The organism is Acinetobacter sp. ANC 5414 (assembly GCF_013004295.1).
Lineage (GTDB): Bacteria > Pseudomonadota > Gammaproteobacteria > Pseudomonadales > Moraxellaceae > Acinetobacter.
Window position 1 is genome coordinate 115,343 of sequence record NZ_JABERM010000001.1, and the last position, 115,343, is coordinate 230,685.

Here is a 115,343-nt window from a genome sequence, read left to right on the forward strand (position 1 = left end):
AGACTGTACTAAAGATGAATTCTTTAATACGAAGCGTGGCGAACGCGCTCAGCAGTTCCTGGATAAAATTTTGCATTAAAGCTGAAAGTATTTAAAAAGCAGATCATAAGATCTGCTTTTTTATAGGGAAAAAATTATTCAAGCACCAAGCGTGCATTGGTCGGCTGTACAGGACGATTATTCGGATGTTCCAGCAAACTTGAAAATGCCTTGATTTGTTGTTTCGAAGCTTGCTGGATATCTTTAAGCACAACCCAGCGTACGCCCTCAGAACACGGTGGTGTGGTTAGCGAACCATTAAAACGATAATAATCTAATTTTTCAGGTAGGAAGGCAGCGGCTAAATCTTGATGTTTCAACTGTACCGCATTGCCTGCTTTTTTCGGCAATTCTTTCCAGAGTTGTTTTAGTTTTTTATTTTCCTGACCTTCGTCAAACATCACAGCAATAACGGCTAACTCGCCTTGTTCAGTGGCATGCACCAAATGCATTTCCATGGCAAAGCTTTTGCCCTTAATGGTATTTTCGCTTGGACTATGTAAATGAAATTGTTTTAGATGAAAGAGTTTATGATCTAATTCCAGGGTGTTGCCCTCGGCAAAATTAATTTGCACGGTCCGATGATTATTGATAATCGTATCCGCTTTTGAACTGTAATTTAATTTTAAAGCCGGTAGTTTTGCCGATATGGTTTGATCAATATTAATCGGTGCTTGATTGACTCCTTCGCAGGCTTGATATTCAGGCTTAATCTTGCCCCATTGTGCGGGTGCAGTCTCTTTTGCATACCCCCAGTCAAACTGTGTGCCTTCTGCTGCAAATGAATAATTAAAACCAACCAATGCCATTACCGCAAGCATACTCCGCTTCATCATTAAATCCTAAAATGTAATATAAAATGAAGACTTATCTTCTAGAGTTAACATGTTGAACGCAAAACCAAAACTACCATTTCGTTATAGGTTTTGTATCCCATATTGATTAATTATTCATCTTGTTTGCTTTAAAGAAATTCAGTTATCCCTACTTTATTTTTATCGCGCTCATCTTTCCTTTAGATTTCGCAGATTTCAAATAAGAGCGATTTTTTCCAAACGCACCATAATTGATGATAAAAGCAGCTAAAACTGCTTCATCAAAATGCATTGCTTATTTTATCTTTAAATTATTTTTAATATTTTAGATCAATAACATTGCCACTATTCAGTGCTAGAGAAAAAAGCCGAAAAAACAGACAAAATTATAAATTCTAAATTTAATTTACTAATCATATATTTATATATACTTTAATTTAAATCTCTTGCCTTAAATTGGTGCATGAAATGCATCTAAAAATCATGCTTTGCTTTATATCGAGTCTTGAGCATTTTTTTGCATGAATTATCACTATTTCCCTTTTTCAAAGCTCTTCCTCAAATCCTAGGCCTCGATATACTGATCTTCTTTTTGTGAAAAACAGCACTAAAATGGGGCTAAAATATGCAAAATATAGATTTACTCTTTCTCCTTCTTGGTGCAGTTTTAGTTTTAGCCATGCATGCAGGTTTTGCATTTTTGGAGCTGGGCACAGTACGACATAAAAACCAGGTCAATGCACTGAGTAAAATTCTGACTGATTTTTCCATTTCAGCCATTGCCTACTTTTTTGTTGGCTATTACATTGCTTATGGACAACATTTTTTCCATATTGGCGCAACCTTAGCTGCGGATCATGGCTATAACCTGATGCGCTGTTTCTTCCTGCTGACTTTTGCTGCGGCCATTCCTGCCATTATTTCTGGCGGTATTGCCGAACGTGCCAAAATGCGTTCACAAGCCATTGCCACCTTGTTATTGGTCGCCTTGATCTATCCTTTCTTTGAAGGCATTGCCTGGAATGGCAATTTGGGATTGCAAAAATGGTTAGCAAGCACATTTGGTGCAAGTTTCCATGACTTTGCCGGTTCTGTGGTGGTGCATGCGATGGGCGGATGGATGGCTTTAGTGGCGGTGCTTTTACTTGGTGCGCGTTATGGCCGTTATAAAAAAGATGGTCGAGTGAGCGCACATCCACCTTCTTCCATTCCGTTTCTGGCTTTGGGTTCATGGATCTTAATCGTGGGCTGGTTTGGTTTTAACGTGATGAGCGCGCAGCGTTTAGATGCTATTTCAGGTCTGGTTGCGATTAACTCACTCATGGCGATGGTCGGTGGAACCATTGCTGCCAACTTCATGGGCAAAAATGACCCCGGCTTTTTACACAATGGTCCTTTGGCGGGTTTAGTCGCGATTTGTGCAGGTTCTGATGTGGTGCATCCAGTGGGAGCGCTTATAATTGGAGCAGTTGCAGGCGTGATCTTCGTTAAACTCTTTACCTATACGCAAAATAAACTTAAAGTCGATGACGTCTTGGGCGTTTGGCCCTTGCACGGCGTATGCGGTACATTTGGTGGCTTGGCCGTGGGGGTTTTCGGACAACAATGGTTAGGCGGTCTGGGCAATGTTTCCATGATTTCGCAAATGATTGGTACACTCCTTGCAATCTCGATTGCACTTACTGGCGGCTTTCTGGTTTACGGTGCACTCAAAATCACCATGGGCATCCGTTTATCCCAAGAAGATGAATTTCGTGGTGCGGATTTGTCGATTCATAAAATCTCAGCCAATTCAGAAGACACCATGTTTTAATGGCTTAAATTTTAAACCTGATTCTTAAACCTGATCTTAAACTTAATACGATTTTCAGCGCGACTCGAAAGAGTCGCTTTTTTTATCTATATAAATGTCAGTTCTATTTCTAATAATAGATAAGTAACAATGAACCTTATAAATATTGTTTAATTTCAGCTAAATTTTGAATAGTATTCATCGACTGAGGATCTTCAACATCATGAAAACCTTGCAGCCACAAAGCCTTCATACCCGCTTGGGTTGCGCCTTGTATATCATTGACTGGATGATCACCAATAAAAAGACAATGTTGCGGATCCACATCCAATTGACGGCTGGTATGCAGAAAAATTTCAGGATTCGGTTTACTCATCCCGACCAATTCAGAACTGATAATTTCGTCAAAATAATGGCTAAAACCCAAGCCTTGCAAAATGGTTAAACGGGTGGCATGTCCACCATTGGAAATGACTGCCAGTTTATAACCCTGCTGTTTTAAATCTTCTAACAGGTGATTCGCACCTGGCATGGCAACAGCAGACAATCCAAATTGCTGAAACCAGAATTGTGATAACTCTTCCAAGTCCGGCAGACTTTTCCACGTCAGTTCTTGCTGTAAAGCATAAGCCACGGAAGCCGCAATACTCGGATGGGTTAACAGCTCTTTTTTAGGGTAGCCACCATTATCAATACGGCAAATAATCGACTGAATCTGGCTGATCTCATCTTGCGGTAATTGATGCTGATATGTACGAGCCAGATGTTGGCTATATGCCAAAATACTTTGATCACGATGGGTTAAGGTATTATCCAGATCAAATAAAACAGCACGAATCGTCATATTAATACCTCACAGATCTTGTGGGCTAATGTAGCATTGAAGACCTGAATGATTATGCTGTTTCCTGAATATGCTTATCAGGATTGGGCACAAAGTTATTCAGCATCCTCACCAGATTTTCTAAGGGTTTAGCCCCCTATTCAGCCATCGCTTAAGTCTAAATTAAGTTTTTGTTGCTGTAATGGCACAAATAAAATCAATCGATCTTTTTTATGCACGACAAGCAACGCTTCCTCCTCTACCAAGGCTGCTTCTTGGTCATCAGTTTTTGCATGCTTTGGATCTTCTTTCCTATCGGTGGATCACTGGATCTAGCTCTTATTCATCCGTGGGTGAGTGAATCGGGGAAATTTTTATTGCGTGATAACTGGTATCTAGCCGAACTGAATCACCGTTATGTCAAAGATCTGATCATTTTGGTCTATGTCAGTTTTTTTATTATCTGGTTGGCTTCGTTCAAAGTTGAAAAATTAAAACCGCTACGCTGGACCTATGGCTATTTCTTTTGCATGGTCATTCTATCAACCTCGATCATTGGATTGTTAAAATCTCAATCCGCCCACGCTTGCCCCTGGAATATCACGATTCCCACCTCTCAGGGTTTCTTTTGGGATTTTTCCGCCAGCAAAGGACATTGTTTCCCGGGTGGTCATGCCTCAACCGGCTTTGCACTCATGGCAGGCTATGCTGTCTTTCGCCAATCTAATAGAAAGCGCGCCTACTTTTTTCTGGTCTCGGGCTGTATTTTAGGGTTTGCCATGGGTTGGGCACAGATGATGCGTGGAGCGCATTTTCTAAGTCATAACCTGTGGACGGCATGGATTATCTGGCTGGTCAATGTGGTCTTTTATTTATTTAACTACAAGCGTTTTACAATTACTCCATCTTCTCCGGAATGATGGATTTTTAAATCTGCTTGACCAGTGGCAATTGGACATTCACCTGTAAACCTCCCAGACTTTCACTCCTTGAAAAAGAGATGCTGCCACCCAATCGTTCCGTGGCTTTATCGACAATAGAAAGTCCCAAACCGCTACCCATTTCTAAATGATGGTGAATACGATAAAAGCGCTTAAGAATCTGCTTATGCAACTCGGGGGCAATCCCCGGCCCGCTATCTTCAACTTGAACCATGGCAAAACCGTTTTGTTCAAATACAGAAACATTAATCACGCCCTGATTCGGTGTGTATTTAATTGCGTTATCAATCAGATTAAAAATAATGGAATGAACGGCTGATTCTTGGCTATGTAAGACAACATCTTCTTGTCGCTCCATGCCCAAATCAATTTCTTTTTGCATGGCTAAATGAATCAACTGTTCAACGCAATTAACTGCCACCTGATTGAGTAAAAATTGCTGTTTGGTTTCCACATTCAAAATTGAAGCATCTTGTTTAGCCAGATTGAGTAACTGGCTGACCAGATGTTGAATCCGGATTAATCCCTTACTCAAATTCTGTAAATTGTGATCTTCTGGAAATTGTTTTAACAGAATTTGCATTTGTAAATTTAATGCAGTGATGGGCGTGCGTAATTCATGTGCGGCATCGGCAATAAATTGTCGCTGTTCCTGTTGCGAATGTAAAATACGCTCAAACAAATGATTCATTTCAGTAATGGTTGGAACAATTTCCACAGGATAATCAATGAGTTGTATTGCGCTTAATTCGTCTGAATCTCGTTGTGCCAATTCAGCTTTAAAATCATCGAGTGGCTGTAAACTTCGGCTAATAATCCAGCTTAAACCCCAAATCACAAAAGGCATAAACAGCAGGTAAGGAATAAACATACTTGCGGCAAGCTCTAATGCCAAACGCTGCCGTGTCGATTGCTGCTGGCTGACCTGAACCTGATAATGCTCTAAAGGTAAAACATAAGTATGCCAAATGTCTTGTGCCGTCTTATGGGTGTAAAATCCTGCTTTATGAACAGGATGGATCAACAAATCTAAATCATGCGTTTTATGATCTTGATTGGTATAAGCCCAGACATCAACAAATAAATCTTCTTCATGATAATGCTTGGATGGATCAAACTGGCTTTCAACCGGTTCAGGATCATGCGCAGCGATGCGTTCTGCCAAATTTTGCATCTGCGCATCTAAAACTTCATTAATTTCTTCCAGTGCAATCCGATAAGTAGAAAAAATCAGCAAGCATCCCAAGGCAATACTAAAAACAGAAATATAAATGATCAGGCGTTTTTTTAATGAATACTGTGATTGCACCAGTTGCTGACCTTATAGTTGTCCGAGTCGATAGCCTAACCCGCGAATGGTGCGAATAAAATCTTTACCCAGTTTGGCACGTAAATGATGGACATAGACTTCAATGGTATTACTGCTCACTTCGCTATCCAGATCATACAATTTATCTTCTAAATTGGCTTTAGAAAAAATCTTGTTCGGATGACTGACTAAAGGAATCAAAATTGCCCATTCACGATTGGAAATGTCGATATATTGTCCCTTAAACTTGGCAATATGCTGCTCCACATCCAGAACCAAATCACCATAACGAAGGATTTGTGGGCTGTCTTGAAGTGCGGATTCTGCACCACTACGGCGTAACAAAGCATGAATGCGCGCCACCAATTCATCAAACTCATAGGGCTTAATCAAATAGTCATCGGCCCCATTGTTCAAGCCTTCGACACGGTTTTGTAATTGATCGCGTGCAGAAATAATCAGAACAGGTAAATTTGACCATTGCTGACGAATTTGTTTCAACACCTGCATACCATCCATCATCGGTAAACCAAGGTCGAGCAAGACAATATCAAATTTTTCTTGGGTCAGTTTTTTTAAACCATCAATCCCATTGTTAACCCACTCCACATCAAATTGCTGATATTTCAACAAAGTCATGCTGGATTCAGCAATCATAAAATCATCTTCAATCATTAATATTTTAGTCATGCTTTAAACTCACGCTTTCTTTTTTGATTCACACTGCTGCAACATATTATTTTGTTCATCAATGACTTGGGTTTTAACATCTAGTAAACTTAGCAGACTTGGGAACAAGTTATCCTGGCTTAATTCTTTGCTTTTTTGCTTGGTTAAGCAAGTAATTTGTGCAGAATTGTGTTGAGCCCATTCCGGTGAAAACCACATCAACATTGGAATATGGGTTTGTTGGCTTGGCGCGATTGCATACGGTGAACCATGTAAATATAAACCATGTTCCCCTGTCGATTCACCATGATCGGATAAATACCAAAATCCAGTTTGATAGCTGGTATTGCCTTTTAATACCTGAATCAGCGAGCTTAGAACATGGTCGGTATACACAATCGAATTATCATAACTATTCAATAATTCTGTGCTGCTACAGCCTTGAATCGCATTGCTATCACAACTGGGTTTAAACGGTTGGAATGCAGTAGTTGCACGCTGGTAATAAGCTGGTCCATGACTGCCCATTTGATGGAGCACAATTAAACGCGGGGTTTTGTCAGTTTCAGGAATAGCCGCAAGATAGGTTTTTAAACTATCTACCAAAATTTCATCGTAACAATCACCATCTTTCGCACACCATTTATCTTTTAACTGTTGTGGAATTTGATATTGCTCCACCCGGTTACAGGTGCCTTTACAGCCAGAATTATTGTCAATCCAGGTCACTTTATAGCCTGCTCGCTGTGCAATATCGAGCATTCCTTCACGGTGACTGGCAAGCTGTTCATCATAATCTGAACGTGGCATACCAGAGAACATGCAAGGTACCGAAACCGCTGTTGCCGTACCACATGAACTCACCTGATTAAAATTAATAATATCCAGTTTAGAGAGTTCAGGGTTGGTATTTTTGGCATAGCCATTTAAAGAAAAACTTTCTGCACGTGCTGTTTCACCCACCACCAAGACCATCAATTTTGGTTTATTTTGCTTAGCCGCGGGCTGAAGCAAATGCGCATCTTCACCATAAGTGACTAAAGGCAAATTCTGCACAGGTTTTGATTTATGATAATAAGAGAGTGTCGATGCGATGGTATTTTGTGGAGAAATCATGCCTTTTAAATAGCGATGTTCACGAAAAATCGCGGCATAGTCCACATAAAAGAGAAATAACAATCCACCCACCAATAACAATGAAATGCTGCTATTAATGAATTTTTTAGTGACTTTCGGTAAGAAAAATTCAGGCTTGATACGAACCAAAGCAACCAAAATGAGCGGGAAGATCACAAAGACCAATGTCCATAAAATATAGCGTAAAGACAATAAGCCCCTGACTTCACGCGCATCAGTTTGCATCATATTCTGAACTTGTTCAGGCGAAATCACCACACCCAGACTATTCACAAAATATGCAGTAAAACCGCCAATGAAAATTAATACATAGGCAAAGATTTTTGCATTCCATTTCCATTGGATCAGTTGAAAAATGAAGTTATAAGCTGCAACAATCACCAATACAGTCGCGATTAAAAACAAGTAGGCTTTAGGACCTTGATACGGAGTCAAGCTTTGTATTTTTTGAAAAAAAGCAAAGTTCAAAACCACACCCAACCAAATCGCCAGCAATAAATTAAACTGGCTTAATGAAATCGGCTTTATCTTATTGCGTATTAGACTGATTATATTTGACATGATTGCTGACTAAGATTTTTACTGATATCTTAATCTAAAATACAAAACTTAAAACTCACTTAATAAAAGAAAATAATAAAAAAGGCGATGTCGCCATCGCCTTTTAATTAACTAAAAGTAACCGTTGATTAGAACTTATATTCCAAACCTGTACCTACAACGGGTTGTTTGGTTTCATTAGAACCTTGTTCAAGGGTCAAATAACCTGCATAACCATAAGCTTTCACTTGTTTGTTAAATGCATAATCTGCACCAACAAAAATTTGCTTCGCTTCTAAATCTGCTGTTGCATTTTTAAAACTGGTTGTATTTTGGCTATATTGTGCTTTTACAGTCCAGGCTTTCGCAGTAGGAAGATTATATTCAGCACCTAACAACCAGCCTTGAGCATCATCAATATTGGCAGCAGCAGGCTCATTACCGGTCACTTGTTCTACTTCAGATGTTTGATACAAAGCTTTAAGCGCTAAACCACCATCTAAATTCACACGACCAATCGCACGAATGGTATTTGCAGCGGCAAGTAAACTACCACCTGCAACTTCTGGTGCAGTAGTATTAACAAAGCCGCGACCTAAGAAGTTGCTTGGGATCGCTTTGTCATAAGCAATACCTGCTACAACCACTGGGCTGTCATAAACAACAGATGCAGACCATGCATCACCTAAGCCACGACCTGCAGTCTTAGATGAGCCATTGCCTTTCGCAATACCTGAATCTTCACCAGAAGCCAATAAAGCGTTCACTTTAATTGTACCTGTAGACAAGGCAATTGCTGGAGATTCATAAATCACTGCATTAGAAATACGATTTTCACCGGTCATAATGCCAGTAACATCGGCTTTATTGGCTACGTAGTTGTTAAAGGTATCAACTGAGCTTGAAAGTTGTTTCAAGGGAGTGTCATGTGCACCCACTTTTAAAGTACCGAGCTGAGCATCTTTTAAACCCACAAAACGGTTACGTACACCTAAGTCGGTAGAGTCGCCATCTGCGCTAATGCTCCATTCAATCGCATACACGGCGCTTAAGCGATCAGTCAGCTTCTCATCACCTTTTAAACCAACGAATGAGCTGTTTGAACTTACTTCAACGACATCTTTATCAGAAAAACCTGATCTATTGTCTTCAGGTAAATAATCGATAGAAGCATCGATTTCCCCATAGAAGGTTGGCGCGGCAAAAGTAGAGCCTGCAAGTAGAGTTAAAGTAATTGCTGCTGCAATTTTGGTTTTCATTTTTAAATACCCCTAAGCTATTTTGTAACAGATGTTACTGTTTAGAAATATTTTAAAAAATGATTTAGATTTTATTTAGTTATCTTTTTTATTCCTTAGATTTTAAATAGATATTTAATTGAATTAAAAAGCTTTTATTGCATTATTACAGGCTGGCTTTCCATTTAAGAACAGGCAATAAACAAATCACTGCAACCAAAGTGATGAAGGCTAAATAATCTGCATAACCCAAAAGATCTCCCAATATTCCACTTAGGCTATATAGCCCGCCACTCACCGTCGCCATCAGCGCTACCTGAAAAGTAAAATCTGTCCCTGCCAGATGTTTGCGACTGTATTGCATTACCAATGTCAGCATCACCACCAATAACATGGCTGAAATCATGTCTTCAGCGGCATTAATCAAATAAATAACCCACGGCATGACTAGCTGTTGTGCCTCATATTGAAAAGCCAGCCATGCGTATGCAGCTAAGCTAAAAATTTTCAATACAGAAAAAATCAATAGCGCATTGGCACGAGAAATATACTTCAGACTTAGTCCAGCAAGTCCTGCTCCGATTAAAGCCGCTAATGCCCCAAGCATGGTTACATAGATGCCAATTTGGGAAAATGTCAGTCCCATATCCACCATTAACGGTTTCAGTAAAGGACCTGCTAAACCATCAGCAATTTTAAAAGTGATCAGCACACCTAACCATAAAGCCAAACTACGGCTTTGATAAAAATAAGCCAGATAACTTTTTACTTTGCTCCAGCTAAATACTTCTTTCTCAGTCGCTTGCTGAATATGCTGGAATCGCGCAGGTTCTTTAAAAAACAGAATTGGTAATGTATTTAGAAGAACCAGCCCTGCCAAAACTAAAAAAGTGATTTGCCAATCCAGCCAGTCCAGTGCCCATAAAATCGCGCCACCACCGACAATAAAACCCAGCCGTGAACCAATCACCTGAAAAGTATTGCCCCAATGCTGCTGTTCATTTTTAAGAATATTGACGGCTAAGCCATCGGTGGCAATATCTTGGGTAGCACCAACTAAATTCATGCTCAGTAAAGCCACAAAAAAAGCCAGTAAATATTCGGGCTGATTTAAAGCCTGGATCGGTAGGAATGATAAACCAATGAGTACCACCACACTCAATAACTGAGTCGGAACAATCCAGCTCCGGTAATGTCCAAATGCTGAACAGCCAAAACGATCCACCCACGGCGCCCAAAAAATCTTAATCGACCATGGCAACATCAATAATCCAAAGCCGCCAATCTGTGCCAGTGACACCCCTTGGGCACGTAAAATCACAGGTAAGGCATGGGTCATAAAACCAACAGGTAAACCTTGCGCCCAATATAAAGAGAACAACAAGATATAAATGTTACGTGTACTCGGCATAGTGTGCCCTTATGATCAAAACCGGATTGATTATTTTTATCAAGCAAGCTGAATTGGAGTTTACATTTTGCCAATGAATCTTATTTAACAAAAGCTTAACATTATTAAAATGCAATAAACTTTTGTCAGGGAGGCCGATAAAATCATGTCAGCACATTTCCCAACATTGCCCGATCAAGTGCCTTCTCGCGGTAGCAGCTTGAGCCGAACTATTTTCAAAAAATTATTTCTTGCCCAAGGCTGGAGTTTTGAAGGTGAATTTCCCAACCTGCCTAAAGCGGTGGCGATTATTTCCCCCCATACATCCAATATAGATGCTTGGCATGGTTTTACCGCCCTGCTTGGACTGGGCATTAAAATTACCATTTTTGGCAAACATACGTTATTTAAAACCCCGCTGAAACCCTTACTGGAATGGATTGGCGTGATTCCGGTCAATCGCAGTATTCAACAAGGTACCACTCAGCAAATTATCAACTTCATTGATACTCAAGAGCAGATCTGGGTCGGCATGGCACCTGAAGGAACGCGCAAACAGGCAGAGTCGTTTAGAAGCGGTTTTTACCGTATTGCCGTGGGTGCCAAGCTCCCGATCGTGATGTTTTCTTTTGATTACGACCATAAAACCCTTTATTGCCTAGGCGTATTTCAACCGACAGGGAATTATGAACAAGATTTGGAACAGATATTGAACCAGTACGTAGGAAAATTTTCTCCGAAAAATCCACAGTGGTTGGCCAAACCATTACAAAATCGTATAAAAAACAGCTAGCCAAATTAAGCATTATCTGCTGTCATGTGTGCACTTTTGTCTATTTGGTATCCAATTTCAAATATGAAATTTGTGCAATACTCTTTCATTGGTCTGCTTGCATTTAGTCTGGTTGGCTGTGATAAAGCCACTAAAACCTCCCCACAAACAACAACCATAAAAGCACGTGAACCAGTAGTTGCCATTGCTCTAGGGGGTGGCGGAGCCAAAGGATTTGCCCATATTGGAGTGCTGAAAGTTTTAGAATCACATGGCATCAAACCGAAAATTGTCACCGGCACCAGTGCCGGGAGCTTTGTTGGCAGTATTTATGCTAGTGGCAAAACCCCTTACCAACTTCAGCAAATTGCCCTGACGTTAAAAGAATCTGACATTCGTGATTTAACCTTAAACAGTCAAGGCATTGTGCAAGGTCAAAAATTGCAGAACTATGTCAACAAGCACATTGCCAACAAACCGATTGAACAATTTCCGATTCGTTTCGCTGCTGTTGCAACGCGCCTCGACACCGGTCGTAAAGCTGAATTTATTAAAGGTAATGCAGGTCAGGCGGTTCGTGCCTCATGCAGCATTCCGAATGTCTTTGTGCCTGCAACGATTGGTGGAAAACAATATGTCGATGGTGGTTTAGTCAGTCCGATTCCAGTAAAAACAGCCAAGGATATGGGCGCAGATATTGTAATTGCAGTGGATATTTCTGCACGCCCAGTCGGCGGCAAACCCCTGAATATGTGGGGCTTGCTGGATCAGACCATTAATATTATGGGACAGCAAAGTATTAATGAAGAACTCAGTCAAGCGACTGTAGTAATTCAACCTAAAGTGGGACATTTAGGCACGCTGGATTTAAAAGCCAGTAATCAGTCGATTCTGGAAGGTGAAAAAGCCACCCAACTGAAAATCATTGTGATTGACAAAGCCATTACCGATTTTAAAAAATCCCCAGCCGCGTTCAAAGCTGCACCAAAAGCCAAAATTTAAAAAAGATGCTTTTTTAATATTCAAAGACTTACTCATCTGCTAAATTGATATAGACACTTGGTTATCTATATCAATTTTAACAATATACGAGTAGATGTATGGAATTTGCTTTCGAACCTTGGCATTGGTTTGTATTGGGTATTTTGCTCATTCTTTCTGAATTGGTAATCCCCGCTTTTGCTGCACTATGGTTTGGTCTCGCAGCCATCATGGTGGGGGTTTTACTGTGGCTGTTCCCGATGATGGGCTTCACCACTCAAATCGTCACCTGGATTATTTTATCCATACTGTGCACATTACTTTGGTTTAAATTTATTAAACCGCTTTCAATCGATAAAACCAAAGCCGGTTTATCTCGTGAGGCGACTATTGGTCAGGTCGGTATGGTCATTCAAACCCATCTACAACATGACCTGATTACAGTCCGTTTCCCCATGCCGGTTTTGGGCTCTGATGAATGGAACTGCCGTACCTTAGCACCAGTTCAGGTGGGCGATCGGGTTCGCGTGGTCGATATTCTCGGCAACGATCTCGTGGTCAAGCCACACCATTCACATCATGAAAATATATAAAGCGAGGAAATAACATGTCTGGTGGATCTATTATTGTTTTAGCCTTCCTGGTTTTTGCAGGTGTTACCATTTTTAAAGGGGTGCGCATTGTTCCCCAAGGGTATAAATGGATTGTACAACGTTTGGGTAAATACCATACCACGCTAACACCGGGTCTGAATTTTGTGATTCCTTATGTTGATGAAGTTGCTTATAAAGTCACCACCAAAGACATCGTGATGGATATTCCTTCTCAGGAAGTGATTACCCGTGATAATGCGGTTTTACTGATGAATGCCATGGCGTATGTCAATATCACCACCCCGGAAAAAGCGGTGTATGGTATTGAAAACTATACTTGGGCAATTCAAAACCTGGTTCAGACTTCACTACGTTCAATCGTGGGTGAAATGGATCTGGATGATGCCTTGTCTTCACGTGATCACATTAAGGCCAAACTGAAAGCGGCTATTTCTGATGATATTTCTGATTGGGGTATTACGCTAAAGACTGTTGAAATTCAGGATATTCAACCTTCAGCCACCATGCAATCGGCAATGGAAGCACAAGCAGCGGCGGAACGTCAGCGCCGTGCAACCGTAACCAAGGCCGATGGTGAAAAACAGGCGGCTATTTTAGAAGCAGATGGTCGTTTAGAAGCTTCACGTCGTGATGCTGAAGCACAAGTGGTCTTGGCTGAATCATCACAACGTGCCATTGAAATGATTACTTCTGCAGTCGGTGACAAAGAAATTCCTGTCGCTTACTTGCTCGGTGAACAGTATGTTAAAGCCATGCAAGACATGGCGAAATCTAATAATGCCAAAACTGTCGTGTTGCCTGCAGATATCATGAACACCATTCGTGGCGTGATGGGTCGTAATCCATAAACGACCACATTTTTTCTATAAAATAGACAGCATTCGCTGTCTATTTTTATTTCGGTTACGAAAAACTCTGCAATCATTGTGAAATTATGATTAAATTTCGCGTTATTTTTTGAAATTATTTGTGCTTCTTTTTATAAGCCTTTGTTTCGATCTACTGTCCACCTTGTAAATGGATACCGTATGAGCTCCCTGAATCCGACCTTAATTACCTTTCTTTTTTATATTGTCGCCATGATTGTGATTGGCCTCATGGCTTATCGCGCGACAGCCAACTTCTCTGATTATATTTTGGGAGGTCGTCGTTTAGGTAGTTTCGTAACGGCGCTCTCTGCCGGTGCTTCAGATATGAGTGGCTGGTTGCTGATGGGACTGCCTGGTGCAATTTATCTTTCAGGTTTGTCTGAAATGTGGATTGCGATTGGCCTAATTATTGGCGCATGGTTGAACTGGCGACTGGTTGCCGGACGTCTTCGTGTTCACACCGAAGTTCAGCATAATGCCCTGACCTTGCCAGACTATTTCTCCAACCGTTTTAACGATCAAAAGAAAATTCTGCGCATTGCTTCTGCTTTCATCATTTTGATTTTCTTTGCAATTTACTGTGCTTCAGGCATGGTGGCTGGCGCACGTCTGTTTGAAAGCATGTTTGACATGTCCTATAGCACGGCGCTTTGGGTCAGTGCGATTGCCACCATCAGTTATGTGTTTATTGGTGGCTTCTTGGCAGTCAGCTGGACTGATACCATTCAAGCCGGCCTGATGATTTTTGCCTTGTTGCTGACTCCTGTGGTTGCCGTATTAAGCTTTGCCGATATGAATCAAGTGACTTTGGCACTTGAAGCTGCTCGCCCACAAGCTACCGATGTCATAGGTAATTTAAGCTTTGTCGCGATTATTTCATTATTGGCCTGGGGCTTGGGCTATTTTGGTCAGCCACATATTCTTGTGCGTTTTATGGCTGCCGATTCAGTCACCTCCATTCCCAATGCACGTCGTATTGGCATGACCTGGATGATTCTTTGCTTAGGCGGTGCAGTGGCTGCCGGTTTCTTTGGTATTGCCTACTTCCAGCAACACCCAGAACTTGCCGGTGCAGTGAACGCCAATCCAGAAACCGTGTTTATGGAACTGACCAAAATTCTGTTTAATCCATGGATTGCAGGTATTGTCTTGGCTGCCATTTTAGCTGCGGTAATGAGTACCTTAAGCTGCCAGTTACTGGTGTGCTCAAGTACCTTAACCGAAGACTTTTACAAATCATTCTTACGCAAAAATGCAACGCAAACAGAACTGGTCTGGATTGGTCGCTTAATGGTTCTACTGATTGCCCTGCTTGCAATCTGGATGGCTGGAAATCCTGAATCTAAAGTTTTAGGCTTAGTGGCTTACGCTTGGGCGGGCTTTGGTGCGGCTTTTGGTCCACTGATTATTCTGTCATTGTTCTGGCGTCGTATGACTTTAAATGGTGCACTTGCCGGAATGTTGATTGGTGCGGTTGTGGTGATTTTATGGAAAAACATGTTCAGTGCCACTGGGCTTTATGAAATTATTCCAGGCTTTATTTGCTCACTGATTGCCATTGTCGTGGTCAGCTTAATGGGTAAAGCACCAACGGAAGAAATTACGACACGTTTCGATGAAGGTGATCGTTTATATCAAGACTCTAAATAATCTTTAGCGCATAAAAAAGAGGACATCATGTCCTCTTTTTTAAATTCATTTTTTTATAGATTCGATTGTATTTAGCTTTTACGCGACAATAAAAATTGTGAAATCTGATTGAGTTCAGCTGCATGCTCACCAAACATTGCCAAAGCGCTAAACGCCTGATCGTGCAATTCCTTGGCATAAGTTTGGGCTTTTTGCAGACCCATCAATGCCGGATAAGTCGATTTATCCACTTGCTGATCTTTACCGGCAGTTTTTCCTAATACTTCGGTATCGGAAATAATATCCAGAATGTCATCTTGGACTTGGAATGCCAGTCCAATCGCTTGTGCATATTCACGTAATTTAGGAATGGCAGGATCAGTACCCTCAAATACACATACTGCAGCCATCATCACCGCAGCAGAAATTAACGCACCAGTTTTATTACGGTGAATATTTTCCAAAGCTTCCTGATCAACATGCTTGCCTTCAGCCTGTAAATCCAGTACCTGACCACAGACCATTTTTGAACTGGCTGTCGCCAAAATCTGCATCTGTTTTAAAACAATCGATGGATCAACAGCAGGTCCTTGATCAAACAGGCGACTGCCCAATATTTCAAAGGCCATCGACTGCAAAATATCACCGGCAAGTAATGCTGTATCTTCACCAAAAGCCACATGACAGGTCGGCTGACCGCGACGCAACAAATCATTATCCATACACGGCAAATCATCGTGTGCCAGCGAATAGCAATGGATCATTTCAATGGCCACTGCCGCACGGCGTACTGCAGCAAAATTTGCATTTGGCTTTATCGCCGCCGTTGCATAACAAAGCGCTGGTCGAACCCGTTTACCACCGAGCATCACTGCATGATGCACAGCACCTTTCAGCGGTTCTGGAATGGAAAATGCGTCTAATGCCGTCAATAAATCTTGTTGAATACGTTGCTGTGCTTGGGTTAATACATTTGCATGTACGTCAGTTAAAGATGACACATTCGCCTCGAATATTTTGCTTTGGTTCGTCGATTTAACCATCAGAAATCAATGATTGATCTAATATACAATGCTCTTGTCATCATCGACAGAGAACTTGCGACTCATGATACTGCTTTCTCGCAAGATTCTCTATCTGGTTTGTTATTTCAAGCTATCTTCAGGAATTCGAACCCAACCTTCCATTAGAACTCGGGCACTACGGCTCATCACCGCTTTTTTCACCTGCCATTGTCCATTTTCTTGCACCGCTTGCGCACCGACACGTAAAGTCCCTGAAGGATGACCAAAACGTACTGCTTCACGTGCTCCCCCACCCGCAGCCAAATTCACCAATGTTCCCGGAATTGCAGCAGCTGTACCAATCGCCACTGCAGCTGTTCCCATCATGGCATGATGCAGTTTGCCCATCGACAAGGCACGTACCAGTAAATCGACATCCGTGGTTTGAATATCTTTACCACTTGAAGATGTATAGGCTTTCGGTTTAGACACAAAGGCAATTTTAGGCGTGTGTTGACGTTTTTCAGCTTCGGAAATGTCTTGGATTAAGCCCATCTGTTTTGCACCATAGGCACGAATGGTTTCAAAACGTGCCAGTGCTTGCGCATCGCCATTAATGGCTTCTTGCAATTCAGTCCCTGTATAGCCAATCTCTTCAGCATTTAAAAAGATGGTCGGAATACCGGCATTAATGAATGTCGCTTGGAAAGTGCCGATATTCGGAACGTCCAAAGTATCGACTACATTTCCGGTCGGGAACATGGCACCACCATCTTCGCCATCATCGGCCGGGTCTAAAAATTCAATCTGAACTTCGGCCGCAGGAAAAGTCACGCCATCGAGTTCAAAATCACCGGTTTCCTGCACTTGTCCATTGGTCATCGGTACATGGGCAATAATGGTTTTTTGAATATTCACTTGCCAGATGCGTACCGTACAGATGCCATTTTCAGGAATTCGCTCTGCACTAACCAAGCCATTGGAAATCGCAAATGAACCGACTGCTGCGGTCAAGTTACCGCAGTTGCCACTCCAGTCGACAAAAGGCTGATCGATCGCGACCTGTCCAAATAAATAATCTACATCATGATCAGGCTGTGCACTTTTGGTTAAGATCACGGTTTTACTGGTACTTGAACTTGCTCCACCCATGCCATCAATTTGCTTACCATATGGATCTGGACTGCCAATCACACGTAATAACAATTGATCACGCACTTTTCCAGCCTGTTGTGCTGCTTCCGGTAAGTCATCCAATTTAAAGAAAACACCTTTACTGGTACCGCCACGCATATAGGTTGCTGGAATTTTGATTTGTGGAGCAAAACTCATTTTATTGATCCTTGATATTTATCATTGTTTTAAACAACATACGGGAAATGTTGATCACTTTTATCATAATGCTTTTTTCAGCAAAAACACTCACTACAGGACTTAAGTATAAAAAACGAACCCTAAACTTTTTCTTATAATTTACATCATTTTATTTTATGTAATTAAAAATAAAATTAATTCATTGATTCAAAATCGAAATATACAAAATATTTTTTTGTGATTATTTTTTAACAAGCTCCCTCCTAGCCCCGTACTAGGCTTATACAAATCAATCCATTACAATCACAATCTTATCCATTGTCGGGCTGAGTACTTTGAACAACGAGTCTTCTAAACTTCAGCGTGGCTTAAAGAACCGTCATATCCAACTCATCGCCATGGGCGGAGCAATTGGTACAGGCTTATTCTTAGGTTCCGCACAGGTGATTCAATCTGCAGGTCCTTCCATCATTTTGGGTTATGCCATTGGTGGTTTGATTGCATTTTTAATCATGCGTCAACTGGGTGAAATGATTGTACATGAGCCTGTAGCAGGATCATTCAGCCATTTTGCCTTTAAATATTGGGGGAAATTTCCCGGCTTTTTAGCAGGTTGGAATTACTGGATTTTATATATTTTGGTGGCCATGACAGAGCTTACTGCTGTCGCTAAATATATTAATTACTGGTGGCCTTTTATTCCTGCCTGGGCATCGGTACTGTTCTTTTTCATTGTGATTACTTTAGTCAATCTCGGCAATGTGAAATTTTATGGTGAATCAGAATTCTGGCTTTCCATCATCAAGGTCACTGCGATTGTATCCATGATCGTGTTCGGTTTGTATTTATTACTCACCGCAGATGCTGGCTCAACCTCTTCATTTAGCAATCTTTGGACTCATGGTGGATTCTTCCCGAATGGATTTGAAGGCTTATTCTATATGCTCGCCTTCCTCATGTTCGCCTTCGGGGGAATTGAGCTGATTGGTATGGCTGCAGCAGAAGCTAAAGATCCTGAAAAAACCATCCCTAAAGCCATTAACCAGGTGGTTTTCCGTATTTTGCTGTTCTATATCGGTTCACTGACGATTCTCTTATCATTGGTGCCATGGAATCAGCTTGATTTAGGTGGTCTGGATAAAAGTCCATTTGTGATGATTTTCAGTCAACTCGGGATCGGCTGGGCAGCGCATTTACTGAATTTCATTATTTTAACCGCTGCACTGTCTGTTTATAACAGCGGTATGTATGCCAATAGCCGTATGCTTTTCGGTTTGGCACAGCAAGGAAACGCACCAAAAGTATTCCAACGTGTGAATAAACAAGGTGTTCCTATTCCTGCTGTTTTATTTTCAGCACTGTTAATTTTTGGTTGCGTACTTTTAAACTACTTTGTTCCAGAAGATGCCTTAAGCCATTTGATGTATGTCGTGGTGGGTGCATTGGTTTTAAACTGGGCGATGATTAGTTTGACTCACTTGAAATTTAAACAAGCGGTTAAACAAGCTTCCATTCAAACCAAATTCCCTGCACTTTGGGCTCCAATCAGTAATTATCTCGTTCTTATTTTCATTGCGACCGTCCTTTATATTATGTGGACGCAAGGTTTTAAAGAATCTGTACTGATGATTCCGATCTGGATTGTGATTATGTTTGGTCTATTTAAAGTACTCAAGATGAATAAATCTTAAGCAAAAACCTTAAAGATATGTCTTTTAAAAAGTTATTGTTTCGACAATAACTTTTTTTTTATCAGTATTTGCGCTAAATTAGCTGCGCATTGTGCCCTTAGCTTAACTGGATAGAGCAGTTGCCTCCTAAGTGACCGACGCGGGTTCGACTCCCGCAGGGCGCACAATTTTTTAGCAAAATACAAAATTTTCATATACAAAATCTCTGAAACCCAAATTGCCACATGAAATAAATATTTTAATCACTTCAGTTTCAATGACATTTTTTATTCACCACTTAAACTTCACTAATCCCATAAATAAGACCATAATTTTTTTTAAGAATTAAGAAAAATATAGTCTAAAAAATAGCTCATAGTATCCAGACTTCAATATATTGAGTTCTTTAAGCTACGCCGCAGAATTCCTAGAACAAAATAGTGTGATCTAGATAACAAATTATTATTACACTTTTTTATGATAACTGATTACTTTTTAATCAAATAAAAATCTAAAATAAATTTCAATTAATCATTTTTTGTTTTTATTTTTCAACATATTACATATTAACCACCGTTTAATTTTAGATTAAAAGCTCTAATAAAGTGCATTTTTACACTTATTTGTTTTTCTAGAGCATTTACTCTTTTTTTTATTGTGTTATTTTTGTCACATGGAGTAACAAATGATATTCGGTAAAAACCGAAGTTACCAAAAAATGAATACTGAGCATAAATAACATAAAGCCGCAGTAAAAAATTTGTACCTCAAGGAAAGACAGACAATGAAATTAAAAACACTTAGTACAGCGATTCTTCTTGCAACAGTGCCAATGACAGGGGCTTTTGCAGCTGCTTTGGACCGTTCAGGCCAATCTATTGCCGCTTTCTTACAACCTGGTAACTATTTTGAAGCAGGCATTTCTGTATTGGATCCAGATGTATCAGGTCGAGATGCAGCTGGCAATTCAACAGGTGATATGGCGGGAGATTATTATTTTCCAAGTGCTGCTCTTAAATTTCAAGTAACAGATAATTTTTCATTTGGCTTAATTTACGATCAACCTTTTGGTGCTGACGCGGAATATAATCCAGGGAGTATTTTTTCAGTAAACCCAAATGAAGTTGTGGCAACTATTCCTAATCCTGCTGCGCCGGGTGGTATTGTTCCAGTTACAGCAGAAATGGCAGGTGTAGCCAATCAAGTTACAAGTGTTGAAGTTGAAACTCAAAATTTAACTTTCTTATTTGGCTTCCAGCCAACTGAAAATTGGAATATTTATGCTGGCCCAGTTTACCAAACTGCAAAAGGTAATGTTTCTTTAAGAGGTGCTGGATATGGCGGTGCTGCAGCATTTGGCTCATATGATGCCAATATGAAAGAGGATTCTGCATTAGGTTGGATTGCTGGTTTAGCTTACCAAATTCCTGAAATTGCATTAAAAGCATCTTTAACTTATCGTTCAGAAATTGAACACAAGTTACAAGCAACAGAAACTGCTGGCTTTGGAAGTGTAGATCTGTCTCTTAACCCATTATTCAATGCTAGTAAAACTGATGTCACCACCCCACAATCTGTCAATCTTGATTTTCAAACAGGTGTGATGGCTGACACTGTAGCTTTTGCAAATGTACGCTGGGTAAACTGGCAAGACTTCTCAATCCGTCCAAACTATTTTGGTCAAGCAGCACAAGCCGTTGTTGGTGAAGCTATTAATTTAGTTGATTACTCGGATGATCAATGGTCTGCAACTGCTGGCGTAGGTCGTAAATTTAACGAAAAATGGGCTGGTAATGTATCAGTAGGTTGGGATTCGGGTGCAGGTAACCCAGTTACAACTCTAGGACCTACAGAAGGTTATTGGAATGTAGGCTTAGGTTTACAATTTAGCCCAGCTACAAATTACTTTATTGCAGGTGGTGTAAAATACTTCATGCTTGGTGATGCAACTGCCAAAACAGCACTTAATGATAATGTTGGTAAATTTGAAGATAACCATGCGATTGCATACGGCCTAAAAATGGGCTACCGCTTCTAAAATTATTTGATAAATTAATAAAAGACCATTGTACGCAATGGTCTTTTTACATTACACCACTTGTATTTTTAAATGACACAATCTGGATGTTTTAAATTTGATCAAAAAGAATTACTTATATTGCCCTATTTTTTTAAGCTTATTACTCTAATTTTTTACTTATAAATCATTAATATACAAAAGTATTGTTAGTGCTTTTACTCTATTCAAGTTCATTTTTTGAATTAGTCAGTTCATTTTGCACTCAGTCCTCAGCGTTTACTCTTTTTTTATTTATGTTACTTTCCCGTAACTTTTAAAAAGATGAAGCGACTCAGGGAAAAGAATCTATGAAGCTTACAGCAATTCATTCAGCTATTTTACTCAGTTTAATTCCAGCTACAACAACTTTTGCTGGTGGTTTAGACCGTTCTGGACAATCAATTTCAGCTTTTTTACAACCTGGCAACTATGCTGAAGCAGGTATCTCAGTTTTAGATCCAACTGTTAAAGGTTCTTCTACTGTACAAGGTTTAGAAGGTGAAAAAATCAGTGACATGGCTGAAGATTATTATTTCCCTTCCGCAGCTATCAAAGTACAGGCAACTGATAAAATTTCACTTGGCTTGATTTACGATCAACCTTATGGTGCTGACTCTCAATATGCTTCAACTGCAGGTTCGTTTGGAGATGGAATTGAAGGTACTTCTGTTGAAGTAAAAACCAACAACCTAACCGCTTTAATCGGTTATCAACCTACTGAAAACTGGAATTTCTATGCCGGTCCGGTTTGGCAAACTGTTGAGGCTGAAATTAAATTACGCGGTGCAGCATATGCAAAACCTCCTGCAGGAACTTTAAGTGGCTATAATATTAACGTAGAGCAAGAAGAAGCTTACGGTTGGTTAGCTGGGTTTGCTTACCAGATTCCTGAAATTGCTTTAAAAGCTGCTGTTACATATCGTTCTGAGATTAAACATAATGCTAAATCTAAAGAAACATATAATTTAATTCTGGGTTTTGCTTATATTGATGAACTAGAAGCTATTACTCCACAATCAGTAAATTTAGATTTACAATCAGGTATTGCTCAAAATACTTTGGCCTTTGCAAATCTTCGTTGGGTACATTGGGATCAATTTGCAGTAACACCTTCATTCCTAGCTCAAACTACTGCTGCATTGGGAGCAAAACAAAATCTGATTGATTATTCAGATGACCAATACTCAATTACCACTGGCCTTTCACACAAATTCAACAGTAAATGGGCAGGTACTGCAGCGATTGGTTGGGATTCTGGTGCAGGCAACCCTGTAACAACACTTGGTCCAACAGAAGGTTACTGGAGTGTTGGCCTAGGTGGCCAATATAGCCCTGCTGAAAACTATTTTATTCAAGCTGGGATTAAATACTTCTGGTTAGGCGATGCACAAGCTCAAACTGGTGGATCTGTAAAAGCTGATTTTGAAGACAATCATGCAATTGGTTATGGTATGAAAATTGGTTACCGTTTCTAATAGCAATAAAAATGAGCATGACATAAAAAAGGGCGCTAATAGCGCCCTTTTTTTTATTCCACAAAATTAAAAATATTATGCGGGAATATTACGCACTGAAGCATTACGAATGGCTTCTTTTAAAGCTTCATAACCATGAATTGATGGAAATTGCGGGAATTCAGCAATCACATTTTCAGGCGCATCAAACAAGAAACCGTGGTCAGCTTCACCCAGCATCGTAGTATCATTATACGAGTCACCCGCTGCAATTACACGGAAGTTCAAACCATGCAGTGCTTTCACCGCCTGACGTTTTTGATCCGGCTGGCGAAGTTTATAGGCAGAGATCATGCCCGCTTCATCCGTTTCCAACTTGTGACAGAAAATAGTCGGCCAATCCAGTTGCTTCATTAAGGGATGAGCAAATTCATAGAAAGTATCTGAAAGAATAATGAGCTGGAAATGAGTACTTACCCATTTCACAAATTCTTTTGCACCCGGGAAAGGTCCCATATCTGCAATCACTTCCTGAATATCATTTAAGCCTAAACCGTGCTCTTTTAAAATATTCAGACGTTGCGTCATCAACACATCGTAGTCTGGAATATCACGTGTAGTTGCTTCCAATGCTTTAATTCCAGTTTTCTTGGCAAAGTTAATCCAGATTTCTGGAACTAATACCCCTTCAAGATCAAGACATACGATTTCCATGGGTTCTCCCAATGTCAGTGAAAAAAATTTGCGCTATCATAGCTTAAAAATTGATATTTCATGTGCTGTTTTTTAAATCTATTTAATTCATAAGTATTTATTTTTTAGTGCTAAGCAGGCTATTTCAATTCTATTAAAATCATTGTGAATTAAATTAATATAGGTTTTTAAGTGTCCAAGCCTATACGCCAGGAACTATCATGACTACGATCCCCACCATTGACCTTGTCGATGCACTCGCATCTGAATATGCCGCTAAATCTCCCAGCGAGATTCTGGAACTTGCTTTAAGTCAAGAAGGTGAAATTGCAATTTCATTTTCAGGTGCTGAAGATGTGGTTTTGATTGATATGGCCTCTCACCTCGGTAAACCATTTCGTGTCTTTAGTTTAGATACCGGTCGTTTACATGCAGAAACCTATCAATTTATCGACCAAGTTCGTAAACATTACAGTATTGATATCGAAATTTGCTTCCCTGAAACAGAAACGATGCAAAAACTGGTCACTGAAAAAGGTTTCTTCAGCTTCTATCAAGATGGACATAAGGAATGTTGCGGCATTCGCAAAGTTCAACCCTTACGTAAAAAACTTGCCACATTAGATGGCTGGATTACCGGTCAGCGCAAAGATCAAAGTCCAGGTACCCGCAATGAAATTCCTGTGGTTGAGGCCGATGCTGGTTTTTCTGGTCCTGGTAAACAGTTAATTAAATATAATCCGCTAGCCAACTGGTCAAGTGCGGACGTATGGAATTATATCCGCATGATGGAAATTCCTTACAATCCGTTGCACGAACGTGGTTTTATTTCTATTGGTTGTGAACCGTGTACTCGCCCCGTCCTTCCGAACCAACATGAACGTGAAGGTCGTTGGTGGTGGGAAGAGGCCACCCATAAAGAATGTGGATTACATGCTGGAAACTTAAAAAAATAATTTTTCAAAAAAAGTCACTGTTTTTCAGTGGCTTTTTATTCACTTTTCCTTACACAGAAATCGGTTCTTTTCTTTTAAAAAAAGATATACTGAAAAAACGGTTTTTATAATTCTAACAAGCCTGTTCAAATAAATAAGAACAGCCAATGAAATTGCAGTGAGGCATTCCACGCTATGCGTCCATTACACCCGATTGATTTTATTTTTCTGTCGCTAGAGAAACGTCAGCAACCGATGCATGTCGGTGGACTCTTTTTATTTCAAATTCCTGACAATGCACCTGAAACATTTATTCAAGATCTCGTTGCTGATATTCGTAAATCCAAGTGTCTTCCTGTTGCACCTTTTAATAATAAACTGAATGGCCTATTTTGGGATGAAGACCAGGAATTTGACTTAGACCATCATTTCCGTCACATCGCGCTTCCTCACCCAGGTCGAATCCGTGAATTACTGACTTATATTTCGCAAGAACATAGCGCTCTGCTTGATCGTGCCAAACCACTTTGGACTTGTAATATTATTGAAGGCATTGAAGGCAACCGCTTTGCCATGTACTTTAAAATTCACCATGCAATGGTGGATGGTATTGCAGGTATGCGTTTAGTTGAAAAATCACTGTCGCGTGATCCTCATGCCAAAAGTATTGTGCCGCTGTGGTGTGTTGAAGGGCCTCGCGCTAAACGCCTTAAAGAACCGCAAAAGAATAGCCGTATAAAAAAAATTATGGGTGCTTTAAAAGAGCAAATTGAAGCAACTCCCAAAGTCATGTATGAATTGTCTCAAACCATTTGCAAAGATATGGGACGTAATCCTGACTATGTTTCAAGTTTCCAGGCACCGAGTAGTATTTTAAATCAACGTGTGAGTTCTTCACGTCGCTTTGCAGCACAATCTTTTGAACTTGGTCGATTAAGCAAAATCGCGAAAGCACTCGGTGTGACCATTAATGATGTGGTATTGGCGATCTGTTCCGGCGCACTGCGTGAATATTTACTCAGTCACAATGCGTTGCCGAAAAAACCCCTGATTGCGATGGTTCCGGCTTCAATTCGTGATGATAATTCTGAAGTTTCAAATCGTATTACCATGATTTTGGCCAATCTCGGCACCAATAAAGAAACACCATTAGAACGCCTGCAAATTATTCGGCGTAGTGTGTTAAATGCTAAACAGCGTTTCAAGCGCATGAATTCAAATCAAATTTTAAACTATAGTGCATTGGTTTACGGTGCAGCAGGTTTAAATATTTTGTCAGGCATTATGCCAAAACGCCAAGCATTCAATATCGTGATTTCGAATGTACCCGGACCGCGTGAACCATTATATTGGAATGGTGCCAAATTAGATGCACTCTACCCAGCTTCGATTGTTCTAGATGGACAAGCACTGAATATTACAATGACCAGTTATTTGGATAAATTGGAAGTGGGCTTAACGGGCTGTCGAAATGCATTACCTAAAATGCAAAACCTGCTGACTCACCTGGAAGATGAAATTCAGCGATTTGAAGAGATCGTGGGTCACGAAACCCCAAAGTTAAAGGCGGTGAGTTAACCGCACAAGCAATAAAGAATAAACATGAATAAATTAAGGGGCTTTTGATGAGCCCCTTAATTTTTAATACTACGACATTGATTTAATAATTGATGGCAAACCGAATGAATCATGGCAGCAGTAATCTGAATTTCTTTGCCTTGTTCATCAACGATATAACCATTCTGTGTTGGTTTATTATCTAACGTATTCAAACTTTTTTTAATAACTACTTGACTCATACTCATGTCATACCTCTTTTTGCTAAGCCAAAAAGGGAGATTTTGGCTTTGGCTACTGTGTACGAGTAGTATTAAAAATTACACTGAGAAAGTAAAATTTCAGATGTAACAAGTATTTAACGATATTCTGTTACAATTTCAACTCAGAATGATATCGTATTGCTCTTGCGTATATAGATTTTCCACCTGAAACTTGATCATACGCCCTATAAAGTGCTCTAAATCGGCCACTGCCGGTGCTTCGGCTGTTAACAATCGGTCAATCACCAAAGGGTGCGCAACAACGGTAAATTCACTTTTTGATTCAAAAGCGCGTGCATATCTCAAAATTTCTCTAAAAATTTCGTAACACACCGTCTCTGCAGTTTTCACATAGCCACGTCCCTGGCAGGTTGAACATGATTCACATAACAAGTGTTCTAAAGATTCACGGGTACGCTTACGGGTCATTTCGACCAAGCCAAGCTCGGATACTTGCGTGATTTTGGTTTTGGCATGATCACGTTCCAGCATGCGCTCAAACTGGCTCATTACTTCTTCACGATGCTGCGCCTCCTGCATATCAATGAAGTCGATAATGATAATGCCACCCAAATTACGCAAACGCAGCTGACGTGCAATCACTTGCGTCGCTTCCATATTGGTTTTGAACACCGTGTCTTCCAGTGTCCGACCACCAACATATGAACCGGTATTGACATCAATCGTGGTCATCGCTTCAGTCTGGTCCAGCATCAAATATCCGCCAGACTTGAGGGCTACACGCGTTTGTAGCGCTTTTTGAATATCTTCTTCTACATTGTACAGGTCGAAAATAGGACGTTCACCTGGGTAGTGCACCAGTCTCGTTTGCATACTGGGTACAAATTCTTCGACAAATTCTTGCAACTTGGCATGAATTTCACGCGAATCCACTGAAATTTTGGCCGTATCTTCATTGGCTAAATCACGAATCACCCGTTGCGGAAGCGGAAGCTCTTCAAAAATCAGTGAAGGTACAGCGATGCTGGTTTGCTTGCGCTGAATAAACTCCCAAAGCTTGGCCAAATACGCCATATCCTGGGCAATTTCTGATTCTGGAATACCTTCAGCAGCGGTGCGTACAATGACACTGCCCGGTAGCTTATGTTGAGCCTGAATGCCTTCAATCATCGAACGTAAGCGATCACGTTCCTGTTCAGACTCGATACGCTGTGAAACGCCAATATGATGACCATAAGGCATCAAAACCAGATAACGCGAAGGAATAGAAAGGTCGGTACTTAAACGCGCCCCTTTGGTGCCGAGCATGTCTTTCATCACTTGAACAGTGAGGATCTGACCCGGTTGGAGCAATTCAAAAACATTGGGGGTCGGTTGATTACGCGGCCAAACCATATCGTTAATATGCAAAAATGCGGTACGAGATAAACCAATATCTACAAACGCGGCTTGCATACCCGGCAAAACGCGAACAACTTTGCCTTTGTATATATTTCCAACCAAACCACGTTTAACCGTGCGCTCTACAAATAGTTCATTGACCGTACCATTTTGGATTAAGGCCACCCGACATTCCATAGGTGTGACGTTAATCAACAACTCGTCAGACATAATAAGACTCAAAACATTATAAAAATTCTTTTTTCAGCCGTTAATTTAGTGCCTTAACCGACTGTAATAACTGTACTGTCTCATATAGAGGTAAGCCCACAACATTACTATAACTTCCTTCTATGCGAGGAATATAACGTGCTGCAATCCCCTGAATGGCATAAGCTCCCGCCTTACCTACAGGTTCGCCTGTCGCCCAATAACTTTCCATATCATCGAGACTTAATTGTTGAAACTCAACCTGCGTTCGTACCACTATACTTGATTTTTCTGTGGTTGTACGTACGCAAACACCTGAAAATACATCATGTTTACGACCTGAAATGCGTTGCCACATTTCAAAAGCATGTTGTTTAGATTCAGGTTTACCTAAAATTTGATTATCGACGCCTAAACTGGTGTCAGCTGCAATAACAATGGCATCGGGAAATTGATCCAAGACCACTTGAGCTTTGCTGCATGCGAGACGTTCCACATAGGCTGCAACGCCCTCGCCTGCTAAAGCTGACTCATCAATCTCTGGACTAAAAATTTCAAATTCTAGTCCGAGTTGCTGAAGTAGCTCTCGACGGCGCGGAGAACTCGAAGCGAGAATTAAATGCGCCATTTTCTTAAGAGAAAATAAATAACAGGGAAAACTAAAATGCTGCTCAATAAGGGCTGCCAGTGTCTTGCAATCGAAAATTGCAAACCGCCCATAATTTGAGCCACCCAGGTCATAAACAAATGCGCCAACACGGCCAAGAAACTAATGACCCAGAGATTAGCAAAGGTCAAAATGCGTCGTTCCCGGGTTAAAAATCTGGCGATAAAAGTGATCATCACAAATGTTAAAGCATTCATCCCCAAGGGTGCGTCAACCAGAAGATCGGTAAAAATACCGGTCGCAAAGGCAAACCAGATCCCGCACCATGTCGGCTGGCACATGATCCAAAACAGCATGACCAGCAACATGAATAATGGACGTGCACCTGAAATAGCATAGGACAATGGATAAACAATCAGTACTGAACAGATAATGACTGAAACAATAATGGCAATAAGAGGATCACGTTTATTTTCAGAACGTAGCTTAGCGATCGACATTCGGTTGCTCCATCGCTAAAGAATCCGAAAACAGCACCACCACATGATGTCCCCCTGCCAGTTGAGCGGCTGGAATAACTTCAATTTTGGCAAATTCACCCGAATTATGTCGATTCACTTTAGACACTGTTCCCACTAAGTAACCCGCAGGGAAATGTGCGCCCAAACCTGAGCTATACACTTTCTCACCGACTTTGATGTTGGCACTGGTTGGAACATATTCCATTTTCAAATGACCTAAATCACCTGTACCGGTGACAATGGCACGCATTCCGGTATGTTCTAAACGTACAGATAGAGAATGCTCTTTATCGGACAACAACATGATCCGGCTACTATGCGGATAGACATCGATAATTTGCCCCATAATGCCTTTGTCATCCAAAACCGTTTGACCGACTTTGAGCTGGCTGCTTGCACCACGGTTAATCACAATAATATGTCTGAGTGGATCTGCATCTGTACCAATTACCTCTGCAATTTCCATACGTCCATCAATAATCAGCGGCGTATCGAGTAAGCCTCTTAGACGGGTATTTTCAGCAGAAAGCTCAGATAATTTTTGCAGACGAACTTGTGCCTGTAAAAGCTCGGCTTGCATCGCGGTATTTTCACGACGTAACTGGGCTTCAGACTTGGTTTGTTGATTTAGCCATTCTCGCGATAACACTGGATAACTTGCTAAAGCATAAATCGGATTATATGCCGCATACAAGACATCACGTGCGGGCTGAATCACATGTGGCATGCGCCAGTTAAAAAACAGCACAACCCAGCATGTGATAACCGCAATGATAAATGAGCGAAAAGATGGCGGTTGTCTAGAAAACAGATTTGTTTGCACCCGCCTGGTCCTTAACTTAGCCTACAAATAGCATGTCATGATTTGGGTTATCAAAGAATTCTAAGACTTTACCGCCACCACGCGTCACGCAAGTTAAAGGATCTTCTGCGACAACCACAGGCAAGCCTGTTTCTTGTGCAAGCAGTTTATCGAGGTTACGTAATAATGCGCCGCCACCTGTCAATACAATACCGCGCTCTGCAATGTCTGATGACAATTCAGGCGGGGTTTGTTCAAGTGCAGATTTCACCGCAGACACAATATTTTGTAATGGGTCAGAAATGGCTTGCATGATTTCATCAGAAGTCACGGTAATTGCACGAGGCACACCTTCTGCCAGGTTACGACCACGAACTTCGATTTCGAGTGGTTTAGCGCCTTCATCCGGCAATGCCATACCCACTTCTTTTTTAATCACTTCAGCAGTGGTTTCACCAATCACGCAACCATGTGCTTTACGTACGTAGTTAATGATCTGTTCATCAAATACATCACCACCAATACGTAGCGAGTCTGCATAGACACAGCCTTGTAATGAAATAATGGCAATTTCAGTGGTACCACCACCAACATCAACCACCATTGAACCACATGCTTGTTCAACCGGCATACCCGCACCAATTGCAGCAGCCATTGGCTCTTCAATTAAGCGAACATCACGTGCACCGGCATTAAACACCGCTTCACGGATGGCACGGCGCTCAACCAGTGTCGATTTGCACGGCACACAAACCACAACACGCGGTGCAGGTGGAAATAGACGTCTTTCATGCACTTTACCAATAAACTGGTTCAGCATGGTTTCAGTCACTTCAAAATCGGCAATCACACCATCTTTCATGGGACGGATTGCGGTAATATTCGCAGGAGTACGACCCAGCATTTGCTTTGCATCAAGACCTACCGCGGCAACGATTTTTTGTGAACCACTATGACGAATTGCCACAACTGTCGGTTCATTTAATATAATGCCTCGTCCTGGTGCATAAATAAGTGTATTTGCTGTACCTAAATCAATGGCTAGATCGGGCGAAAACAAGCCAATTAGTCTTTTTAGAATCACGGAGACGTTCTCGATTAAACTTTATGTGGACGCAAGGTGGCAACTTTAACTAAATGTGATGATTTGAACAAGTCAATCGCTTATTATAACGCACGATATTTTGAATTTTTTTAATACTGATCAGGTGATGTTATGTCTACAACGGATGCACAGCATTCTGCAGATTTAAATGCACAAACAGTTTCAGCAATCGCCAATCTTGCACGATTGTCGCTAGATGATACGCAATCTGCTGAATATGCTCAAAGTCTAAATAAAATTTTAGGCATGATGGAAACCTTAAAAGGCATTGACACTGAAGGTGTCGAGCCGCTTAAAAGCCCATTTGACCATCCGCAACCCTTACGTGAAGACGTGGTTTCTGAACAAAATCATCGTGAAGAATATCAAGCTGTTGCACCTGCAACTCAAGATGGCTTGTACCTTGTTCCACGCGTGATTGAATAATTTCCAATCAGTCAAACCATTTTTGTTAAATTAAACGTAAAGAATTATTTCTCATGACAGATTTACATCGCTTATCGATTCGTGAACTTTCTGAGGGTTTAGCTGGCTCTAAATTCTCGTCTCGTGAACTCACCGAACATTATTTAAAACGCATTGAAAAAATCGATGCCCAAGTACAAAGTTATGTCACAGTTACGCCTGAACAAGCCTTAGCTCAAGCAGATGCTGCGGATGCCCTGCGCAAATCCGGAATGGCCAATGTACTCACTGGTGTTCCCGTTGCCCACAAAGATATTTTCTGTACCCAAGGCATTAAAACCACTGCCGGTTCTAAAATGCTGGACAACTTTATCTCTCCTTACGACGCAACCGTTGTAGCGAAAGGTAAAGTTGCAGGTTTGGTGACTTTAGGTAAGGTGAACATGGACGAATTCGCCATGGGTTCGACCTCTGAGTCGTCTTACTTTGGCGCAACCAAAAACCCGTGGGCACTGGATCATGTTCCGGGTGGTTCTTCAGGTGGTTCTGCGGCAGCTGTAGCAGCTGACCTTGCACCATTTGCAACTGGTACTGACACAGGTGGTTCAATTCGCCAACCTGCATCTTTCTGTGGTCTTACAGGCTTAAAACCGACTTATGGTCGTGTGTCTCGTTTCGGAATGATCGCCTATGCATCCTCTTTAGACCAAGGCGGCCCGATGGCGCGTTCGGCTGAAGACTGTGCCTACCTCATGAACGTGATGGCTGGCCACGATGCCAAAGATTCAACCTCGATGGATCAAGACGTTGATGATTACGTTGCGAACTTGAACGGCACTTCGGTGAAAGGGTTACGCATTGGTATTCCAAAACAGTACTTCAATGTTGCCGGCTTAGATGCGGACGTTAAAGCACGTGTTGAAGAATCATTGAAAAAACTGGAAGAAATGGGCGCGACTCTGGTTGAGATTGATCTCAACATGACTGACGCTTATGTTCCGACATATTACCTGATTGCGCCTGCTGAGGCATCATCTAACTTACAGCGTTTTGATGGGGTGCGTTATGGCTACCGCTGTGAAAATCCTGTTGATTTAACAGATTTGTACAAGCGTTCACGTTCAGAAGGTTTTGGTCCGGAAGTGCAACGTCGTATCCTGATTGGGACTTATGCACTTTCTGCCGGTTATTATGATGCTTACTATGTGAAAGCACAAAAAGTACGTCGTTTAATCCAGCAAGATTTCTTGAAAGCATTTGAATCTGTAGACGTAATTGCTGCTCCTTCTGCACCAACCACAGCTTACAAAATTGGTGCGAACCTCACACCAGTTGAAATGTACCTCGGTGACATCTACACCATCGCGGTAAACCTTGCAGGTCTTCCTGCGATTAACGCGCCTGTTGGTTTTGACAAAGACAATTTACCTGTTGGCTTACAGTTGATTGGTAATTACTGGTCAGAATCTCAATTGTTGTCTGTGGTGCATCAATACCAACAAGCAACGGATTGGCATACCAAACGCGCTGCAATTGCTGAGGAGAACGCATAATGTCTAAGAACGCTGCTAAACCAAAATCTAACCTGATTGATGGTTGGGAAGTTGTTATTGGTATCGAAATTCACACTCAGCTTGCAACCAATTCTAAAATCTTCTCAGGCTCTTCGACTGTATTTGGTAACGATCCGAACACGCAGGCGAGCCTTGTAGACCTTGCAATGCCGGGTGTATTGCCGGTACTGAACAAAGCAGTGGTTGATCTTGCGATTCGCTTTGGTTTAGGTATCGATGCGTATATTGACAAAGCATCTGTATTTGCACGTAAAAACTATTTCTATCCGGATTCTCCAAAAGGCTATCAAATTAGCCAGATGGACAACCCGATCGTGGGCTTGGGGCATATCGACATTCAACTTGAAGATGGCACGGTTAAACGCATTGGCGTGACCCGTGCGCACCTTGAGGAAGATGCAGGTAAATCGATTCATGACCAGTTCGAAGGTATGTCAGGTATCGACTTAAACCGTGCCGGTACACCGTTACTTGAAATCGTATCTGAACCGGATATGCGATCGGTTGAAGAAGCGGTTGCCTACATCAAAGCGATTCACACGCTTGTGCGCTGGTTGGGTATTTCTGACGGTAACATGGCGGAAGGTTCGTTCCGTTGTGACTGTAACGTTTCTTTACGTCGTCCGGGTCAGCCATTTGGTACACGTTGTGAATTGAAAAACTTGAACTCATTCCGTTTCATTGAACAAGCGATCAATGTTGAAATTGAACGTCAAATGGAAATTCTGGAATGGGACGGCACCATTGATCAGGAAACACGTTTATTCGACCCTGTGAAGATGGAAACGCGTTCAATGCGTTCGAAAGAAGAAGCGAACGATTACCGCTACTTCCCTGACCCAGACTTGTTGCCTGTGGTGATTGCAGATGAGCAAATCGAAGCGATTAAAGCAACCATGCCTGAGCTTCCTGCGGCACGTCGTGAGCGCTTTGTAGCTGACTTTGGTGTGACTGAGTATGATGCACACGTTCTTACCCTGACACGTGAAATGTCAGAGTTTTACGAAGAAGTGGTTAAAGCTGCTGGTGGCGCTGCGCAAGGTAAAGTATCTGCAAACTGGGTGATGGGCGAATTCTCGGGTGCTTTAAACAAAGCAGGCTTAGATTTGGCGGACTCTCCTGTATCGGCTGAAAAACTTGGCGGTATGATCGCACGTATTGTGGACAACACCATTAACGGTAAGATCGCGAAGCAAGTATTCGGCTTTATGTGGGACGAAGGCAAATCTGCGGACGAGATTATTGCGGAAAAAGGCTTGAAACAGGAAACTGATACAGGCGCGATTGAAGCGATTATTAAGGAAGTGTTTGCTGCTAACGAGAAAATGGTTGAAGAGTATAAATCTGGTAAAGAGAAAGCTTTCAACGGTCTTGTTGGTCAAGTGATGAAAGCTGCAAAAGGGAAAGCGAACCCTGCGCAAGTGAATGAGTTGATGAAGAAATTGATTGGTTGATCTGATCTTTCTTTAAAAGAAAACCCGCTTTAGAGCGGGTTTTCTTTTAAAAAATTAGTATAAGGAGTAAAGTCAAAATTCGGATCTAAACTGGTTATCGCTGTTTTAACAGACTGATGTTCGGACTTATTATTCCAACGATCACAACACTGAGAATTATTATTTGCATCATCTATTAGAGTTATTAATTGAACCAAAGTAAATTTATTTAAATATGGTGTAATTAATTTCGCAAACATCCTATCAGCTTCAGCATATGAACTTGACTGACAATATCCATATACACAAAGATCATAAAACTCTTTTATACAACTATTTTCAATAGATTCTTTTCAAGAATTTCTAAATTAGTTATAATAAAATTCCTTGTATCAGTTGTTCGCAAATAATTAATATAATCAATTATTCGTTGATGTTTTATAATTTGATATTTTTTTTCAGAATTTTGATCATCAATAATTGCATAAATAGTCTGAACACATTCCTCTTCAAAAAAATTAACTATAAATCTATTTTTTATAAGAAAATCAAGTAATGCTTCTTTCAAATCATCTTCCAGCTTTAGATCTGAAATAAATTTTTTTTCATTTTGCAAAAATTCTAAAAATAACACCCTTCTATTTTTTAGAATAACTTCCAATATATCAAGATTGATTGACCTATTAGCCTTAATATCCAAATCGTTAGCCTTGAAAATGAATTTCCACAAAGTCTTTATTAACTTAATAACAAGGACATTTGGCATTTTATTTAGGAATTTATGAATAAAATAGCGTTCACGATCTTCAAAAGTTACTAATGTATTTTTTACAGTATTCAAATCTGAAAAAACAACATCAAGAATTTTTGATGAAAACAAAGCCTCTTTAGTCAAAACACTTTCTAATGCATTTCTAATAAGGCTATAAACTGTTTCTTTTGTAGGTGAATGTAACAAATCTGTTGAAGTAATTACTGGATGTGCTGAAACATGCCTCATATTTTGTAAATATTCTAAATTAGAAACCTCAAAGGTTTCTAAAAAATTTATCTCTTTGTGAAACTTTTTAACAGTCTCAAGTTCCCATTTTGAGGAAGTAGAATCTTTACTCTGCTCAAACCTAATATAGTCTAATATTTGTAATGCTTTAGGGTCATTATAAACACTATCTAACTCCTTCAATTTATGAACAAGATCTGTCACAACAACAGACCATAGCATAACTGTAGCGGAACGATAATTACCCATTGCATATGAAGAATATACTTCCTTGAACAATTCTTTTGTATATGGATTTTTAATATTTTCAATTGATTCATCTATAGAAAAATAAGTCATTACCATCCCTCTCAAATTTTGAGGTAATCTATCATAAACAATGATTTATTAAACAACATGACCATCAAAAAAGTATCTTCTATCGCCAAACTCGAAGACTTAGGACGAATTCAATTATCAAAGTCCTTCTTTATGCGTGATTTCCTGTATAGCGAAATCGCAAACTGGTACGGCGTACCCAACTTCCCCGAACATCCTGACATTGCCATTCGTTCTGCGTATCGATCTCCAAGCGTGAACCAACTTGGCAACGAAAAAGGACATAACTGCGCAAGCAATGAGAAAAACTTTGCCAGCCACATTTGGGACTACCCTGATGAAAAAGGCTACGGTGCAACGACGTGTATTGTCATTCCCTCTTTTTTTAGAGCTATATAAAAAAGACCAAAGCAACTGGCAACAATTGGCGTATTAGATTCATAACAATTTGAACTATAGCCACATGACATTTTTCCCAAAACTGTGTGCTTTTAATATTGGTTGGCATGAACAACCTTCGCGGGAAATTTATAGTTATATACAACCGAAAGGCTATTTGCTGCGAGGTGAAGCGGTGAATGAGGAATATGAGAAGTTTTATCCTGATCTTATTTAATTTCCCCCTCACCCCAGCCCTCTCCCTAAGGGAGAGGGAGCTTCTATTTCTAACTCAGATAGTATTTGATCCACAATGAAAATACCCTCTCCTTTTAGGAGAGGGTTAGGGAGAGGATTCTTATGAAATTGGTAAGTAGTTTTTCTAAATTTTGATTCAAAAAAGAGAGAATTTACTTCCTAATTGCCCCCAACTTATTCCACACATCAGGCGTTAAAAACGTCATCACCATCTTATTCAGGTCGACATAACGCAATACACCTTTCAACTGCTGATTCACCTCAGGATTTTTCACAATGGCTTCACCCGTAGTACGACCTAATTCCTGAAAACTGTCGCCTACAGCTTGCAAGCCTTCGGCCTGAATCACGGCTTTGGTTTGTGCAGAACACTGCTCCACCAAGATGCGCTGTAAAACGTTCGCTAGGCTTTTATCCAGTTGCTCTTTCTGAACATCGGTTACTTGACTAAAACTTTTTAAATCCGGATGGGTTGATAAAGCTACAAAGGTCCATTGCAGTACAGTTTTCTTATCTGTCTCAGTTGTCGATTTCACCAGACAATTACTTAGCTGCTCGACCGTTGGCCCTGCTGTCGCCAATTGTGCGGAACCCAACAATGCAACCGCCATCAAAGCTGAAAAGCCTATACGTGAAATGCTGTGACGAGCGGTAGTTAAAACATTGCGAGACATAAGGCGAACTCCAGTGAAAAATCATTCTCTTTGTATCATAACGCTGAGGTTTTTACCTGTTATGACTCTGTAAACCGAACTCACTGAACATTGAATTAAACACTAAAAAATAATGTTTTCCATTCAAGTAAAATATCGAATGCAACAAAATGAAATTCATCTGGGCTTTGGTTTAGAGATCAGCCTCTATCCAATCATTGGAATTATCCAGCTGACCGGACGAGTCTTTTAAAATTCAAAATTAATGCCGTCAAATTACTTGATCTGCCTCAACATATTCTTCGCACCAGCATGATTATAATTATTGGCCAAATTCTGCAAAATTTTGACAGCCTGCGCTTTGGAATTAGAAAAACGACTGCTATAACTTAGCACACTGGTTAAACAGCGCGCGACCACCATTCCGGATTCAGTATAAACCTTGGTTCCTTCCGTTCCCTGTAACTTGCCGTAGTTATAAGCACGTTGTGCATTATTACAGGCAGCAACCTGATTTTTACCACTATTCAAATCACGGCGTGCGGCAACATAATATTTAAGCTGTTGCTGCTGTGGTGTTTCGACAACCTGTGCAGGCCGTTTGACTGTCAATTCTGGCGTAGGCTTGGTTTCTTTTTTAGTTTCAACCTCTTTTTTAAGCTCGACTTCTTTTGGAGTCACAGCTTTACTCGCTGTATTTTTAGCAGTTTGATTATTTACAGTGGTTTTTTTTGCGGCAGAATTATTTGAAGAATTGGCACTGGAATAAAATTTTTGAGCGTCCCAAGCCGTCATGATTTTAGTTTGAAGTGCAACCATACGGGCGTTACTACCATCATCCAATTTGCGTTCAGCAACAGGTTCAATCGATACAATCCAGCTCTTCCCATCACTTTGCACACACTTATATGCACCTATGCCTTGCTTGACACTGCTATAGGTAGAGAGCAGTTTTTTATCCCATTGATTCTTGACCAAACTCATTGAACTTTTATGTAATAGGGAAAACTTGCCACCCTTGGCAGAACAATAACTATTTAAATATTTTCTTGGATATAAAGATTGTACTTCTTTATTGCTTTGCTTTGCTCCCCAAGAATAGACATATTCTTTAGCCCGACCATTTACAGCATTAATATTTTTCTGAACAATAAGTTCCTGAGGTGAGGCAAAATTTTTAACTGAATCCGAGTTAAAACTGTCAATACTGGTACAGCCATGTAAAGAGATGCCCACCCCACCAATCAAGATTATTGTTCTGAAATTCACGTATCAATTCTCAATTATGCTGTATGAGATGAAAGTATATGAAAATACAAAAAATAACAAACCCAGAACTTTGATTTAATTATTGATTTTACTGAATTGTTTTTTGAATTTCTGATTCAAAACTGACTAAAAACTGCCAATTTTCAAATGTTTTATGCTGAAAATTTGAACTACATAACAATTAAATCGCACTTTTAAAAATTTATCCCTACAGCCATTCCACCATTTCAATTACGAACTGACCCAATTTTATCTTTTTTATCAAGATGATTTTTTATTTTCTTGAATATATATCTGACTGATCGCTTTTCAATAATCGCCTCATAAACAACAGATGCTCAACCGAGATCATTCATCCTTCCTATTTACCCTAGGAATCACTTCACCACAGCTTCAATCAGATACAGATCCCAAATTCCACCCGGGAAACCTTTGCACATGCCTGTCCAGCGATCCAGTGTTTTCACAAAAGTTTGACCGTTCCAGATCCATTGGCTCATTGCCCAGCAATCTCCAAGACCACGACCCTTTTGCGCACTGCTGATTTCACCTGTTGCAAATTCTGAAGCAAATTCGGTCACAAAGGTCGCCTTGCCTTTTAAAGATTCATCCAGCACCCAGGCACCATAGCCTTCATTATAGGCACCACGCCAACATAGCGTTGTTGCCAGAACTTTATGATTGGTGAGTTTATAGAGTTCTATGGCTTGGGGTTCTGCAACCGTTTCTTCATTGATACCTTCACAGAATATATGAGCATCTTGAAGCTCGGGTTGGGCAGCCATAAGAAGCTTATGTACGGTTTGATACTGTTCCGTATTTGGCTGTAGGGTCAAATAAGATTTTGCCGCTGTGTTCACCTTTTTGACCACCAGTTTTGGCTGTGCAGCTAGAACTTTTGATTCATTTGCCGATCCTTTTTTAACCAATGCTCCGACTGTGCCGGTACGCTTCTGGAAATCATCCATTTTCAATAAAGTCGCAGTCATGCCCGCATCTGAAACCTGCCAGGTGTAATGGTTATTTTTAAAGATGATTTTTAGGTTTTTCTGGGCGTACTGTAATAATCCATTGATTTGCTGGGCATTCAGGGTTCCAATTAAAGCTTGAGTGGAAGGATTTAGATGGACCACCCCAAAATTTTTGCCATTCAGGTAAAGTCGAATATTGTTCAGTTTTTTACTGTCTAAGGTTTGATCATCGCTGGATAAGGCAAATTTTCCTTGAACTGCCTGCTTTGCCCCGGCCTGACGCGTCAGCAATATCGAAGCCGGCATCGCTTGAGCACTGTCTGGTTGATAACCTGCCGCACGGCATGTTCCGGTATTGCTACAATGCACTTCCCAATCCAGATAAGCAAAAGACCGGCCTTGAATATCTTGGGCCACAGTGAATGGACTCAGCGCGGTTAAACAAATGAGAGACATCAAACTGTAGAAAACTTTCATCTTTTTTATCCCAACCTTTTTTATCAATATACATCCTAATCACGATTTTCAGTGTTGCTGAATCATTTCAAAATGCTGTTATTTATCCCTTTCAAGTGCAGGTATGACTATTAAGTCTATTTAGAATATTAAAGCCACATAAAAAACCCGCATGATGCGGGTTTTAATTTCAGCCAATATTACTTGTGCAAAGTCGACTCAAATGCTTTTAAACGCTTATAGATTGAAAGCAATTCAATAATCGTTGGCCAAGATTCAATTAAATACTGAAACGACTCACGTACCTTACCGAACACATTGGCAATCTGCATCATTAAACCCAGCGTAATCGCTCCTGCAGCAATACTCGGGAACAGCACAAATAAACCGTATAGATTGTCTAATTGCATATACCAGATACGCACCAGATTAAAATAGGCATAGTGAAAATATAAACGGAAATAGTTAAAACGGACTTTGCTAAATAACTCTTTTAAGGTCAGTGGATCGGCACGGTCAGCATAGTCTTCACCATAGACCAGTTCCTTACGGTATGCAGCTTCAACCCTCTGGTTGTTAAATTCCAAACCGGGTAATTTATAACCCACAACCATCAACACCACTGTACCCAAAACCGCCCAGCTAATGGCTGCCCAAACCAGTGCATACGGAATTTCACCAATCACAGGCAATTGTTTCACATGCGATGACAATTGTAATAACACCGGTAAAAATGCCATTAAAGTCATCAAGGCTTGAATGAAACTCACCCCCAAACTTTCAGTGGTTTTGGCAAAACGCATGGTATCTTCCTGAATACGCTGCGAAGCCCCTTCAATATAACGTAACTGTTCCCAATGTGCGGTGTAATAGTCATTCATGGCCGTACGCCAGCGGAAGATATAATGACTGACAAAGAACAGGTTAAATACCGCAATCGTGACATAAACCATCGCGACGTACAGGAAGGTCATGGTTTCACTGTAAAGTAAATTGACATCTCCCCCGCCACTGCCGAGCATTTTCTGGATCAAGTCGTAAAATGGGCTATACCACGCATTCACCACGACGTTGACTTGCACTGAAAACCAGATATTAAACAGAATAAAGGCAGACCCCCAGACTGACCAACCTTGCCAGGGATTACTGGATTTAAATTTCCAGAACAGGGCAAAAATAACCGTTGAGACCAGAAACCACAGATAAAACCATAAAAATGAAGGGGTCCAAAAACGACTTACGCCAATAGGCAGTTCAGCCTCATGATAGCCTTGTGCAAAGCCTAAAAATGTTCCCCAACTATTTCCACCTGAATACCACAAAGCAACATTGATTAAAAACCAAAGCACCAACGACAAAAAGAACCACTTCGGGTTCGGAAAAAAAGATTTAAACATTGCGTATGGATATTCCTTTATTTTTTAATTTACAACCTAAGCCATCCACTCAAACTAAACCGACTTTTAGCCCCCATGGATAGATCCGCCATTATTCTAGTATTTTCATCTTTGTAGCAACTTCTTCACTGTTTGTGAAATGTTTTTTCGCGTGAATCCGATTGAACAACCCAATCTTTCAATAAACAATGTGTACTTTTAAACTAACCCATCGATGATATTTCCATCATTTCAACTCATCAGGTAATCCACCCTAAAAATAATAGGATTTAAAAGTAGAATTTTCTCTTAAGATATAAGCAGGAGATTCTGCATGAAAACATCTAAATTTACTGACAGCCAAATCATGTCCATCTTGAAGCAGGCTGAATCTGGTACACCTGTTGCCGCCCTTTGCCGTGAACACGGCATGAGTAATGCGACCTTTTATAAATGGCGTGCCAAATATGGTGGTATGGATACATCATTGATGGCACGGCTGAAAGAGCTGGAAGCAGAAAATACCAGACTTAAAAAGATGTATGCAGAAGAACGATTAAAGGCAGAAATCATTCAGGAAGCGATGGCAAAAAAGTGGTGAAGCCATCTTGCCGACGTAAGATGGCACAACAGGCAGTTGCCCATCATGCCATTAGCATTCGTCTAGCTTGCCGTGCATTTAGTATCAGTGAAACCTGCTACCGTTATCAGGCTCAACTCAGTGATGACAATGCTCTCATTGCAGAACAGTTGATTGAACTCACTGAAGAAAATACAGATTGGGGCTTTGGTCTGTGTTTCTCTTATCTACGTCATGTTGAAAATTATGCTTGGAATCACAAGCGTGTTTACCGCATTTACTGTGAACTAGCGCTAAACCTGCGTATTAAGCCAAGAAGAAGACTGAAACGGCATGCACCAGAACCTCTGAAAGAACCGATCCGGGAAAATCAGGTCTGGTCACTGGATTTTATGCATGATCAGCTGATCGATGGTCGAAAGTTCCGATTATTAAATGTGATTGATGATTACCGTCGAGAAGGTTTAGCGATTGAAGCAGGATTCTCATTACCTACAATCCGAGTTATTCGAACCCTCAATCAGTTACTAGAATATCGAGAAAAACCGTTAGTGATCCGATGTGACAATGGACCTGAATTTATCAGTCATGAATTTGTACGCTGGGCAACTGAACACAGTATACGTATTGAATATATTCAACCAGGTAAGCCACAGCAGAATGCATATATTGAACGTTATAATAGAACCGTACGTTATAGCTGGCTGAGCAAACATTTATTTGATACTTTGGATGAAGTACAAGATTATGCAACAAGTTGGCTGTGGCATTACAATCATGAAAGACCACATCAGGCTAACAAAGGAAAGCCACCTTTAATGGCTGCTTAACCTCTACTTTTAACTTCGGTTATTTATGGGAGGATTACCATCATAGACCAAAGCTCAAAGAAGATAAGCTTTATTTTCTCAGGGTGAAGGGCTTACAGATCTTGATTTAAACAATGTGTTCTTATCTACTTTTGAGACACCAAAGCAGCATTGCAAACTTAAGCCATGAACCCGATGACAGCCTAGGCTAGTATTCGTAAATTAAAACAATATTAAAAAATCATCCAATGACTTAATGAGTTTTCCTTTCTTTGACAGGTGGGTAAATTGTAAAAACTGGCAAAATCAAATTATAAAATTCAACAAATCCACAATTTCCTATTTAATGTGCATATCACATAAACATTCCATCTGATTTTTTTTGATTTAACTCTCAATACTGATAAAATTGGTTAAGCATCTAGCAAATCATGTTATTATTTATCAAGTTATGGAAAACGCTCGGGAAAGCAAAATGGACAATTTAGTCATAGAGTTATTAAAACCAGTCATTCTACAAAAAGAAAATTGCAATCCTTTAGTGTTTGAACAAGGGACAATTTTAAAAGTCGTGATGCAGACCCCTACCGGTCTACTTGTATCTGACGATTCAAACTTTAATTTCACCGTTTCTTTGAATGATAAAAATGACGTATGGCGTGAACTATAAGATTCACCCCGTCCTTTCCAGGTATAAACGGCTGTACTGTATAATCTAAATTTGAGTGCAATCCCGCAATCTCACTCTTAAGATCATATAATTTTCAACTTATTACAATGAATTAAATATGTTCAGGTGTTGTTTTTTCAACAGCACCAGATCGTTCGCTCTGCTGAGTAAGTTCTTTTATTTTTAAGTTTCTATCCGCTGACGCTTCAAAACTACCAAGCTGACTGAGTTCTATATTTTATTTATTCGAATGGGAAAATTGAATTTATTCTCTCCGTTATATTTAGCCACTCTTTTAATAAATAAAAATGTTCATGCCGACTCAATCATTAGAGCCTAGTTAATTCATTATTAACTTAATATATAGAATATTTTCTATATCATCTTCAGTTATTTATACTTAAAAGATACGTAAGTAACGGTAATCAAGCCAAATGTTCTTTAACCCAATAAGCTCTAATTGCAAGCTTCAACTCACGAATTGCTCGCCCCCTAAATCGACTTAAAATCTCAGGTTAATCTTTCATTCAATATGTACTGTTGTTTTAATTTCCGATCTACAGATAAATCGAGTGATTAACATTACTTTAGGAAAGCTTTGCATTCAGAAAAATACACCACCCTTTGTTTGGATGATGTATTTGGTGGGTCATTTCAGAGCTTTACTTCAGTGAATTTCAAATCAGCAGCATTCAATTGAATGATCTTTATTTTATTATTTTCTAAGTGTGCTCATAAAACTCACAACTGAAAACTGCCAGATAAACAAGATAAAACTGCGTTCTTTGCTGAAATGACTGACATCCGTACCATGCAAAATATTATGGCGTGTCATGGTCACAGTTGAGCTACTATCCATTTTATAGGCTGCCAATTCTGCAAAATAAACATTCATTTCACAGGCAATTTTAGCTTTATGCCACAAGCTCTTTATTTCATGACCTTTTAACCCCGGAACAATTTTGTAGACATCGACAAATTTGGTCTGGTTCTGTTTTAAGAAACCACGTTCAATCAGGACATCGGTCAATAGACCTTCCAATTGAGCATACAAAAGCGGGATACAACCTGCAAAACACTGCATCTGATACAGTTTAAACGCTTCTTGAATCACCAGACGGCGCTGTGTTTTATTTTCGGCATCAATTTCCAAAGCATCAAAGGCTTCAAGCAGTTCGGCTTGGAAATAATCGGTATTGATCACATCTAAAAGATCGAAGCTTGCTACATCCTGTTCATGTTGATTGATCAAGCTCCAGATATGAATCAGGTTTAATGCATCATTGGCAAATTTGGCATCGACCGGTTGATCCAGATAATCGGCAAGTACATCAAAATAAGCTTCAACTTGGGCATGTTGACGTAATGCCTGCATTAAATGCGTATGTTCACCCGCAGACATTTCCTGAAGATATTGCTCGGCGTTTTGCAAAATGCCTTTCCCGAGTTTGTTCTGAGCATTCTGATTTTGTGGAATTCGGGTCACTTCTCGTTCGAAATCATCTAAATCAAAATCATCATCAATCATGGACTTGCTACTCATTCACATCTGTATAACTTTGTATTATCGCTGTTCTTGAGGAGCGAATATATAAAAATCTACTTTTGCAAAGAATTCAGCTAATCCCTTGTGCATCTGGCATGCAACTAAGGTAAAATCGATCACCTTGCATAAAATACGAATGAGAGAGTTATATCCGTGCGTAATATCCTAGTCACTAACGCCCTTCCATACGCCAATGGTCCAATCCATATGGGTCACTTACTCGGTTATATCCAAGCAGATATTTGGGTTCGTGCCATGCGTGCAATGGGTCATGACGTGACTTATGTCTGTGCGGATGATGCTCACGGTACAGCAATCATGCTGCGTGCTGAAGCAAACGGTATTTCGCCTGAAGCGCAAATTGCCAATGTGCAAAAAGAACATATGCGTGATTTTGATGGTTTCGGTGTTCACTTTGACCATTATGATTCGACCAATAGCGAAGAAAATAAAAATCGTTCATCTGAGATTTATATTAAAAACCGTGAAGCTGGCAACATCGCAGTTCGTCCTGTAAAACAGTTATTCGACCCTGAAAAAGGCATGTTCTTGTCAGATCGTTTCATTAAAGGTACCTGCCCGAAATGTAAAGCAGAAGATCAATACGGCGACTCATGTGAAGTTTGTGGTGCAACCTATAATGCAACAGAATTATTGAATCCAAAATCGACTTTAAGTGGTGCTGCTCCTGTTGAAAAATCATCAGATCATTACTTCTTTAAACTTCCGAATTTTGGTGAATACCTGCAAAAATGGACGCGTGATGAAGGTCGCTTGCCCGTTTCTATCGCAAATAAATTGGATGAATGGTTTGAAGCCGGTTTAAACGATTGGGATATCTCTCGTGACGCACCGTATTTCGGTTTTGAAATTCCAGATGCACCAAACAAATACTTCTATGTTTGGGTAGATGCGCCAATTGGTTACATGTCAAGTTTTGAGAACTACATTAAAACCAAACGTCCTGAACTCAGCTTTGATGATTACTGGAAAAAAGATTCTAAAAATGAGGTCTATCACTTCATTGGTAAAGACATCGTGTACTTCCACGCGCTGTTCTGGCCGGCAATGCTTGAAGGCGCAAACTACCGTACGCCATCAGGTTTATTCGTCAATGGTTTCTTGACTGTAAATGGTCAAAAAATGTCTAAATCTCGTGGTACGTTCATTAAAGCTGAAACGTATTTAGAGCATTTGAACCCTGAATACCTACGCTACTACTTCGCGTCTAAACTTTCTGACAAAGTTGAAGATTCTGACTTAAACCTTGACGATTTCGTTCAGAAAGTAAACTCTGACTTAGTCGGTAAAGTGGTGAACATTGCCAGCCGCTGTGCAAAATTCATCAATACCAAGTTTGACAACAAATTATCTGCAACATGTGCAGAGCCTGAACTGTTACAAAGCTTTATTGATGCAGGCGATTCAATCGCGGCAGCTTATGAAGCACGTGAATTCTCAACAGCCATCCGTGAAATCATGGCGCTGGCTGACAAAGCCAACCAGTATATTGATGAGAAAAAGCCTTGGGCACTCGCGAAAATTGAAGGCGAAGATCAACAGGTTCACGACGTATGTTCTGTGGGTATTAACTTGTTCCGTCAATTGGCCGTTTACTTGGCTCCTGTATTGCCTACGCTTGCAGAGCAAGTTCAAGCCTTCTTACAGTTAGACAGCTTCAACTTTGAATCTCGTAAGCAAGTATTAGTCGGTCATGAAATTGCGTTGTTCCAACCGTTAATGCAACGTGTGGATCCAAAAGCTGTAGCTGCTATGGTCGATGCTTCTAAAGATTCTTTAGCTGCCCCTGCTGAAGCACCAAAAGCTGAAAAGAAAAAAGAGAAGAAGGCTGAAAAGAAACCTGAAGCTAAAGTTGGCGAAGCTGAAATCATTAATATTGATGATTTTATGAAAGTTGACTTGCGTGTAGCAGAGGTTCTTGAAGCTACGACGGTTGAAGGTTCTGATAAGCTTCTTCAACTGACTTTGAATGTTGGCGAAGCTGAGCCACGTAACGTATTTAGCGGTATTCGTGAGTTCTACCAACCAGAAGACCTGAAAGGCAAATTGGTGGTGATGGTTGCAAACCTTGCACCGCGTAAGATGCGTTTTGGTATTTCAAACGGTATGGTGTTAGCTGCGGGTAATGGCGATGGCGTTTGGGTGATTTCACCTGAAAGCGGTGCTAAACCGGGTGATAAAGTGTCTTAATTTTTAGACACTTATAAAAAGCCCTGCTATATTCTAGTGGGGCTTTTTATACAAAATATTTAAATGAAACTTGAATTAAAAAAAATTAATGACGCTATAAATTCTATCTCTAATTCAATAAATCATGATAAATGGCACGAAGCATTATTCAATGCTGAAATAATTTTAAGTGAATTGGAGAAACATGAAAAAAGCGATATTGTTTTAAAAATTTACTTTAATCTAGCAAGTCAATTTATCGATGCAGGAACGTATTTAAAAAATACAGATGCTATCTCAAAAGGAATTCAAATTTTTGAAAGCAACTCTAACCACTATGAAGAAAATTTTAATATCAATTATTTTTATAATTTAGCTAATGGAAAATTAGCTCTTGCAAATAATTGTGGTTATTCTGAAGAAAGAGTAAATTTTAAAAATATAGAAATATTTAATGAAGTAAAAAACCTATATTGGAAAGCATATAAAATAATTAAAAAATAAGATGACTACGATCTTTACGAACAAAATTTGATTAATCTAGCTAATACTCTAAAACAGCAATTTCGATTTTCTGAAGCGTTACAACTTTATAATTTAGTCATAAAGCAAAATACAATTTATCCTCAGGCATGGCTCAATAGGAGTTCTTGTTTAGAACAATTTGATGAACTATTAGATCATAGAACACAAAAAATGATTATTGAAATTATCAAAGGCTATGATACTGCTTGTAAATCAAACTTAGTACCAAATGATTGGAAACCTTTCTATCTACATAAAAGCACATCTCTAAGTAACCAACTAGAATCTAAAGATTTAGTACCAGATAAAATAGAAACTGACAAAGAATATTCTTCAATGAGCCATTTTAGAAAATGGTGTATAGAGAAAAATTTAACACTTAATATTCATGGAATGTATTGTTCATGCATAGCCAATGAACGAGATAATTTAACACTGTTAGAAGGAGTGGTTTCTTCAAAAAATATTCTTCAGTATGAACAATATCTAAACCGTATTAAAGCTGAGTTCTCATTGGTTCGTGTTCTCTACTATGAATCTAAATTTACTGACAGCTCTAAATGTGATTTTGAAAGTTGTTATTCAGAACTAAATGATCAAGAGATTATTAATATACGATCTGAAAAATTAAGGACTTGTTTTAGACTATGCTTTTCAATATTAGATAAACTGGCAATATTTCTATGCCATTATTTTTCACTTTCAATTGATAAAAATACAGCTTTTAATAACTTTTGGTACAAAAACAAGGCTATTCTAGAAAGTAAAATTAACTTCGGGTTAATTGCTATTAATAGCCTTATATATGACTTAAATGAAAAAGATGGACAATTTGGATTTTATAAAGTCTGGCGAAACTCGCTAGAACATCATATTTTATTCTTAGTCCCTGATTCATTTGATCTCTCTAATGACTCAACTCACACTTATGTAAAAATAAGTGAATTTGAAAATAGCCTTCAAAATTTACTTCAATTTACACGATCTGCTATCTTTTCAACTGTATTCGCAATCGTTGAAGATCTTAGACAAAAACCTCCTCATGATTTTGAAAATACAATGGAAATTACGATTCATAAGAAAGATTTTAATGAAACTTACTAAGTAGTTAAAACAGTGTTTAATCACATGACCTGCAACATGGATGTCGCCCGTTCGTTAGGGGCACACGGATGTGCCCTCTAACGAACAAAGGATTTTTGTTACTTTTGATCCTTCAAAAGTAAGGAAAAAATCGAACCTAAAAATTTAAAATCTATACTTATCTATGCTAAAAATATTCATCACTTTCACTTTAATAAGAACCCCATGAAAAACCTAAAACCCCTCCTAATCGCACTCACACTTGGTACAGCAACCCTTACCACCCAAGCTGCTGAACCAAGCACCATCCAAGCCCCGAAACAAGTCTCAGGCTACTACCACCATCAAATCGGTAATACCCAAATCACCGCCCTACTCGATGGAACAAACTACCTAAGCCCTGCCATGTTTAAAGGCTTAAGCGACACAGAAAAAACTGAAATTCTCAAGAAATACTATGCCGACCAAGCCAAAGGCATCCAAACCTCAGTCAATGCCTTCTTGATCAAGACAGGCAATCAACTGTTGATGGTGGATAGCGGTGCAGCCAGCTGCTTTGGTGCACATTTAGGTTCGATCTATAACAACCTCAAAGCATCAGGTTATAAGCCTGAACAAGTGAATGAGATCTTTCTCACTCATTTACACCCTGACCATGTCTGTGGCATTTCAAATAATGGTGCAGCAAACTATCCAAATGCCACATTGCATATTGCCAAAACCGAATATGACTACTGGCTCAATCCAAATACCGTGAAGAAACTGCCAAAAGACAAGCAAGCAGGTTTCTTGGGTACGGTTGAAAAAATTAAAGCGGCTTTAGCTCCGTATGAGAAAGCCCAAAAAGTGAAGGTATTCTCTGACAAATCCTTGGCTTTTGGCGGTATCGAATTTAAACCATCGTTTGGTCATACCCCGGGACATTACAGCTTTAAACTCAAAGCCGATGGTCAGGAAGCGGTATTTATTGGCGACATCGTGCATTCCCATACCCTTCAGTTTGACCGTCCTGAAACCGCCATTGAATTTGATGTTGATCCCAAAGCAGCGGTACAGACACGTCTGAAACACTTTGCCGAATATGCCAAAGAGGGTCAGCTGATTGCAGCACCGCACTTACCTTTCCCGGGTCTTGGACATATTTATTCTAAAGACGGTAAGAGTTATCAATGGATTCCGGTATATTTTAAAGATTGATAAAAGATGAATAAAAATAATCCCCTCGCTTGAGGGGATTATTGATTTTATCTGCGTTTCAATTGTTCGCTGAACTTAAAATTGAATTTGCTATTTCATCAGCAACAAACCGCTTACGTCCGGTCTGTTTGGCTTTAAACAGGTTTTTATCGACCAGATTCAAAAAGTGTATTTTGTCATCTTTTTCTGTCGGGCAAATACATTTTACCCCCAGACTTAAGCTGACATTTTCAGAAATGGGAGATGCCCGATGCGGAAGATTCGCCTGATCCATCATGCGGAGTATATTGTCTGCAATTTGAATCGCTCCTTCTAAATGCGTTTCTGGCAATACGATCGCAAATTCTTCTCCGCCATAACGTGCCACCAGATCACGTGGACGTACACAGCAACTTTCCAGCATCTGTGCAATCTGCTTAATACAGGCATCGCCAATAATGTGCCCATTAAAGTCATTGTATTGCTTGAAAAAGTCGATATCGATCAAAATCACCGATATTGGCTTTTGCTCACGTATTGCGTTGTACCATTCGCGCGAATAAAAATCATCAAATAGACGGCGGTTGGCAATTTCGGTTAAACCATCCTTATAGGAAAATTCTTCCAGCTTGCGGTGTAAGGCTGTTAATTCTTCTTCCTTTTTCTTACGATCAGAAATATCAAACATAAAGCCGACTAAACTTTCAACTTCACCATTTTCCTTGCGTACCACATGAACCACATCTCGAATCCAGCAATAACCACCTGTTGCTTTTAAAGCACGATAATCCGCCTCATGATCTATGCCTGCAATGGATTGCGACACACAATAATTCAATACATGATCACGATCATCCCGATGCATGCGGTCTGCCCAGTCCTGCACCGACTTCCAGGAATCCTGTTTCCAGCCCAGTAACTTTTCAATTTGCGGACCAATATAACTAAACTGCTTTGTTGCCCAGTCAATGCTCCATGGAATGGCTAAGGTCGACTCTAATAATGTTTTATAAAACATGTCATTCGGCAGATTATGATCAAACGGATTATCTGGCATAGTGGTGCTCTAATCTGGATACAAAAGAAATTCGATGACCTATAAACCGGTGCCCTGAATGAATTTCTATTTGCTTTTTTTATGATTTACCTACTTCAAGTAGGTCCCCAAAACATAAATTGCTGTTCGCAACTGAACATTTTTACATTTAAAAATGATTATTTATTCTACAATTTCTCTCAAAGAAGAAACACACCTTTCTAGATATTTGATTTATTTTCGAAGTAGTTCGTATGTTCTGCAATTGGAACAATGCCCCTCTATTTTTCTAAAATTTTCAAAACAACACTCAGGATCACATGATGAATTACATTGTCTACTTTGAAATCCAGTCTTCAAACCCACCCAGAGATATTGACTTTTACCAGACTGTTTTTGGCTGGAAATTTAGCAAAGTTGAAGGTCTTCCTATTGAATATTACCAGATCGAAACTGAAAACATGTCGGGTGGCTTACTGAAACGTCCTGCAGCTGTACCACCAACACATTGTGGCACCAATGCTTTTACCTGTTCTGTACTGGTTGAAAATTTCGATGAAGCTTCCAGGAAGATTCTTGAGGCCGGTGGTCAAATTGCCATGCCTAAATTTGCCATTCCAGGACGTTGCTGGCAGGGATATTTTCTCGACCTAGATCAAAATACCTTCGGTCTGGTTGAAGCAGATGAAAAAGCGCAATAAAAAAAAGAGATAAATTCTAATGAATTAACACGACTTAAGTGGTCGCACCCGCGATGTATTGCATAATAAGTGGCTGCATTTATGGTAATTTATAGCCTCATCATGCATTGTGATTTGGGGCGTTACATGACTGTTCATTTTTTTCATACATCAGATTGGCACTTGGGACAATTCTTTTATAACCATTCACGCCAGTATGAACATGAACAGTTTTTAAGTTGGCTACTTCAACAAATACAACAGAAACAGCCACATGCGCTACTGATTGCCGGTGATATTTTTGATGTTATCAATCCTGCATCAGCTGCGCAAAAACAGCTGTATCAATTTTTAGCCGATGCCCATGCTCTTGCCCCGCATATGCAAACGCTGATGATTGCCGGTAATCATGATTCGGGTTATCGGATTGAACAGGTCGAACCCTTGCTGGAAAAATACAATGCCAGAACGGTGGGAGTGGTTCGCTGGAATGATGACAAGACTTTAGATCTCGATCGCTTACTGCAACCCATTTATGATCGAGATAAAAAGATTGTCGCCTGGTGTTTAAGTCTGCCTTTTTTACGTGCGGCTGAAATTACCGGTTTTAATGAACACACCACCAATAGCCAAAATGCGATTGCCTATTTACATCAACAACTGATTAGCGAAGCCAAGAAACGTAAGACCGATGATCAGGCGCTGATTTTAATGTCACATGCGCATATGCAAGGCGGTGAAACTTCCGACTCGGAACGCCCGATTATTATTGGCAATGAAGAAGCCCTCTCTACTGCATTATTTGATGATGTGATTGATTACGTGGCACTTGGGCATTTGCATAAACCACAAAAAGTTCAGCATCCGCATATTCGTTATAGCGGCTCACCGATTCCTTTATCTTTCAGTGAAATTAACTACAAGCACCAAGTGGTTGAAGTCAAAATTGAACCATCGAAAGCTGATGAAACTGCTTTTCAATTTGAAGCCCTGCCCATCCCTCGCAGTATTCAGTTACATCGAATTCGAGGAGAATTGCAGGAAGTGTTTGCTCAACTTAAAGCCCTCGCCAGTGGTGAAATTGCCAATATTGATCAACGTGAATATATCGATATTGAATATCATACCGACACACCGCCCCTGCCCAATTTAAGACAACAATTTGAAGATGCCTTGCCTAAAGACCGCTATCGTCTGGTTAAAATTTCACGCCAATATAAAAACAATCAAGTGCAAAACTCGTCTGCAAAAATTCAGCTTGAACCGCCAACGCCAGAAAAATTGTTTGAACAAATTTGGCAGAATAAAGGTTATGCGCAGGATGATGCGGTGTTAAAAGATTTTCAGACTCTGGTTCAAGAAGCCCATCGTTCACTTGAAGATAGAAACACGATTTAAGGATTTGCCATGAAAATTTTATCTATTCGTATAAAAAATCTGGCATCTCTTGCTGGCGAACATTTTATTGATTTTGAAAGTGAACCTTTGGCCAATGCCGGTTTAATTGCCATTATTGGTAAAACGGGTGCAGGTAAATCCACGATTTTAGATGCAATGTGTCTGGCACTGTTTAACCAAGTGCCGCGTCTTAAAAGCAGTGATGGTAAATTGGTCGATGTCGATGGTTCTGAATTACTCGCCAATTCAACGTTAACCGTGCTTCGCCGTGGTACCGGACATGGCTTTGCCGAACTTGTTTTTGTGGCACAGGATCAAAAGCATTATCTGGCACGCTGGGAAATTAAACGTGCGCGTGAAAGTGCCACAGGTAAATTACAGAGTGTGCAACGCCATTTAAAATGTTTAACCGATGGTGTGGTGATTGCGGACAAAGCCAAAGCAGTCGAAGCCAGTATTCTCAAAATCACCCAACTCAGTTTTGAGCAATTTACCCGTGCAGTTTTACTGGCTCAATCTGAAGTCACGGCATTTTTAAAAGCCCGGGATAATGAACGTGGTGCTTTACTGGAATATTTAACCAACTCTAATATTTTTGCCAAAATTGGTGAAATTGCATTTCGTAAAACCGCTGATATTGAAAAAGAGCGTAAAAAACTCGAAGAAATGATTGGTCATATTGATATTTTGTCAGATGAAGCAATTGCTGAATTGAATCAGCAATTTACAATCGCAAATATTGAATATAAAAAATTAGAGACTGAAAAAGCAGATCTAAGCAAACAACAACTTTGGTTTGAAGAAAATCAAAAGCTGGAAAACCAAATCAGTGACAAACAAAAAAATTATGATCATCAATTTTTCATTCAACAACAGTTAGCCGCTGAACGTCAAAAACTGAGCCGTTTAGAAGTATTTTCAGGTATTCGCCCAACTGTGTTTCAACAGGCTCAATTAGTCAAAGCCCAACAACAGCTTACACCACACATTCAGCAACTCCAGAATTCTTTTGATGTGGTTTCAAAGCAATTTTATAATGAAGAACAACACTATAAAAAAGCGGACACTGAACTTAAAGCTCTACAAGATTTTGAATTTACCCATGCCGAGGCTTTAAAACAAGTTCGAAGCTGTATTCAAGAACGTGATTTTATTGGGGCTGAATTTAACAAGCTGAAAACTAGATGCATAGAGTTAGATGCACAACAACAGCCCTTAAATGTGCAAAAACAAAATATTGAACTGGATATTTCAAGGCTTTTCGACCAACAAAAAGCAATCCAAAAGCAATTATCTGAAACTGAAAAATTCACCTCGCTGGATCAAAGTATTCATGCACATATTCAACAATTACAGCAATTCATTACTCAATATCAAACAATTGAGCAAAGTTTAGGGGATCTGACCGAGGCACAATCAAAATGTGCAGAAGATCAACACAAGCTAGATCAGCTCCAGACTGAATTTGGTTCTGTCACGCAGATTGAACAGCAACTGCTAAAACTGAATACAGAGCGTGAGCTGAAAATTTCACAGCTTAATCAGCTGGATCTTGCACAACAAAAGTTAAAGCAATATTTTGAATTACATGCGGATCTATCTAACCATCAAACTAAATTACAAACATTCAGTTCGCACGCACTTGTACTGAATCAGGCAAGCACACAAGCAGAAAAAGCCTTTGAAACGGCAAAAAATGAACGGGTTCAACTACAAGAAATTTTGCAAAAACAGCGCTTATTGCATGCAGAAAATATTGAGCAATTACGGATTAATTTAGTGGCGGATGAGCCTTGTCTGGTATGTGGTAGCACCTCTCATCCTTATAAAAATGATGAGTCACACGTTTCAAAAGCCTTGTTTGAATTGCAACAACAGCAAGAACAACACGCCATGCAAGAAGAGCAAGAAGCTTTTCAACGCTGGCAAATGGCACAACAACAGGCGACCAAAGCGCAATCTGAACTGGATCAACTCAAAAACAGCATTCAAAGTAATCTTGGAAAATTAGCAATCCAGCAAAATGAATTAGCGCAACAGTTTTCAAATGTGCAGATTCAAATCAATTTTGAACAATCAGCTCATGATATTGAAAGACAAGTTTTAGATGCGCTCACTCAATTTAGAAATGAAAAACAAGCTATTGAAGATCAATTAACAACCCTCAATCAGGTTCTTAAAGATCAACACACTTTAGCCCAACAAATTCAAAGTATTCAATATCAACTGAACAATGCAGAAAACTTGCAACAACACGTTCGGCATGTCGTCGCTTGTTTAAGTGAAGCTGAACAACAGCAATGGATCACACACACCACGGCTCAAGCAAAAGTTGTTTTAACAACATTATTAAATCGTGCTCAACATCTGACCAGCTTAGATAAGCTCGCTAAAGATCAAGATAATCTTCATCAAACTTTAACTTTAGTTAGCGCAAATCAGAACAATCTAGCGAAGCTCATTTCTGAAACGACCCAAGCACGCGATCAAGCCTATGCCAGAGGGCAACAAAATACCCAAATTGCCACTCAACTCATTCAACAGATGACCGATTTAACGGAAATCAAACCGCATGAATGGTTGCTTCAACACGATGCAGACCGTCAACAAAAACAACAGATCTATCAGCAGCAAAAGCAAAGTTTTGAACGATTGAGGATCGATTTTGAGAGACAGCAGAGTGATTTGAAACAATTGACCTCCCGACAGGCTGAACATCAAAAAACCATTAATCAGCTTAATGTTGAAATTGAAAACTGGTTGAAAGCACATCAAAATTTTACAACTCATGATTTAGCTGACCTAGTACAGATCAGTTCTGCGCAAGAACAGGAGATTCGGACTCAACTGCAAAATGCTGAACGGTTAGTGAATGAAAGTGCATCGGCTTTAAAAACCTTACAAGAGCAACAGACAGCGCATCTCAGCCAGCAACCGAATATTGAGTTAAATGTCTTAACACAGCAAATCAAAGACAATCTGGAAGCTTTAACGGCTCAATCTGAGGTCTTAGACAAACTCAAAGTCGATCTTGCACGCCATCAAGATAATCTTGATAAACAGGCCAAATTTGCCGATCAGATTCAAAACATTCAGCAACAGGAACATCGCTGGGGCAAAATTTCTGGATTGATGGGCGATGCGAACGGTAAAAAATTCCGTGATTATGCCCAGCAATACAATCTCGACATTCTGGTTGAGCATGCCAATCAGCAACTCGCCATGTTATCGCAGCGTTATACCCTCAAGCGTTTAGACCACTCTTTGAGCCTCGCTATTGTTGATCACGATATGGATGGGGAAACCCGTTCAGTCTCTTCACTCTCGGGTGGGGAATCCTTCCTGACTGCCCTCGCTTTGTCACTTGCGATTGCCAATATGGCCTCGGGTTCGATGAAAATTGAATCGCTGTTTATTGATGAAGGTTTTGGGACTTTAGATGCATCTTCTTTATATATGGTAATGAATGCCCTAGATCAGTTGCAAAGTCAGGGACGCAAAGTAGTACTGATCTCGCATATTCAAGAAATGCATGAACGGATTCCGGTACAGATTCAGGTGAAACCGTTAGGTGCAGGTGCAAGTACCATTCAAGTGGTGGGGTAATTTTAAAATCCGAAAATCATAAAAAAGCCTAGAAGATGCTCTAGGCCTTTATTTGTAAAAAACTATGCCATGGGGCGCAAAGTCAGAATCTGTTCGCTGCGTCCAAATGGTCCAGAAAGATCATGCAACACGGAACTGGTTAGACCGATACCATCGTCGCCATATTGCTGCATAGTTTCCAGACCCAGCCACTGACCTTGCGGTAAACGGTGCATATGGATCTGTAAATCCAGATTAGGAAAGCCCCAGCTAAAAGGTGGTTCTTGACGTGGCACAATGCCATTGGCGGTATCGACCATCCCCATTAAGCGGACAAAATCACTGGTAGGTTCACCTTCAACCATGTTATGTGGCGTTCGCAACCAAACAATGCCCTTCCCTGCACGGCGCTGATGACTTCGCGCTTCTATCGACTGAATATACCCACCCGGCCACTGACGAATTCCTTCCCACACTGGCGCATGTTCAGGCGCATTTCCATGAGCATCTTCCAAACCTTTAATGTCATGGCTATTTTGCGTCATCATGCGCCAGGTACGTGCAACGATACAGCTTTTGCCCTGAGCTTTCATTTCTGACTCAATCAGCTCAATGGTCTTGCCTGGGCGAATTACTTTGGTGGTGATACTAAACTCTCCAGCAGGAATCAGACCTAAAATATCTAAACTGATCCGGCCAATACGCATATCATTTCGTGGGGAAAACTGGTCTAATTCCGCACAAATAATACCTGTCGCTGGCGCCATATGCTGCTCATGCTCATTCCATGCCCCTTGAGCCAGTAGGGTTGAGCGGTAATGCGCCGTGACTTCTCCGGCCACATCCGTATTTCGCCCGATCAATTGATAATATGCCGTCATACACTTCCCTATTTTCTTGGTCGAATAAATAATTTTTATACAGACTATTCCCTTAGATAGTTCCTTTTGTACTCAACTTTAGTTGAAAGCTCAATTTTTAAAGCAAAAACTGAACCCTAAAGTTCAGTTTTCAAAATAATCAAAATGGATGTGAGTATTCTTTAGTTTGAATAATCTCGCGCGCCGAACAATGCAGTTCCAACTCGAACCATCGTTGAGCCTGCAGCAATCGCCTCAGTCATATCACTCGACATGCCCATGCTTAACGTATCCCAGTCTTCAGGATGTACATGTTCTTTTTTAACGCTGTCAAAAAGTTGCTTCGCATCTACAAAAGCCTGGGTATTGTGGGGTGCGGGAATCACCATCAAACCGCGCAATTTTAAATGTGGAAGCTGGCTAATCTTTTGAACCAGTTCCACCACTTCATTTGGCTGACAGCCATCTTTAGTCTCTTGCGCATCAATATTGACTTGTAGACAAATATTCAGCGGTGCTTGAGTGGCTTCTCGCTGACTGGATAAACGCTCTGCAATGATTAAACGATCTACCCCATGCACCCATGCAAAGCTTGCAGCCAGATGTTTGGTTTTATTACGTTGAACATGTCCAATAAAATGCCATTCGATATCTAAATCATTTAAAGTTTCAATTTTATCCAAAGCTTCTTGTAAATAATTTTCTCCAAATGCGCGCTGCCCGGTTTGGTACATTTCACGTAGCGACTCACTTGGATGAGTCTTCGAAACAGCCAGTAACTGTACGGTTTTCGGCTCACGCTGGGCCTGTTTACAGGCATCTTCAATTTGCTGTAAAACTTTATTTCGTGATGCTTGAAGACTATTCATTGACGAGGTTCTCATTTTCGTTCATCTTTTTTTACTTTCCCTTTAAACTAACTGTTGGTTAAGCTCTGGGAAAGCCTTATTATTCTAACAAAATAAATAACATTTAAATGATCTCGGGGAAATTATGGACATCACTGAACTTTTAGCATTTTCTGCTAAAAATGGGGCGTCAGACTTACACTTATCAGCGGGTATGCCACCACTCATCCGTGTCGATGGCGAAGTTCGTCGTATCAACTTACCCGCTTTAGAACATAAAGAAGTACACAAACTTGTGTATGACATCATGAACGATAAACAGCGTCGTGATTTTGAAGAAAAGTTAGAGACTGACTTTTCTTTTGAAGTACCGGGTGTGGCACGTTTCCGTGTCAACGCATTCAACCAAAACCGTGGTGCTGGTGCAGTATTCCGTACCATTCCATCAAAAGTACTGACCATTGAAGACCTTGGTATGGGTCAAATCTTCAAAGATATTTGTAACTTCCCACGTGGTATTGTGCTAGTGACAGGTCCAACGGGTTCTGGTAAATCAACCACCCTTGCGGCAATGGTGGATTATATTAATGACAACCGTTATGACCACATTTTGACCGTCGAAGACCCGATCGAGTTTGTACACGAATCAAAAAAATGTCTGGTCAACCAACGTGAAGTCCACCGCGATACCCATGGCTTTAATGAAGCATTGCGTTCTGCCCTACGTGAAGACCCTGACATTATTCTGGTCGGTGAGATGCGTGACCTTGAAACCATCCGTTTGGCATTGACTGCCGCTGAAACCGGTCACTTGGTCTTCGGTACACTACATACCACCTCTGCAGCAAAAACCATTGACCGTGTTATTGATGTATTCCCGGCAGAAGAAAAAGACATGGTTCGTGCCATGTTGTCTGAATCATTACAAGCCGTGATTTCTCAAGCATTATTGAAGAAAAATGGTGGTGGTCGTGTTGCAGCACATGAAATCATGATTGGTATTCCTGCCATCCGTAACCTGATCCGTGAGAACAAAGTGGCTCAAATGTATTCTGCCATTCAAACAGGTGCTAACTACGGTATGACTACGCTAGATCAAAGCCTAAAAACTCTGGTGGCTAAAGGCATTATCAGTTCACAAACTGCCCGCACTATGGCAAAGCAACCAGAATCATTCTTATAAGAAAACTTGAATTGTATTGGGGTTTTTATACATGGATTTTAACGGCTTACTCGAATATATGGTGGAGAAAAAAGCATCGGATCTGTTTATTACTGCCGATGTCGAACCTTCTATCAAGGTAAATGGACAGATTATACAGATTGGTTCGGTCAAATTACCGGGTGCAACAATAGGGCGACTTTTAAACTCAATAATGAGTGAAAAGCAACGTAAAGAATTTGCTGAAACGCACGAATGTAACTTTGCCATCAGCAACCGCGACAAAACTGCCCGTTTCCGTGTCAGTGCATTTCAACAACGCGATGAACCCGGTATGGTATTGCGTCGTATCGAAACTGTCATTCCGACCATGGAACAGCTGAAGTTACCGCCTATTTTAAAAGAATTGACCATGACCAAACGTGGAATTATTCTGTTTGTGGGTGGAACAGGTACTGGTAAATCGACCTCCTTGGCTTCTATTATTGGCTACCGTAATCAGAACTCCAAGGGTCATATTATTACGATTGAAGACCCGATTGAATTTGTGCATCAGCATCAGGGCTGTATCATTACCCAACGTGAAGTGGGCATTGATACTGACTCTTTTGAAGTGGCTCTGAAAAACACCCTACGTCAGGCACCAGACGTGATCCTGATTGGTGAGATCCGTTCCCGTGAAACCATGGATTATGCGATTGCCTTTGCCGAAACCGGCCATCTGGTCTTTGCGACCCTGCATGCCAACAATGCCAACCAAGCACTTGACCGGATTATTCACTTCTTTGAAGCTGACCGACACAACCAGCTGTTTATGGATCTGTCCTTAAACATGAAAGCGATTGTGGCCCAGCAACTGATTCCAACGGTGGATGGCACTGGACGCCGTGCTGCAATTGAAATTTTGATTAACTCGCCTTTAATTGCAGACTTGATCCGTAAAGGTGATGTACATGAAATTAAAGAGTTGATGAAGCGTTCACGTGAGCTCGGGATGCAAACCTTTGACCAGGCTTTGTTTGACTTGTATAAAGCCAAACAGATCAGCTATAAAGATGCATTAAAACATGCCGACTCACCTAACGACCTTCGTTTACAAATCAAGTTGTCCGAAGAAGGTGGCGATCGCTTATTGCATGCAAGTGCGAACATCACTTTTGATGGCCAAGCTTAAAGGCAAAAAAACAGGCTTCGCAAGAAGCCTGTTTTTTTAACTGATTTCAAGTCAGTATTATTTTTTACGTAATGCATCCTGGCATTCAGGTGCATCACAATAACCATAAAGATTTAAAGAGTGACCTGTCAAAGTAAAGCCATACTTTTCGGCCACTTCATGTTGCTGAGTCTCAATCACATCATTGGTAAACTCAACGACTTTGTTGCAATTCTGGCAAACAATATGATCATGGTGATCTTCTTGCATAATTTCGAAAACGGAATGATTATTTTCAAAATGATGACGTTGAATAATGCCTGCAGCTTCAAATTGTGTTAACACGCGATACACAGTTGCTAAACCGACATCTTCACCTTGTTCAAGTAAAGTTTTATAAATGTCTTCTGCGCTTAAATGGTGTTGTCTTGAATTTTCTAATAATTCCAATATTTTTATTCGTGGAAGCGTAACTTTAAGTCCAGCTTTGCGTAAATCTTGATTTGAAATAGGCATGTAAAAAGGTCTCTCAACAAATTTAAAGTTGGAATATGCAACAAAGTTTAGATGCAGTATGATCTATCAGTGGATCAAATGCATCATAATTAATTTGGGATAGTGTAGCAAAATGCAAAAAATCATGTTGACGTTACTCGTCACTTCACTGCTCGCAGGCTGTTCGACCTTGGGCGTTTATAAAGTTGATATTCCGCAAGGAACGCCATTAACTCAAGCACAAGCTTCAAAAATTCAGGTCGGTATGAGTCACCAACAAGTGCGCTTCTTGCTCGGTAGCCCTACAGTTTCAGATCCAATGAATCCTTTACGTTGGGACTACATCTACAACTATATACCAGGAACATATGCTAAAAAAGCCAACATTCCTGCAGCTCACGGTCAACATTTAAGAATTTACTTCGATCAAACAGGCACTGTGATAAAGATTGAAGGTTTGGAAACAATTCCAGAATCTCAACCCGGCTTACCAGGATCAAAAGAAGCGATTCTCAATGCGCCCCCACTATAGCCGCTTTAAAATAAAAATAAACCCCTCAATGAGGGGTTTTCTTATCACTTCAATTGTTTAAAGCGATTTCCGCGACAATAAAGTCCAACCGGATTTTCTGCAGCCCGTTTTCGGCGAATATCCTTCGGATTAACCGTTAATGCGCGATAAATCTCGACACGATCACCGACTTGTAAGATTTGATTTGGATCTGGCAATCGCACCCCAAAGATCCCCAATGAAAGTGGTTCGGGTAACTGAATTTGTGCCCGAATCCCACTTTGCTCAATCGCATCTAAAGCGGTCATGCCTTGATGAAAAGGGACAGCAATATGAAACTGTTGATCCTGAGCCGCATATGCCACCCAAACCTGTGGTATCTCACTCATTAGAACAATTGTCCAATAATCGCAATCATTGCCAAGATGATTGATACAGGCAGAACCACACGCACTGCAATACGCCACAAGTTATAAAACATCTCATTGCTGAAATTCATTGATTTACGTAAATGGCTAATTTTCATGATCCAGCCCGCAAAAATGGCATAAATCAAGCAAATCACTAAGCCCCAAAGCATAAGTACCGTATTAAAAATTGGACTCATGGCAGGAATGGCCCAAACGAATACGGCAGCCAAGATGACGAGCCATTGAATCGCGATATTCAGTTGACGTTGCAGCAATTGTTCACGTGCCATATTGAGTAAAAGTGCAGATGCACTCACTACCGCAACCACAAACGCAAAAGTTGGAATTTGAGCATTGGCAGCAAAGAAGCCAAAAGCAACCACTGCTAATAATTGCGCAATCCAGATTGGTAAAGCTGTTTTGGTGGCAACATCTTGTTGATTAAGCGTCGGCAAACTACTTTGCCAATACAAGCCCATCCCTAAACCGCTAGCAACCAGTGCCAATACGGTCGCACTACCCCACTCGCTAAATTCAACCGGCGTCACTTGCCAAGCAGGCAAAGCTGTTCCCATCACATTCGCTAGAATTAAGGAAGCTAAAACACCAACAACACTTAGGATGACAATAATCATTCGAGGTGCAAATGAAAGTGCAATTGCAACAATCACCAAGCCAACGAACAATAGATTTGGCGCAATGCCATTGAAGGCAAAATGACCCAACAACTGGCTTGCATTAGACAGCATGCCACCTGCCAAGAAAGGAATAAAGACAACCGCTAACCAACCGACGACGCGCCATTTTTGCGATGCATCTGCATCACGCGTCAAGCTAGACAATGCATTTAACGCTGTGGTTTTTGAGCGCTTCGCCAAGGCAATTTCTAAATAACAGATCGGTAATGCCAAAATAAGCATAGTACCTAACCATAACAACCAAAAATCAAGTTGGCGATCAACTTGAATCCCGACTATCGGTGCTAATGTGGCAATGATGATAAAAGATAAACAAAATGCCATCAGCGGTGATAGCCATCGTGACATAGCATTGTCCTGCATGATGCGTTCCTAAAAAAAGTCTATCGCTATTTTGCCTTTGTCATGGGGGAAAATCAAAAAGAAAAAGCAAACCATCAGGTTTGATGATTTGCCGCGCAAGATTATTATGACTTTTATTTGTTGTTATCTCGTTTATCTTTTTTATGAAAAGAAACGAGCAAACCAGTTTTTGCCTTTTTTCTGTTCTTTTTCTTTAATAATACCCATCATATTTTCTTTTACTGCACCCACATAATCTGCATCATCGTGCTGAATATGGTTAATCAGCCATTTTGAAAGCACTTCATGCAATTCACCTTCAATCGCTTGTCCCATTTCGAAACGGTCACGGTATGATTCAATCTTTTTAATAAATAAATCATGTACACGTTTATGCGGTACGCGGTATTTATAACCGGCTTCTTCTTGCAAAGACTCTTCAAAAGTAAAATGCGATTGAGTATAATCAATAATATTTTCAAGTATTTGTTTAATACGAGCACGATCCGTATGTTCTGCAACATCATCAATTTCATTGATATAATCAAGAATTCGTTTGTGCTGATCGTCAATCACATCGATACCAGTATTATATTCTGGAACCCATTTCATTTTCATTACGACCACCTATAAAATATATACGATTCATCACATAAACTCATAATATATTGATTTTTAACAAATAAAAATCAACCAAAACAGTTGGTTTTAAGCAAAAACCCATATAAAAAACATAAGCTAATGATATATAATGATTTTAAACACAAAACCAACCAAAAGAATAAAGTATTTTTTAACCAATATAACCACCAAATAGGATTATTAATGATCAAAAAAAACCTTAAATAACGATTAAATTATTAAAAAAAATAAAATGCTTAATTTAAATTTTTAAGTAAAAATATGTGTAAAAATAAAATAGCTTGATTTAATTTTAATTTTCACAATAAATATATTATAAAATTTTAGTATTATAAAAATACAGTTTAAAGTATATAAATTTTATTATCAGGTTCATCGAAGGAATTAATATTTAAAAACACTTCACCCATAAAGCAAAAATCTATAAAGATATTTAATAGAAAATCTTTATAGATTTACACATATTTAGCTTGTATTGACTAATATTGATCTGCTTTGGTGATTCTTTTTAATTCTGGATTTAATCTTTCACGCTCAAGCCGTTCTACATGGGTCAACTGTTTTCTAATGGGACGCCCATCCTGAAATAAAATCATCTCTCCAGGCTCAAAGGCTGTCCACACTTCATTTTGCGTTAAAGGCTCTGTGGTAATCACGGCGACTCGATCTTCAGGTGTAGTCACCTGACTGAAATCAACTTCTACATCCAGATCAATTAATTGAGCCGGTTTAAACGGGTATTCTCGTACCAGCCAATGCAATTTGGTGATGGCATAAGTAAATAAAGCTTGCCCATTCGACAAACAAAAATTAAATGTGCCATGTTCAGCAATTTTGGGCGAAACTTCAGCCAACAGATCAAAAATTTGATCCAGCTTCGGTTCATGATAGCCAAATTTATGAACCAGCTGATCGAGTAAAAAACAAAAAGCGCGTTCACTGTCGGTATTTCCCACAGGGGTAAAACGACCAGATAAAGTGGGATCAAAACCATGCAAATCACCATTATGGGCAAAAATCCACTGACGTCCCCACAGTTCACGACTGAATGGATGCGAGTTTTCCAGATTAATTTTGCCTTGCGTCGCTTTACGAATATGGGCAATCACATTGCGTGATTTGATTGGATAATTACGCACCAGTTCAGCAATCGGCGATTCAACTGCCGATTGGTTATCGACAAAAAGGCGGCAGGCTTTATCTTCAAAAAAGGCTATACCAAAACCATCACAATGGTCGGATGTAATGCCCGCACGTTGAGAAAAACCACGAAATGAGAAAGTCACATCCGTTGGTGTAGCACAATTCATTCCGAGCAACTGGCACATAGTCTTTATCAAACAGCAAATACATGATTTTTCTATTTTGCATGACTGGGCAGGACGTTGCAAATCTCAATTTACAATACCCATCACTATTTTATGCATTAGCCCAAGAATGATGCTCAAATACCTAATTTTATTAAAAATTCAATTAAGACAGTCTGAACAAGGCAATAAAAAAGCCTCACAAGGAGGCTTTTTAAAAATGACTCATTTAATGTTTGGCGCGGTTGGTAATTAAAGTCCCTACACCATGATCTGTGAAGATTTCCAACAAGGTTGCATGTGGAACACGGCCATCCACGATATGCGCGCTGACTACCCCACCTTTCACAGCATCCAGTGCACAACCCACTTTAGGAATCATGCCACCATAAATCACACCCGTTTCAATCAAACGATCAACTTCTTGAGTGGTTAAACCTGTCAGCAGATTTTTATTTTCGTCGAGAACGCCAGTAATGTTAGTCAGAAGAATAAGTTTTTCCGCACCTAAGGCTTCAGCCACTTTACCCGCAACTAAATCGGCATTGATGTTGTAAGTGTTACCTTCATCATCTACGCCCAGTGGTGCAATCACAGGAATGAAATCGCTGTTGGTGAACATTTCAAGTACGTCAGTTTTCACACCAACGACTTCACCCACTAGCCCCAAATCAATCTGTGTTACTGTGCCGTCTTCAGCCGTTTTTTTCATCAACAGCTTTTGCGCGCGCAGCAAATTACCATCTTTACCGGTTAAACCAATAGCACGACCGCCATGCTTATTGATGAGATTGACGATAGATTTATTTACACTACCGCCTAAAACCATTTCAACCACTTCCATGGTTGCAGGGTCAGTCACACGCATTCCATCAATACGGTCAGATTCACGACCGAGTTGCTTCAAGAATGAGTCAACTTGCGGACCGCCACCATGCACCACGATTGGATTTAAACCGACAGTTTTCAACAATACAATGTCACGTGCGAACGAGCTTTCCAGCTCCGGATCGGTCATTGCGTTGCCACCATATTTCACTACTAGCGTCTTACCCGCAAAACGTTGAATATACGGCAAAGCTTCAGTCAAAATTTGTGCTTTGTCGATGCCAGTATGCTGATGTGGCATTCGCCTCTCCTTATTGAGCATCTAAAATGTCTTGTGCGATTTTAGGATATCGGTCACTTAACATGGAAACAAATGTGTTTCGAATCGCGTTTAATCTTACAGGATTGTCCGCATCAAAGCGTACTGTAAAATACTCACCTGTATTCGATGCTCGAATAATGCCAAATCCATCTTCAAAATCAAGTCGTACACCATCAATTTTACTTAATTGTGCGCCTAAATCATGACTTTTAACTTCAACATCATGTAATACCGCTGCAGGTTCTTCACTATGGGTACTAATGTAGAGATCTTCAGTACAACTGCGCTCAGGATAAGCCTTCAATATTTGTGATAGGGTTAAATCCGGTTGTTGACTTAAATATTCGAGCACACGTAAGGCTGCATATAAACCATCATCATAGCCAAAACCACGGCCGTCATTAAAAACATAATGACCTGCATATTCTCCGCCAAAGATAGCTTTGCCTTTAGATTGCGACATATATTTCCGCAAAAAAGAACTGCCTGTACGAATCATTTTCGCCTGCCCACCTAAGCGATGAACGGTATTCCTCACCATGGTCGAACATTTCACATCGTAAACAACTTCATGACCAGGATGCATTTTCAAACACATTTCTGAAAATAAAGCCAGTAATCGATCTGCTGAAATAATCATGCCATGTTCATCAATTAACACGAGGCGATCACCATCACCATCCAGTGCAATCCCCATATCAGCTTGCTGTTCAAGCACGGTTTTTTGTAATTCAACAAGATGTTTTTCTTGTGAAGGATCAGGCGCATGATCGGGAAAATCACCATTGGCATCACAGCGGATGGTTGTGATCTCACAGCCTAACTGTTTTAACACCAATGCAGCACAGCGCCCTGCCGAACCATTTAAACCATCGAGTACCACTTTAAAAGGACTCTTTAACTGGATATCTTGTAATAATGCCTGCTGATATTCGAGACAATATTGAACCACAACTTCATGCTGAACAGGTTGAATTACTAATTTTTGTAATGGATCAAACGCCACACGGGCACTTGCACCGACTTGTTGAATCATTTCTGGACAGGGTGGTTCATTTTGGATAATCCACTTAATTCCATTATCTGTTTTAGGATTATGACTTGCCGTAAGCATGATCCCATTACCATCAAATTGACGGGCAATAAAATATAATAATGGTGTCGAACAACAACCGATGATGGTCGCATTCAATCCTTTTTCTTCACATACTTGTCTAATTATTTCTGCATATTCTGGACTTGTTAAACGCGCATCGTAACCAATGGCAAGTTGAGTCTGTCCGACCTTGTGATATTGGGCAACCAATCCATAGGCAATCACTTTTACAATTTCAGGTGTCAAAAGTGACACTTTTCCACGAATATCATAGGCACGAAAAATTTGTGCCGGAAATTTTTTATTTTTAAAATTCATGATGATTTCTTCTACTTAGAGTAGCCCATAAAGTGAAAAATTTATGGAATGCTTAATGAAGTCAGTATTCACAACTAGTGCATCATCTTAAAGGAGGAGATTAACATTTTAAATGCATTTCATATTTTTAAGCAATGGTAAAAAAATTTTACAAATAATTTACCAAAAAGATGGTATTTGATTGAAAAATAAATCTTTTATTTAATTTTAAAACAAATAATGTTAAATATTTTTATTTAAAAACCAGCTCTTTAAAAAAATAAAATAAGAGTTTATTTGAAGGTAAAAGCAATCTTTCTAATTTAAATGTTGTAAATCTTTAATTATGACTTCTTTTATTATCAAGCTGATTAAAGTTTCAAATATAAGCATGCTATAAAATAAAGAATAAAACCTGATAAAAAACAAATATTGCTGTTCATTGATCAGGTTATAAATTCTTTAAACTCAATCTACAGTTTAGCCTTTACCGGTATGACCAAAACCGCCTGCACCACGTTCAGTTGCAATAAATTCTTCCACTTGTTCAAATTCAGCATGCACTACAGGAACAAGCACATATTGAGCCAAACGCTCACCCGGCTCTAAAGTAAATGCGGTTTGGCTACGGTTCCAAACCGAGACCATCAACTCACCTTGGTAATCTGAATCTATTAAGCCCACCAGGTTCCCAAGCACAATTCCGTGTTTATGCCCTAAACCTGAACGCGGTAAAATCAAACCTGCAAAGTTTGTATCTTCAATATAAATTGCCAAACCTGTTTTAACCAATACAGTTTGACCCGGTTCAATTACAGTCGCTTCTTCTACACAAGCACGTAAGTCTAAACCTGCTGAACCCGAAGTTGCGTAGGTCGGCAAAGGCCATTGGCCGCCTAAACGTGTATCGAGCACTTTAACTTGAACTTTCATCTGTTCTTTCCTAATTGCATGGTTTAAATAGTGTATTAACGCTTAATCAGCGCACGTAAATTTTCAAGATAATGCTGTGCCTGCAATTTTGGATCAATATTGCCTGCCAATTTTTTCTTGCGACCCAGCCAGTCCAAATCATCTTGAGGCAACTCATCCAGGAAACGACTTGGCGTCATTTGCTTCATTTGCCCCCCATTTTTACGCTGTTCAGCCAGCGTAATGGTTAAGCCTTGGCGTGCGCGAGTGATTCCCACGTACATCAAACGGCGTTCTTCCTCAATGGTTTCTGCGGCAATGGAGTTTTTATGCGGTAACAATTCTTCTTCCAGACCAATTAGATACACATAAGGAAATTCAAGACCTTTTGAAGCATGCAAGGTCAGTAAATTGACCTTGTCGGTATCTTCTTCTTCCTTCTGCTGCTCGAGCATATCCAGCAACACCATTTTACGAATCACACTTTCAATGTTTTTCTCATCGACATCTTCAGCACGATTAATCAGACTCTGAATGCTGCTGTACAAGATTTCAATGTTATCGATCTTGGTTTTTTCTTGCGCTGGTGTTGCCGCCTGCTCTTTGATGTAATCGATATAGCCGGCTTCAAGCATCATCTGACGAATGATCGGAACAGGTTCGTCATCTTCAAGCAAGTTACGGGTAAAGTTACCAATAAAATCGGCAAATTCTGCCAGTTGTGTAGTGGCCTTTTTCGGCATCACCATGGTCAAGCGCTGATCACCCGCCGCGGTTAATAACGACAAATGATTTTCTTGCGCGAATAATCCCAGCTTTTCTAAAGTCACCGGACCAATCGCACGTTTCGGCGTATTAATAATCCGGAGGAATGCACTGTCATCTTCTGGATTAATGATGATACGCAAATAACTCATGATGTCTTTGATTTCAGCACGGCCAAAGAATGACTGACCACCCGACAACTTGTACGGAATTTGCATTTGGCGCAGCTGTGTTTCCAAAACACGTGCCTGGAAATTACCGCGATATAAAATCGCATAATCTTTCCAGTTTTTACCATTCATCAATTTATGCGTGATGAGATCTTTCACCACGCGTTCAGCTTCATCATCATCATTACGACAGGTAATGACACGAATCACTTCACCATGACCTTTATCTGACCAGAGCTTTTTATCAAAAATATGCGGATTGTTACCAATCACCGTATTGGCTGCTTTCAAAATACGACTGGTCGAACGATAATTTTGCTCGAGTTTAATCACTTTTAGATTTGGAAAGTCTTCTTTCAACAAGGCCATGTTTTCAGGCTTTGCACCGCGCCATGCATAGATCGACTGGTCATCGTCCCCTACAGCGGTGAATTGTCCCATCACCCCAACCAGCAGTTTCACCAAAATATACTGGGCAGTATTGGTATCCTGATATTCGTCAACCAACAGATAACGAACCCGGTTTTGCCATTTATCCCGGACTTCGGCATTTTCTTGTAATAAACGGGTCGGCATCACGATCAAGTCATCGAAATCCACTGCATTATAGGCACGCAAGTTGCGCTCATACAGTTGATACAAATGCGCAAATTGCACGTCTTCTGCTGTCTCGCAGGTGGTATGTGCCTGTTCGGGTGGAATCAGGTCATTTTTCCAGTCCGAAATCATTTTCATGGCTTTGGCAATCAATTCTTTACTTTCTGCACCGGACAAATTATCACGATGCATTAAATCCATCAGAATGCGTTTGCAATCATCGGCATCCAAAATTGAAAAATTATTTTTTAATGGGGTATGTTTAATTTCTAAACGAAGTAAATTCAAACCAAAAGTATGGAAGGTCGAAACAGAAAGACCTTTGGCCTCTTCACGAGATAATAATTTTCCGACACGCTCTTTCATTTCACGTGCAGCTTTATTGGTAAAGGTCATGGCGGTAATGCGATGTGCAGGAATACCGCAATTCTGAACCAAATGTGCGACTTTTCGCGTAATAACGGACGTTTTACCTGAACCTGCCCCTGCAAGTACTAACAAGGGTCCTTGAGTATATTTCATGGCTTCAAGTTGCTTGTCATTGAGCTGACTTGCCGACGACATAGTATTTCCTCGTTTTGATTCGAGCTCGATTATAGTCATCTCAGCCCAACTTGCATAACCTAAAATACAGATTTGACATTCATAAAAAAACCACCCGAAGGTGGTCTTTTCAATTCATCATGGACTTATGAAGAATTATTGAATCGCGTAAATGCTGATTTCTACACGGCGGTTTTGTTCACGGCCTTCAGCTGTCGCATTTGATGCGATTGGGTTCGCTGAACCTTGACCTTGTGCATTAATACGCGTACGTGCGACGCCCTGACCGGCAAGATAGTTGGCTACTGATTGAGCACGCGCTTGAGACAATGGAATGTTGATTGAGTCATTACCAGTGCTGTCTGTATAACCTGTTACAAGAATACCGCTCTTGTTGTCTTCAGTCAGTGTTTGCGCAACTTTGTTCAAAGTTGCGTAGAAGTTAGGTTTAATATTTGATTTGTTGGTATCAAAGGTAATGTTACCCGGCATGATCAGACCAACAGAACCATCTGGATTACGAGTCACGTCTACGCCAGTACCGGCCATTTGTTGACGTAATTTTTTCTCTTTATTGTCTAGATATACACCTGTTGCACCGCCTAACACAGCACCGATTGCTGCTGCACGGTTGTTTTGTGCGCTAGTATTTGCATTACCTTTAGAAATACCATAACCAGCAGCTGCACCTACAAGTGCACCAATTGCTGTTTTGTCGTATTCCATACCACCGATGTTATTACCCGTTGTTGAACAACCAGATAACGCCATTGCCCCTACTACTGCTGAAATTGCTAGTGCACGCATTGCATGACTCCTTTTTGTGTTTTATCGTATAGTGGAATGATGGATTAAAAAAAATGGGCATACCATTGATTTTTTGTAAATAATAAAAGCTTTAGTTACATTTTGTAATACTTTATGCTTGTGAGCAAGCTATCTTAGACATAATTCCTACATAGTTGCATGAATAGACTTTTTTATTTCGAATTCTACAATTATATTAAATGGTGAAAAAACATTAGACGACTTCATCTTAGGACCGTTCTTATATGTCATCGCAAATTCAGAAACAATCCATATTAAAAAAAATATCTCGCGGATTAACTGTAGCATCAGTGATGAGCGGAAGTACTTTTTTTCATGGTCCTCCCGTTCTCGCATTGGGATTGACTAAATTAGTCAAAAAATCACGTAAAATTGATGAAACTAATATTCAAATTACCAACAGTTGGCTCGGTGTCAATAATTGGCTGATTGATCATGTATTACCGCATCTAAAATGGGATATTAGTATTGATGACAATTTAGATCTGAGCATGCAGGGTCGTTACCTGATGACCTGTAATCATCAGAGTTGGGTCGATACCACAGTGAATCAATATTTTGGTTTAACCCGTATGCCGCTGACCCGTTTCTTTACCAAGTGGGAACTGATCTTTATTCCTTTCGTTGGACAAGCCTTTAAAATTTTAGGTTTTCCAATGATGAAGCGTCATACCAAAGAACAAATTGCCAAGAATCCTGAGCTTAAAACACGTGATATGGAAGAATCACGCAAAGCCTGTGAACAATTATTGAGTCAACCTTTTACCTTGCTCAACTATTTAGAAGGTACGCGCTTTACTCCGGAAAAGCATGCAGCACAGCAATCACCGTATAAAAATCTACTCAAACCTAAAGCGGGCGGTTTAGCGTTGGCCTTAAATATTTTAGGTGACAAAATTGATGCCTTGGTGGATATGACCATTGTTTATCCGGATGGTGCACCGGGCTATGGCGATTTTTGGTTGGGGGATGTTCATCGTATTGCAGTCAATCTGCGTAAAATAGATATTCCAAGCTGGGTCTTAGGCGGTAATTACGAAGATGATGCTGAATATCGTGAACGTTTTCAGCAATGGGTGCATGAATTATGGATTGAGAAAGATCAACTGATTGAACGCATGAAGCAAGACCTGGCTGCAAAAGCATAAATCGCATTTAAGGAAGACAATGAAGCAAGATGACAAAATAGCCAAGCCAACTTTTCATTTCGTGAAAAAAGACTCTTGGGGCTGGAAAGTTGCACTGGGCTATGACATTTTTATGATGGTTCTGATCATCATCAACTTGTTCTGCTTAAGTGCCAACGCCATCCTGATGAGTGATTTTGGTGGCTGGTTATTTAGCTTCATTCATTTTCCTGAACTATTGCAGTTTTATCGGACAGAATTGCGTCCCTGGGTGATTATTACCGAAAGTTGGTTTACCAGTTTTCTGGTGATTGAACTGCTGATCCGTTGGGGAATTGCCATCATCGGACAATATCATAAGCGCTGGTTTTTCTTTCCTTTTATTCATTGGTACGAAATTCTGTCCATTATTCCGCAACTGCGTTTTTTGCGTTTATTACGTGCCGGATCCATTGCCTATAACCTGCATGAACATGGCTATAAAGTGATTCCTGACAGTTGGTATAAGCGCGCCAAATTTTATTATCATCTGCTGCTCGAAGAACTGACCAGTCGTATTGTGATTACCGTTTTAGACAGTATAAAACACGAACTTTCAACCAGTACCACGCATAAAAAATTGATTGAAGATTTGGTTGCGCATCACCGTGAAATGTTCGCCACTGCCCTGGCTGATATCTTGCAGGAATCGTTGGGCAAAGAGTTACAAGCACAAAGAGTGACTATTGCAAAAAATGTCGGAAATATTGTCAATCAGGCAATTGAAGATACGCCCGAATTAACACAATTATTACGTTTAATTCCGATTGTCGGTGGACGTATAGAGCAACAGATCCAAAGTATTGGACAGCGTTTGGGTGAAAATATTACCCAAGGTCTGATTGAACCGTTCGCGCAAAATAATAAAAATAAAGAAAATCTGGCTTATTTAGAAATTTCAAATAAAATCAGTCAAATACAGTTTGAAAATAATACCCATGTGGAAAAACTGGTTGAGTCTGCCGTTTTTGAAAGCTTAGAAGCGATTCGCCAACAGGTCAAAGTAAAACAATGGCAACAAATGCTGGAACAACATGATCAAGTTAAAGAATGATCATCAGATAAAAATATTTAAAACGTCGCTAGAGAAATCATTCAATTTGTTCTAGGATTTGCTCTATTTACAACATCACTTCGACATAAAATAAATGAGTCAGAAGTCTTAAGGAATAATTATGGCTGATATACGGATAAAAGGCAGAATGGTCAATGCGATTCGCATTATCTTAGATACCAATGATCACGATGCAATCCGCCAGCAACTCGCGCCAATGCTCCAAAAAGCATTTCCACCGGGTACATTAGTTGTGATTGAAAGTTCAGTTGAACAAGAACTTATTGCCTTAATTCAATTATTGATCAGCCTGGAAGTACAGCCTATGGCGGTGACTGAAGGTTTACTCGCTGATCAAGCTCGCGCAATTCAATTCCCTGTTCTGCCTTCAGACACTAAACCATTGCAACGTATTAAACCGACGAAAGAACAAGTGGTTGAAGTAGAACCTGAAGCTACGGGTGACGAAGCTGAAGAATCAGAGAAAGTAGAGGCAAAACCTGCCCGTGTGGTGAGTCATGTGACCTCTTATCACGATGAAATTTTGCGCACAGGTCAATGCCTTGTACAAAATCATGGTGATATTATTCTCAATGCAGGAATCAACAGTGGTTCTGAAATCATTGCTTCAGGAAATATACATATTTATGGTAGCGCTCGTGGTAGAGTCATCGCCGGCGCAGACGGGAACAGTGCAGCACGTATTTTCTGCCATTCCCTAGAAGCAGAACTGGTATCGATTGCAGGTACATATTGTGTAGCAGATGACATTCCACAGCATGTCCTCAAAAAAGCGGTACATATTTACTTGAATGATCAACAAGAACTTGTCTTTGAAGTTCTCGAATTTTAATGTATAAATAAACACCATAAGTCCCATATCTAAAAGGGGATTTGAACCATAACAGGAGTGGATTCGGTGGCGAAAATTGTTGTCGTAACATCAGGCAAAGGTGGTGTAGGTAAAACTACGACTAGTGCATCTTTTGCAACAGGTTTAGCCCTTCGCGGCCACAAGACTGTTGTGATCGATTTTGACGTGGGTTTACGTAACCTAGATTTAATTATGGGTTGTGAACGTCGCGTTGTTTATGATTTTGTAAATGTATTAAATAATGAAGCTCGACTTCAACAAGCACTTATTCGCGATAAAGATATTGAGAACTTATATATTCTTCCTGCATCACAAACCCGTGACAAAGATGCCTTGACCGATGAGGGTGTGGCACGTGTAATGGACGAACTTTCGCAAGAATTCGATTACATTATCTGCGATTCACCTGCGGGTATTGAACGCGGTGCAATCATGGCGATGTACCATGCAGATGAAGCGATCATCGTAACCAATCCTGAAATTTCTTCAGTACGTGACTCTGACCGTATCATTGGGATGCTCGACAGCAAAACCAAAAAAGTAGAACAAAACGAAGGTCGCATCCGTAAGCATTTGTGTATTACACGTTTCAATCCCGAACGTGCCGATAAACAAGAAATGTTAACGATTGATGATATTTCTAAAGATATCTTACGTGTACCTACACTCGGTGTCATTCCTGAGTGTCCAAGTGTTTTACAAGCGTCAAACGAAGGTAAACCTGTAATTCTCTTTACTGAAGAATCGGCGGGTCAGGCTTATGATGACCTTGTAGCGCGCTTCTTGGGTGAAGAGCGTCCTTACCGTCATATCACGGTAAAACCTAAGGGTTGGTTAGCACGATTATTTGGAGCGTAAAAAATGGCAGGATTCTGGAGTAAATTATTCAGCAACGATGATAAACCTTCAAGCGCACGAACTGCTAAAGACCGCTTAAAAGTAATTGTTGCCTCTGAGCAAGGTTTAGGTAAACGCTTAAGCCAAGACAAAATTGACCAAATGAAGAAAGAAATCATGCAGGTGGTCAATCGTTATGTTCGTGGTGTGGATGAACAGCATATTCAAATGTCGGTTCGTTCTGAAGCAAACATCGAAATGTTAGAAATGAATATCAATTTGCCTGAAGAGCGATAATCTGAATTCTGATTAGTCAAGCATATTGAATCAAGGCAAAATATGAGACTGGATTAGCAAAGCACTGCTTTCTCTAGTCCTCCATATTTTGCCTTTTTTATTCAGTTTACCAAGGAGTTTGCGATGGCATTATCTCAGCCAGCAACGTTCAATGAAGAATGGTCAGACGAGCGTGTATTTGCCTATTTAACACAGCTTCCTCCTGCAGGCGTGAATGCCGATTTTCATGTGCTTTATCACGCATTCAAACATATGCGTCCAAATGACTATGAGCGCTTACTGACTCAATTCATTGCCGATGGTCGTGATGTCAATGCAACCAATCCTGAAGGCCAACGTATTCATGATGTGATTGCTGAATATCCTCGCCAACGTGACGGATTTTTAGAAGTTTTGGCTAAGTTCGCATAATTTTAAAAACTATAGCTTATAAATAAAAAAGCCTGTCCGTTTGAATAAAACCGACAGGCTTTTTTATGACAAAATTATATCTATGCATTAAGAAAGCAACATCATCAGCACAGGAAACGTGACTGCAAAGCATAGCGTTTGCAAGCTAATCACCCCCGCCATCAGTTGGCTATCGCCATGAAAATAGCGCGTTAAAATATAGGAGGCCGAGGCCGTGGGCAAGGCAAAAAACACCACCAAAATAATCGTTTCAAACTGATTCAAATTCATCGTATAACAAATCAAATAAGCCAAACTTGGCATCACGATTAAACGCCCTAAAGTATTCAACAATAATCTTGAATAATCATATTTCAGTTTTGCAAACTGTAAAGCTGCCCCGACACAAATCAATCCCAAAGGTAGGCTCATACTGGCTAAAATTTTAAACAGTTGTTCCAAGCCAGAAAATAATGACAGTTGCAGCAAATTAAATACAATTCCAATTACACAGCCCAAAATTAGCGGATTTTTCATCAAAGAAAATAGAATCTGCGCAGGTTTTAAGCCCTGCCCTTGTGAAAAAGCCAGCACTGAAATCACATTCACCAAAGGAATCGCCAGAGCAATCATAATGGTAAACATTTGCATGCCCTGAGCACCAAACAGCAAAGACATAATGGATAAACCAATATAGGTATTAAAGCGAATTTGACTTTGCACATATACGCCAAACCGCGCAATCGGAATATGAAAAAACGCCCTCGCTACCCACAGCGTTAAAGTACTTATTATAATGATGATAAACAGAGCCAATAACACCTGAGTAATCGTTGTAAGTTCCAATTTTATATAAGCAAGATTATTAAAAAGTAATACCGGAAATAAAATCAAATAATTCAGTTTTTCCGCGCCACGCCAAAAGTCATCCGTTAAAAACTGTGTCCGTTTAAAGATATACCCCATGGCAATTAAAATAATTAATGGAAACAAGGCCATTACAACATTCATTATCTACGCTTCATCCCTAAATTGCATTTCCATTGCATGAGGTGAATCACCTTTATCATTTTCAATAAATATTCATGTAATGTTAAAAGTATAGCTTTTTAACATCCAGAAAAAGGCCTGCTTATGCAGGCCTTCAACTCAGTATGAAAATTTAGACTAAAATGTCACGTTTACCGTTGGCACCCATGCCACTGACAATCCCATTTTCTTCCATCTGGTCAATGATTCGCGCAGCACGGTTATAACCAAGGCTAAACTTACGCTGTAATGACGAGGTTGAAGCCTTACGTGTTTCCAGAACAAAGGATACACATTGATCATACAAGGCATCACGATCCGAACCACCATCCCCATCTTCAAAACCACGCGAAGTCGGTTCTTCATCATAAGGCGTTAGAATTTCATCGACATAATTCGGAGCAGCACGTTCACGCCATGCATCACAGATATTATTGACTTCATCATCGGAAATGAAAGCACCATGCACACGTTCAGGCTCAATTTTACCAGGCCCAAGGAACAACATATCACCATGTCCTAACAGGTCTTCTGCACCACCGGCATCCAAAATAGTACGCGAGTCAATTTTACTGTTTACACGTAAAGCCACGCGGGTTGGAATATTGGCTTTGATCAAACCAGTAATCACGTCAACCGATGGACGTTGTGTCGCAAGCAGTAAATGAATACCCGCAGCACGTGATTTTTGTGCCAAACGGGTAATCATTTCTTCAGCTTTTTTACCCACCTGCATAATCATATCGGCAAATTCGTCGGCAACAATCACAATCGAAGGTAACGGCGTCAAACGTGGCGCACGCTCGCCTACGACCGAGTCACTTGCTTTCCACGTTGGATCAATCAGATCTTCGCCATTGGCAATCGCTTCATCGACCTTGCGGTTATAGTCACTCAATTTACGGATTTTCAAATAAGACATCAGCTTATAGCGACGTTCCATTTCATTGACACACCAGTTCAAGGCATTGACTGCATCTTTCATGTCCGTCACGACTGGCGTAAGCAAATGAGGAATATCGTTATAGTTGGCAAGTTCCAGTTGTTTCGGGTCAATTAAAATTAGACGTAACTGGTCAGGCGTATATTTTAACAACATCGATAAAATCATCGAGTTTACTGCCACCGATTTACCTGAACCAGTGGTTCCTGCAACCAGCATATGCGGTGCTTTACCCAAGTCAGCAATGACTGGATTACCCGAAATATCTTTACCCATCGCCATCGAAAGAATGCTATTTGGATCCGTAAAAGCAGGAATGGTTAACAACTCGATCAAACGCACCATTTCACGTGTGCTATTCGGCACTTCAATCCCAATATACGGTTTACCCGGAATCACCTCGACCACACGCACCGATGCCATCGACATTGAACGCGCCAAGTCTCGTGAAATATTGGTCACTTTAGAGGCTTTGACTCCAGGTGCCAGATCCAGCTCAAAACGCGTCACGACCGGCCCGGGCTGTGCTTCTATAACTTTGGCTTTGACATTAAATTCTTGCAGTTTAATTTCGAGTAATTCTGATAAACGGGCTAACTGTTCAGCAGTAAAGTTTACTTTTTTATTTGGATCGACTTTATCCAGTAAATCCAGTCCCGGTAGCGGTGACAAATCTTTACGACGTGCAGCCACTTGCATCGCCAGTGACATCGGACGACCTGATGCATCGGTTAATGGCGCATCAAAATCGAAATCATCTTCAACGGGTTCGTCAACTTCGACTGGTTTGCCTGCAGTTTCCTGCCAGACTTCACGAAATACATCTTTATTCGATGCAATTAAAGCTTTTTCATCTTCTGAAATGATCGGTTGCTGAATCTGGGTTTTTATTGCGCCACTGACAAATGCGGATGATTGTGCATAACTACTCGTAGTACGCACTGGAGCAGGCTCTTCCACCTCATCAATTAGCAAATCATCCACCAACAGATCATCGAGTCCATCAAACTCGTCATCTAAAGCCGAATTCTTAGGTGTTGTATGTATCGATGGTGAAGCTGCTATTGCAGATGATGCGATTACAATTTTCTCTTCAACAGGTGATGCTGCTTGTTCAGTCTCTACATGATTAAATGGTGTATGCACATCCGTGGCTGTTTTGCCATTTGGAACTGCAGCAAGCAATTCATCAAAGATTTCATCATCATCCCAATCCAGATTTTGTTTAGAAGTCTGGGGGAGCGTTGCTACAGGTTGCTCATCAACAAAGGCTTTAAAATGTTCATGCGGCGTATGCAGTTCAGATTCTTCTGCAGCTTTTAATAAAGCGTCAATATCTTGTTTATGTTTTTGATTTTCATCTGAGTTTAAGGCACGCCAAACTTCACCGGTCGCTACCGCACGTCGAGTATTTTCTTCTAGGCGATGCGCTTTTTCTAAGACCTGTTCAAATTCAACTTCATCTTCGGCATCAATAATCTGCTGCTGTACATAGTGTTCTTCTTTTTCCACCATGTCATTGAACAAGCGCTCTGCAGCCTGATCTCGCACTACAGGCGATACATCTTGAACTTCATGATGTTCTGGAGCGGGTGATACGCTTTCTACTACAGCTTTTTGTTTAGTACTCGCAAAGGTTTTTTTAACTTCAGGCGTTGTACGATCAAATGCAGACTCGGTTTCCGGGACATTTTTATAAAACAAGTCTTGTAAATAAGCAGGTGTGGCTTTGAGTGTAACCCAGGTTTTATTCCACTTCACACCAAATGACAGGGTAAATAAAACCACCCAAAACACCACAAGAAAAACGGTTGCGCCATAAATGGTTAAAATTTGAGACAGACTTTCACCCAATTCATAACCAATAATACCGCCGGATGCATTGTCTAGAGTATCTGCCGGAACTTGCCAAAACAAATACAATAAACTTGCTGTCGCCAGTAAAATAAAGAATTGTGCGGCATAGCGAAAAGGCTTATTCAAAAAACTATACGGCCACCAGACCTGAATTGCCTCAACGAATAAAAAGACTGGAATGAGTAAACTTGCCCAGCCTAAAAAACCGAACAGTAAATCTGCGATCCATGCCCCTGCAACACCACTGGCATTTGAAACCTGTTGAGTATCACTGGAAATATGCATCCAGCCTGGATCAAAAGGCGTATAAGTCACTGTTGCAAGGAATAAATAAATTCCAAAAGAGACTAAAAATAATGTCATTATTAAGCGCTGTGCATAAGCACTCGACACCGCAGTCATATACTGTCCTGTAACCAATTTTTCATTCATGTTTTTGTAAAAAACTAAGACAAAATAGTTTCGCAATTAAACTCGATATTATGCACCTGTTCCAAGGAAAAAGATGCAATATTATGTAGAGGCTGTTGATACAAATCCTATGAATTGAGTATCTAGCACAGCATCCTTATTGTATATAGCTCAAATCGATTTCAATGATCAATAATATCGACATCGAACTCACACAACTGTTATCGAGTTTCACGTATAATTTCACAAATTTCTAAATAAAAAAAGGATGCCGCGAATGAGCGCTCGTCACTCACGTTTGATTATTCTAGGTTCAGGCCCTGCTGGTTATAGCGCAGCTGTATATGCTGCACGTGCCAACTTAAAGCCAACGCTAATTGCCGGTTTACAATTGGGTGGTCAATTGACCACGACAACTGAAGTCGACAACTGGCCGGGTGACCCTGAAGGTCTAACAGGTCCTGCACTCATGGAACGTATGCAAGCGCATGCTGAACGCTTTGGTACTGACATTGTCTATGACTATATCAACGAAGTTGATTTAAGCGTTCGTCCATTCGTTCTAAAAGGCGATATGGAAGAGTTCACCTGTGATGCATTAATCATTGCAACAGGTGCAACTGCCCAATACTTAGGTCTTGAATCTGAAGCTGCATTTATGGGTCAAGGTGTCAGCGCATGTGCAACCTGTGACGGTTTCTTCTACAAAAACCAAAAAGTTATGGTAGTCGGTGGAGGTAATACCGCGGTTGAAGAAGCACTTTATCTATCCAACATTGCTTCACACGTGACTTTGGTTCACCGCCGTGATTCGTTGCGTTCAGAAAAAATTCTGCAAGATCATCTGTTCGAGAAAGAGAAAGAAGGCAAAATCAGCATCATCTGGAATCATCAAGTGGATGAAGTTCTCGGTGACAGCAAGTCAGGTGTAACTGCAGTTCGCCTGCAATCGACTCAAGATGACTCTAAACAAGATGTAGAAGTCACCGGCTTATTTGTTGCGATTGGTCACAAACCGAATAGCGGCATGTTTGAAGGTCAGTTGAACCTACGTGATGGTTATATTCAGGTTCACAGCGGTACTGCCGGCAATGCAACTGCTGCATCTGTTCCGGGTGTATTTGCTGCAGGTGATATCGCGGACAGTGTTTACCGTCAAGCGATTACGTCAGCAGGTTCAGGCTGTATGGCAGCCCTTGATGCTGAAAAATATCTTGATGCTTTAGGTGAATAATTTTATCTAAACAAAAAAAACCGTCCTTGTTTGGGCGGTTTTTTTTGTATGATAAAAATCATAAATGCTTATCGCTCGTTGCTCTTCTCGTTCAGGCTAAATCCCATGCATCCATTAGCACCCTCAGAATTCATTTTCCCCGATCCCATCGAAGCTGATCCCGACGATCAGGGATTAATTTGCATAGGTGCCGACCTCTCCCCTTCTACGCTTTTTGAAGCCTATACCCACGGTCTGTTTCCATGGTTTAGTGAAGGTGAACCTATCTGTTGGTGGAGTCCTGAACCGCGTTGCATTATTCGCCCCAAAGATTACCACCCAAGCAAGTCTCTAATCCGTAACATGAAAAAGTTTGATTATAAAATCACGATTAATCATGCTTTTGAACAAGTGATTCGTTGCTGCTCCCTACCTCGGAGTTATGCTGAAGACACCTGGATTTCCGAAGATATTATTGATGGATATTGCCAATTATTTGATGCAGGATATGGATATAGCATTGAAGTTTGGGATGAAGGTAAAATTGTTGGTGGTTTGTATGGCGTGACCATTGGACATGGCTGTTTTGGTGAGTCGATGTTTAGCACCCAAACCGATGTTTCAAAAATGGCTTTTTATACTTTAATGCTGCTTGGACAGGAAAATCATCTGCCCTGGATTGACTGTCAATTGGTTAATGATCACCTTTTAAGCTTGGGTGCTTGTACACTTTCTCGCCAAGCGTATCTTAATTCGTTACAAGATGTTGTGAAACAGCCATCAATAGATTGGAAAAAATATCAAGAGGGTGTATTTTCAAGTAAAACAATAGCGCAACACGCACGATTAATTGAATGAAAATAACAGAGGGATCTTGCCATGAATTCGTATCACCCAAAGTCCCTATTGAATGATTTACAGTATTATATTACGCCGCCGCATAGCTGTAGTTACCTAGAAAATAAATCAGCGCGGATGGTCTTTTTAGATCCTGCACATCGCATTGATGTGGTCAGTTTATCTGAACTTTCTCGTCTCGGTTTTCGTCGCAGTGGCGATTTTGTTTACCGTCCTGAATGTCATTTGTGCCGCCAATGCCTATCCTGTCGTGTCCCTGTCGCTGAATTCCAGATGAACAGTACGCAAAAAAAGGCCTGGAAACGCAATCAAGACCTAACTGTTAAAATCACGCGCACTGCGGATGCATCCGACATTCATTATGCTTTGTATGAACGTTATATCAATGAACGTCATGCCGATGGCGATATGTTCCCACCGAGCTTAGATCAATTCGAAAAATTTTTAGTGCATAGCTGCACCGACAGTTTTTTCTTGGAATTCTGGAAAGACGACAAGCTGATTAGCGTTTCGAGTTGCGATCCTTTAGATGATGGGGTTTCTGCGGTCTATACCTTTTTTGATCCTGATGAAAATCGACGTTCACTGGGCGTATTCGCGGTACTTAAGCAAATTGAACATGCCAAAGCTTTAGCTTTACCTTATGTTTATTTAGGCTATTGGGTGCCTCATTCCAATAAAATGAATTATAAATCTCAATATGTACCTTTAGAACTATTGATTGATGGGCAATGGCGACGTTTAAACCGCCTGCTCACTCCAGAAGAAATTCAACAATTGGGAAACTCCCTGATGACCACCTTGCCCTCTGGATGGAATAACCCAATTATCAAATAACCTTACTTATGATTTAAAAAGTTGTGAAAAATCATCACTGCATGATTTCACCATAATAATGGCATGCTCACGAGAGCCGTCTGGCTTTGGATAATAATTTTTACGTAAATCAATTTGATGAAAACCGGTTTTTTCATATAGTGCAATTGCAGCTTGATTGCTTTCCCGCACTTCCAAGAAAATTTGCAGCGGATTATTTTTCAATTGCGCAATTGAAGCTTCAAGTAATTGAAAGCCTAGCCCTTTGCCCTGCTGACTCGGATCAATTGCCATCAGTAGAAGATTGGCTTCATCTAACACCGGTTGCAAGATACAAAAACCAACCACCTGTCCTTGCTGCTCAATCACGGTACTCAGATAAGAATCAATGGATTCCTCAAACTGCTTTGCCGTCCATGGATGGGTTTGTACCAATTGCTCAATTTGCGTGATGCGACTTACATCCGCTTTTTGCATCAAACGAATCATCTTCGTTCATCTTTTAAATAACAGAAGCTTCGCATTATAGGAACTTTAGATAAAAAATCGAGTAAAAAAAAGGGCAATCTGGATTGCCCAAAGAGTCAAGACATCTTAAAAACCTAATTTGGCTTTCCAAGTCTCTAGCAAACTGACGGTATCTAAATCATTTGGATGAAAACCCGGTTTAAAATAAACCAACATTTCCTTGCCCATACCCGTAATAATCCCTTTGGATGGGCTATAGGCATACTCATAAATGCTTTTGATTGAGTCAAAATTCAACTGTTGATCTTGTCGCAATAGACGTAATAAGAAATAATTTTGCACAAAGAACAACGTTGTCATAGCAGCCACAAGTGAACTGGTACGTAACAGATAAGACTTTAAGCCTTTACCAAATACGCCTTCAAATACATCATACGCTACAGCTTTATGCTCGTTTTCTTCAATGGCATGCCATAACCACATGGTTTTCATGGTTTCATCTTGCATCAATTCCTGAATATTCTGATTGGTCAACAATTGCGATGCAATGGTCGCTGTAAAATGCTCAAGTGCGGTGGTTGCGGTTAAATCGACCATCTCCTGGGTAATGCCAAACAGTTTACCGACGAATGCAAATACTTTACGTGCAGTTTGAATCACGGTGTCAGTATGCTTATCCAGCGTATCAACATCATGACCATAACGCTGTGCAGCTGCATTAAAACCCACATGCTCTTGAGTATGCATGGCTTCTTGCCCAATAAAAGCACTAATTTCTTTTTGTAATTCCTGATTTTCTTTAATCGCTGGATGATTGCGAACGGCCCGAACACTATCAATAAAAAACTTTTCGCCCGCTGGAAACAGAGCAGAAAGTGCAGTCATAAAATGCGTCAATCCCACTGAACCATTCATCCAGTATTCTGGCACGTTATTGAAATCGAAATTCATTCGACGAACAGGAAAGCTTGCCCCTGCTCGATTGGTTATATTGACCTTAGCATTCATGACTCTTACTCCTATCTAGCAAAATGATGCTGCTGCATTCACTTATCTTTGTTTTTCTTCATTCTTATATTACGTATTTAAAAACTTGCTATAAGTGCAGATAAGGTCAGGAAAATATCAGTTAAGGACATGAGGAGAAATAAAACACTGTTTTATTTCGACGCAAGAGAAATAAATAATAACAATGCTTTTTCGATGCCAGAGAAAAGAACAATAAGTAAAATCATTTTTTCGACGCAAGGGAATAAAGCACTGCTTTATTTCGACGCGAGAGAAAAAGATAATGAATGAAATCATTTTTATGACACAAGAAACCCATATAAAAAATCATCATGCATAAAAAAAGCGCTCTAAAAGAGCGCTTTTTTCACACAATTAATACTTATGCAGTTACTTTAGCAACAACACCAGCACCAACTGTACGACCACCTTCACGGATCGCAAAACGTAGACCTGGGTCCATTGCGATTGGGTGGATCAATTCTACTGACATTTCAACGTTGTCACCAGGCATTACCATTTCCACGCCTTCTTGTAATTGGATTGCGCCAGTTACGTCAGTTGTACGGAAATAGAATTGTGGACGGTAACCGTTAAGGAATGGAGTATGACGGCCACCCTCTTCTTTAGAAAGTACGTATACTTCTGCGTCGAATTTAGTATGCGGTTTGATTGTACCTGGTTTAGCAAGTACTTGACCACGTTGAACGTCTTCACGTTTAGTACCACGTAGAAGAACACCACAGTTCTCGCCAGCACGACCTTCGTCAAGCAATTTACGGAACATTTCTACGCCAGTTACAGTTGTTTTAACTGTATCTTTAATACCAACGATTTCAACTTCTTCGCCAACTTTAACGATACCCGCTTCAACACGGCCTGTTACTACAGTACCACGACCTGAAATTGAGAATACGTCTTCGATTGGCATCAAGAATGCTTTGTCGATCGCACGTTCTGGTTCAGGAATGTAAGAATCAAGCGCAGCAACCAATTCGATTACAGCAGATTCGCCATACTGACCTTGGTCACCATTAAGTGCAGCAAGCGCTGAACCACGGATGATTGGAGTGTCATCACCTGGGAAGTCATAAGTAGAAAGAAGTTCACGAACTTCCATTTCTACCAATTCAAGTAATTCTTCATCATCAACAAGGTCACACTTGTTAAGGAATACAAGAATGTAAGGTACACCAACCTGACGAGAAAGAAGGATGTGTTCACGAGTCTGTGGCATAGGACCATCAGTCGCAGCACATACAAGGATCGCGCCGTCCATTTGAGCAGCACCTGTGATCATGTTTTTAACATAATCGGCGTGACCTGGACAGTCTACGTGAGCGTAGTGACGAGTTGGAGAATCGTATTCTACGTGTGAAGTATTAATGGTAATACCACGTGCTTTTTCTTCTGGTGCAGAGTCAATTGCTGCGTAATCTTTCGCTTCACCGCCGTAAGTTTTTGCACAGATTGTTGCAATTGCAGCAGTTAAAGTTGTTTTACCATGGTCGACGTGACCAATTGTACCCACGTTTACGTGTGGCTTATTACGTTCAAACTTAGCCTTAGCCATGATGATCTTCCTCGTTTACGTCGAACACGGTCTTAAACAACTCAGCTTCGACAGGTCGCCTAAAAAACTAAACACCCAATACTTGAAAAGCAGACTAATAAGCCTGCTTTTTAAAAACTTTGTGACCAAGTCACTAAACTGTATATCTGGAGCTCTTATCCAGATTTGAACTGGAGACCTCTCCCTTACCAAGGGAGTGCTCTACCACTGAGCTATAAGAGCAATAAAATCTTCGATGGAGCGGGAGACGAGGGTCGAACTCGCGACATGCAGCTTGGAAGGCTGCCGCTCTACCAACTGAGCTACTCCCGCATTATTGGTACAACCACACTGTATCGAATTTCTTAAATTGGTGGTGAGGGAAGGATTCGAACCTTCGAAACTTTCGTAGCGGAGTTACAGTCCGCCCCCTTTGACCGCTCGGGAACCTCACCACATACACTTATTTCAGTGTCACTCTTCAACTTAACCATTCAAACACTCTAAGATGGTGCCGGCACACGGATTCGAACTGTGGACCTACTGATTACAAGTCAGTTGCTCTACCAACTGAGCTATGCCGGCGTTTCTTAGTGTTTCGTACGTTTCGTATCGGAACGGTGTGCAGTTTAGCAAAACTTGAAATCCGTGCAAGTGTTTTTTTCAAAAAAAACGCCAAAAACTCACAAAATCAATCCATTTGACGATAATTCAACCGCTTTGATCACTGCGCGAGCTTTTATCTGGGTTTCATTCCACTCAGATTCAGGATTTGAGTCTACCACCAGCCCCGCTCCTGCCTGTACATAGACCTTATTTTCACGAATCACACAGGTACGAATGGCAATCGACATGTCCATTTCACCATGCCAGCCTAAATAACCGACAGCACCACCAAAAACACCGCGTTTTACTGGCTCAACTTCATCAATAATTTCCATGGCACGGATTTTCGGCGCGCCAGAAAGTGTTCCTGCCGGGAAAGTCGCTTTAAAAACATCCAAGGCATCGACATCATCGCGAACTTCACCCTGTACATTGGAGACAATATGCATCACATGTGAATAACGCTCGATCACCATTTGATCAGTGACTTTCACTTTGCCAATTTTTGACACGCGTCCAACATCATTTCGCCCCAAGTCAATCAGCATTAAATGTTCAGCAATCTCTTTTTCATCAGAAAGCAAGTCTTGCTCAAGTGCCAAATCTTCTTCTTTGGTCTTGCCACGTGGACGTGTACCGGCCAGTGGACGAACCGTGGCAATGCCATTTTCCAGACGTGACAGAATTTCAGGAGAAGATCCGACAATATGGAACGGTTTTTTATTGTCTAAGGTTTGCCCTTGCACCAAGAACAAATACGGCGATGGATTGAGATGACGAAGCGCACGATAAACCTGTAAAGGCTCACCATCGAAATCCGACACCATACGATGACCCGGCACCACTTGCATCACATCGCCTGCACGAATGTATTCTTTTACTGTTTCAATCGACTCAAGGTACTTTTCTTTGCCTGTGAGGGATTCAAAATGCGGTGCCGTATGTTTTTTCGCTTGCAGGCTAATCGGTTGAGCTAATACCGCTTCCAATTCATCTAATTGTTGTTGTGCCTTGGCATAGGCATCTGGGCCGTTCACATCAGCATGCACAATTAAGAATAAAGTGTCTTTTAAGTTATCAAATACAATCACTGTTTTAGACAGCATCATCCAGATATCCGGCAAACCGACTGGATCGGCTGCTGGCACATTGGTTAAACGTGGCTCGATGTAACGAACTGAATCATAGCCAAAGTAACCGACCAAGCCACCGGTAAAACTCGGCAAGGCTGGCAAGTCCTGTTGCGTTGGTACATGGAACTGGGCCTGAAAATCGCGGATGTATTGGAATGGATCGCTACAGGCTTGGGTTTCAATTGAACCATCAGCTTGTTGAATAGTCAAAACACTTTCATTGCATGAAAAAACAGTGGACTCACCCAAGCCAATAATGGAATAACGCGCCCAGTTTTCCCCGCCTTCAACCGATTCAAACAAATACGCTTGTTGATGGTCTTTAAGACGTGCAAACACTGAAAGTGGTGTTTCAGTATCAGCTAAACGCTGACGATAAACCGGAATAAGGTTGTAACCGTCAGATTTTAAGCTGTCGAATTGAGTTTGAGTGGTCATGAGGATTCTCTATGTTTTCGATATGGGCGGGTTTTAAGTTCGTTTTGGTATTATCTGACTTAGTGTCGCCATCGAAAAACCATACAATTTCTCATTCCAATATCCTTACTTTTAAATTATTTCGCGAGTAATTCTGTTAAATCATCAACCACTTGCTGTGGCTGGCAATCATGAATATCTTCACCATGATTATAGCCATAGCTCACCACAATACAATCCACTCCTGCACGTCGTGCTGCTTCGACATCATTACTAGAATCACCAAGCATCAACACCTGTTCTTTTGCCAGTTGATATTCATCAACACAATAAAGTAACTGACGTGGATGCGGTTTGCGTTCTTCAAAGCGATCGCCACCAATCACATCGACAAAGTATTTGCTTAAACCCAAAGATTCCACAATCATGCGCGCAGGTTGTTCTGGCTTGTTGGTCACACAGATCATTTGTTTATTATTACTTAAACCCCATTCAAGAAAATCCACCACCCCATTAAAAGGCTGGGTATCCACACATGGCTCAGCATTATAAATTCTTAAAAAAGTCTCTAATAATTGTTGATGTTGCGCCGGATCAACCTCTCCGGTTAAATACTGCAAAGTGCTATGACAAAAAAGGGAGGTGCCTTTACCCACCCAAGTCCGAACCTGTTCTTCTGTCACTGCCGGTAATTGCAAAACATTCAGGCTCATATTCATGGCACGATATAAATCAGATGCTGAATCCACCAAGGTGCCGTCCAAGTCAAATAGAATAAGTTCACGACTTGCCAATTTTGCTACAGACATCTTCTTCCTCTCATGATTTATCTCACCCAAACACATCTAACCAAATAATTAAGGCATGCGATTGCATGCCTTAATTATAGAACCTGCAGACACTTATTTAAAGAATAACCACGCAATGATTGCAAGGATAATCAATGCAATAATGGTCATTAAGCCAACTGATGCATTTTTTTGCTCTTCTTTAGCTTGCTCTACACGCGATACTGGTGCTTCAACCACTATTGGCTCTTGCTTCTCTGGAATGGCACTCAAGTCCACACCTTCAGGAATTGGGGCTGGCTTTGGCACACCAACATTGGTGGGCATACCGTCACGGGTCACATTCACACTGCTATCACGCTCTTTCAGCTCCGGCATACCTTGATCATTCATGTGTTGTGCGACTGTTTTAGATGCTTCCTCCGCTTCTGCAGCTGCAGTTTCAGAAACAGCAACGGCTTCTGAAGGCTGCTCAACAGCAGGAATCTCTTCTGTTTCTGCCACTACAGGTTCAAGCGCAACTGCAGCTGATTCAATTACGACACGTGCAATGTCTTTTGCAGGTTCCAGTACCGAAAACTTCAGACTGGCAAACTGGATGATATCGCCTTGTTTCAACAAGGTTTCATGCTCAATCCGTAAATCATTGACGAATGTGCCGTTAGATGAATTTAAATCCTGCAGCCACAAGGCCTGCTCTTTCAGCAAGAAAGCCGCATGCTTGCGTGAGATTTCCCCGGCTTGCAATACAATATCTGCGCTCTGATGACGACCGACCAACATATCACGGTCGATGCTAATTTCTTGTCCCGTCAATTCACCGGTAATTGCTTGTATTTTCCAAGTCATGAAATGCACTTCTCTTTGCGATTTTTTCTCATCATATCACGGCAAATCTGCAATTCTTTACACACTCTGTTAAGAACCTGATCGAATCGTGGTCGTAGTTACGGTGTTTTTAGTTCTTTCAACCTCAGATTTGGGTACTTGGATCACTTGCCTTTGTACCATTGGCTCAATCGCTACAGGGGTGGTAATCGTAGCGGCATTGGACTTATTTTGTCCACCTGAGGGTAGCGTTTGATAACCTGGTACTTTTGCAGCTGAAGGCGTTACCGGTAGACGTTGTTGATAAATATCATCCACATTTTCCGGTAACTTCGAGAAAGTACCATCCTGATCCATCGCCAACTGCAAGCTATACAATTGACTATAACGTTGCTGAGACAAACGCTTCACATCTTTAGCATCACCGACAATGGTGGGATGGATAAAGACCAATAAATTGCGTTTTTCATTGGATTTAACGTCAGATCTGAACAAACGCCCAATTCCCGGAATAGCGCCCAATCCCGGTACGGACTGGCGACCCTGAAGAGAATTATCCGAAATCAAACCGCCTAAAACGATGGTTTGACCATGCTCAGCCAAAATCGAGGTTTTTATTGCGCGTTTACTGGTGACTAAATCCTGAGCCTGTCCGCGATCACGGGCTACAGCAGAAACTTCCTGCTCTACTTCTAAACGGACTGAACCACCTTCACCAATATGCGGCACCACTTTTAAAGTCACACCGACATCTTTACGTTCAACCGTAGTATATGGATTAATGCCGGCTGTGGTAGTCGCAACGGAACCTGTGACAAAAGGTACGTTCTGCCCCACCACAATATACGCTTCTTCATTGTCCATGGTCACAATGGATGGCGTGGAGAGTAAATTAGACTTGGTTCTACTGTTTAGTGCCTGAATCAGTGCACCATAAAGTTTACGTGAACCATTACTGCCTTCTTTATAATCGGCAAGAACCAATGAAGTACCTTTTAATCCGGCTGCTGCAGCACCTAAACCGGCAGAACCACCCGTTAAATAACCACCTGCCAGGCTGGCTAGACTTGCCCCTGCATTATCAAAGCTAATTAATCCAATACCACTACTTAAGTCACCCAAGGCCCATTGCACACCGAGTTGATCAGCATCACTTCCCTCAACCTCAATGATGGCCGCCTCGATTAATACCTGTTGACGACGAATATCAAGCTGCTGAATTGCTGATTCAATTTCACGCATCAATTGCGGATCAGCTTTCACCACCAATGCGTTCTGGCTGTCATCGGCAATAATACTGACACCATTGCCATTAAAACTGCTGATACTATTTTGATTATTACTGTTCGACCCACCACCCAAGTTAATACTTGGGGTTGAAATATTTGATGAGCCGCTAGTTGAATTATTCGAGTTGTTATTGCTGAGATTATTCATCGCATTATTACTATTCGACGATGAACTATTCGAATTTGATGAACTGGATATAGCCTGACCGGTGACCAAGCCCTGTAAAATTTCAGCCAGACTTTTCGCACTGGCATATTTTAACCGAAAGACTTTGAGCCCCCCTAAACGATCTGCCGCAGGCACATCCAGCATTTCAATCATTTGGCGAATGCGTTTACGGGTGGCAGTATCGCCTTTCAGCACAATCCTGTTGGTACGCGTATCGGCAATGATGCGGATCCGCGAGCCTTTTAAATCTCGTGCTGCTCCGGTCGAACTCATTGATTCGAGCAAACCAATCATTTCTTCCGCTTGACTCGACTGCAGGGTCACAGTCTCGATATCGTTTTGTCCGGTACCATCTAAATTACGGATAATGGTTTCAAGCTGATAAATATTATTGGCACGGTCTGAAACAATCAGTGCATTGGTTCCCGCAACCGCTGATAAATGCGCGAACTGCGGCATTAAAGGACGAATCGCAGGGATCAGGTCATTGGGATTGGTATTTTCAAGCCAAATCACCCGAGTCACAATCTGATCACCCGTGGCACGTTGCTTGGCATCATAAGGAATACCGGAGCTTTTAACATTGCTATCAGGTACCAGTTTGATGGTATTGCCCGAAGGAATCGCCACCACACCATTCACATTCAATACACCCAGAAATAACTCGTAAACTTCAGCTTTATTTAAGGGTTTATTCGAAATGACCGTCACATTGCCACGTACACGCGGATCTACAGCAAAATTCTTCCCGGTAATATCTGCAACTTCATTAATAAATGCAGTTAAATCAGCGTCACGTAAATTGATTTTCCATGTCTGTGCATGGCTTGCAGTGCTCACCATAGCAATAAGTGGTGCAGCTGCAAATAAGATCCAAACTGAACGATGATGATTAAATAAAGCCATAAAATTCCGTGCTTCCTAACCCTATAATGTGACAATGCATCACTTAAAAATTCTGTTGTATGGTCATCACCTGATCACCACGCTTTATTTCCAATTTAACCTGACCTTCGCGTCTCGCCTGTTCCAGCAACTGAGCATCGCTTTGTCCCTGCCCCACAGCCTGTCCATTTAAAGACATAATCCGGTCACCCGGTTGCAAACCCAGCTTGCTGCGTAATGCTGCAGGAGTTCTTGAAGTCACTTCATAGCCCCCGCTTGCCGTATTCACCCCCATATCTTTTAAATATTGCTCACGGTCTTCCTGTATTTTTTGTACTGCTTGTCCCAGAGCACTATTTTCCTGACTCGGCACTGCTTGAATCGATTGATGATTTGAGCTTGAAGCATTCACTACCGGTTGAACAATGGCTTGATCCAGTCCATTTTCAATCCTTTTAAAGGGTAACTCTCGGGTGGTACCATTGTTTTGGCGTAATACCACACGATCCCAATACACTTCAGCCAACTGGTAAGAGGTGGTATCAATACTTTCCCCCACACGATAGCGATCTGCCACTTCATTTACTTTAATCACCGCAGAAGAAAATTGACTTGGATAGCCAACCACCACACCCTGCAATACAAGGTTTATGTTCTCGTCCGCAGCAGCGCTCTTTCCAGCTTCTTGAAACAGTGCAAATGAAGATAGATTAGGGACTTGTGATTGTTGTGAGCCTAATTCCACCCGCTCTAACTGTATCACTTGAGGAGGAGCCATCAACAACCAAAAAATACTCGCCAACTTCCAGCATAAATATAAAATCAGCAGTGCCAGTAATATCGGTGCAGCACGATCTGCCTGTTTCCAATTTAACTGTTGAATTTTTTCGATCCATTCATTCATTAGAAGCCACCTTTCAACAAAGGTTGGCGCGAACTAATGACATAGGTATCTAAACCCGCTTTACCTCCATAGGAAGCAATATTCATCAATAAACGTTGCGTCAATTGCACATCAAGCATCAAGCTTGGATCCAGCTCTAAAGCAATCAGCTTTTGATCACGCTGGTCACGAAGATCAAACATCAGCTTGTTATTTTCATCTGACAGTTTTCCTTTCAATGACGGCATATTCATTCGATCCTGTCGCTGAGCATAGGTATAAATCAACTCACCACCCGCCCACTGCAATTGACCATCTGCCTGGGAAAAACCCTGCTCTTTTTTATAGTTAAAATCGATATCCTGTAGTTGAATGGCATTTGTAGGCCACTGCCAATCCACCAGATTCTTTAAGGTTTCAGGTGCAATTTGGCCATTCAAACCTTGAATCATGACTTTCTTGCCCAAGCCATAACCCACAACCCCATCAAGCTGGGTATGCCCACTATGGACTTCGACATGTGCTCCTAAACGCAGCAAAAACAGATCCAATGGCCGTGTTTTCCAACTTAACGACCCTCTTAGATTCCCTTTATGCCAATCTGCTTGCCCCTGCCAAATATTGCCGCTTACATTTTGCAAGACTTGGTTGTTTTTATAAAATTTTGAAATGAGCCAAGCCGCTGGAATTTGGAGTAATACGAAAATAAAAAAAACGATGATGGTAAAGATCCACCACGTGATGTATTTGGGTTTCTTTATCATCCCACCACGACCAACATATCTATTCTTCTTCCCTGAGCCACGATATTATCTTTCTATACACATTATGCACACTTTTTCCACAACGCCAATTCAAAGATATAAAAAAACCAAGCATATGTGCTTGGTTTTTTTAGCCTAATCCAACTGGATGACAATCTCATGAATTCTAAAATTAGATGAGGAAGTCTTCCAGTTTTGCACCGTTTTCGAGTTCAGCAACCAACCAACGTGGTTGTTTACCGCGACCCGTCCAAGTCTCAGATGGATTGTTTTTACTACGGTAACGTGGCTCTACAGATTTACGTGTGCTTTTTTTGCGTTTAGTTGCACCAAACTCTAAGATTTGTTCAATCGTCAAACCGACATTATCTGCAATATCTAAAATTTGCTGATAAGCATCTTCAACAGCTTGATCTTTTTTAGAAGCAATTAATGCTTCAGCTTCAATTTGTAAACGCTTTAACTCTTCAACAGATAAATTACTAATGTCCGGCATCATATTAACTCCCAAGAATAGATTTTATATATTATTTATTCAAACTCGATCATAATATTTTTATTATCTAAAATATTCAATACAAAAATTTAAATAAATAACAATATTTAAAAGGATTTCACACATCTATATATCTCTATATTTATTTATGAAACCTTTTTTAATAGTTTTAAATTTGATGATTTACGATCATCTCAATTTCAGTCACTTTTTCTCGAATCACAGCAGGTATTTCAGTTTTATTCATATTTTCTTTATTTACACAAACGATGACCGCTTCACTCAATGCAACTACCGTTTGTTGCACCTCACTCCATAATAAATAACTCATACGCAGTGCACTATTACGCATTTCCTCAACACGCACCCCAATTTTAAGCTGGTCTGGATAAAATACTGGACGAATATATTTGCACTGATTGGATGCAACCACCGTATAAACATCTTGTTGAAAAATATTAAGTTCATCCATATAACGAATGCGGGCACTTTCAATATAACGATAATACATGACGTTATTTACATGCCCAAAAGCATCCATATCTCCCCAAGCGACTGACTGCTCATAAACAACAGGATAATCTGACAGGGTTAACATTTATTTGGCCTCATATTTTTATTTCAACAAAATTTGCATTATTTTCAAATATTAAATTTAACTGCTTAATTAAATCATCCTGACCTTTTAAAGTAGATTTAATTCTTAAATAATTCATCATTACATTATCTGGGTATAGTTCAAGCAATTTATCCGCTTCAACATAACGTGCGGTTGCATCGTATATATGCCATTTTGCAAAGGTAAACACCGGCAAAGAAGGATATTTATTTTCCCAATAGTCAATTCGTTGCTCAACCCTTAAATAATCAGGGTTTTGTTTCAATAATTGCTGTTGAAACCATAAATAAAAAACGTCTTGATTAAACTGCTCATCTAACAAATGTAATGCCAAGTCTTCATGTTGCTGACTCATTTCTGGCATACGAGATAACAGCTTTAACCATAAAGTTTTTATCTCATAATTGCGACTATAAATTTGATCTTGCAAGTCTAAATAACGTTGTTGTAAATTTTGTAAATCCTCAACATGAGCCTGATCAAAATCAAGTAATAACTGTTGTAACCATTCCTGTTTGGTTTCAGTGCCTAAATGACCATATTTAGTCGAACGCAAATACATCCATGGAAATTGAAGGGCAAACTTTCCCCATAGCGCTGTTAAGCGTAAATCATAGGCACTTTTGACATCCTTTAACCATGGCGAAAGCTCATGCTGATTTAAAAACTCAAGATGGGTTAAGGCTTGCTCTCCATCATTTTGAGCCAAGTAAATTTCAATACGTTGGATTTCGGCCAATTCAAATGCCATGGCATTGCTTTGATTTAATATTGCAAGGGCTTGTGGATATTGCTGCTGCATCCAATACAATCGTGAAGCAATAATGCCTTTTAATAAACCTGATTGCGAAAATACCCCTCGAATAAATTCATGCTGGTCTTTAGCTGCTTCTAATAACCACACCACGGCCAACTGTTCATAGGGATGTAAATTTTTAAAATTAAAAACAGTTTCTAGCTTTCTTTGTTCTCGGGTTAAATAGCGCTTGATTGCCAACCATAGCAATTGAATCATTAAGCTCAGGCAGGCCAGGAAAATAAAAATGACCCAGATGTTGGTTTGAATTTGCCATTCACGCCAATATAAATAAACATAACCTACGCCATAACCATAACTTAAAACACTCAATCCGGCGATTATAATCAAGCTGATAAAAGCATAGGCAAGCAAAACCTGTTTCATTGATTCATCACCCCAATAATGCACGCGTATTTAAACTTGGCGTCGGAACAACAGTAAATCCTTTTATTTTTTGGATATTCTGAATCAGTTGGCGCGCTCTCTCATCCGGTATTTGATTTAACAATTGGATAATTTCAGTCAGCGATTCTTGGTATTCTAAATATTGACCTTGCTGTAAAGCCTGATGCGCCAATAATAATCGGAGTTGCGCCTCTTTTAAAATCAATGGACGTTGCATTAAAGCTACGGCAGGTTGTTTTGCAGGCTCAATCACCAGCCAGCGCTGCCAAAAATATTTACTTTGGGGTTGGCTTGAACTTAATTGTGGCGTATTTATTTCTTGAGTTAATGCTTGATCCAGTTGGTGTATTAAATCATCCACTTTTGCCTGCTGCGCCACTCGGGTGCTTGCAAACTGCTGAATCACTTGCTGATCTTTTAAAATCACCTGATGCAAACTCTGCTTGAGTGATGGTGCTAATGCATATTGCTCTAAATTGCGATCTAAATACATTAACTTATCTAAGGCTTCATTCAGTTTTTGCTGTTTCAGCATAAATTCAATCAAATCCAGCTGCTGTTTAATCACCACAATTGGATCAATGCTGGATGCTTCGATGGTTTTTAAATCATGTTCTGCTTGAGCACCTTGCGCTACTGCCCCACCCTCAGCATTCACATGACGCTGTAAAGCCACAAGTTGATCATTTAAATTTGCATTGCTTTGTTCAATACGATGCAGGCTGCTGCTTAATTCTGTTTGTTGTGCAGAGATATTAAATACCTCATAACTTAATTTTATAATCCAGAGCAAACTTAAAATGAGTAATAAAATGAGAATTTTCTTCATGTGTTCCCTTGCACAACAACAATCTGCTGCAAAATTGAATCTGTTTTTAAATCAGGTAATCGCGTGATATTAAAACATGCGAATTGATTTTTTTTATAATCCGAAACAACTTGATACAAGCGCTCACCAAGAACAAAGTAATGTCCTTTTGCAATAATCGCGTCTTGACCTTGCATCAACTTAATCCAGTTTAGCCAGCTCGCTTCACTGCTCACCACCATTGCATACTCTGGCTCTTGTTCCAATAAAGGCAGTACATCAGGAAGATTCTGCTGAGTGAGTAGAGGACAACGGCGCTCATATAAAATAAAATTTAAAATATGCATGCCTTGCTGTTTTAACTGATCCATCATAAATGGACGACCACCCTCACCACGCCAAAAAGCGATGCACGTTCCAGCATTCATGCTTTTAAGCATTGGAAGTTGCAACATCCCTTCCGATGTTTCAACCAAAGGCACTTCAGCAGTAATTCCATAAGTAGCTAAAGCTTGCGCCGTGGTTTCACCTACTGCAATCCACTGGATCTGCCGAAGTTCATCAAGAGTAATCGAGGCTTGTTTTAAATAATCCATGCCTATTTGAACCGCAGTCGGACTCACCACCACGATCACCTGAGCAGACAGCAACTGCTGATACAACTCAGATAATGCCACTGACCAAGGTCGAGCCACCAATTCCAGTAACGGCAAATCCAAAACAGGAACTTGAGCCATACGTAAGGTACGACTCAATTTTTCCGCACGATCTTGAGGACGGGTATTAATAAACAACATATTAATAGAGTGCTTTAAGCAAATCACCCGCACCTTGTTCTAGCAATTGCTGTGCGAGACTCACCCCCAACTGTTCAGCTTGTTCTGGCGTGCCACTGAGTTCAACTTTTAGCAGTGTTAAACCATCTACACTTCCCACACGACCTTCTATATGGAGTTGCCCTTGATTTAAAGTGGCATAACCTGCGATTGGCACTTGGCAACCGCCCTCTAAATAGGCATTGAAAGCGCGTTCTGCACGAACACAAACATCGGTTTCATCATGTAAAAGCGGTAAAATAAGATCCAGTACCGCTTGGTCTGCCGCGCGACATTCCAAGCCGAGTGCGCCCTGTCCAACTGCTGGCAAACTGATTTCAGGCTGCAGGGTATGACGAATACGTTCAGCCAACCCCAAGCGTTTTAAACCCGCACTCGCCAAAATAATGGCATCGTACAAACCTGAATCCAGTTTCGATAAACGCGTTCCGACATTGCCGCGCAAATCAATAATATTTAAATCAGGACGTTGTTTTAAAATCTGGGATTTACGGCGTAGGCTTGAAGTCCCGACTTTTGCACCCTGTGGTAATTCATCAAAACTGTGATAGGTATTGGAGACAAAAGCATCCAGAGGATCTTCACGTTCACAAATCACCGGCAAGCTCAAACCTTCAGGCAAGGCCATGGGTACATCTTTCATCGAATGAACCGCCAAGTCTGCACGACCATCCAGCAATGCTGCTTCTAACTCTTTAACAAATAAACCTTTACCACCAATTTTTGCCAAAGGCGTATCCAGGATTTTGTCACCCTGAGTCACGAAGGTTACCAACTCAACTTTAAGATCAGCATGCAATGCCTCTAAACGGGCACGAATATGTTCAGCCTGCCATAATGCAAGCGGGCTTTGTCGAGTTGCAATCTTCAAAATCTTCATAAATTTTAGAAACAGTCAATGTAAGTACGTTATTCTAAACTTAACGTGCTGACTTGAAAATGCAAGTGAATTTGCACAGTTGTTGTCACCAAAATCATGTAAAGAGATTTACATTTTTTGTATTCGTTCTCTTAAATTGGGTAAATGACGTCGGCTGACCGCCAGGCGCTCCTCCAATTCACGACAACGCACCTGATACTGCCCCGAACTAATCACTTCAAGTCCGTCTAGAAAATGCACTGAAACCAAGGCATTACGATGAATTCGAACAAATTGGTCGCCAAATTCATTTTCCAGGTCTTTCAAGGTTTCATCAATCAATACGCTGCCATTTTTATGACGTACCGTGACATATTTTTGATCTGCTAAAAAATAATAAATATTTTCCACAGGCACCAGCTCTACCCCACGGTAGGTTTTTGCCACAATTTGATGGCGTTTTATATTGATTTCGTTCATATCTTCTTTTTGTTTTAAAGTGCTCATTTGTGCTTGAGTCAGTTTGGTTAAATGATCTAAAACCTGTTGTAATTCTTGCTGCATCACCGGTTTTAATAAATAGCCTTCTGCATGCGACTTAAATGCATCCAAAGCATGTTCATCATAAGCAGTACAAAAAATAATCGCGGGCATAGGTTCTAGCTGACGCAAATGCTGGGCACAGCTTAAACCATCCATTTCAGGCATTTGAATATCTAACAACACGACATCTGGCTCATAAAACTGAACCCTATCAATCGCCTGCTGACCATGAGTGGCGGTTGCAACCACTTGATGTCCCAGTTGTGTGACTAAACGTGATAAGCGCTCTACAGCGAGAGGTTCATCATCACAAATCAGGATGTCCATTTTTCCTCCTTTCACAGTTACCATGATTTTTTTTATAGGTTAACTATGATTTTTTATTTATATCGATATTGCACAACTGTGGTAAATATTCCCTTTCCCGCGTATGTCTGAAAGATCACAGTCCGTCCATAATAAGCCTCTAGACGCTGTTTCACATTTTCAACTGCAATACCATTTCCTTGTCGTATATTTATTTTATCCTGTGTATGGGGGTTAGTAATGACTATATTGACTTGATTTTGCAATATTTCAACCAATATGCTTATCGTACTCTTTGTTAAAAATTTTTCAACTCCATGAAAAATACTATTTTCCACTAAAGGTTGTAAAGTTAATAACGGAATTTGTATCTGAGAAAACAGAACTTCATCGTCATATTTCCACTCTACGCTTAAACGATCCCCCAAACGCATCTGCTCAATGGCCAAATAATGCTGACATAATTCAATTTCATCTTTTAAGCGAACCAGTTTAAGTTCTTTAAAACTCGCACGAAATAGCCGTGATAAATTCAGTAACATTTGCTCTGCCTTATCCGGATCAATGGTAATTAAACTGATTACCGTATTTAAACTGTTAAACAGAAAATGCGGATGAATTCGCGCTTGCATGGCCTGAATACGTGCATGTAATTCACTATTTTGCTGGCGTGCCCATTGCTCGCGCAAATACAGATAGCGGAAACAGAATGTCCCGATCAGCACGCCATAACTGAGATGCAGCACCACACCATCCAGTAAAACATCGCTGCTTAAATTGTGGATTTGAAAATTTTGTCCAAAATAAATCAAACCATTCAGCACGATGGTGGTCAATAAAATAATCATCTGCAATAAAATAAAGCCAACACCTAAGGCTTGCCCAAAACTTAAATGCTGAATTTTTTTCTGAAACAGCTCAACCAAGGCGACAAAAGCCAGCAAAACCCAGTTAATGAACAACATATACTGCAATAAACGCCCTACACTTAAGGCCGTCCAGGATTGTGCTTCTGCCAAAGCTAAAATCATCGCCAAAATATTACTGGCAATAAATAATTCGATTAAATGTTGCCAACGCCCTATTTTCGTAAAAAAATAAGCGTATGGTTTATTTCCCTGTGTATCAGCAAAACTTTGCTCGTCTTGTCCTTCGGCAAGTGAACCTGAATTTGTTATACTGTTTTTAGTTCTAATGCTTTTTATCCTATTGAGCCGACATGACCACATCTTCTAATTCCTCAAATCCGTCACAAACCCAAACTTCGGGTATGTGGGGCGGTCGTTTCTCTGAAGCGACAGACGCTTTTGTTGCTGAATTTACAGCATCTGTACAATTTGACCAACGCTTTTATAAACAAGATATTGCAGGCTCTATTGCACATGCAACCATGCTTGCAAAAGTTGGCGTACTTACCGAGCAAGAACGTGACGATATCATCACTGGCTTGACGGCGATTCAGGCTGATATTGAATCGGGCAACTTTGAATGGCGTGTTGATCTGGAAGATGTCCACATGAACATTGAGTCTCGCCTGACTCAGCGTATTGGCATCACCGGTAAAAAATTACATACCGGTCGTAGCCGTAACGACCAGGTTGCAACCGATATTCGTTTATATGTACGTGACGAAATTGATGCGATTTTAAAATTGCTGGAAAAATTACAAAAAGGTATTTTAGGTTTAGCTGCTAAAAATACCACTACGATCATGCCGGGCTTCACCCACCTGCAAACTGCACAGCCAGTGACTTTCGGTCACCATTTAATGGCATGGTTTGAAATGCTGGTACGTGATTCTGAGCGCTTAATTGATTGCCGTAAACGTGTTAACCGTCTGCCTTTGGGTTCTGCTGCTTTGGCAGGTACAACTTACCCAATTGAACGTGAATACACAGCACAGCTTTTAGGCTTTGAAGCGGTTTGCGAAAACTCGTTAGATGCGGTGTCTGACCGTGACTTTGGTATTGAATTCAATGCTGCTGCATCTTTAATTATGATGCATTTATCACGCATGTCTGAAGAAATGATTCTTTGGACTTCTGCGCAGTTCAAGTTTGTGAACATTCCAGATCGTTTCTGCACCGGTTCTTCAATTATGCCGCAGAAGAAAAACCCGGATGTTCCAGAATTGATTCGTGGTAAAACTGGGCGTGTTTATGGTGACTTAATGAGCTTATTAACGCTGATGAAAGGTCAACCATTGGCATATAACAAAGACAACCAAGAAGACAAAGAACCATTATTTGATGCGATTGATACCGTTCGTGGTTCATTAATGGCCTTTGCCGACATGATTCCTGCACTGGTACCAAACATCGAAATCATGCGTGAAGCAGCACTTCGTGGTTTCTCAACCGCAACCGATCTTGCAGATTACCTGGTTAAAAATGGCGTGGCTTTCCGTGATGCGCATGAAATTGTCGGTAAAGCGGTTGCATTAGGTGTTCAAGAAGCTAAAGATTTGTCTGAGCTCACACTTGAACAACTGCAACAGTTCTCTGATTTGATTCAAGCAGACGTATTTGAAAAAGCATTGACTCTTGAAGCATCTGTCAATGCACGTAACCACATTGGTGGTACTGCACCAGCGCAAGTTGAAGCTGCCATTGTTCGTGCCTATACACGTTTAGAAAAACTTTACGCTTAAGGATGGATGATATGTCTCGACAAGTATTTTGCCGTAAGTATCAAGCCGATATGGAAGGTTTAGATTTTGCCCCCTTCCCTGGTGCAAAAGGTCAAGAATTGTTTGACAGCGTATCTAAACAGGCTTGGCAAGAATGGCTTAAACACCAAACCACGTTGATCAATGAAAAGCGTTTAAACGTGTTTGAACCGGATGCGAAAAAATTTCTAGAAGAGCAACGTGAAAAATTCTTTAGTAACGATGAGTCACTAGAAAAAGCTGAAGGCCTAAAGCCTGAGTAAAATTTAAAGCGCTGCTTTAAATTTTACGCAAGACAAGCAAAGCGCGTAGTTTTGATTGTCAAAAGGGAATCTGAAAAGATTCCCTTTTTAGCTTAGGAGCACTGCTCCGCCACGCCACAAGACCTAAAGTATAGCTTTTAGGTGAGCAAGACAAGGACGAAGTCCGCGTAGGCAGGCATTAAAAAGAAATCTCCATTATTGGAGATTTCTTTTTTAAGCTGCTCTGAAAATCACATAAGATAAGCGAAGCGCGTAGTTTCTAATGTCATAAAGGATTCTTTTAAAGACTCCTTTTTACTTTCAATAGGAGCACCGCTCCACCCTGAGGAATATATTCTGAAAAGAATCCCTTTTATTAAGGGTTTTTGAAATGCGATTTTTTACATCTAGAAATAACTGTAAATCAAAGATACATTTCTCAATAAAACTCTACATTACAATACAATAACCTACATGAAGGATAGAAGACATTATCCTATAATCAGTTTCAAGAAGATGGTTAAACATCTTATAAAAACTATAAATATACCCGATTTCAATCCTAGGTTTCCCCCAAAATCTAGGATTTTTTTTGTGTTCAGATTTTGAAATCCCCTAAAATTAAGATCAAAAAAAAACACCCTAAAACGGGTGCTTTTACTTAATTTTTAAATCTAATTTAGGGCTGCTTTAAATACGGCCATGCAGCTTTCAAATAAATAAACATGGACCACAACGTCAGAATCACCGCGGTATACAGTAAAAGATAAGCCAACGTATCAAGTGGTTGCCAGTTCAGTAAAAACACTGAAATCGCAATCATTTGAAACGCCGTCTTATATTTACCGACGGTGGATACTGCAACACTGGTACGTGCCCCTAATTCAGCCATCCACTCACGTAAAGCAGATACGGTAATTTCACGTGAAATAATCACAATCGCTGCAAATGCCATGGACATACTTGGTTGCCATTGCACCAAAACAATTAACGCAGCTGCGACCATTAACTTGTCCGCTACCGGGTCAAGAAAACGACCAAATGCCGAGGTTTGATTGAGTGAACGAGCCAAATAACCATCGAACCAATCGGTTACCGCAGCAACGACAAAAATCGCCGTTAAAATAATGTGACGAGTCATGTTACTGTCTTGCTCAGCAACACCAACTGCAGGCGGCCAATAAGCCACCAACAAAAAGACAGGTATTAAAGCTATACGCGCCAAAGTCAAGATATTTGGAATATTCAGGATGCGACCTGTAGTCATAGACACCGCCAATTTTTCCCCTGTATGTACAATGAAAAACCACACATATTTTGAGGATGGATTCATCGTTAATTCAGACTCACTTTATACGAATTGCTATAAAGTGTCACTAGGCAAACACGGTAACTGTCTGTCTGGAAATCGCAATCAGTCGATTCTCGGCATCCCAAAGATGAGCATATTCAGTGGAATACCCTTCTGCTGCATAATCGGTAAATACTTTATATTTAAACCAATCTTGCACATGATTATTCAAAGGGTGAACATAAGTCAGGTGCCAAGTCAGTGAACTAGCCGGTGCGAAGGTTTTAAACATCGGCAATACCCCCGGTGGCCACATATCAAATGCCACCATCAAATCAGCCACGGTCATTTCCCGGTTGTCATGCCGCTCAGGATTAAAACGCATCCAGCCACTAAAATCAGGCTTTTCACTAGCGGTACATGGATATTGACCATCCACCCAGACCAAGTCCATCTGCCCAAAGCATTCCGGTGCTAAAGGATGATGTTGTGTAATTTTCAACTGTTCAGGCATTGGAAATTCAGGTGCAAGTCGTTGCTGTTGCACTGAAATATCCGACTGGCGATGCGTACCAAAACTGGCAATCAAAATACTTTGCACAGCATCGTCCTGCCAGAGCCGCACTTGAACCGTGGTGACAGACTTACCTTGACGTAAAATTTCAGCACTTAATCGAACCGGCGCCATTTGCACTGGACCGACAAAAGTCACACTGGTGCTTAATAGGCGTTTTGAGGGATCAGCAATCGTCACCAATGCCTTTTGCATCATCATCCCTGCGACCAGACCACCATAAATGGTGCGGCCCTGTAACCAGCCTTGCGGAATATTGACCCATTCATTCTGTTCAATTGCGGTAAATAATTGGCGCAGTGACATCCTTCGTCCTTTGGAGTTTTTAATTTGCTCTATCTTTCACTTATTTTGAACTGTTGTGAATGATCAATGACTGCCGCGTCAGTGAGCACTTTGGCCAATCTGCCTGAATTTATTCATGCAAAATCTTATAAATGGTTCTCGCCATCACATCGCCTAAACCGGGAACCAGTTTTAAGTCATTTTCCGAAGCTTTCAATACACCTTGAATCCCACCAAAATGGGTCAACAGCTCACGACGACGTTTAGGGCCAAGACCCGGAATCACTTCCAGTACTGATGAACCACGTTTTTTGTCCCGTTTGGCACGGTGTTTGGTAATAGCAAAACGATGCGCTTCATCACGCACCTGTTGAATCAGATGCAGAGCTTTATGGTCTTCAGGTAATTGAATTTTGGTGCCATCGGTAAAATGTAAGGTTTCTAAACCCGGTTTACGCCCCTCACCTTTAGATACCCCGACCATAAAGGCATCCAGTCCCAGATCCTGCATCACTTGCATCGCCATATGCAATTGTCCTTTACCGCCATCAATCAACAGTAAATCGGGCAACATGGCTTTTTTATAGCGACGCGTCAGCGCTTGGCGCATAGCTGCATAGTCATCCCCCCCAGTAATATCATCAATGGCAAACTGACGATAATCACGTTTGCGCGCACCGCCCGAATCAAATACCACGCAAGAGGCAATGGTGGCTTCACCCATGGTATGCGAGATGTCAAAACATTCAATCCTGTCAATCGGACGACCGACTACCTGTTCAAGCTGATGGAAGCGTTCATTCAGTTCAAAATGATTGGCCAACTGTCCTTTTATGGCATGTTGCACATTCATATTGGCCAGCTCTAACCACTCGGCACGGGTTTCCCGGACATTGTGCTTGATCTGCACTTTCTTGCCGAATTCCTGTTGCAATGCCTGTTCCAATTCTTTGCGATCGGGAATCTCGACATTCACAATCAGTTCAGCAGGCACTTCATCGGCCACCTGAAAATAAAAATTCGCCATGAAGTCAGACAGCATGTGTCCCAGATCATCGCCCAACATATCCGGAAAATAACTTTTACCACCGAGCATTTTTCCGTTGCGCACATGCATAATCTGCACGCAGGTCACCCCGGCATGATAGGCAATCGCCAAAATATCGGCCTCACCCTTGAGTTTATAAATCGCCTGTTGTGATTGCACGTCACGCAGCAGCGCCATACGGTCACGATAAAACACCGCTTTTTCAAATTCCAAAGCTTCTGCAGCTGCTTCCATTTTGGCAATCAGTTCCTGATTCAGCTCTTTGGTATCGCCCTGTAAAAAGCGAATCGAATTTTTAACATCTTCCTGATAATCTTCAGGCGAAATCAAACCGACACAAGGCGCGGTACAGCGTTTGATCTGATATTGCAAACACGGGCGTTTACGCTGGGCAAAATAGCTGTTTTCACATTGGCGCACATTAAACAGTTTTTGTAGCACCACCAAGGTATCACGGGCATTATAGGCACTCGGATACGGTCCAAAAAACTTGCCGACCTGATGATTGCCTTTGCCTCGCCCTGATGCAATGCGCGGGTAAGGTTTGTCACTGGAAACAAAGATATAAACGTAAGATTTATCGTCACGCAGCATGATGTTATACGGCGGACGATGCAGTTTGATCAGGTTCTGTTCCAGCAATAAGGCTTCGGTTTCGGAACGGACAATCAGCGTTTCAATATCATAAATCCGCGCCACCAAAGCCTGTGTTTTCGGATGCTCGATGGTTTTAACGAAATAACTCGACACGCGGTTTTTTAGATTCTTGGCTTTACCGACATACAGCAGCTCGCCATCTTTACCCAGCATCCGGTAAACCCCAGGCAAAGTGGTCATATTGGCTAAAATCTTTTCAATATTTTCACGTGCGTTTTCGTTCACATTCAGCCTTATTCACAATGATGTCTGCTTTGCTACATGATGTGATGGTTTTCACGCCATTTTCAAGCCAATTCGGGATTTTTCCCATAATCATACAAAGTTTTAGCAATCACCTGATTGCTAAAAGCTATAAGTAAATCTGGCTTATTTTGCTATGCTCAAGCCATCTGAAGAATTTGGATCAAACTGAATGACGACCCACAATCATGCCATGCACATCGTTAAACCTGTAACTGCAACGCATAGCACATCTGAAAAAGATAAACTGATTGGCAAGCCGCGTTTTCATTTTGAACCGCTTGAGGTCATGCAGCTATTGAAGCAGCTTATTATTGGACAGGATGCTGCATTACAAGAAATCGAAAAAATGCTGCATGTGGTCAAAGCCGATTTTTCCAGTCCTGAACGTCCTCTATCTGTAACTTTAATGCTGGGACCAACCGGGGTCGGTAAAACCGAAACGGTCCGCCTGATCGCCGAAGCGATTTACGGCCGCCCGGATGCTTTTTGCCGTATTGATATGAACACCTTGGCACAAGAACATTATGCCGCTGCGATTACCGGTGCACCTCCCGGTTATGTCGGTTCCAAAGAAGGTCATAGCCTGTTTGATGAAACAGCGATTGCCGGTTCACATACCCGTCCGGGAATTGTGCTGTTTGATGAACTGGAAAAAGCCTCCACCGAAGTGATTCGTGGCTTAATGAATATACTGGATACTGGAAAACTCACTTTAACGTCCGGCACAAAAACCATCGACTTTCGTAATTGCATGATCTTTATGACCAGTAATGTCGGTGCACAAGCTGCGCAGCAATATCTGGATAAACTGAATTTTCTGCCCCAGAAAATGCAGGATATTTGCCTCAAAAAAATACCGACCCAAAGCATTATTGAAAAAGTGATGTTTAAAAAATTCGATCCTGAATTTTTAAACCGGATTGATCGCACTTTGCATTATCAGGCGGTACAGGAGAATGCCCTGCCGAAGCTGGTGGAGATTGAACTGGAGAAACTCAATCAACGATTACAGCATCAAAAACGTGTTGTGGTTTTAACCGATGCCGCCAAAGCACACTTCTACAAAGATCACGATATCCGTTTTGGCGCACGCCATTTGGCGCGAAAAATGCGAACCGAACTGGAACCGATTCTGGCAGTTTATTTTTTAAATTATCCGGAAAAAGCCCTGCTAACTGTGAGCCATGCGGATGGGCAATTGATGATTCAGCCCGAATAATCATCTAAACAATCCTCTAAATAACCCTCTATGCAGTCAAACATTTGGCAGAGTATTTGAATAAAACTATATTCAGTTTTATTCAAATGAAATACGCATCAACACTGCCGATTTGCAATCTTCAACTTAAACTTTGCAATAATTATGACTTCATTGAGTGAAAAATTGAGCTCAATTGACCATTTTGACTAAAACTGACCAATAAAAAACTTGAAATTAAAAACTTATACCCGATATAAATAGCCACGAAATGATTAAAAAACCTTAATTTAAACAAAAAGTTCATCACATTTTTACAAAGCAAAGTAAAAGCAGAGTGGTCCACTACAAGGGTGTGTTGAAAAAAAATTGATGACCCTTGCGTCACCGCTTGATACAACTTGTTATGTTCTTTTTGGATATAGTTATCGTAAGATTAGCGAAGCTCGATGTACGCGGGAAATGCGTACATGCTTCAAAACATCAACTTAATAAGTCCTCCAAAATAAAGGAGATCAGGCATGATCCACGCTGGCAATGCCATTACCGTCCAAATGCTTTCGGACGGAATTGCAGAATTCCGCTTTGACTTACAAGGTGAGTCGGTCAACAAATTTAACCGTGCAACGATTGAAGACTTTAAAGCGGCAATTGACGCTGTTAAAGCCAACAGCGACGTTAAAGGTTTAATCGTTACCTCTGGTAAATCAACATTTATCGTAGGTGCAGACATCACTGAATTTGGTGATAACTTTGCTCAAGGCGAAAAAGCAATTGTGGATTGGGCGATGCCTGTTCACGAAATCTTCAACAGCTTTGAAGATTTAGAAATTCCTAAAGTTGCTGCAATCAATGGTATGGCATTGGGCGGCGGTTTTGAGATGTGCCTGGTATGTGACTACCGTGTCATGTCTGAAGCTGCTCAAGTCGGCCTGCCTGAAATCAAACTCGGTATCTACCCGGGCTTTGGTGGTACGGTTCGTTTAAGCCGTTTGATTGGTATTGACAATGCGGTTGAATGGATGGCGATGGCTAATCCTAAACGCCCTGATGCTGCACTGAAAGACGGTGCTGTTGATGCGGTGGTTGCTGCTGACAAACTTCAAGCAGCCGCAATTGACCTGGTTAAACAAGCCATTGCTGGTCGCCTAGACTGGAAAGCAAAACGTCAGGAAAAACTCGATCCAGTTAAACTCAGCCCAATCGAACAGATGATGGCGTTTAACTCTTCTAAAGGCGTGGTTCTTGCGAAAGCAAACCCTGCTCAATACCCTGCGCCTAAACTTCTTCTTGATTCTTTACAAGCGGGTGCAAGCCTTCCACGTAATGAAGCATTAAAAGTTGAAGCGGAAGGTTTCGCTAAAGCTGCGGTAACACCACAAGCGGGTGCATTGATTGGTTTATTCCTCAATGACCAGCTGGTGAAAAAAACTTCGAAAAAACATGAAAAAGGTGCACATCCTGTAAACCAGGCGGCTGTTCTAGGCGCGGGTATCATGGGTGGCGGTATTGCTTACCAAGCGGCAAGCAAAGGCACACCAATCATCATGAAAGACATTGGTAACCCACAATTGGCGTTAGGTATGTCTGAAGCGAACAAATTGTTGACCAAACAAGTTGAACGCAAAAAAATGACCCCTGCGAAAATGGGTGAAACGCTTGCTCGCATCCGCCCGACTTTAAGCTTGGAAGAGTTTAAAGAAGTGGATATCGTGATCGAAGCAGTGACTGAGAATCCGAAGATCAAAGCTGCGGTTCTTGCAGACACTGAAAAATCAGTTCGTGAAAACACCATCATTGCATCAAATACCTCTACGATTTCAATCACACGTTTGGCAGAATCGCTACAACGTCCTGAAAACTTCGTCGGTATGCACTTCTTTAACCCAGTTCACATGATGCCGTTGGTTGAAGTGATCCGTGGTGAGAAAACATCAAGCGAGGCGATTGCAACGACTGTGGTTCTTGCTCAGAAAATGGGTAAAACACCAATCGTAGTCAACGACTGCCCGGGCTTCCTGGTAAACCGCGTATTGTTCCCTTACTTCGGTGCGTTTGACTTATTGCTTAAAGATGGTGCTGACTTCCAGCAAATCGACAAAGTGATGGAAAAATTCGGCTGGCCAATGGGTCCTGCTTACCTGATGGACGTTGTCGGTATCGATACCGGCGTTCACGGTGCAGAAGTCATGGCTGAAGGCTTCCCTGACCGTATGAAACCGGACTTTAAAGGTTCGATTCAAACCATGTACGAAGCAAAACGTCTAGGTCAAAAGAATGACGTTGGTTTCTACAAATACGAGTTAGACCGTAAAGGTAAGAAAGCGAAAAAAGTTGATCCTACAGCGTATGAATTGATTGCATCTGTAGTGACTGGCGAAAAACGTGAATTTGACGCGCAAGAAATCATTGACCGTATGATGCTGGCTTTCTGTAACGAAACTGTTCGTTGCCTGGAAGACAACATTGTCGCGACTGCATCAGAAGCGGACATGGCGATGATCATGGGTGTAGGTTTCCCTCCATTCCGTGGCGGTCCAGCACGTTACATCGACCAAACTGGTGTTGCTGAATATGTTGCGCTTTGCGACAAATATGCACACTTAGGTAAAGCTTATGAAGCGCCACAAATGTTGCGTGACATGGCTGCTAACAACAAAAAATTCTACGGTTAAGGAGCAACGTGAATGGCTACTTTAAATCCACGTGACGTTGTCATCGTTGATGGCGTACGTTCAGCAATGGGTAAAACCAAAAACGGTATGTTCCGCAATGTACGTGCTGACAGCTTATCTGCTGAGTTAGTTCGTGCCTTGGTTGCTCGTAACCAGTTTGATGTCAATGAAGTTGAAGACCTGATCTGGGGTTGTGTAAATCAAACCCTAGAACAAGGCATGAACATTGCCCGTAACATTGGTTTATTGGCAGACTTACCTAAAACGGTTGCAGGTCAAACAATTAACCGTCTGTGCGGTTCTTCAATGCAGGCAATCCACGCTGCGGCGGCGCAAATTGCAACTAACCAGGGTGATATCTTCATCATCGGTGGTGTAGAGCACATGGGTCACGTTGGCATGATGCACGGCATCGACATCAACCCTGAAGCGTCTAAACACTATGCAAAAGCATCTAACATGATGGGCTTAACCGCTGAAATGTTAGGTCGCATGAATGGCATCACTCGTGAAGAACAGGATGCGTTCGGTGTAGAATCTCACCGCCGCGCTTGGGCTGCAACACAAGAAGGTCGTTTCAAAAACGAAATTATTGGTGTTGAAGGTCACGATGCAAACGGTTTCAAAATCCTGTGCGACATCGACGAAGTGATTCGTCCAGATGCTAACCTTGAAGCGTTCCAGACTTTACGTCCAGCATTTGATCCGAAAGGCGGTACAGTGACTGCAGCTACATCTTCAGCATTGTCTGATGGTGCTTCTGCAATGTTATTGATGTCTGCTGAACGTGCGCAAGCTTTAGGTCTTAAGCCACGCGCTGTAATCCGCTCTATGGCGGTTGCAGGTTGTGATGCAGCAATCATGGGTTACGGTCCAGTTCCTGCAACGCAAAAAGCGCTTAAACGTGCTGGCTTGTCGATTGCTGACATTCAAACTTTTGAATTGAACGAAGCATTTGCTGCACAAGGTTTGTCTGTTCTTAAAGGCTTAGGTATTTATGACCAGCAAGACCGTGTGAACTTGAACGGTGGTGCAATTGCGCTTGGTCACCCATTGGGTTGTTCTGGTGCACGTATCACAACGACTTTGCTGAACGTTATGGAACAGCAAGATACACAAATCGGTCTTGCGACCATGTGTATCGGTTTGGGGCAAGGTATCGCAACGATTATCGAACGTGTTTAATTCTTAAATACCTAGATAAAAAGAACCCCGCTTATTGCGGGGTTTTTTATGTTTTGAATTTTAATAGATCTGTTTCATAAATCAAAAAGTAAACATTAATTGGCAGTGAAATTAATATTGAAGGTTCCTTCTCCCTTGGGGAGAAGGTTAGGATGAGGGGATGTTTTAATAAAATCCTCACCCTCTTGCGCGTAATTACGCTCATCCTAAAAAAGGAGAGGGAATTTCCATTGTGAATTAAATATTTTCTAAAAAATTAAAATCATAATATTTTCAAGTAACTATTATTAAACTTTCTGCGCCAATAACGTTGCAAAATGCTGTTTAATCCGATTTCCTTGCTCATCGACCCGATGCAACTCACCGACATTTTCATTGTATTTAATAATGTTCCATCCCTCGTAAAGCGCACTTAACTCGCCTGCTTTAAACGTAAAAGGAAAGTCAGGCTGTGCAGGAATATCATCGGTATCCATCGCGCACACAATCAGGTTAAAACCATTCACATTAGTCGCTTGTTGCATCTGTGCAATCAGAGGTTTCACCGTTGGTGCTTCCAGAAACATCATCACCACAGTACAGCAAATAAAGTCATAATGACCGGTAATGCTTTGATCTGCATTTAAATCACGTTGTTGCACCTGAATATTATCAATCTGCTCAGCCTGAATAATCTGTCTTAAGGTTTGCAGGCTATTTTCATTGACATCCCAGGCATCTACCTCAAAACCATGCTGACTTAAATACAGCGCATTACGCCCCTGCCCGCAGCCTACATCCAAAGCCCGCCCACCTTGCAAATACGGCGTAGCAGCCAGAATTTCCGAGTGCGTGGGTGAAAGCTGATATTTTTTAGTGAAGTAATCCTGTGGCTGACAGTAAAACTTGAGCTGACATTCAATGTCATCACTGGCAGAAACAATCTTATGCCAGGCCTGCGGTTCAATAAAGCGAGGTTGCTGCTCTGGGGTAAAGACATGCTGAGACTTTACGGCTCCCGACTCTTCCAGCATGGCAAAATGCAGCTCACCTTTTAATACGGTCAATTTTGCCCAGGTACCGGCTTTGGTATTGTGCTGATTTTTAAAACCTTGCGGAATACTCTGCTGTGTCCAGACAGGAAGTTCTTTATAACAAATAAGCTGTTGCATAAAAGGCTGCGCTCCAAATGATCAATGATCTGTCTGAAATCAATTCGCTGACGATGTTTTAGCATAGCCCGTTCAACCGCAGATTGAAATAAGCTGCTTACATTCCATTTTGCAGAACCCATGCCCGATCAAAAGCAAAAAACTGCCCGGTACGGACAGTTTTTTGAGGGGACTTTAAAAAGTTAGATAAAAACATTTTTACTGCAACAGTTCTTCGCGCAACCATTCCATATATTTTTCTTTGTCCATAAAGTCGGGGGCGCTACCGGTGTCCAAACTGTAATACTGTCGATTAAACTGAATCACAATCTGCTCGGTATGATGCCAGCCTTCAATCATTTCAAAGTATTGATTAAAGAAAAAACGATTTTTACCCCTGTTGTTTAAGCTTTCTAGTTTTGGATAGTTTTTATTAGCAACAAACTCACTATACACATGCTGAATATCATCAAAAACATGTATGGTTTTCATGACTCACCTGCCTAGATTTTATGTTGTGATTTTTGCGACCGTTTTAATCTAGCAATAAAATTTGAACAGCAGATGACAGCACTATTGCAAAACTGTCATGTTTAAAAGAATGAAATGCGTTTCTTCAACTACATAATGGCTTTTCTGGACAAAAACCAAAGCTTGCAACCCATTCAACATCAATAATAAAAAATTAAATCATGAGCATCATCAAGAATATCCATTGCTATTCCATCAAACCTGGATGGGACTACAAACTCAAACATATGTAACCACTCTGCAACATCCTGTTATCACTCTGTAAATTTAGTTGAATATTCACACAACCAAACCTCATTAAGTCCTTCACTTTAAAAAGATCAGTATCTCAAGCGTTAATATAAAAAGTACAAAATTTCTCTTTATTCTCACAATTGAGTAATCATCATGAATACGATTAAAACTACTCTGGCTATCGCTTTGGTTGCAGCGACTACATCTGCTATGGCTGCGACCACTGTAGAAGCAACTCCAGCGGCTAAAGTTGCTGCTGCAAAAGCACAAGTAAAAGCAGATACCATTCACACCGCCAGCACTGTTAAAGCTGCAGCCGCAATAACAAAAGAAAAAGCTCAAGTTAAAACAGAAATTGCTGCAGAAAAAATAGTTGCTGCAAAAAATGCAGCAGTCGCTAAAGCGGTTAACGTAAAAGATGTAACTGTGACTAAAACCGTAGCGGCTAAAAATGCAGTTGCAGCTAAAACTGTTGCGACTAAAGACGTGACTGTTGCTAAAGCAACTGAAGCAAAAGATGCTTCAGTAGAAAAAGCTGCCGAAGTGAAAGATGCAATTGTTGCTCAAGCGATTGAAGCAAAAGACGCGACTGTTGAAAAAACTGCTGAAGTTAAAGAAGCGACTGCTGAAAAAGCGGATGCTGTTAAAACTGAAGTAAAAGCTGAGAAAAAATCATTCTTCTCTTGGTTTAAAAAATCTGCTGCTTAATCTGCGATAACGCATTTTAGCCGTAAAAAAGGATGCTATTGATGAGCATCCTTTTTTAGTGATAAGGAAAAATATTTGTATCTGAATACTGCCTAACTAGCGAATGCCATTATTCGGTATCGTTCTTCGCTGTTGTTGCAACTCTCTGATTGCTTCATTTAGCGAAGTATTTTCCAAAACACCCAATGAAAGTTGCTCTCGAGCAATTTGCACATTGGTTGCGTTACGGTCTATACCAAAATTCGCGAGTATAATATACAAGCCTTCTCTTGGATCAGCTGATTGCAAACCTTGTGCAATGGCCAAAACATATTGCTGCAATGCCAGTGGCAAGCTGTTGATATCTGGCATTGGTCCATCAGGCACAAGATCTATCGTCGCTACAATAGTAGGATCAACAACAAAGTTTTGAGTATCCCTCTGGATCTGCATAATGCGATGCTGCAAAGCTCTCATTTCTTGAGGATCTTCTTTATATTGAATTAGGCGTGTGGTTTCAGCTCTTAACTCAGATTCTGCTAAGGGACTTAATCCAGGGGCATTCGCCATATCGGCAAAAGTAGAGGAAATGGAAAAACTTCCGGCAATCGCTACAATTGCGCAGGACAAATTTTTTAGGAGCTTCATGGTAGTTCTACTCAACAATGAATTGAAGTAAACAAACAACCGTCGACACCTGTAATTGTATAGCGTATGCGCCTTTCAGCCAGTTGCCCCTGACCAGTGGTCTTGCGGGACATTCTAACTTTCGTTAAAAAACCATCTCATTTCCCATCTTAAAAAACATCAGACCTGCTGTTATAAAAAAGCTGTACGCTGGATCATGTTTCTATAAATCAGATTTTTATCTCCTCCTGCTTATGCTGTCCTGCCGATATAAAACCTCTACCACAATCGTTATTTTTCTCGCATTCCAACGCGTAAAAATACAGGAAATGTTACATCTAAATTTTCAGGCACAGCTTGTAAAGCGTTTGAAATGAGTTGAAGCGGATCATGAGCATTTCTATCTTGATAATGCTTGAGCGCTGACCATGTTTTTAAATAGCTGAGCAGCTGCTGTGGTGACCATTGATATTGCAAATGCATCTCTGGTACAGCCTGCTCATGAAAAGGAAATGGAATGGTTTGATACAACTCATTAATATAATGGTGCTCACTGTCCCAATAGTCGTTTAAAGTGTCAAAGTACAGTTGTTGAACCAAACTGTTAATCA

Annotated in this window: 106 protein-coding genes and 5 tRNA genes (2 of these 111 running past the window's edge); 46 read left to right on the forward strand and 65 right to left on the reverse strand. The window is 40.7% G+C overall.

The annotated features are described in order from the left end of the window. Window positions 1-79 carry the 3' portion of an amino acid ABC transporter ATP-binding protein gene (locus HLH18_RS00600; RefSeq protein WP_171458806.1) on the forward strand. Its footprint begins 647 nt before the window's first position, so 79 of the gene's 726 nt are visible here — the last part of the coding sequence; the start codon falls outside the window, past its left edge; its stop codon occupies window positions 77-79. Between the two features lie 55 nt (window positions 80-134). Here HLH18_RS00600 and HLH18_RS00605 read toward each other — a convergent pair whose 3' ends face one another. Continuing rightward, a complete protein-coding gene (locus HLH18_RS00605; RefSeq protein WP_171545425.1) occupies window positions 135-872 on the reverse strand; it encodes a carbonic anhydrase in 738 nt (245 codons plus the stop codon). Between the two features lie 607 nt (window positions 873-1,479). On the opposite strand from HLH18_RS00605, the gene HLH18_RS00610 reads away from it, so the two are divergent. Continuing rightward, window positions 1,480-2,667 (forward strand): ammonium transporter, encoded by a 1,188-nt coding sequence (locus HLH18_RS00610; protein ID WP_171545426.1) that lies wholly within the window; start codon window positions 1,480-1,482, stop codon window positions 2,665-2,667. A 136-nt stretch (window positions 2,668-2,803) separates the two neighbouring features. On the opposite strand, the gene HLH18_RS00615 is transcribed toward HLH18_RS00610, so the two are convergent. Further along, complete coding sequence (locus HLH18_RS00615) at window positions 2,804-3,490, reverse strand: HAD family hydrolase (protein WP_171545427.1); 687 nt, start codon at window positions 3,488-3,490, stop codon at window positions 2,804-2,806. A gap of 212 nt (window positions 3,491-3,702) precedes the next feature. On the opposite strand from HLH18_RS00615, the gene HLH18_RS00620 reads away from it, so the two are divergent. Continuing rightward, window positions 3,703-4,389, forward strand: coding sequence for a phosphatase PAP2 family protein (locus HLH18_RS00620; RefSeq protein WP_171545428.1), 687 nt, complete (start codon window positions 3,703-3,705; stop codon window positions 4,387-4,389). Window positions 4,390-4,396: 7 nt separating this feature from the next. On the opposite strand, the gene HLH18_RS00625 is transcribed toward HLH18_RS00620, so the two are convergent. The 5 genes from HLH18_RS00625 to HLH18_RS00645 form a co-directional block, all read right to left on the reverse strand. After that, entirely contained in the window at window positions 4,397-5,719 is a 1,323-nt protein-coding gene (locus HLH18_RS00625) for a sensor histidine kinase (protein ID WP_171545429.1), read from the reverse strand. Between the two features lie 12 nt (window positions 5,720-5,731). After that, entirely contained in the window at window positions 5,732-6,409 is a 678-nt protein-coding gene (locus tag HLH18_RS00630; protein ID WP_171545430.1) for a response regulator transcription factor, read from the reverse strand. Window positions 6,410-6,418: 9 nt separating this feature from the next. Next, a complete protein-coding gene (locus HLH18_RS00635) occupies window positions 6,419-8,086 on the reverse strand; it encodes a phosphoethanolamine transferase (RefSeq protein WP_171545431.1) in 1,668 nt (555 codons plus the stop codon). A 128-nt stretch (window positions 8,087-8,214) separates the two neighbouring features. Further along, window positions 8,215-9,324, reverse strand: a complete 1,110-nt coding sequence (locus tag HLH18_RS00640; RefSeq protein ID WP_171545432.1) for a porin — start codon at window positions 9,322-9,324, stop codon at window positions 8,215-8,217. Between the two features lie 145 nt (window positions 9,325-9,469). After that, a complete protein-coding gene (locus HLH18_RS00645; protein WP_171545433.1) occupies window positions 9,470-10,714 on the reverse strand; it encodes an MFS transporter in 1,245 nt (414 codons plus the stop codon). 145 nt (window positions 10,715-10,859) lie between these two features. Here HLH18_RS00645 and HLH18_RS00650 point away from each other — a divergent pair, with 145 nt between their 5' ends. From HLH18_RS00650 to putP, 5 genes are all read left to right on the forward strand, one after another. After that, window positions 10,860-11,486 (forward strand): 1-acyl-sn-glycerol-3-phosphate acyltransferase, encoded by a 627-nt coding sequence (locus HLH18_RS00650; protein ID WP_171545434.1) that lies wholly within the window; start codon window positions 10,860-10,862, stop codon window positions 11,484-11,486. A gap of 63 nt (window positions 11,487-11,549) precedes the next feature. Beyond that, window positions 11,550-12,467, forward strand: a complete 918-nt coding sequence (locus tag HLH18_RS00655) for a patatin-like phospholipase family protein (RefSeq protein WP_171545601.1) — start codon at window positions 11,550-11,552, stop codon at window positions 12,465-12,467. A 98-nt stretch (window positions 12,468-12,565) separates the two neighbouring features. Then, window positions 12,566-13,039: an NfeD family protein gene (locus tag HLH18_RS00660; RefSeq protein WP_171545435.1), complete on the forward strand. Its 474-nt coding sequence runs from the start codon at window positions 12,566-12,568 to the stop codon at window positions 13,037-13,039. Window positions 13,040-13,053: 14 nt separating this feature from the next. Further along, the gene (locus HLH18_RS00665; protein ID WP_171545436.1) at window positions 13,054-13,908 is read left to right on the forward strand and encodes an SPFH domain-containing protein; all 855 of its coding nucleotides are present in this window, start codon (window positions 13,054-13,056) and stop codon (window positions 13,906-13,908) included. A 180-nt stretch (window positions 13,909-14,088) separates the two neighbouring features. Then, window positions 14,089-15,579: a sodium/proline symporter PutP gene (gene putP / locus HLH18_RS00670; protein WP_171545437.1), complete on the forward strand. Its 1,491-nt coding sequence runs from the start codon at window positions 14,089-14,091 to the stop codon at window positions 15,577-15,579. Window positions 15,580-15,650: 71 nt separating this feature from the next. Here putP and HLH18_RS00675 read toward each other — a convergent pair whose 3' ends face one another. Both HLH18_RS00675 and prpF read right to left on the reverse strand, forming a co-directional pair. Continuing rightward, on the reverse strand, window positions 15,651-16,559 hold the full coding sequence (locus HLH18_RS00675; protein WP_171545438.1) for a polyprenyl synthetase family protein: 909 nt from the start codon (window positions 16,557-16,559) through the stop codon (window positions 15,651-15,653). A 144-nt stretch (window positions 16,560-16,703) separates the two neighbouring features. Beyond that, complete coding sequence (gene prpF, locus HLH18_RS00680; protein ID WP_171545439.1) at window positions 16,704-17,894, reverse strand: 2-methylaconitate cis-trans isomerase PrpF; 1,191 nt, start codon at window positions 17,892-17,894, stop codon at window positions 16,704-16,706. Window positions 17,895-18,211: 317 nt separating this feature from the next. Between prpF and HLH18_RS00685 the strand changes: the two genes are divergently transcribed. The 4 genes from HLH18_RS00685 to HLH18_RS00700 all read left to right on the forward strand — a co-directional run bounded on the left by HLH18_RS00685 (window position 18,212) and on the right by HLH18_RS00700 (window position 23,080). Further along, complete coding sequence (locus HLH18_RS00685) at window positions 18,212-19,567, forward strand: amino acid permease (protein ID WP_171545440.1); 1,356 nt, start codon at window positions 18,212-18,214, stop codon at window positions 19,565-19,567. Between the two features lie 91 nt (window positions 19,568-19,658). After that, window positions 19,659-19,731: transfer RNA gene (locus HLH18_RS00690), tRNA-Arg, on the forward strand. A gap of 599 nt (window positions 19,732-20,330) precedes the next feature. Continuing rightward, a complete protein-coding gene (locus tag HLH18_RS00695) occupies window positions 20,331-21,584 on the forward strand; it encodes an OmpP1/FadL family transporter (RefSeq protein WP_171545441.1) in 1,254 nt (417 codons plus the stop codon). Window positions 21,585-21,913: 329 nt separating this feature from the next. Next, complete coding sequence (locus HLH18_RS00700) at window positions 21,914-23,080, forward strand: OmpP1/FadL family transporter (protein ID WP_171545442.1); 1,167 nt, start codon at window positions 21,914-21,916, stop codon at window positions 23,078-23,080. 75 nt (window positions 23,081-23,155) lie between these two features. On the opposite strand, the gene thrH is transcribed toward HLH18_RS00700, so the two are convergent. Then, the gene (thrH, locus tag HLH18_RS00705) at window positions 23,156-23,773 is read right to left on the reverse strand and encodes a bifunctional phosphoserine phosphatase/homoserine phosphotransferase ThrH (protein WP_171545443.1); all 618 of its coding nucleotides are present in this window, start codon (window positions 23,771-23,773) and stop codon (window positions 23,156-23,158) included. A 200-nt stretch (window positions 23,774-23,973) separates the two neighbouring features. On the opposite strand from thrH, the gene HLH18_RS00710 reads away from it, so the two are divergent. Together HLH18_RS00710 and HLH18_RS00715 are read left to right on the forward strand one after the other, a co-directional pair. Beyond that, on the forward strand, window positions 23,974-24,708 hold the full coding sequence (locus tag HLH18_RS00710) for a phosphoadenylyl-sulfate reductase (protein ID WP_171545444.1): 735 nt from the start codon (window positions 23,974-23,976) through the stop codon (window positions 24,706-24,708). Window positions 24,709-24,882: 174 nt separating this feature from the next. Continuing rightward, on the forward strand, window positions 24,883-26,265 hold the full coding sequence (locus HLH18_RS00715) for a WS/DGAT/MGAT family O-acyltransferase (RefSeq protein WP_171545445.1): 1,383 nt from the start codon (window positions 24,883-24,885) through the stop codon (window positions 26,263-26,265). 56 nt (window positions 26,266-26,321) lie between these two features. Here the strand turns inward: HLH18_RS00715 and HLH18_RS00720 are convergent, their stop codons facing one another. From HLH18_RS00720 to HLH18_RS00745, 6 genes are all read right to left on the reverse strand, one after another. Then, window positions 26,322-26,492 (reverse strand): PA1571 family protein, encoded by a 171-nt coding sequence (locus HLH18_RS00720; RefSeq protein ID WP_171527749.1) that lies wholly within the window; start codon window positions 26,490-26,492, stop codon window positions 26,322-26,324. Between the two features lie 132 nt (window positions 26,493-26,624). Then, complete coding sequence (gene rng, locus HLH18_RS00725; protein WP_171545446.1) at window positions 26,625-28,079, reverse strand: ribonuclease G; 1,455 nt, start codon at window positions 28,077-28,079, stop codon at window positions 26,625-26,627. A 40-nt stretch (window positions 28,080-28,119) separates the two neighbouring features. Next, window positions 28,120-28,686 carry a Maf-like protein gene (locus HLH18_RS00730; RefSeq protein WP_171545447.1) on the reverse strand — a complete coding sequence of 189 codons (567 nt, stop codon included), beginning with the start codon at window positions 28,684-28,686 and terminating at the stop codon, window positions 28,120-28,122. Beyond that, a complete protein-coding gene (mreD, locus tag HLH18_RS00735; protein ID WP_171545448.1) occupies window positions 28,674-29,165 on the reverse strand; it encodes a rod shape-determining protein MreD in 492 nt (163 codons plus the stop codon). Before mreD ends, HLH18_RS00730 begins: the two co-directional genes overlap by 13 nt. Beyond that, on the reverse strand, window positions 29,152-30,009 hold the full coding sequence (gene mreC, locus HLH18_RS00740; RefSeq protein ID WP_171545449.1) for a rod shape-determining protein MreC: 858 nt from the start codon (window positions 30,007-30,009) through the stop codon (window positions 29,152-29,154). The genes mreD and mreC overlap by 14 nt, the downstream gene beginning before the upstream one ends. Window positions 30,010-30,025: 16 nt before the next feature. Next, a complete protein-coding gene (locus HLH18_RS00745; protein ID WP_171545450.1) occupies window positions 30,026-31,072 on the reverse strand; it encodes a rod shape-determining protein in 1,047 nt (348 codons plus the stop codon). A gap of 132 nt (window positions 31,073-31,204) precedes the next feature. Here HLH18_RS00745 and gatC point away from each other — a divergent pair, with 132 nt between their 5' ends. The 3 genes from gatC to gatB are packed head-to-tail and all read left to right on the forward strand — an operon-like array spanning window position 31,205 to window position 34,526. Next, window positions 31,205-31,519, forward strand: a complete 315-nt coding sequence (gene gatC / locus HLH18_RS00750) for an Asp-tRNA(Asn)/Glu-tRNA(Gln) amidotransferase subunit GatC (protein ID WP_067863027.1) — start codon at window positions 31,205-31,207, stop codon at window positions 31,517-31,519. Between the two features lie 53 nt (window positions 31,520-31,572). After that, complete coding sequence (gatA, locus tag HLH18_RS00755; RefSeq protein WP_171545451.1) at window positions 31,573-33,051, forward strand: Asp-tRNA(Asn)/Glu-tRNA(Gln) amidotransferase subunit GatA; 1,479 nt, start codon at window positions 31,573-31,575, stop codon at window positions 33,049-33,051. Beyond that, entirely contained in the window at window positions 33,051-34,526 is a 1,476-nt protein-coding gene (gene gatB, locus HLH18_RS00760; protein ID WP_171545452.1) for an Asp-tRNA(Asn)/Glu-tRNA(Gln) amidotransferase subunit GatB, read from the forward strand. The genes gatA and gatB overlap by 1 nt, the downstream gene beginning before the upstream one ends. Window positions 34,527-34,830: 304 nt before the next feature. Here the strand turns inward: gatB and HLH18_RS00765 are convergent, their stop codons facing one another. Then, window positions 34,831-35,844: a hypothetical protein gene (locus tag HLH18_RS00765; RefSeq protein ID WP_171545453.1), complete on the reverse strand. Its 1,014-nt coding sequence runs from the start codon at window positions 35,842-35,844 to the stop codon at window positions 34,831-34,833. A 57-nt stretch (window positions 35,845-35,901) separates the two neighbouring features. Between HLH18_RS00765 and HLH18_RS15900 the strand changes: the two genes are divergently transcribed. Together HLH18_RS15900 and HLH18_RS15905 are read left to right on the forward strand one after the other, a co-directional pair. Next, complete coding sequence (locus HLH18_RS15900; RefSeq protein WP_250852343.1) at window positions 35,902-36,222, forward strand: hypothetical protein; 321 nt, start codon at window positions 35,902-35,904, stop codon at window positions 36,220-36,222. A 64-nt stretch (window positions 36,223-36,286) separates the two neighbouring features. After that, window positions 36,287-36,439, forward strand: coding sequence for a hypothetical protein (locus HLH18_RS15905; protein WP_250852344.1), 153 nt, complete (start codon window positions 36,287-36,289; stop codon window positions 36,437-36,439). Between the two features lie 172 nt (window positions 36,440-36,611). Here the strand turns inward: HLH18_RS15905 and HLH18_RS00775 are convergent, their stop codons facing one another. The 4 genes from HLH18_RS00775 to sbmA form a co-directional block, all read right to left on the reverse strand. Then, window positions 36,612-37,133, reverse strand: coding sequence for a hypothetical protein (locus HLH18_RS00775; RefSeq protein WP_171545454.1), 522 nt, complete (start codon window positions 37,131-37,133; stop codon window positions 36,612-36,614). 255 nt (window positions 37,134-37,388) lie between these two features. Beyond that, a complete protein-coding gene (locus HLH18_RS00780) occupies window positions 37,389-38,381 on the reverse strand; it encodes a hypothetical protein (protein WP_171545455.1) in 993 nt (330 codons plus the stop codon). A 377-nt stretch (window positions 38,382-38,758) separates the two neighbouring features. Further along, the gene (locus HLH18_RS00785) at window positions 38,759-39,829 is read right to left on the reverse strand and encodes a DUF1176 domain-containing protein (protein ID WP_171545456.1); all 1,071 of its coding nucleotides are present in this window, start codon (window positions 39,827-39,829) and stop codon (window positions 38,759-38,761) included. Window positions 39,830-40,008: 179 nt separating this feature from the next. Beyond that, window positions 40,009-41,205, reverse strand: coding sequence for a peptide antibiotic transporter SbmA (gene sbmA / locus HLH18_RS00790; RefSeq protein WP_171545457.1), 1,197 nt, complete (start codon window positions 41,203-41,205; stop codon window positions 40,009-40,011). Window positions 41,206-41,518: 313 nt separating this feature from the next. On the opposite strand from sbmA, the gene HLH18_RS00795 reads away from it, so the two are divergent. Next, a protein-coding gene (locus tag HLH18_RS00795) for an IS3 family transposase (RefSeq protein ID WP_171529913.1) occupies window positions 41,519-42,594 on the forward strand; the annotation gives its coding sequence in 2 pieces (ribosomal slippage) (window positions 41,519-41,771 and window positions 41,771-42,594; 1,077 coding nt in all). Window positions 42,595-43,048: 454 nt separating this feature from the next. Then, window positions 43,049-43,243: a hypothetical protein gene (locus tag HLH18_RS00800; RefSeq protein WP_171545458.1), complete on the forward strand. Its 195-nt coding sequence runs from the start codon at window positions 43,049-43,051 to the stop codon at window positions 43,241-43,243. Between the two features lie 715 nt (window positions 43,244-43,958). Here HLH18_RS00800 and HLH18_RS00805 read toward each other — a convergent pair. Next, window positions 43,959-44,771, reverse strand: coding sequence for a hypothetical protein (locus tag HLH18_RS00805; RefSeq protein WP_171545459.1), 813 nt, complete (start codon window positions 44,769-44,771; stop codon window positions 43,959-43,961). 171 nt (window positions 44,772-44,942) lie between these two features. Here HLH18_RS00805 and metG point away from each other — a divergent pair, with 171 nt between their 5' ends. The 4 genes from metG to HLH18_RS00820 all read left to right on the forward strand — a co-directional run bounded on the left by metG (window position 44,943) and on the right by HLH18_RS00820 (window position 49,784). Further along, a complete protein-coding gene (gene metG, locus HLH18_RS00810; RefSeq protein WP_131291340.1) occupies window positions 44,943-47,000 on the forward strand; it encodes a methionine--tRNA ligase in 2,058 nt (685 codons plus the stop codon). Window positions 47,001-47,063: 63 nt separating this feature from the next. After that, complete coding sequence (locus tag HLH18_RS15910; RefSeq protein ID WP_131291343.1) at window positions 47,064-47,483, forward strand: hypothetical protein; 420 nt, start codon at window positions 47,064-47,066, stop codon at window positions 47,481-47,483. A 27-nt stretch (window positions 47,484-47,510) separates the two neighbouring features. Continuing rightward, window positions 47,511-48,608: an LA2681 family HEPN domain-containing protein gene (locus tag HLH18_RS00815; RefSeq protein ID WP_250852345.1), complete on the forward strand. Its 1,098-nt coding sequence runs from the start codon at window positions 47,511-47,513 to the stop codon at window positions 48,606-48,608. A 204-nt stretch (window positions 48,609-48,812) separates the two neighbouring features. Continuing rightward, window positions 48,813-49,784, forward strand: coding sequence for an MBL fold metallo-hydrolase (locus HLH18_RS00820; RefSeq protein ID WP_171545460.1), 972 nt, complete (start codon window positions 48,813-48,815; stop codon window positions 49,782-49,784). 58 nt (window positions 49,785-49,842) lie between these two features. Here HLH18_RS00820 and HLH18_RS00825 read toward each other — a convergent pair whose 3' ends face one another. Next, the gene (locus HLH18_RS00825) at window positions 49,843-50,820 is read right to left on the reverse strand and encodes a diguanylate cyclase (protein WP_131291521.1); all 978 of its coding nucleotides are present in this window, start codon (window positions 50,818-50,820) and stop codon (window positions 49,843-49,845) included. A gap of 302 nt (window positions 50,821-51,122) precedes the next feature. Between HLH18_RS00825 and HLH18_RS00830 the strand changes: the two genes are divergently transcribed. The 3 genes from HLH18_RS00830 to HLH18_RS00840 all read left to right on the forward strand — a co-directional run bounded on the left by HLH18_RS00830 (window position 51,123) and on the right by HLH18_RS00840 (window position 56,483). After that, complete coding sequence (locus HLH18_RS00830) at window positions 51,123-51,500, forward strand: VOC family protein (protein ID WP_131291523.1); 378 nt, start codon at window positions 51,123-51,125, stop codon at window positions 51,498-51,500. 126 nt (window positions 51,501-51,626) lie between these two features. Next, window positions 51,627-52,877 carry an exonuclease SbcCD subunit D C-terminal domain-containing protein gene (locus HLH18_RS00835; protein ID WP_131291525.1) on the forward strand — a complete coding sequence of 417 codons (1,251 nt, stop codon included), beginning with the start codon at window positions 51,627-51,629 and terminating at the stop codon, window positions 52,875-52,877. Between the two features lie 9 nt (window positions 52,878-52,886). Beyond that, on the forward strand, window positions 52,887-56,483 hold the full coding sequence (locus HLH18_RS00840; RefSeq protein WP_131291527.1) for an AAA family ATPase: 3,597 nt from the start codon (window positions 52,887-52,889) through the stop codon (window positions 56,481-56,483). A gap of 62 nt (window positions 56,484-56,545) precedes the next feature. Here the strand turns inward: HLH18_RS00840 and HLH18_RS00845 are convergent, their stop codons facing one another. Both HLH18_RS00845 and HLH18_RS00850 read right to left on the reverse strand, forming a co-directional pair. Then, window positions 56,546-57,343 carry a thioesterase family protein gene (locus HLH18_RS00845; RefSeq protein WP_131291529.1) on the reverse strand — a complete coding sequence of 266 codons (798 nt, stop codon included), beginning with the start codon at window positions 57,341-57,343 and terminating at the stop codon, window positions 56,546-56,548. Between the two features lie 161 nt (window positions 57,344-57,504). After that, on the reverse strand, window positions 57,505-58,191 hold the full coding sequence (locus HLH18_RS00850) for a YggS family pyridoxal phosphate-dependent enzyme (RefSeq protein ID WP_131291531.1): 687 nt from the start codon (window positions 58,189-58,191) through the stop codon (window positions 57,505-57,507). 124 nt (window positions 58,192-58,315) lie between these two features. Here HLH18_RS00850 and HLH18_RS00855 point away from each other — a divergent pair, with 124 nt between their 5' ends. Next, entirely contained in the window at window positions 58,316-59,353 is a 1,038-nt protein-coding gene (locus HLH18_RS00855) for a type IV pilus twitching motility protein PilT (RefSeq protein WP_131291534.1), read from the forward strand. Between the two features lie 31 nt (window positions 59,354-59,384). Continuing rightward, window positions 59,385-60,506, forward strand: coding sequence for a PilT/PilU family type 4a pilus ATPase (locus HLH18_RS00860; protein ID WP_131291536.1), 1,122 nt, complete (start codon window positions 59,385-59,387; stop codon window positions 60,504-60,506). Between the two features lie 57 nt (window positions 60,507-60,563). Here HLH18_RS00860 and fur read toward each other — a convergent pair whose 3' ends face one another. Further along, window positions 60,564-61,001, reverse strand: coding sequence for a ferric iron uptake transcriptional regulator (gene fur / locus HLH18_RS00865; RefSeq protein ID WP_067723906.1), 438 nt, complete (start codon window positions 60,999-61,001; stop codon window positions 60,564-60,566). Between the two features lie 112 nt (window positions 61,002-61,113). Between fur and HLH18_RS00870 the strand changes: the two genes are divergently transcribed. Continuing rightward, window positions 61,114-61,512, forward strand: a complete 399-nt coding sequence (locus HLH18_RS00870; RefSeq protein WP_131291538.1) for an outer membrane protein assembly factor BamE — start codon at window positions 61,114-61,116, stop codon at window positions 61,510-61,512. A 44-nt stretch (window positions 61,513-61,556) separates the two neighbouring features. Here the strand turns inward: HLH18_RS00870 and HLH18_RS00875 are convergent, their stop codons facing one another. The 9 genes from HLH18_RS00875 to HLH18_RS00915 all read right to left on the reverse strand — a co-directional run bounded on the left by HLH18_RS00875 (window position 61,557) and on the right by HLH18_RS00915 (window position 71,227). Next, window positions 61,557-61,880, reverse strand: a complete 324-nt coding sequence (locus HLH18_RS00875; RefSeq protein WP_131291540.1) for an RnfH family protein — start codon at window positions 61,878-61,880, stop codon at window positions 61,557-61,559. Beyond that, entirely contained in the window at window positions 61,880-62,962 is a 1,083-nt protein-coding gene (locus tag HLH18_RS00880; protein ID WP_131291542.1) for a hypothetical protein, read from the reverse strand. Before HLH18_RS00880 ends, HLH18_RS00875 begins: the two co-directional genes overlap by 1 nt. A 141-nt stretch (window positions 62,963-63,103) precedes the next feature. Beyond that, on the reverse strand, window positions 63,104-63,559 hold the full coding sequence (locus HLH18_RS00885) for a bacteriohemerythrin (RefSeq protein ID WP_131291544.1): 456 nt from the start codon (window positions 63,557-63,559) through the stop codon (window positions 63,104-63,106). 503 nt (window positions 63,560-64,062) lie between these two features. Beyond that, entirely contained in the window at window positions 64,063-64,911 is an 849-nt protein-coding gene (locus HLH18_RS00890; protein ID WP_131291546.1) for a class II glutamine amidotransferase, read from the reverse strand. A gap of 208 nt (window positions 64,912-65,119) precedes the next feature. Next, window positions 65,120-66,019 carry an acetylglutamate kinase gene (gene argB, locus HLH18_RS00895; RefSeq protein WP_171545461.1) on the reverse strand — a complete coding sequence of 300 codons (900 nt, stop codon included), beginning with the start codon at window positions 66,017-66,019 and terminating at the stop codon, window positions 65,120-65,122. Window positions 66,020-66,029: 10 nt separating this feature from the next. Continuing rightward, the gene (locus HLH18_RS00900; RefSeq protein WP_131291550.1) at window positions 66,030-67,454 is read right to left on the reverse strand and encodes a phosphomannomutase/phosphoglucomutase; all 1,425 of its coding nucleotides are present in this window, start codon (window positions 67,452-67,454) and stop codon (window positions 66,030-66,032) included. Between the two features lie 459 nt (window positions 67,455-67,913). Continuing rightward, window positions 67,914-68,366, reverse strand: a complete 453-nt coding sequence (dut, locus tag HLH18_RS00905) for a dUTP diphosphatase (protein ID WP_131291552.1) — start codon at window positions 68,364-68,366, stop codon at window positions 67,914-67,916. Window positions 68,367-68,401: 35 nt separating this feature from the next. Beyond that, window positions 68,402-70,441, reverse strand: a complete 2,040-nt coding sequence (rep, locus tag HLH18_RS00910) for a DNA helicase Rep (RefSeq protein WP_131291554.1) — start codon at window positions 70,439-70,441, stop codon at window positions 68,402-68,404. Between the two features lie 135 nt (window positions 70,442-70,576). Next, complete coding sequence (locus tag HLH18_RS00915) at window positions 70,577-71,227, reverse strand: YiaD family glycine zipper/OmpA-like lipoprotein (protein ID WP_131291556.1); 651 nt, start codon at window positions 71,225-71,227, stop codon at window positions 70,577-70,579. Between the two features lie 245 nt (window positions 71,228-71,472). On the opposite strand from HLH18_RS00915, the gene yihG reads away from it, so the two are divergent. The 6 genes from yihG to HLH18_RS00945 all read left to right on the forward strand — a co-directional run bounded on the left by yihG (window position 71,473) and on the right by HLH18_RS00945 (window position 75,887). Continuing rightward, window positions 71,473-72,396, forward strand: a complete 924-nt coding sequence (yihG, locus tag HLH18_RS00920; protein ID WP_131291558.1) for a 1-acylglycerol-3-phosphate O-acyltransferase, YihG family — start codon at window positions 71,473-71,475, stop codon at window positions 72,394-72,396. Window positions 72,397-72,415: 19 nt separating this feature from the next. Continuing rightward, window positions 72,416-73,468, forward strand: coding sequence for a preprotein translocase subunit SecA (locus tag HLH18_RS00925; protein ID WP_131291560.1), 1,053 nt, complete (start codon window positions 72,416-72,418; stop codon window positions 73,466-73,468). Window positions 73,469-73,589: 121 nt separating this feature from the next. Beyond that, window positions 73,590-74,321 carry a septum site-determining protein MinC gene (gene minC, locus HLH18_RS00930; RefSeq protein WP_131291562.1) on the forward strand — a complete coding sequence of 244 codons (732 nt, stop codon included), beginning with the start codon at window positions 73,590-73,592 and terminating at the stop codon, window positions 74,319-74,321. Window positions 74,322-74,387: 66 nt separating this feature from the next. Beyond that, window positions 74,388-75,200, forward strand: a complete 813-nt coding sequence (gene minD / locus HLH18_RS00935; protein ID WP_131291564.1) for a septum site-determining protein MinD — start codon at window positions 74,388-74,390, stop codon at window positions 75,198-75,200. 3 nt (window positions 75,201-75,203) lie between these two features. After that, a complete protein-coding gene (gene minE / locus HLH18_RS00940; RefSeq protein WP_067723891.1) occupies window positions 75,204-75,476 on the forward strand; it encodes a cell division topological specificity factor MinE in 273 nt (90 codons plus the stop codon). Window positions 75,477-75,599: 123 nt separating this feature from the next. Beyond that, the gene (locus HLH18_RS00945; protein ID WP_131291566.1) at window positions 75,600-75,887 is read left to right on the forward strand and encodes a PA4642 family protein; all 288 of its coding nucleotides are present in this window, start codon (window positions 75,600-75,602) and stop codon (window positions 75,885-75,887) included. 87 nt (window positions 75,888-75,974) lie between these two features. Here the strand turns inward: HLH18_RS00945 and HLH18_RS00950 are convergent, their stop codons facing one another. Both HLH18_RS00950 and HLH18_RS00955 read right to left on the reverse strand, forming a co-directional pair. Continuing rightward, window positions 75,975-76,880 carry an AEC family transporter gene (locus HLH18_RS00950; protein ID WP_213073373.1) on the reverse strand — a complete coding sequence of 302 codons (906 nt, stop codon included), beginning with the start codon at window positions 76,878-76,880 and terminating at the stop codon, window positions 75,975-75,977. 148 nt (window positions 76,881-77,028) lie between these two features. Further along, on the reverse strand, window positions 77,029-80,097 hold the full coding sequence (locus HLH18_RS00955) for a DNA translocase FtsK (RefSeq protein WP_131291570.1): 3,069 nt from the start codon (window positions 80,095-80,097) through the stop codon (window positions 77,029-77,031). A gap of 286 nt (window positions 80,098-80,383) precedes the next feature. On the opposite strand from HLH18_RS00955, the gene trxB reads away from it, so the two are divergent. The 3 genes from trxB (at window position 80,384) to HLH18_RS00970 (ending at window position 83,014) form a co-directional block, all read left to right on the forward strand. Continuing rightward, the gene (gene trxB, locus HLH18_RS00960) at window positions 80,384-81,340 is read left to right on the forward strand and encodes a thioredoxin-disulfide reductase (protein ID WP_131291572.1); all 957 of its coding nucleotides are present in this window, start codon (window positions 80,384-80,386) and stop codon (window positions 81,338-81,340) included. Window positions 81,341-81,445: 105 nt separating this feature from the next. Further along, window positions 81,446-82,177: a leucyl/phenylalanyl-tRNA--protein transferase gene (aat, locus tag HLH18_RS00965; protein WP_171545462.1), complete on the forward strand. Its 732-nt coding sequence runs from the start codon at window positions 81,446-81,448 to the stop codon at window positions 82,175-82,177. Window positions 82,178-82,198: 21 nt separating this feature from the next. Further along, window positions 82,199-83,014 (forward strand): arginyltransferase, encoded by an 816-nt coding sequence (locus tag HLH18_RS00970; RefSeq protein ID WP_171545463.1) that lies wholly within the window; start codon window positions 82,199-82,201, stop codon window positions 83,012-83,014. Between the two features lie 6 nt (window positions 83,015-83,020). Here the strand turns inward: HLH18_RS00970 and rimI are convergent, their stop codons facing one another. From rimI to HLH18_RS01075, 21 genes are all read right to left on the reverse strand, one after another. Beyond that, entirely contained in the window at window positions 83,021-83,482 is a 462-nt protein-coding gene (rimI, locus tag HLH18_RS00975; protein ID WP_171545464.1) for a ribosomal protein S18-alanine N-acetyltransferase, read from the reverse strand. Window positions 83,483-83,587: 105 nt separating this feature from the next. Then, entirely contained in the window at window positions 83,588-84,469 is an 882-nt protein-coding gene (locus HLH18_RS00980) for a metal-dependent hydrolase (RefSeq protein ID WP_171545465.1), read from the reverse strand. Window positions 84,470-84,851: 382 nt separating this feature from the next. Continuing rightward, window positions 84,852-86,042 carry an elongation factor Tu gene (gene tuf / locus HLH18_RS00985; protein WP_131291179.1) on the reverse strand — a complete coding sequence of 397 codons (1,191 nt, stop codon included), beginning with the start codon at window positions 86,040-86,042 and terminating at the stop codon, window positions 84,852-84,854. 147 nt (window positions 86,043-86,189) lie between these two features. Beyond that, window positions 86,190-86,264 (reverse strand) — tRNA-Thr (locus tag HLH18_RS00990). Window positions 86,265-86,278: 14 nt separating this feature from the next. Beyond that, a tRNA-Gly gene (locus HLH18_RS00995) sits at window positions 86,279-86,354 on the reverse strand. Window positions 86,355-86,392: 38 nt separating this feature from the next. Beyond that, a tRNA-Tyr gene (locus tag HLH18_RS01000) sits at window positions 86,393-86,476 on the reverse strand. Window positions 86,477-86,530: 54 nt separating this feature from the next. After that, window positions 86,531-86,606, reverse strand: a tRNA-Thr gene (locus HLH18_RS01005). 98 nt (window positions 86,607-86,704) lie between these two features. Next, window positions 86,705-88,198, reverse strand: coding sequence for an anthranilate synthase component I (gene trpE / locus HLH18_RS01010; RefSeq protein ID WP_171545466.1), 1,494 nt, complete (start codon window positions 88,196-88,198; stop codon window positions 86,705-86,707). 116 nt (window positions 88,199-88,314) lie between these two features. Then, on the reverse strand, window positions 88,315-88,986 hold the full coding sequence (locus tag HLH18_RS01015; protein ID WP_171545467.1) for a phosphoglycolate phosphatase: 672 nt from the start codon (window positions 88,984-88,986) through the stop codon (window positions 88,315-88,317). A 93-nt stretch (window positions 88,987-89,079) separates the two neighbouring features. Continuing rightward, window positions 89,080-89,814 (reverse strand): FHA domain-containing protein, encoded by a 735-nt coding sequence (locus HLH18_RS01020; RefSeq protein WP_171545468.1) that lies wholly within the window; start codon window positions 89,812-89,814, stop codon window positions 89,080-89,082. A 69-nt stretch (window positions 89,815-89,883) separates the two neighbouring features. After that, window positions 89,884-92,157, reverse strand: a complete 2,274-nt coding sequence (gene gspD / locus HLH18_RS01025) for a type II secretion system secretin GspD (RefSeq protein WP_171545469.1) — start codon at window positions 92,155-92,157, stop codon at window positions 89,884-89,886. A gap of 43 nt (window positions 92,158-92,200) precedes the next feature. Further along, window positions 92,201-93,040, reverse strand: coding sequence for a type II secretion system protein N (locus HLH18_RS01030; RefSeq protein WP_171545470.1), 840 nt, complete (start codon window positions 93,038-93,040; stop codon window positions 92,201-92,203). Next, window positions 93,040-93,783 (reverse strand): type II secretion system protein N, encoded by a 744-nt coding sequence (gene gspN, locus HLH18_RS01035; RefSeq protein ID WP_171545471.1) that lies wholly within the window; start codon window positions 93,781-93,783, stop codon window positions 93,040-93,042. The genes HLH18_RS01030 and gspN overlap by 1 nt, the downstream gene beginning before the upstream one ends. Before the next feature lie 172 nt (window positions 93,784-93,955). Then, window positions 93,956-94,282 carry an H-NS histone family protein gene (locus HLH18_RS01040; RefSeq protein ID WP_171545472.1) on the reverse strand — a complete coding sequence of 109 codons (327 nt, stop codon included), beginning with the start codon at window positions 94,280-94,282 and terminating at the stop codon, window positions 93,956-93,958. A 166-nt stretch (window positions 94,283-94,448) separates the two neighbouring features. Then, a complete protein-coding gene (locus tag HLH18_RS01045) occupies window positions 94,449-94,877 on the reverse strand; it encodes an acyl-CoA thioesterase (RefSeq protein WP_171545473.1) in 429 nt (142 codons plus the stop codon). Between the two features lie 10 nt (window positions 94,878-94,887). Continuing rightward, window positions 94,888-96,081 (reverse strand): heme biosynthesis protein HemY, encoded by a 1,194-nt coding sequence (locus HLH18_RS01050; protein ID WP_171545474.1) that lies wholly within the window; start codon window positions 96,079-96,081, stop codon window positions 94,888-94,890. Window positions 96,082-96,088: 7 nt separating this feature from the next. Continuing rightward, window positions 96,089-96,931 carry a hypothetical protein gene (locus HLH18_RS01055; protein ID WP_171545475.1) on the reverse strand — a complete coding sequence of 281 codons (843 nt, stop codon included), beginning with the start codon at window positions 96,929-96,931 and terminating at the stop codon, window positions 96,089-96,091. Beyond that, window positions 96,928-97,707 (reverse strand): uroporphyrinogen-III synthase, encoded by a 780-nt coding sequence (locus tag HLH18_RS01060; RefSeq protein ID WP_171545476.1) that lies wholly within the window; start codon window positions 97,705-97,707, stop codon window positions 96,928-96,930. Before HLH18_RS01060 ends, HLH18_RS01055 begins: the two co-directional genes overlap by 4 nt. A 1-nt stretch (window position 97,708) precedes the next feature. After that, window positions 97,709-98,626, reverse strand: coding sequence for a hydroxymethylbilane synthase (gene hemC, locus HLH18_RS01065; RefSeq protein WP_171545477.1), 918 nt, complete (start codon window positions 98,624-98,626; stop codon window positions 97,709-97,711). Between the two features lie 108 nt (window positions 98,627-98,734). Beyond that, complete coding sequence (locus HLH18_RS01070; RefSeq protein ID WP_171545478.1) at window positions 98,735-99,475, reverse strand: LytR/AlgR family response regulator transcription factor; 741 nt, start codon at window positions 99,473-99,475, stop codon at window positions 98,735-98,737. Between the two features lie 53 nt (window positions 99,476-99,528). Next, window positions 99,529-100,683 carry a sensor histidine kinase gene (locus tag HLH18_RS01075; protein WP_171545479.1) on the reverse strand — a complete coding sequence of 385 codons (1,155 nt, stop codon included), beginning with the start codon at window positions 100,681-100,683 and terminating at the stop codon, window positions 99,529-99,531. Here HLH18_RS01075 and argH point away from each other — a divergent pair. Together argH and HLH18_RS01085 are read left to right on the forward strand one after the other, a co-directional pair. Beyond that, a complete protein-coding gene (gene argH, locus HLH18_RS01080) occupies window positions 100,674-102,104 on the forward strand; it encodes an argininosuccinate lyase (RefSeq protein ID WP_171545480.1) in 1,431 nt (476 codons plus the stop codon). The genes HLH18_RS01075 and argH overlap by 10 nt on opposite strands. Before the next feature lie 11 nt (window positions 102,105-102,115). Continuing rightward, the gene (locus HLH18_RS01085) at window positions 102,116-102,385 is read left to right on the forward strand and encodes an oxidative damage protection protein (RefSeq protein ID WP_171528256.1); all 270 of its coding nucleotides are present in this window, start codon (window positions 102,116-102,118) and stop codon (window positions 102,383-102,385) included. Between the two features lie 658 nt (window positions 102,386-103,043). On the opposite strand, the gene pgsA is transcribed toward HLH18_RS01085, so the two are convergent. From pgsA to uvrC, 3 genes are all read right to left on the reverse strand, one after another. Beyond that, window positions 103,044-103,631, reverse strand: coding sequence for a CDP-diacylglycerol--glycerol-3-phosphate 3-phosphatidyltransferase (gene pgsA / locus HLH18_RS01090; protein WP_131290674.1), 588 nt, complete (start codon window positions 103,629-103,631; stop codon window positions 103,044-103,046). A 109-nt stretch (window positions 103,632-103,740) separates the two neighbouring features. Further along, window positions 103,741-104,535 carry an acyl-CoA thioesterase gene (locus HLH18_RS01095; protein WP_171545481.1) on the reverse strand — a complete coding sequence of 265 codons (795 nt, stop codon included), beginning with the start codon at window positions 104,533-104,535 and terminating at the stop codon, window positions 103,741-103,743. A 109-nt stretch (window positions 104,536-104,644) separates the two neighbouring features. Then, window positions 104,645-106,444 carry an excinuclease ABC subunit UvrC gene (gene uvrC, locus HLH18_RS01100; RefSeq protein ID WP_171545482.1) on the reverse strand — a complete coding sequence of 600 codons (1,800 nt, stop codon included), beginning with the start codon at window positions 106,442-106,444 and terminating at the stop codon, window positions 104,645-104,647. A gap of 190 nt (window positions 106,445-106,634) precedes the next feature. On the opposite strand from uvrC, the gene HLH18_RS01105 reads away from it, so the two are divergent. The 3 genes from HLH18_RS01105 (at window position 106,635) to fadA (ending at window position 111,523) form a co-directional block, all read left to right on the forward strand. Continuing rightward, window positions 106,635-107,684 (forward strand): AAA family ATPase, encoded by a 1,050-nt coding sequence (locus HLH18_RS01105; RefSeq protein ID WP_171545483.1) that lies wholly within the window; start codon window positions 106,635-106,637, stop codon window positions 107,682-107,684. Window positions 107,685-108,184: 500 nt separating this feature from the next. After that, window positions 108,185-110,338: a fatty acid oxidation complex subunit alpha FadB gene (fadB, locus tag HLH18_RS01110; RefSeq protein ID WP_171545484.1), complete on the forward strand. Its 2,154-nt coding sequence runs from the start codon at window positions 108,185-108,187 to the stop codon at window positions 110,336-110,338. 12 nt (window positions 110,339-110,350) lie between these two features. Continuing rightward, window positions 110,351-111,523 (forward strand): acetyl-CoA C-acyltransferase FadA, encoded by a 1,173-nt coding sequence (fadA, locus tag HLH18_RS01115; protein ID WP_171545485.1) that lies wholly within the window; start codon window positions 110,351-110,353, stop codon window positions 111,521-111,523. 287 nt (window positions 111,524-111,810) lie between these two features. On the opposite strand, the gene tehB is transcribed toward fadA, so the two are convergent. Together tehB and HLH18_RS01125 are read right to left on the reverse strand one after the other, a co-directional pair. Further along, a complete protein-coding gene (gene tehB / locus HLH18_RS01120; protein ID WP_171545486.1) occupies window positions 111,811-112,674 on the reverse strand; it encodes an SAM-dependent methyltransferase TehB in 864 nt (287 codons plus the stop codon). A 198-nt stretch (window positions 112,675-112,872) separates the two neighbouring features. Then, entirely contained in the window at window positions 112,873-113,145 is a 273-nt protein-coding gene (locus HLH18_RS01125) for a hypothetical protein (protein WP_171545487.1), read from the reverse strand. A 426-nt stretch (window positions 113,146-113,571) separates the two neighbouring features. On the opposite strand from HLH18_RS01125, the gene HLH18_RS01130 reads away from it, so the two are divergent. Further along, window positions 113,572-114,126: a hypothetical protein gene (locus tag HLH18_RS01130; RefSeq protein ID WP_171545488.1), complete on the forward strand. Its 555-nt coding sequence runs from the start codon at window positions 113,572-113,574 to the stop codon at window positions 114,124-114,126. 96 nt (window positions 114,127-114,222) lie between these two features. Here HLH18_RS01130 and HLH18_RS01135 read toward each other — a convergent pair whose 3' ends face one another. Both HLH18_RS01135 and HLH18_RS01140 read right to left on the reverse strand, forming a co-directional pair. Continuing rightward, entirely contained in the window at window positions 114,223-114,753 is a 531-nt protein-coding gene (locus HLH18_RS01135) for a hypothetical protein (RefSeq protein WP_250852346.1), read from the reverse strand. Between the two features lie 270 nt (window positions 114,754-115,023). Continuing rightward, on the reverse strand, window positions 115,024-115,343 hold the 3' end of the coding sequence (locus HLH18_RS01140; RefSeq protein ID WP_171545489.1) for a class I SAM-dependent methyltransferase. The gene runs 415 nt beyond the window's last position; the window shows 320 of its 735 coding nt (coding positions 416-735); the start codon falls outside the window, past its right edge; its stop codon occupies window positions 115,024-115,026.

Excerpts from the sequence above, each read along its gene's own strand:
- HLH18_RS00885 (WP_131291544.1), bottom strand. The coding sequence starts at position 63,559 with ATGAAAATGAAATGGGTTCCAGAATATAATACTGGTATCGATGTGATT.
- argB (WP_171545461.1), bottom strand. The coding sequence starts at position 66,019 with ATGCCACATCAGCATACTGGCATCGACAAAGCACAAATTTTGACTGAA.
- HLH18_RS00730 (WP_171545447.1), bottom strand. The coding sequence starts at position 28,686 with ATGGCGCATTTAATTCTCGCTTCGAGTTCTCCGCGCCGTCGAGAGCTA.
- HLH18_RS01105 (WP_171545483.1), top strand. The coding sequence starts at position 106,635 with ATGACGACCCACAATCATGCCATGCACATCGTTAAACCTGTAACTGCA.
- HLH18_RS00945 (WP_131291566.1), top strand. The coding sequence starts at position 75,600 with ATGGCATTATCTCAGCCAGCAACGTTCAATGAAGAATGGTCAGACGAG.
- yihG (WP_131291558.1), top strand. The coding sequence starts at position 71,473 with ATGTCATCGCAAATTCAGAAACAATCCATATTAAAAAAAATATCTCGC.
- HLH18_RS00700 (WP_171545442.1), top strand. The coding sequence starts at position 21,914 with ATGAAGCTTACAGCAATTCATTCAGCTATTTTACTCAGTTTAATTCCA.
- gatC (WP_067863027.1), top strand. The coding sequence starts at position 31,205 with ATGTCTACAACGGATGCACAGCATTCTGCAGATTTAAATGCACAAACA.
- HLH18_RS00635 (WP_171545431.1), bottom strand. The coding sequence starts at position 8,086 with ATGTCAAATATAATCAGTCTAATACGCAATAAGATAAAGCCGATTTCA.
- rep (WP_131291554.1), bottom strand. The coding sequence starts at position 70,441 with ATGTCGTCGGCAAGTCAGCTCAATGACAAGCAACTTGAAGCCATGAAA.
- HLH18_RS01030 (WP_171545470.1), bottom strand. The coding sequence starts at position 93,040 with ATGAATGAATGGATCGAAAAAATTCAACAGTTAAATTGGAAACAGGCA.
- HLH18_RS00840 (WP_131291527.1), top strand. The coding sequence starts at position 52,887 with ATGAAAATTTTATCTATTCGTATAAAAAATCTGGCATCTCTTGCTGGC.
- gspD (WP_171545469.1), bottom strand. The coding sequence starts at position 92,157 with ATGGCTTTATTTAATCATCATCGTTCAGTTTGGATCTTATTTGCAGCT.
- HLH18_RS00900 (WP_131291550.1), bottom strand. The coding sequence starts at position 67,454 with ATGAATTTTAAAAATAAAAAATTTCCGGCACAAATTTTTCGTGCCTAT.
- gatB (WP_171545452.1), top strand. The coding sequence starts at position 33,051 with ATGTCTAAGAACGCTGCTAAACCAAAATCTAACCTGATTGATGGTTGG.
- HLH18_RS00695 (WP_171545441.1), top strand. The coding sequence starts at position 20,331 with ATGAAATTAAAAACACTTAGTACAGCGATTCTTCTTGCAACAGTGCCA.
- HLH18_RS01130 (WP_171545488.1), top strand. The coding sequence starts at position 113,572 with ATGAATACGATTAAAACTACTCTGGCTATCGCTTTGGTTGCAGCGACT.
- HLH18_RS00955 (WP_131291570.1), bottom strand. The coding sequence starts at position 80,097 with ATGACTGCGGTGTCGAGTGCTTATGCACAGCGCTTAATAATGACATTA.
- HLH18_RS01050 (WP_171545474.1), bottom strand. The coding sequence starts at position 96,081 with ATGAAACAGGTTTTGCTTGCCTATGCTTTTATCAGCTTGATTATAATC.
- HLH18_RS00715 (WP_171545445.1), top strand. The coding sequence starts at position 24,883 with ATGCGTCCATTACACCCGATTGATTTTATTTTTCTGTCGCTAGAGAAA.
- HLH18_RS00980 (WP_171545465.1), bottom strand. The coding sequence starts at position 84,469 with ATGAATGCTAAGGTCAATATAACCAATCGAGCAGGGGCAAGCTTTCCT.
- HLH18_RS00800 (WP_171545458.1), top strand. The coding sequence starts at position 43,049 with ATGGACAATTTAGTCATAGAGTTATTAAAACCAGTCATTCTACAAAAA.
- HLH18_RS00785 (WP_171545456.1), bottom strand. The coding sequence starts at position 39,829 with ATGAAAGTTTTCTACAGTTTGATGTCTCTCATTTGTTTAACCGCGCTG.
- HLH18_RS01020 (WP_171545468.1), bottom strand. The coding sequence starts at position 89,814 with ATGACTTGGAAAATACAAGCAATTACCGGTGAATTGACGGGACAAGAA.
- HLH18_RS01095 (WP_171545481.1), bottom strand. The coding sequence starts at position 104,535 with ATGTCACTGCGCCAATTATTTACCGCAATTGAACAGAATGAATGGGTC.
- gspN (WP_171545471.1), bottom strand. The coding sequence starts at position 93,783 with ATGATAAAGAAACCCAAATACATCACGTGGTGGATCTTTACCATCATC.
- HLH18_RS01075 (WP_171545479.1), bottom strand. The coding sequence starts at position 100,683 with ATGTGGTCATGTCGGCTCAATAGGATAAAAAGCATTAGAACTAAAAAC.
- minC (WP_131291562.1), top strand. The coding sequence starts at position 73,590 with ATGGCTGATATACGGATAAAAGGCAGAATGGTCAATGCGATTCGCATT.
- HLH18_RS00860 (WP_131291536.1), top strand. The coding sequence starts at position 59,385 with ATGGATTTTAACGGCTTACTCGAATATATGGTGGAGAAAAAAGCATCG.
- HLH18_RS00710 (WP_171545444.1), top strand. The coding sequence starts at position 23,974 with ATGACTACGATCCCCACCATTGACCTTGTCGATGCACTCGCATCTGAA.
- HLH18_RS00775 (WP_171545454.1), bottom strand. The coding sequence starts at position 37,133 with ATGTCTCGCAATGTTTTAACTACCGCTCGTCACAGCATTTCACGTATA.
- thrH (WP_171545443.1), bottom strand. The coding sequence starts at position 23,773 with ATGGAAATCGTATGTCTTGATCTTGAAGGGGTATTAGTTCCAGAAATC.
- gatA (WP_171545451.1), top strand. The coding sequence starts at position 31,573 with ATGACAGATTTACATCGCTTATCGATTCGTGAACTTTCTGAGGGTTTA.
- HLH18_RS00855 (WP_131291534.1), top strand. The coding sequence starts at position 58,316 with ATGGACATCACTGAACTTTTAGCATTTTCTGCTAAAAATGGGGCGTCA.
- HLH18_RS00850 (WP_131291531.1), bottom strand. The coding sequence starts at position 58,191 with ATGAATAGTCTTCAAGCATCACGAAATAAAGTTTTACAGCAAATTGAA.
- HLH18_RS01045 (WP_171545473.1), bottom strand. The coding sequence starts at position 94,877 with ATGTTAACCCTGTCAGATTATCCTGTTGTTTATGAGCAGTCAGTCGCT.
- HLH18_RS00630 (WP_171545430.1), bottom strand. The coding sequence starts at position 6,409 with ATGACTAAAATATTAATGATTGAAGATGATTTTATGATTGCTGAATCC.
- HLH18_RS00925 (WP_131291560.1), top strand. The coding sequence starts at position 72,416 with ATGAAGCAAGATGACAAAATAGCCAAGCCAACTTTTCATTTCGTGAAA.
- HLH18_RS00765 (WP_171545453.1), bottom strand. The coding sequence starts at position 35,844 with ATGACTTATTTTTCTATAGATGAATCAATTGAAAATATTAAAAATCCA.
- prpF (WP_171545439.1), bottom strand. The coding sequence starts at position 17,894 with ATGAGTTTTGCTCCACAAATCAAAATTCCAGCAACCTATATGCGTGGC.
- HLH18_RS00805 (WP_171545459.1), bottom strand. The coding sequence starts at position 44,771 with ATGATTGATGATGATTTTGATTTAGATGATTTCGAACGAGAAGTGACC.
- tehB (WP_171545486.1), bottom strand. The coding sequence starts at position 112,674 with ATGCAACAGCTTATTTGTTATAAAGAACTTCCTGTCTGGACACAGCAG.
- HLH18_RS00720 (WP_171527749.1), bottom strand. The coding sequence starts at position 26,492 with ATGAGTATGAGTCAAGTAGTTATTAAAAAAAGTTTGAATACGTTAGAT.
- HLH18_RS00835 (WP_131291525.1), top strand. The coding sequence starts at position 51,627 with ATGACTGTTCATTTTTTTCATACATCAGATTGGCACTTGGGACAATTC.
- trpE (WP_171545466.1), bottom strand. The coding sequence starts at position 88,198 with ATGACCACTCAAACTCAATTCGACAGCTTAAAATCTGACGGTTACAAC.
- HLH18_RS00890 (WP_131291546.1), bottom strand. The coding sequence starts at position 64,911 with ATGTGCCAGTTGCTCGGAATGAATTGTGCTACACCAACGGATGTGACT.
- HLH18_RS00820 (WP_171545460.1), top strand. The coding sequence starts at position 48,813 with ATGAAAAACCTAAAACCCCTCCTAATCGCACTCACACTTGGTACAGCA.
- HLH18_RS00645 (WP_171545433.1), bottom strand. The coding sequence starts at position 10,714 with ATGCCGAGTACACGTAACATTTATATCTTGTTGTTCTCTTTATATTGG.
- HLH18_RS00870 (WP_131291538.1), top strand. The coding sequence starts at position 61,114 with ATGCAAAAAATCATGTTGACGTTACTCGTCACTTCACTGCTCGCAGGC.
- HLH18_RS00875 (WP_131291540.1), bottom strand. The coding sequence starts at position 61,880 with ATGAGTGAGATACCACAGGTTTGGGTGGCATATGCGGCTCAGGATCAA.
- HLH18_RS00880 (WP_131291542.1), bottom strand. The coding sequence starts at position 62,962 with ATGCAGGACAATGCTATGTCACGATGGCTATCACCGCTGATGGCATTT.
- HLH18_RS01070 (WP_171545478.1), bottom strand. The coding sequence starts at position 99,475 with ATGGACATCCTGATTTGTGATGATGAACCTCTCGCTGTAGAGCGCTTA.
- HLH18_RS01040 (WP_171545472.1), bottom strand. The coding sequence starts at position 94,282 with ATGATGCCGGACATTAGTAATTTATCTGTTGAAGAGTTAAAGCGTTTA.
- fadA (WP_171545485.1), top strand. The coding sequence starts at position 110,351 with ATGGCTACTTTAAATCCACGTGACGTTGTCATCGTTGATGGCGTACGT.
- aat (WP_171545462.1), top strand. The coding sequence starts at position 81,446 with ATGCATCCATTAGCACCCTCAGAATTCATTTTCCCCGATCCCATCGAA.
- HLH18_RS00655 (WP_171545601.1), top strand. The coding sequence starts at position 11,550 with ATGAAATTTGTGCAATACTCTTTCATTGGTCTGCTTGCATTTAGTCTG.
- HLH18_RS00915 (WP_131291556.1), bottom strand. The coding sequence starts at position 71,227 with ATGCGTGCACTAGCAATTTCAGCAGTAGTAGGGGCAATGGCGTTATCT.
- HLH18_RS00845 (WP_131291529.1), bottom strand. The coding sequence starts at position 57,343 with ATGACGGCATATTATCAATTGATCGGGCGAAATACGGATGTGGCCGGA.
- rng (WP_171545446.1), bottom strand. The coding sequence starts at position 28,079 with ATGTCTGACGAGTTGTTGATTAACGTCACACCTATGGAATGTCGGGTG.
- mreD (WP_171545448.1), bottom strand. The coding sequence starts at position 29,165 with ATGTCGATCGCTAAGCTACGTTCTGAAAATAAACGTGATCCTCTTATT.
- HLH18_RS00970 (WP_171545463.1), top strand. The coding sequence starts at position 82,199 with ATGAATTCGTATCACCCAAAGTCCCTATTGAATGATTTACAGTATTAT.
- HLH18_RS00650 (WP_171545434.1), top strand. The coding sequence starts at position 10,860 with ATGTCAGCACATTTCCCAACATTGCCCGATCAAGTGCCTTCTCGCGGT.
- HLH18_RS15905 (WP_250852344.1), top strand. The coding sequence starts at position 36,287 with ATGACATTTTTCCCAAAACTGTGTGCTTTTAATATTGGTTGGCATGAA.
- fur (WP_067723906.1), bottom strand. The coding sequence starts at position 61,001 with ATGCCTATTTCAAATCAAGATTTACGCAAAGCTGGACTTAAAGTTACG.
- HLH18_RS00605 (WP_171545425.1), bottom strand. The coding sequence starts at position 872 with ATGAAGCGGAGTATGCTTGCGGTAATGGCATTGGTTGGTTTTAATTAT.
- HLH18_RS01015 (WP_171545467.1), bottom strand. The coding sequence starts at position 88,986 with ATGTCTGTAGCAAAATTGGCAAGTCGTGAACTTATTCTATTTGACTTG.
- HLH18_RS01055 (WP_171545475.1), bottom strand. The coding sequence starts at position 96,931 with ATGAAGAAAATTCTCATTTTATTACTCATTTTAAGTTTGCTCTGGATT.
- tuf (WP_131291179.1), bottom strand. The coding sequence starts at position 86,042 with ATGGCTAAGGCTAAGTTTGAACGTAATAAGCCACACGTAAACGTGGGT.
- rimI (WP_171545464.1), bottom strand. The coding sequence starts at position 83,482 with ATGATTCGTTTGATGCAAAAAGCGGATGTAAGTCGCATCACGCAAATT.
- HLH18_RS00620 (WP_171545428.1), top strand. The coding sequence starts at position 3,703 with ATGCACGACAAGCAACGCTTCCTCCTCTACCAAGGCTGCTTCTTGGTC.
- HLH18_RS01060 (WP_171545476.1), bottom strand. The coding sequence starts at position 97,707 with ATGTTGTTTATTAATACCCGTCCTCAAGATCGTGCGGAAAAATTGAGT.
- putP (WP_171545437.1), top strand. The coding sequence starts at position 14,089 with ATGAGCTCCCTGAATCCGACCTTAATTACCTTTCTTTTTTATATTGTC.
- HLH18_RS00825 (WP_131291521.1), bottom strand. The coding sequence starts at position 50,820 with ATGCCAGATAATCCGTTTGATCATAATCTGCCGAATGACATGTTTTAT.
- HLH18_RS00830 (WP_131291523.1), top strand. The coding sequence starts at position 51,123 with ATGAATTACATTGTCTACTTTGAAATCCAGTCTTCAAACCCACCCAGA.
- HLH18_RS01085 (WP_171528256.1), top strand. The coding sequence starts at position 102,116 with ATGTCTCGACAAGTATTTTGCCGTAAGTATCAAGCCGATATGGAAGGT.
- HLH18_RS00660 (WP_171545435.1), top strand. The coding sequence starts at position 12,566 with ATGGAATTTGCTTTCGAACCTTGGCATTGGTTTGTATTGGGTATTTTG.
- dut (WP_131291552.1), bottom strand. The coding sequence starts at position 68,366 with ATGAAAGTTCAAGTTAAAGTGCTCGATACACGTTTAGGCGGCCAATGG.
- hemC (WP_171545477.1), bottom strand. The coding sequence starts at position 98,626 with ATGAAGATTTTGAAGATTGCAACTCGACAAAGCCCGCTTGCATTATGG.
- HLH18_RS00640 (WP_171545432.1), bottom strand. The coding sequence starts at position 9,324 with ATGAAAACCAAAATTGCAGCAGCAATTACTTTAACTCTACTTGCAGGC.
- HLH18_RS00610 (WP_171545426.1), top strand. The coding sequence starts at position 1,480 with ATGCAAAATATAGATTTACTCTTTCTCCTTCTTGGTGCAGTTTTAGTT.
- pgsA (WP_131290674.1), bottom strand. The coding sequence starts at position 103,631 with ATGACTACAGGTCGCATCCTGAATATTCCAAATATCTTGACTTTGGCG.
- HLH18_RS15910 (WP_131291343.1), top strand. The coding sequence starts at position 47,064 with ATGAAACTTGAATTAAAAAAAATTAATGACGCTATAAATTCTATCTCT.
- trxB (WP_131291572.1), top strand. The coding sequence starts at position 80,384 with ATGAGCGCTCGTCACTCACGTTTGATTATTCTAGGTTCAGGCCCTGCT.
- minE (WP_067723891.1), top strand. The coding sequence starts at position 75,204 with ATGGCAGGATTCTGGAGTAAATTATTCAGCAACGATGATAAACCTTCA.
- sbmA (WP_171545457.1), bottom strand. The coding sequence starts at position 41,205 with ATGTTTAAATCTTTTTTTCCGAACCCGAAGTGGTTCTTTTTGTCGTTG.
- HLH18_RS15900 (WP_250852343.1), top strand. The coding sequence starts at position 35,902 with ATGACCATCAAAAAAGTATCTTCTATCGCCAAACTCGAAGACTTAGGA.
- HLH18_RS00615 (WP_171545427.1), bottom strand. The coding sequence starts at position 3,490 with ATGACGATTCGTGCTGTTTTATTTGATCTGGATAATACCTTAACCCAT.
- HLH18_RS01135 (WP_250852346.1), bottom strand. The coding sequence starts at position 114,753 with ATGAAGCTCCTAAAAAATTTGTCCTGCGCAATTGTAGCGATTGCCGGA.
- fadB (WP_171545484.1), top strand. The coding sequence starts at position 108,185 with ATGATCCACGCTGGCAATGCCATTACCGTCCAAATGCTTTCGGACGGA.
- argH (WP_171545480.1), top strand. The coding sequence starts at position 100,674 with ATGACCACATCTTCTAATTCCTCAAATCCGTCACAAACCCAAACTTCG.
- HLH18_RS00665 (WP_171545436.1), top strand. The coding sequence starts at position 13,054 with ATGTCTGGTGGATCTATTATTGTTTTAGCCTTCCTGGTTTTTGCAGGT.
- HLH18_RS01125 (WP_171545487.1), bottom strand. The coding sequence starts at position 113,145 with ATGAAAACCATACATGTTTTTGATGATATTCAGCATGTGTATAGTGAG.